This window comes from uncultured Microbacterium sp. (genome assembly GCF_964244775.1).
In the GTDB taxonomy this organism is placed as follows: Bacteria; Actinomycetota; Actinomycetes; order Actinomycetales; family Microbacteriaceae; genus Microbacterium.
On the sequence record NZ_CAXTJR010000006.1, the window covers coordinates 1 to 113,711 of the forward strand.

Annotated in this window: 108 protein-coding genes and 1 pseudogene (1 of these 109 running past the window's edge); 83 read left to right on the forward strand and 26 right to left on the reverse strand. The window is 68.1% G+C overall.

The features are described 5' to 3' along the window. The 3 genes and pseudogenes from ACFE6Z_RS11265 to ACFE6Z_RS11275 form a co-directional block, all read left to right on the forward strand. Window positions 1–462: pseudogene (locus ACFE6Z_RS11265) on the forward strand (DNA-directed RNA polymerase subunit beta); the annotation flags it as partial. Between the two features lie 81 nt (window positions 463–543). Then, window positions 544–4,434 carry a DNA-directed RNA polymerase subunit beta' gene (gene rpoC / locus ACFE6Z_RS11270; RefSeq protein ID WP_375385792.1) on the forward strand — a complete coding sequence of 1,297 codons (3,891 nt, stop codon included), beginning with the start codon at window positions 544–546 and terminating at the stop codon, window positions 4,432–4,434. 157 nt (window positions 4,435–4,591) lie between these two features. Then, entirely contained in the window at window positions 4,592–5,194 is a 603-nt protein-coding gene (locus ACFE6Z_RS11275) for a hypothetical protein (protein WP_375385793.1), read from the forward strand. Between the two features lie 4 nt (window positions 5,195–5,198). On the opposite strand, the gene ACFE6Z_RS11280 is transcribed toward ACFE6Z_RS11275, so the two are convergent. Next, entirely contained in the window at window positions 5,199–5,834 is a 636-nt protein-coding gene (locus ACFE6Z_RS11280) for a hypothetical protein (RefSeq protein WP_375385794.1), read from the reverse strand. A gap of 130 nt (window positions 5,835–5,964) precedes the next feature. Between ACFE6Z_RS11280 and ACFE6Z_RS11285 the strand changes: the two genes are divergently transcribed. The 40 genes from ACFE6Z_RS11285 (at window position 5,965) to ACFE6Z_RS11480 (ending at window position 42,903) form a co-directional block, all read left to right on the forward strand. Continuing rightward, the gene (locus ACFE6Z_RS11285) at window positions 5,965–6,990 is read left to right on the forward strand and encodes an ABC transporter (protein WP_375385795.1); all 1,026 of its coding nucleotides are present in this window, start codon (window positions 5,965–5,967) and stop codon (window positions 6,988–6,990) included. Between the two features lies 1 nt (window position 6,991). Beyond that, complete coding sequence (locus tag ACFE6Z_RS11290) at window positions 6,992–7,486, forward strand: hypothetical protein (RefSeq protein ID WP_375385796.1); 495 nt, start codon at window positions 6,992–6,994, stop codon at window positions 7,484–7,486. A 262-nt stretch (window positions 7,487–7,748) separates the two neighbouring features. Further along, window positions 7,749–8,405: a spermidine/putrescine ABC transporter substrate-binding protein gene (locus tag ACFE6Z_RS11295; protein WP_375385797.1), complete on the forward strand. Its 657-nt coding sequence runs from the start codon at window positions 7,749–7,751 to the stop codon at window positions 8,403–8,405. A gap of 123 nt (window positions 8,406–8,528) precedes the next feature. Next, complete coding sequence (locus ACFE6Z_RS11300) at window positions 8,529–9,668, forward strand: serine/threonine-protein kinase (protein ID WP_375385798.1); 1,140 nt, start codon at window positions 8,529–8,531, stop codon at window positions 9,666–9,668. After that, on the forward strand, window positions 9,669–15,791 hold the full coding sequence (locus tag ACFE6Z_RS11305) for an Ig-like domain-containing protein (RefSeq protein ID WP_375385799.1): 6,123 nt from the start codon (window positions 9,669–9,671) through the stop codon (window positions 15,789–15,791). It begins immediately after the preceding gene. Window positions 15,792–15,843: 52 nt separating this feature from the next. Next, complete coding sequence (locus tag ACFE6Z_RS11310; protein ID WP_375385800.1) at window positions 15,844–16,809, forward strand: AAA family ATPase; 966 nt, start codon at window positions 15,844–15,846, stop codon at window positions 16,807–16,809. Further along, window positions 16,806–18,179 (forward strand): DUF58 domain-containing protein, encoded by a 1,374-nt coding sequence (locus tag ACFE6Z_RS11315; RefSeq protein WP_375385801.1) that lies wholly within the window; start codon window positions 16,806–16,808, stop codon window positions 18,177–18,179. The genes ACFE6Z_RS11310 and ACFE6Z_RS11315 overlap by 4 nt, the downstream gene beginning before the upstream one ends. Window positions 18,180–18,207: 28 nt before the next feature. Next, window positions 18,208–20,739, forward strand: a complete 2,532-nt coding sequence (locus ACFE6Z_RS11320) for a transglutaminase domain-containing protein (RefSeq protein WP_375385802.1) — start codon at window positions 18,208–18,210, stop codon at window positions 20,737–20,739. Next, window positions 20,736–22,223 (forward strand): DUF5684 domain-containing protein, encoded by a 1,488-nt coding sequence (locus ACFE6Z_RS11325; RefSeq protein WP_375385803.1) that lies wholly within the window; start codon window positions 20,736–20,738, stop codon window positions 22,221–22,223. The genes ACFE6Z_RS11320 and ACFE6Z_RS11325 overlap by 4 nt, the downstream gene beginning before the upstream one ends. Continuing rightward, on the forward strand, window positions 22,220–22,579 hold the full coding sequence (locus ACFE6Z_RS11330) for a hypothetical protein (protein ID WP_375385804.1): 360 nt from the start codon (window positions 22,220–22,222) through the stop codon (window positions 22,577–22,579). Before ACFE6Z_RS11325 ends, ACFE6Z_RS11330 begins: the two co-directional genes overlap by 4 nt. Before the next feature lie 319 nt (window positions 22,580–22,898). After that, window positions 22,899–23,267 carry a 30S ribosomal protein S12 gene (rpsL, locus tag ACFE6Z_RS11335; RefSeq protein WP_013584051.1) on the forward strand — a complete coding sequence of 123 codons (369 nt, stop codon included), beginning with the start codon at window positions 22,899–22,901 and terminating at the stop codon, window positions 23,265–23,267. A 5-nt stretch (window positions 23,268–23,272) separates the two neighbouring features. Further along, the gene (rpsG, locus tag ACFE6Z_RS11340; RefSeq protein ID WP_150448877.1) at window positions 23,273–23,746 is read left to right on the forward strand and encodes a 30S ribosomal protein S7; all 474 of its coding nucleotides are present in this window, start codon (window positions 23,273–23,275) and stop codon (window positions 23,744–23,746) included. A gap of 156 nt (window positions 23,747–23,902) precedes the next feature. Beyond that, on the forward strand, window positions 23,903–26,017 hold the full coding sequence (gene fusA / locus ACFE6Z_RS11345) for an elongation factor G (protein WP_375385805.1): 2,115 nt from the start codon (window positions 23,903–23,905) through the stop codon (window positions 26,015–26,017). A 162-nt stretch (window positions 26,018–26,179) separates the two neighbouring features. Continuing rightward, a complete protein-coding gene (gene tuf / locus ACFE6Z_RS11350; protein ID WP_375385806.1) occupies window positions 26,180–27,373 on the forward strand; it encodes an elongation factor Tu in 1,194 nt (397 codons plus the stop codon). Between the two features lie 150 nt (window positions 27,374–27,523). Next, window positions 27,524–27,739 (forward strand): hypothetical protein, encoded by a 216-nt coding sequence (locus ACFE6Z_RS11355; RefSeq protein ID WP_375385807.1) that lies wholly within the window; start codon window positions 27,524–27,526, stop codon window positions 27,737–27,739. A 267-nt stretch (window positions 27,740–28,006) separates the two neighbouring features. Further along, the gene (locus tag ACFE6Z_RS11360; protein ID WP_375385808.1) at window positions 28,007–28,993 is read left to right on the forward strand and encodes a hypothetical protein; all 987 of its coding nucleotides are present in this window, start codon (window positions 28,007–28,009) and stop codon (window positions 28,991–28,993) included. Between the two features lie 581 nt (window positions 28,994–29,574). Next, window positions 29,575–29,883 carry a 30S ribosomal protein S10 gene (rpsJ, locus tag ACFE6Z_RS11365; protein WP_091703640.1) on the forward strand — a complete coding sequence of 103 codons (309 nt, stop codon included), beginning with the start codon at window positions 29,575–29,577 and terminating at the stop codon, window positions 29,881–29,883. 8 nt (window positions 29,884–29,891) lie between these two features. Next, complete coding sequence (gene rplC, locus ACFE6Z_RS11370; protein WP_375385809.1) at window positions 29,892–30,551, forward strand: 50S ribosomal protein L3; 660 nt, start codon at window positions 29,892–29,894, stop codon at window positions 30,549–30,551. 4 nt (window positions 30,552–30,555) lie between these two features. Further along, on the forward strand, window positions 30,556–31,218 hold the full coding sequence (rplD, locus tag ACFE6Z_RS11375) for a 50S ribosomal protein L4 (RefSeq protein WP_375385810.1): 663 nt from the start codon (window positions 30,556–30,558) through the stop codon (window positions 31,216–31,218). Next, entirely contained in the window at window positions 31,215–31,556 is a 342-nt protein-coding gene (rplW, locus tag ACFE6Z_RS11380; RefSeq protein WP_375385811.1) for a 50S ribosomal protein L23, read from the forward strand. The genes rplD and rplW overlap by 4 nt, the downstream gene beginning before the upstream one ends. A 25-nt stretch (window positions 31,557–31,581) precedes the next feature. Next, window positions 31,582–32,421: a 50S ribosomal protein L2 gene (gene rplB, locus ACFE6Z_RS11385; protein ID WP_375385812.1), complete on the forward strand. Its 840-nt coding sequence runs from the start codon at window positions 31,582–31,584 to the stop codon at window positions 32,419–32,421. 12 nt (window positions 32,422–32,433) lie between these two features. Then, window positions 32,434–32,715 carry a 30S ribosomal protein S19 gene (rpsS, locus tag ACFE6Z_RS11390; protein WP_056117683.1) on the forward strand — a complete coding sequence of 94 codons (282 nt, stop codon included), beginning with the start codon at window positions 32,434–32,436 and terminating at the stop codon, window positions 32,713–32,715. A gap of 22 nt (window positions 32,716–32,737) precedes the next feature. Then, complete coding sequence (rplV, locus tag ACFE6Z_RS11395) at window positions 32,738–33,148, forward strand: 50S ribosomal protein L22 (RefSeq protein ID WP_375385813.1); 411 nt, start codon at window positions 32,738–32,740, stop codon at window positions 33,146–33,148. Continuing rightward, window positions 33,148–33,909: a 30S ribosomal protein S3 gene (gene rpsC / locus ACFE6Z_RS11400; RefSeq protein ID WP_150448868.1), complete on the forward strand. Its 762-nt coding sequence runs from the start codon at window positions 33,148–33,150 to the stop codon at window positions 33,907–33,909. Before rplV ends, rpsC begins: the two co-directional genes overlap by 1 nt. Beyond that, entirely contained in the window at window positions 33,909–34,328 is a 420-nt protein-coding gene (gene rplP / locus ACFE6Z_RS11405) for a 50S ribosomal protein L16 (protein WP_375385814.1), read from the forward strand. Before rpsC ends, rplP begins: the two co-directional genes overlap by 1 nt. Then, window positions 34,328–34,657: a 50S ribosomal protein L29 gene (gene rpmC / locus ACFE6Z_RS11410; protein WP_375385815.1), complete on the forward strand. Its 330-nt coding sequence runs from the start codon at window positions 34,328–34,330 to the stop codon at window positions 34,655–34,657. Before rplP ends, rpmC begins: the two co-directional genes overlap by 1 nt. Then, complete coding sequence (gene rpsQ, locus ACFE6Z_RS11415) at window positions 34,657–35,070, forward strand: 30S ribosomal protein S17 (protein WP_375385816.1); 414 nt, start codon at window positions 34,657–34,659, stop codon at window positions 35,068–35,070. The genes rpmC and rpsQ overlap by 1 nt, the downstream gene beginning before the upstream one ends. Window positions 35,071–35,103: 33 nt before the next feature. Then, window positions 35,104–35,472, forward strand: coding sequence for a 50S ribosomal protein L14 (gene rplN / locus ACFE6Z_RS11420; protein ID WP_150448865.1), 369 nt, complete (start codon window positions 35,104–35,106; stop codon window positions 35,470–35,472). Window positions 35,473–35,474: 2 nt separating this feature from the next. Then, window positions 35,475–35,834: a 50S ribosomal protein L24 gene (gene rplX / locus ACFE6Z_RS11425; protein ID WP_375385817.1), complete on the forward strand. Its 360-nt coding sequence runs from the start codon at window positions 35,475–35,477 to the stop codon at window positions 35,832–35,834. Beyond that, window positions 35,834–36,451: a 50S ribosomal protein L5 gene (gene rplE, locus ACFE6Z_RS11430; RefSeq protein WP_375385818.1), complete on the forward strand. Its 618-nt coding sequence runs from the start codon at window positions 35,834–35,836 to the stop codon at window positions 36,449–36,451. Before rplX ends, rplE begins: the two co-directional genes overlap by 1 nt. Before the next feature lie 67 nt (window positions 36,452–36,518). After that, entirely contained in the window at window positions 36,519–36,917 is a 399-nt protein-coding gene (rpsH, locus tag ACFE6Z_RS11435) for a 30S ribosomal protein S8 (protein ID WP_375385819.1), read from the forward strand. A 7-nt stretch (window positions 36,918–36,924) separates the two neighbouring features. Then, window positions 36,925–37,461 carry a 50S ribosomal protein L6 gene (rplF, locus tag ACFE6Z_RS11440; protein ID WP_150448862.1) on the forward strand — a complete coding sequence of 179 codons (537 nt, stop codon included), beginning with the start codon at window positions 36,925–36,927 and terminating at the stop codon, window positions 37,459–37,461. Between the two features lie 2 nt (window positions 37,462–37,463). Then, complete coding sequence (gene rplR / locus ACFE6Z_RS11445) at window positions 37,464–37,823, forward strand: 50S ribosomal protein L18 (RefSeq protein WP_375385820.1); 360 nt, start codon at window positions 37,464–37,466, stop codon at window positions 37,821–37,823. Next, window positions 37,820–38,539, forward strand: coding sequence for a 30S ribosomal protein S5 (gene rpsE, locus ACFE6Z_RS11450; RefSeq protein WP_375385821.1), 720 nt, complete (start codon window positions 37,820–37,822; stop codon window positions 38,537–38,539). The genes rplR and rpsE overlap by 4 nt, the downstream gene beginning before the upstream one ends. Beyond that, window positions 38,539–38,724: a 50S ribosomal protein L30 gene (gene rpmD / locus ACFE6Z_RS11455; RefSeq protein ID WP_091484804.1), complete on the forward strand. Its 186-nt coding sequence runs from the start codon at window positions 38,539–38,541 to the stop codon at window positions 38,722–38,724. The genes rpsE and rpmD overlap by 1 nt, the downstream gene beginning before the upstream one ends. Beyond that, the gene (gene rplO / locus ACFE6Z_RS11460) at window positions 38,724–39,326 is read left to right on the forward strand and encodes a 50S ribosomal protein L15 (protein ID WP_375385822.1); all 603 of its coding nucleotides are present in this window, start codon (window positions 38,724–38,726) and stop codon (window positions 39,324–39,326) included. Before rpmD ends, rplO begins: the two co-directional genes overlap by 1 nt. Before the next feature lie 101 nt (window positions 39,327–39,427). Beyond that, window positions 39,428–40,753, forward strand: coding sequence for a preprotein translocase subunit SecY (gene secY / locus ACFE6Z_RS11465; RefSeq protein ID WP_375385919.1), 1,326 nt, complete (start codon window positions 39,428–39,430; stop codon window positions 40,751–40,753). Beyond that, the gene (locus tag ACFE6Z_RS11470) at window positions 40,750–41,346 is read left to right on the forward strand and encodes an adenylate kinase (protein ID WP_375385823.1); all 597 of its coding nucleotides are present in this window, start codon (window positions 40,750–40,752) and stop codon (window positions 41,344–41,346) included. The genes secY and ACFE6Z_RS11470 overlap by 4 nt, the downstream gene beginning before the upstream one ends. A 1-nt stretch (window position 41,347) precedes the next feature. Further along, window positions 41,348–42,190 carry a type I methionyl aminopeptidase gene (gene map, locus ACFE6Z_RS11475; protein ID WP_375385824.1) on the forward strand — a complete coding sequence of 281 codons (843 nt, stop codon included), beginning with the start codon at window positions 41,348–41,350 and terminating at the stop codon, window positions 42,188–42,190. 8 nt (window positions 42,191–42,198) lie between these two features. After that, the gene (locus ACFE6Z_RS11480) at window positions 42,199–42,903 is read left to right on the forward strand and encodes a DsbA family protein (RefSeq protein ID WP_375385825.1); all 705 of its coding nucleotides are present in this window, start codon (window positions 42,199–42,201) and stop codon (window positions 42,901–42,903) included. A 71-nt stretch (window positions 42,904–42,974) separates the two neighbouring features. On the opposite strand, the gene ACFE6Z_RS11485 is transcribed toward ACFE6Z_RS11480, so the two are convergent. Beyond that, window positions 42,975–43,988 (reverse strand): hypothetical protein, encoded by a 1,014-nt coding sequence (locus tag ACFE6Z_RS11485; protein ID WP_375385826.1) that lies wholly within the window; start codon window positions 43,986–43,988, stop codon window positions 42,975–42,977. Between the two features lie 370 nt (window positions 43,989–44,358). Here ACFE6Z_RS11485 and infA point away from each other — a divergent pair, with 370 nt between their 5' ends. The 10 genes from infA to ACFE6Z_RS11535 all read left to right on the forward strand — a co-directional run bounded on the left by infA (window position 44,359) and on the right by ACFE6Z_RS11535 (window position 53,329). Next, a complete protein-coding gene (gene infA / locus ACFE6Z_RS11490; RefSeq protein WP_017201569.1) occupies window positions 44,359–44,580 on the forward strand; it encodes a translation initiation factor IF-1 in 222 nt (73 codons plus the stop codon). 86 nt (window positions 44,581–44,666) lie between these two features. Next, window positions 44,667–44,783, forward strand: coding sequence for a 50S ribosomal protein L36 (gene rpmJ / locus ACFE6Z_RS11495; RefSeq protein WP_005050492.1), 117 nt, complete (start codon window positions 44,667–44,669; stop codon window positions 44,781–44,783). A 150-nt stretch (window positions 44,784–44,933) separates the two neighbouring features. Further along, complete coding sequence (gene rpsM, locus ACFE6Z_RS11500) at window positions 44,934–45,308, forward strand: 30S ribosomal protein S13 (protein WP_375385827.1); 375 nt, start codon at window positions 44,934–44,936, stop codon at window positions 45,306–45,308. Between the two features lie 37 nt (window positions 45,309–45,345). Continuing rightward, window positions 45,346–45,744, forward strand: coding sequence for a 30S ribosomal protein S11 (gene rpsK, locus ACFE6Z_RS11505; RefSeq protein WP_150448852.1), 399 nt, complete (start codon window positions 45,346–45,348; stop codon window positions 45,742–45,744). Window positions 45,745–45,924: 180 nt separating this feature from the next. Then, the gene (locus tag ACFE6Z_RS11510) at window positions 45,925–46,914 is read left to right on the forward strand and encodes a DNA-directed RNA polymerase subunit alpha (protein WP_375385828.1); all 990 of its coding nucleotides are present in this window, start codon (window positions 45,925–45,927) and stop codon (window positions 46,912–46,914) included. A gap of 39 nt (window positions 46,915–46,953) precedes the next feature. Then, window positions 46,954–47,508: a 50S ribosomal protein L17 gene (gene rplQ / locus ACFE6Z_RS11515; protein WP_375385829.1), complete on the forward strand. Its 555-nt coding sequence runs from the start codon at window positions 46,954–46,956 to the stop codon at window positions 47,506–47,508. A gap of 341 nt (window positions 47,509–47,849) precedes the next feature. Continuing rightward, a complete protein-coding gene (locus ACFE6Z_RS11520; RefSeq protein WP_375385830.1) occupies window positions 47,850–50,087 on the forward strand; it encodes an adenylate/guanylate cyclase domain-containing protein in 2,238 nt (745 codons plus the stop codon). A gap of 7 nt (window positions 50,088–50,094) precedes the next feature. After that, window positions 50,095–51,525 (forward strand): mechanosensitive ion channel domain-containing protein, encoded by a 1,431-nt coding sequence (locus ACFE6Z_RS11525; protein WP_375385831.1) that lies wholly within the window; start codon window positions 50,095–50,097, stop codon window positions 51,523–51,525. Window positions 51,526–51,566: 41 nt separating this feature from the next. Further along, window positions 51,567–52,421, forward strand: coding sequence for a tRNA pseudouridine synthase A (locus ACFE6Z_RS11530; RefSeq protein WP_375385832.1), 855 nt, complete (start codon window positions 51,567–51,569; stop codon window positions 52,419–52,421). Between the two features lie 185 nt (window positions 52,422–52,606). Then, a complete protein-coding gene (locus ACFE6Z_RS11535; RefSeq protein ID WP_375385833.1) occupies window positions 52,607–53,329 on the forward strand; it encodes an endonuclease/exonuclease/phosphatase family protein in 723 nt (240 codons plus the stop codon). A 16-nt stretch (window positions 53,330–53,345) separates the two neighbouring features. Here ACFE6Z_RS11535 and ACFE6Z_RS11540 read toward each other — a convergent pair whose 3' ends face one another. After that, the gene (locus ACFE6Z_RS11540; protein WP_375385834.1) at window positions 53,346–55,136 is read right to left on the reverse strand and encodes a DUF4012 domain-containing protein; all 1,791 of its coding nucleotides are present in this window, start codon (window positions 55,134–55,136) and stop codon (window positions 53,346–53,348) included. 95 nt (window positions 55,137–55,231) lie between these two features. On the opposite strand from ACFE6Z_RS11540, the gene ACFE6Z_RS11545 reads away from it, so the two are divergent. After that, window positions 55,232–55,894 carry a GTP pyrophosphokinase family protein gene (locus ACFE6Z_RS11545; protein ID WP_375385920.1) on the forward strand — a complete coding sequence of 221 codons (663 nt, stop codon included), beginning with the start codon at window positions 55,232–55,234 and terminating at the stop codon, window positions 55,892–55,894. A 280-nt stretch (window positions 55,895–56,174) separates the two neighbouring features. Here ACFE6Z_RS11545 and ACFE6Z_RS11550 read toward each other — a convergent pair whose 3' ends face one another. The 4 genes from ACFE6Z_RS11550 to ACFE6Z_RS11565 form a co-directional block, all read right to left on the reverse strand. Then, the gene (locus tag ACFE6Z_RS11550; RefSeq protein ID WP_375385835.1) at window positions 56,175–57,155 is read right to left on the reverse strand and encodes a GDP-L-fucose synthase family protein; all 981 of its coding nucleotides are present in this window, start codon (window positions 57,153–57,155) and stop codon (window positions 56,175–56,177) included. Then, entirely contained in the window at window positions 57,152–58,183 is a 1,032-nt protein-coding gene (gene gmd, locus ACFE6Z_RS11555) for a GDP-mannose 4,6-dehydratase (protein WP_375385836.1), read from the reverse strand. The genes ACFE6Z_RS11550 and gmd overlap by 4 nt, the downstream gene beginning before the upstream one ends. A gap of 238 nt (window positions 58,184–58,421) precedes the next feature. After that, window positions 58,422–59,435 (reverse strand): glycosyltransferase, encoded by a 1,014-nt coding sequence (locus ACFE6Z_RS11560; RefSeq protein ID WP_375385837.1) that lies wholly within the window; start codon window positions 59,433–59,435, stop codon window positions 58,422–58,424. Continuing rightward, complete coding sequence (locus tag ACFE6Z_RS11565; protein ID WP_375385838.1) at window positions 59,432–60,271, reverse strand: glycosyltransferase family 4 protein; 840 nt, start codon at window positions 60,269–60,271, stop codon at window positions 59,432–59,434. The genes ACFE6Z_RS11560 and ACFE6Z_RS11565 overlap by 4 nt, the downstream gene beginning before the upstream one ends. A 468-nt stretch (window positions 60,272–60,739) precedes the next feature. Here ACFE6Z_RS11565 and ACFE6Z_RS11570 point away from each other — a divergent pair, with 468 nt between their 5' ends. The 6 genes from ACFE6Z_RS11570 (at window position 60,740) to ACFE6Z_RS11595 (ending at window position 67,400) form a co-directional block, all read left to right on the forward strand. Beyond that, entirely contained in the window at window positions 60,740–61,789 is a 1,050-nt protein-coding gene (locus ACFE6Z_RS11570) for a hypothetical protein (protein WP_375385839.1), read from the forward strand. Then, window positions 61,786–63,117 (forward strand): hypothetical protein, encoded by a 1,332-nt coding sequence (locus ACFE6Z_RS11575; protein ID WP_375385840.1) that lies wholly within the window; start codon window positions 61,786–61,788, stop codon window positions 63,115–63,117. The genes ACFE6Z_RS11570 and ACFE6Z_RS11575 overlap by 4 nt, the downstream gene beginning before the upstream one ends. A gap of 116 nt (window positions 63,118–63,233) precedes the next feature. Beyond that, window positions 63,234–63,902, forward strand: a complete 669-nt coding sequence (locus ACFE6Z_RS11580) for a polysaccharide pyruvyl transferase family protein (protein ID WP_375385841.1) — start codon at window positions 63,234–63,236, stop codon at window positions 63,900–63,902. Then, entirely contained in the window at window positions 63,853–65,031 is a 1,179-nt protein-coding gene (locus ACFE6Z_RS11585; RefSeq protein WP_375385842.1) for a polysaccharide pyruvyl transferase family protein, read from the forward strand. Before ACFE6Z_RS11580 ends, ACFE6Z_RS11585 begins: the two co-directional genes overlap by 50 nt. Continuing rightward, window positions 65,028–65,876: a hypothetical protein gene (locus tag ACFE6Z_RS11590; protein WP_375385843.1), complete on the forward strand. Its 849-nt coding sequence runs from the start codon at window positions 65,028–65,030 to the stop codon at window positions 65,874–65,876. The genes ACFE6Z_RS11585 and ACFE6Z_RS11590 overlap by 4 nt, the downstream gene beginning before the upstream one ends. Before the next feature lie 48 nt (window positions 65,877–65,924). Next, window positions 65,925–67,400: a lipopolysaccharide biosynthesis protein gene (locus ACFE6Z_RS11595; protein ID WP_375385844.1), complete on the forward strand. Its 1,476-nt coding sequence runs from the start codon at window positions 65,925–65,927 to the stop codon at window positions 67,398–67,400. 140 nt (window positions 67,401–67,540) lie between these two features. Here the strand turns inward: ACFE6Z_RS11595 and ACFE6Z_RS11600 are convergent, their stop codons facing one another. The 5 genes from ACFE6Z_RS11600 to ACFE6Z_RS11620 all read right to left on the reverse strand — a co-directional run bounded on the left by ACFE6Z_RS11600 (window position 67,541) and on the right by ACFE6Z_RS11620 (window position 73,677). Further along, entirely contained in the window at window positions 67,541–68,773 is a 1,233-nt protein-coding gene (locus ACFE6Z_RS11600) for a glycosyltransferase family 4 protein (RefSeq protein ID WP_375385845.1), read from the reverse strand. 62 nt (window positions 68,774–68,835) lie between these two features. Next, a complete protein-coding gene (locus ACFE6Z_RS11605; RefSeq protein WP_375385846.1) occupies window positions 68,836–70,461 on the reverse strand; it encodes a sugar transferase in 1,626 nt (541 codons plus the stop codon). Between the two features lie 112 nt (window positions 70,462–70,573). After that, window positions 70,574–71,236 carry a hypothetical protein gene (locus ACFE6Z_RS11610; protein ID WP_375385847.1) on the reverse strand — a complete coding sequence of 221 codons (663 nt, stop codon included), beginning with the start codon at window positions 71,234–71,236 and terminating at the stop codon, window positions 70,574–70,576. A 302-nt stretch (window positions 71,237–71,538) separates the two neighbouring features. After that, window positions 71,539–72,981 carry a polysaccharide biosynthesis tyrosine autokinase gene (locus ACFE6Z_RS11615; protein ID WP_375385848.1) on the reverse strand — a complete coding sequence of 481 codons (1,443 nt, stop codon included), beginning with the start codon at window positions 72,979–72,981 and terminating at the stop codon, window positions 71,539–71,541. 96 nt (window positions 72,982–73,077) lie between these two features. Next, the gene (locus ACFE6Z_RS11620; protein ID WP_375385849.1) at window positions 73,078–73,677 is read right to left on the reverse strand and encodes a low molecular weight phosphatase family protein; all 600 of its coding nucleotides are present in this window, start codon (window positions 73,675–73,677) and stop codon (window positions 73,078–73,080) included. Between the two features lie 40 nt (window positions 73,678–73,717). Here ACFE6Z_RS11620 and ACFE6Z_RS11625 point away from each other — a divergent pair, with 40 nt between their 5' ends. The 5 genes from ACFE6Z_RS11625 (at window position 73,718) to ACFE6Z_RS11645 (ending at window position 78,250) form a co-directional block, all read left to right on the forward strand. Continuing rightward, window positions 73,718–74,503 (forward strand): lysostaphin resistance A-like protein, encoded by a 786-nt coding sequence (locus tag ACFE6Z_RS11625; protein ID WP_375385850.1) that lies wholly within the window; start codon window positions 73,718–73,720, stop codon window positions 74,501–74,503. Window positions 74,504–74,699: 196 nt separating this feature from the next. Continuing rightward, window positions 74,700–75,245: a hypothetical protein gene (locus ACFE6Z_RS11630; protein WP_375385851.1), complete on the forward strand. Its 546-nt coding sequence runs from the start codon at window positions 74,700–74,702 to the stop codon at window positions 75,243–75,245. 8 nt (window positions 75,246–75,253) lie between these two features. Beyond that, a complete protein-coding gene (locus tag ACFE6Z_RS11635) occupies window positions 75,254–76,006 on the forward strand; it encodes a type II CAAX prenyl endopeptidase Rce1 family protein (protein WP_375385852.1) in 753 nt (250 codons plus the stop codon). 30 nt (window positions 76,007–76,036) lie between these two features. Next, complete coding sequence (locus ACFE6Z_RS11640) at window positions 76,037–76,645, forward strand: hypothetical protein (RefSeq protein WP_375385921.1); 609 nt, start codon at window positions 76,037–76,039, stop codon at window positions 76,643–76,645. A gap of 123 nt (window positions 76,646–76,768) precedes the next feature. Next, on the forward strand, window positions 76,769–78,250 hold the full coding sequence (locus tag ACFE6Z_RS11645) for an HNH endonuclease (protein WP_375385853.1): 1,482 nt from the start codon (window positions 76,769–76,771) through the stop codon (window positions 78,248–78,250). A gap of 119 nt (window positions 78,251–78,369) precedes the next feature. Here ACFE6Z_RS11645 and ACFE6Z_RS11650 read toward each other — a convergent pair whose 3' ends face one another. The 3 genes from ACFE6Z_RS11650 to ACFE6Z_RS11660 are packed head-to-tail and all read right to left on the reverse strand — an operon-like array spanning window position 78,370 to window position 82,425. Beyond that, window positions 78,370–79,551 (reverse strand): hypothetical protein, encoded by a 1,182-nt coding sequence (locus ACFE6Z_RS11650; RefSeq protein WP_375385854.1) that lies wholly within the window; start codon window positions 79,549–79,551, stop codon window positions 78,370–78,372. Next, on the reverse strand, window positions 79,544–81,289 hold the full coding sequence (locus tag ACFE6Z_RS11655; RefSeq protein WP_375385855.1) for a sensor histidine kinase: 1,746 nt from the start codon (window positions 81,287–81,289) through the stop codon (window positions 79,544–79,546). Before ACFE6Z_RS11655 ends, ACFE6Z_RS11650 begins: the two co-directional genes overlap by 8 nt. Window positions 81,290–81,294: 5 nt before the next feature. Further along, window positions 81,295–82,425: a hypothetical protein gene (locus tag ACFE6Z_RS11660; RefSeq protein ID WP_375385856.1), complete on the reverse strand. Its 1,131-nt coding sequence runs from the start codon at window positions 82,423–82,425 to the stop codon at window positions 81,295–81,297. A 235-nt stretch (window positions 82,426–82,660) separates the two neighbouring features. On the opposite strand from ACFE6Z_RS11660, the gene ACFE6Z_RS11665 reads away from it, so the two are divergent. After that, on the forward strand, window positions 82,661–84,151 hold the full coding sequence (locus ACFE6Z_RS11665) for a glycosyltransferase family 2 protein (RefSeq protein ID WP_375385857.1): 1,491 nt from the start codon (window positions 82,661–82,663) through the stop codon (window positions 84,149–84,151). 73 nt (window positions 84,152–84,224) lie between these two features. On the opposite strand, the gene ACFE6Z_RS11670 is transcribed toward ACFE6Z_RS11665, so the two are convergent. The 3 genes from ACFE6Z_RS11670 to ACFE6Z_RS11680 all read right to left on the reverse strand — a co-directional run bounded on the left by ACFE6Z_RS11670 (window position 84,225) and on the right by ACFE6Z_RS11680 (window position 87,734). Further along, a complete protein-coding gene (locus ACFE6Z_RS11670) occupies window positions 84,225–85,184 on the reverse strand; it encodes a response regulator transcription factor (RefSeq protein WP_375385858.1) in 960 nt (319 codons plus the stop codon). A gap of 145 nt (window positions 85,185–85,329) precedes the next feature. Further along, entirely contained in the window at window positions 85,330–86,394 is a 1,065-nt protein-coding gene (locus tag ACFE6Z_RS11675; RefSeq protein WP_375385859.1) for a glycoside hydrolase family 6 protein, read from the reverse strand. 8 nt (window positions 86,395–86,402) lie between these two features. After that, a complete protein-coding gene (locus ACFE6Z_RS11680) occupies window positions 86,403–87,734 on the reverse strand; it encodes a UDP-glucose dehydrogenase family protein (RefSeq protein ID WP_375385860.1) in 1,332 nt (443 codons plus the stop codon). Window positions 87,735–87,835: 101 nt separating this feature from the next. Between ACFE6Z_RS11680 and ACFE6Z_RS11685 the strand changes: the two genes are divergently transcribed. After that, entirely contained in the window at window positions 87,836–88,147 is a 312-nt protein-coding gene (locus ACFE6Z_RS11685) for a hypothetical protein (RefSeq protein ID WP_375385861.1), read from the forward strand. A gap of 15 nt (window positions 88,148–88,162) precedes the next feature. Here ACFE6Z_RS11685 and ACFE6Z_RS11690 read toward each other — a convergent pair whose 3' ends face one another. Then, complete coding sequence (locus ACFE6Z_RS11690) at window positions 88,163–89,008, reverse strand: hypothetical protein (RefSeq protein WP_375385862.1); 846 nt, start codon at window positions 89,006–89,008, stop codon at window positions 88,163–88,165. A gap of 467 nt (window positions 89,009–89,475) precedes the next feature. Here ACFE6Z_RS11690 and rplM point away from each other — a divergent pair, with 467 nt between their 5' ends. From rplM to glmM, 3 genes are read left to right on the forward strand one after another with little or no spacing between them, the layout of a single operon-like run. Beyond that, entirely contained in the window at window positions 89,476–89,922 is a 447-nt protein-coding gene (gene rplM, locus ACFE6Z_RS11695; protein WP_375385863.1) for a 50S ribosomal protein L13, read from the forward strand. A 30-nt stretch (window positions 89,923–89,952) separates the two neighbouring features. Next, the gene (gene rpsI, locus ACFE6Z_RS11700) at window positions 89,953–90,462 is read left to right on the forward strand and encodes a 30S ribosomal protein S9 (RefSeq protein ID WP_375385864.1); all 510 of its coding nucleotides are present in this window, start codon (window positions 89,953–89,955) and stop codon (window positions 90,460–90,462) included. Window positions 90,463–90,476: 14 nt separating this feature from the next. Further along, window positions 90,477–91,835 carry a phosphoglucosamine mutase gene (gene glmM, locus ACFE6Z_RS11705; RefSeq protein WP_375385865.1) on the forward strand — a complete coding sequence of 453 codons (1,359 nt, stop codon included), beginning with the start codon at window positions 90,477–90,479 and terminating at the stop codon, window positions 91,833–91,835. 110 nt (window positions 91,836–91,945) lie between these two features. Here the strand turns inward: glmM and ACFE6Z_RS11710 are convergent, their stop codons facing one another. Then, entirely contained in the window at window positions 91,946–92,872 is a 927-nt protein-coding gene (locus ACFE6Z_RS11710) for a Ppx/GppA family phosphatase (RefSeq protein WP_375385866.1), read from the reverse strand. A gap of 43 nt (window positions 92,873–92,915) precedes the next feature. Further along, window positions 92,916–93,494, reverse strand: a complete 579-nt coding sequence (locus ACFE6Z_RS11715) for a YdcF family protein (RefSeq protein ID WP_375385867.1) — start codon at window positions 93,492–93,494, stop codon at window positions 92,916–92,918. Between the two features lie 135 nt (window positions 93,495–93,629). Between ACFE6Z_RS11715 and coaA the strand changes: the two genes are divergently transcribed. The 5 genes from coaA to tsaE all read left to right on the forward strand — a co-directional run bounded on the left by coaA (window position 93,630) and on the right by tsaE (window position 98,974). After that, complete coding sequence (gene coaA, locus ACFE6Z_RS11720; protein WP_375385868.1) at window positions 93,630–94,586, forward strand: type I pantothenate kinase; 957 nt, start codon at window positions 93,630–93,632, stop codon at window positions 94,584–94,586. A gap of 215 nt (window positions 94,587–94,801) precedes the next feature. Beyond that, a complete protein-coding gene (gene glmS, locus ACFE6Z_RS11725; RefSeq protein WP_375385869.1) occupies window positions 94,802–96,655 on the forward strand; it encodes a glutamine--fructose-6-phosphate transaminase (isomerizing) in 1,854 nt (617 codons plus the stop codon). A 189-nt stretch (window positions 96,656–96,844) separates the two neighbouring features. Then, on the forward strand, window positions 96,845–97,216 hold the full coding sequence (locus ACFE6Z_RS11730; RefSeq protein WP_375385870.1) for a holo-ACP synthase: 372 nt from the start codon (window positions 96,845–96,847) through the stop codon (window positions 97,214–97,216). Then, window positions 97,213–98,337 (forward strand): alanine racemase, encoded by a 1,125-nt coding sequence (gene alr / locus ACFE6Z_RS11735; protein WP_375385871.1) that lies wholly within the window; start codon window positions 97,213–97,215, stop codon window positions 98,335–98,337. Before ACFE6Z_RS11730 ends, alr begins: the two co-directional genes overlap by 4 nt. 193 nt (window positions 98,338–98,530) lie before the next feature. After that, the gene (tsaE, locus tag ACFE6Z_RS11740; RefSeq protein ID WP_375385922.1) at window positions 98,531–98,974 is read left to right on the forward strand and encodes a tRNA (adenosine(37)-N6)-threonylcarbamoyltransferase complex ATPase subunit type 1 TsaE; all 444 of its coding nucleotides are present in this window, start codon (window positions 98,531–98,533) and stop codon (window positions 98,972–98,974) included. Here tsaE and ACFE6Z_RS11745 read toward each other — a convergent pair. Then, window positions 98,958–99,944, reverse strand: a complete 987-nt coding sequence (locus ACFE6Z_RS11745) for an alpha/beta fold hydrolase (RefSeq protein WP_375385872.1) — start codon at window positions 99,942–99,944, stop codon at window positions 98,958–98,960. The two genes, tsaE and ACFE6Z_RS11745, sit on opposite strands and share 17 nt — an antisense overlap. Before the next feature lie 152 nt (window positions 99,945–100,096). Between ACFE6Z_RS11745 and tsaB the strand changes: the two genes are divergently transcribed. The 4 genes from tsaB to ACFE6Z_RS11765 are packed head-to-tail and all read left to right on the forward strand — an operon-like array spanning window position 100,097 to window position 102,997. Next, on the forward strand, window positions 100,097–100,795 hold the full coding sequence (tsaB, locus tag ACFE6Z_RS11750) for a tRNA (adenosine(37)-N6)-threonylcarbamoyltransferase complex dimerization subunit type 1 TsaB (RefSeq protein ID WP_375385873.1): 699 nt from the start codon (window positions 100,097–100,099) through the stop codon (window positions 100,793–100,795). Next, entirely contained in the window at window positions 100,792–101,376 is a 585-nt protein-coding gene (gene rimI / locus ACFE6Z_RS11755) for a ribosomal protein S18-alanine N-acetyltransferase (RefSeq protein ID WP_375385874.1), read from the forward strand. Before tsaB ends, rimI begins: the two co-directional genes overlap by 4 nt. Continuing rightward, window positions 101,373–102,503, forward strand: a complete 1,131-nt coding sequence (gene tsaD, locus ACFE6Z_RS11760) for a tRNA (adenosine(37)-N6)-threonylcarbamoyltransferase complex transferase subunit TsaD (RefSeq protein WP_375385875.1) — start codon at window positions 101,373–101,375, stop codon at window positions 102,501–102,503. The genes rimI and tsaD overlap by 4 nt, the downstream gene beginning before the upstream one ends. After that, window positions 102,500–102,997, forward strand: coding sequence for a hypothetical protein (locus tag ACFE6Z_RS11765; protein ID WP_375385876.1), 498 nt, complete (start codon window positions 102,500–102,502; stop codon window positions 102,995–102,997). The genes tsaD and ACFE6Z_RS11765 overlap by 4 nt, the downstream gene beginning before the upstream one ends. Before the next feature lie 121 nt (window positions 102,998–103,118). On the opposite strand, the gene ACFE6Z_RS11770 is transcribed toward ACFE6Z_RS11765, so the two are convergent. Continuing rightward, the gene (locus tag ACFE6Z_RS11770; RefSeq protein ID WP_375385877.1) at window positions 103,119–104,324 is read right to left on the reverse strand and encodes an SAM-dependent methyltransferase; all 1,206 of its coding nucleotides are present in this window, start codon (window positions 104,322–104,324) and stop codon (window positions 103,119–103,121) included. Window positions 104,325–104,516: 192 nt separating this feature from the next. On the opposite strand from ACFE6Z_RS11770, the gene ACFE6Z_RS11775 reads away from it, so the two are divergent. From ACFE6Z_RS11775 to ACFE6Z_RS11790, 4 genes are all read left to right on the forward strand, one after another. Next, a complete protein-coding gene (locus ACFE6Z_RS11775; protein ID WP_375385878.1) occupies window positions 104,517–105,452 on the forward strand; it encodes a hypothetical protein in 936 nt (311 codons plus the stop codon). A 118-nt stretch (window positions 105,453–105,570) separates the two neighbouring features. Beyond that, window positions 105,571–106,530, forward strand: coding sequence for a hypothetical protein (locus ACFE6Z_RS11780; RefSeq protein ID WP_375385879.1), 960 nt, complete (start codon window positions 105,571–105,573; stop codon window positions 106,528–106,530). Window positions 106,531–106,667: 137 nt separating this feature from the next. Continuing rightward, window positions 106,668–108,611 carry a dynamin family protein gene (locus ACFE6Z_RS11785; protein WP_375385880.1) on the forward strand — a complete coding sequence of 648 codons (1,944 nt, stop codon included), beginning with the start codon at window positions 106,668–106,670 and terminating at the stop codon, window positions 108,609–108,611. After that, entirely contained in the window at window positions 108,611–110,089 is a 1,479-nt protein-coding gene (locus tag ACFE6Z_RS11790) for a dynamin family protein (RefSeq protein ID WP_375385881.1), read from the forward strand. The genes ACFE6Z_RS11785 and ACFE6Z_RS11790 overlap by 1 nt, the downstream gene beginning before the upstream one ends. A 10-nt stretch (window positions 110,090–110,099) precedes the next feature. Here ACFE6Z_RS11790 and ACFE6Z_RS11795 read toward each other — a convergent pair whose 3' ends face one another. The 3 genes from ACFE6Z_RS11795 to ACFE6Z_RS11805 form a co-directional block, all read right to left on the reverse strand. After that, on the reverse strand, window positions 110,100–110,792 hold the full coding sequence (locus ACFE6Z_RS11795) for a hypothetical protein (protein ID WP_375385882.1): 693 nt from the start codon (window positions 110,790–110,792) through the stop codon (window positions 110,100–110,102). Continuing rightward, complete coding sequence (locus ACFE6Z_RS11800) at window positions 110,779–111,657, reverse strand: IniB N-terminal domain-containing protein (protein ID WP_375385883.1); 879 nt, start codon at window positions 111,655–111,657, stop codon at window positions 110,779–110,781. The genes ACFE6Z_RS11795 and ACFE6Z_RS11800 overlap by 14 nt, the downstream gene beginning before the upstream one ends. 115 nt (window positions 111,658–111,772) lie before the next feature. After that, window positions 111,773–113,711, reverse strand: the 3' portion of a protein-coding gene (locus tag ACFE6Z_RS11805) for a LuxR C-terminal-related transcriptional regulator (protein ID WP_375385884.1). The gene runs 596 nt beyond the window's last position; the window shows 1,939 of its 2,535 coding nt (coding positions 597–2,535); the start codon falls outside the window, past its right edge — the gene reads right to left on this strand; it ends in the stop codon at window positions 111,773–111,775.

Consider the following 113,711-nt stretch of genomic DNA (forward strand, 5'->3'; position numbering starts at 1 on the left):
GTCGGCTACATGTACATCCTGAAGCTGCACCACCTCGTCGACGACAAGATCCACGCCCGCTCGACCGGTCCGTACTCGATGATCACGCAGCAGCCGCTGGGTGGTAAGGCGCAGTTCGGTGGACAGCGCTTCGGTGAGATGGAGGTGTGGGCCCTCGAGGCCTACGGTGCGGCGTACGCGCTTCAGGAGCTCCTCACGATCAAGTCCGACGACATCCTCGGCCGCGTCAAGGTGTATGAGGCGATCGTCAAGGGCGAGAACATCCAGGAGCCCGGCATCCCCGAGTCCTTCAAGGTGCTCATGAAGGAGATGCAGTCGCTGTGCTTGAACGTCGAGGTCCTCTCGGCGGACGGCACCCCGGTCAACCTCCGCGACACCGATGACGAGGCATTCCGCGCCGCGGAAGAGCTCGGCATCAACATCTCCAGCCGTTTCGAGTCCTCGTCGATCGACGAGATCTGATCCTGATGTCGATGCGGCGCTAGCGCGCCCCGTCGATCAACGAATCACTCACTTCTAAAGAATTCCGACACAGGAGAACCAGTGCTCGAATCAAATACGTTCGACCAGCTTCGCATCGGTCTGGCCACCGCAGACGACATCCGTCGTTGGTCATTCGGCGAGGTCAAGAAGCCCGAGACCATCAACTACCGCACGCTCAAGCCCGAGAAGGACGGCCTCTTCGGAGAGCAGATCTTCGGACCGAGCCGTGACTGGGAGTGCGCGTGCGGAAAGTACAAGCGCGTCCGCTTCAAGGGAATCGTCTGCGAGCGCTGCGGCGTGGAGGTCACCAAGTCCTCCGTCCGTCGTGAGCGCATGGGCCACATCGAGCTCGCCGCTCCCGTGACCCACATCTGGTACTTCAAGGGCGTCCCGTCGCGCCTGGGCTACCTGCTGGACATGGCGCCGAAAGACCTCGAGAAGGTCATCTACTTCGCCGCCTACATGGTGATCTCCGTCGACCAGGAGGCGCGCCAGCGCGACCTTCCGACGCAGGAGAACAACATCCGTCTCGAACTGAAGACGCTCGGCGACCGTCGCGATGCCCGCATCGCGACCCGCCTGCAGAAGCTGGAAGAGGAACTCGCCGCCCTGGAGGAAGAGGGCGCGAAGGCCGACCAGAAGAAGAAGGTCAAGGACGCCGCCGAGAAGGACATGACGGGCATCCGCAAGTCCTTCGACGACCAGATCACCCGGCTCGAGAAGGTGTGGGAAGACTTCCGCACCCTCGAGGTGGGCGCCCTGAAGGGCGAGGACGAGATCTTCCACGAGCTCCAGGACCGCTTCGGTCAGTACTTCGAGGCCTACATGGGCGCCGAGTCGATCAAGCGCCGCCTGCTCGCGTTCGACCTGGCCCAGGAGTCCGAAGACCTGCACCTGCAGATCTCCGAGGGCAAGGGCCAGCGCAAGATCCGTGCGATCAAGCGCCTCAAGGTCGTCAACTCGTTCCTGTCGACGGGCATGAGCCCAGCATCCATGGTGCTGGACGTCGTGCCGGTGATCCCGCCGGAGCTGCGCCCGATGGTGCAGCTGGACGGTGGCCGCTTCGCGACCTCCGACCTGAACGACCTGTACCGCCGCGTGATCAACCGCAACAACCGCCTCCGTCGCCTGATCGACCTCGGTGCCCCCGAGATCATCGTCAACAACGAGAAGCGGATGCTGCAGGAGGCCGTCGACGCACTGTTCGACAACGGCCGCCGAGGCCGGCCCGTGACCGGTACGGGCAACCGTGCGCTGAAGTCGCTGTCCGACATGCTCAAGGGCAAGCAGGGCCGGTTCCGTCAGAACCTGCTCGGCAAGCGCGTGGACTACTCGGGCCGTTCGGTCATCATCGTCGGACCCCAGCTGAAGCTGCACCAGTGCGGCCTGCCCAAGCAGATGGCGCTGGAGCTGTTCAAGCCGTTCGTCATCAAGCGCCTGATCGACCTCGGTCACTCGCAGAACATCAAGGCGGCCAAGCGCTCCGTCGAGCGCGCGCGCCCCGAGGTGTGGGACGTGCTCGAGGAGATCATCCGCGAGCGCCCCGTGCTGCTGAACCGTGCGCCGACCCTGCACCGCCTCGGCATCCAGGCCTTCGAGCCTCAGCTCGTCGAGGGCAAGGCCATCCAGCTGCACCCGCTCGTCTGCACCGCGTTCAACGCGGACTTCGACGGTGACCAGATGGCTGTGCACCTGCCGCTGTCGGTCGAGGCTCAGGCCGAGGCCCGCATCCTGATGCTCGCGTCGAACAACATCCTGAAGCCGTCCGACGGGCGCCCCGTCACCCTGCCTTCGCAGGACATGATCATCGGCCTGCACCACCTGACCACGGTCAAGAAGGGTGCAGCCGGCGAGGGTCGCGTGTTCGGTTCGGTCGGCGAGGCGATCCTGGCCAAGGACGAGGGAACCCTCGACCTGCAGGCATCCGTGCGCATCCGCATCCCGGGACTCACGTTCCTCGAGTCGGAGGGCGAGACGCCCGAGACCATCGCGACGTACGAGCGCAACGGCCTCGTGGTCACCTCGCTCGGTCAGGCGATCTTCAACGACACCCTGCCCAAGGGCTACCCGTTCGTTCGCGAGCAGGCCGATAAGGGCAAGCTGTCGCAGATCGTCAACAAGCTGGCCGAGGAGTACCCCAAGGTCGAGGTCGCGGCCTCGCTCGACCGGATCAAGGACGCCGGCTTCTACTGGGCCACCCGTTCGGGTGTCACGGTGGCGCTGTCCGACATCCTCACCCCGCCCAACAAGGCCGAGATCGTGGGTGGCTACGAGAAGCAGGCCGCCAAGGTCCAGGCGCAGTTCGAGAAGGGTCTGACGACCGACTCGGAGCGTCGCCAGGAGCTCATCAAGATCTGGACCGAGGCGACGGATGCCGTCCAGAAGGCCATGCGCGACAACTACCCCGAAGACAACACCATCAACCGCATGGTGTCGTCGGGTGCTCGTGGTAACTGGCTGCAGATCCGCAACATCGCCGGTATGCGCGGCCTCGTGAACAACCCCAAGGGCGAGATCATCCCCCGTCCGATCATCTCCTCGTACCGCGAGGGTCTGTCGGTGGCCGAGTACTTCATCGCCACGCACGGTGCCCGCAAGGGTCTGGCCGACACGGCCCTGCGTACCGCCGACTCGGGGTACCTCACCAGGCGCCTGGTCGACGTCTCGCAGGATGTCATCATCCGCGAGGAGGACTGCGGCACGACCAAGGGCCTCGAGCTCCCCATCGCCACCCCCGGTGCCGACGGTGTGCTCGTGAAGGACCCGAACGTCGAGAACTCGGTGTTCGCCCGTTCGCTGGCCGCAGAGGTCGTGAGCCCCTCCGGTGAGGTGCTGGCCAAGGCCGGCGACGACATCGGCGACGTGCTGATCAACAAGCTCGTCGAGGCTGGGGTCGAGACCATCAAGGTCCGCTCCGTCCTGACCTGCGATTCGGCTGTCGGCGTCTGCCAGAACTGCTACGGCCGTTCGCTGGCGACCGGCAAGCTCGTCGACATCGGCGAGGCCGTGGGCATCATCGCGGCCCAGTCGATCGGTGAGCCCGGAACGCAGCTGACGATGCGCACCTTCCACACCGGCGGTTCGGCTTCGGCCGACGACATCACGCAGGGTCTGCCCCGCGTGCAGGAGCTCTTCGAGGCCCGTACCCCCAAGGGTGCGTCGCCGATCGCGGAGTCCGACGGGCGCATCACGATCGAAGAGACCGACCGCGCCAAGAAGGTCATCCTCACGCCCGACAACGGCGACGAGCCGCACGTCTACCCGGTCTTGCGCCGTGCGACGCTGCTCGTCGAGGACGGCCAGCGGGTCACGGTCGGTCAGCCGATCCTGGTGGGCACGCTCGACCCCAAGGAGGTCATGCGCGTCATGGGCGCCCGCGAGGTGCAGCGCTACCTCGTCAACGGTGTTCAGGGCGTCTACCGCTCGCAGGGTGTGCCGATCCACGACAAGCACATCGAGGTCATCGTCCGTCAGATGCTGCGCAAGGTCACCGTGGTCGACCACGGCGAGACCACGCTGCTCCCGGGTGAGCTGGTCGACTTCAAGAAGTACCAGAACATGAACCGCGCGGCGGTGGCAGAGGGCAAGCGCCCCGCGTCGGGTCGTCCGGAGCTCATGGGTATCACGAAGGCGTCGCTCGCGACGGAGTCGTGGCTGTCGGCCGCTTCCTTCCAGGAGACGACCCGCGTTCTGACGCAGGCCGCCATGGAGGGCAAGAGCGACCCGCTGCTCGGCCTCAAGGAGAACGTCATCATCGGAAAGCTCATCCCCGCCGGAACGGGACTCGCGAAGTACCGCGACGTCATCGTCGAGGCGACGGAAGAGGCGAAGAGCGAGCGGTACCCCAACCGCATCTTCGCGTCGGACGGCGCCTACAGCGACGCCGACCTGAGCTACGTCGATTTCGACAGCTTCTCGACGGACGACTTCACGCCCGGCACGTACAACTGACACCGACGGGATGCCTGGTCTCCGGGCATCCCGTCATCCCACCGAAAGGCCCCGGCTCACGCCGGGGCCTTTCGGCGTTCCCGGGCCGGGGCGGCGTGCCGGAAGGGGCCTGCGGCGCCCCCGCGCTTAGCGTTGTGGGCGGGGATGGAGGTGGCTGATGGCGCGCATCGGCGGACGCAGCATGTGGGTCGCGATCCCCGTCGGCGTACTCTGCCTCGCCGCGGTGGGGGCGCTCGGGTGGCTCGCGCTTCCGATGGTTCCCGCGGCGATCGGCTGGGTGGGGAGCGCCGTCGACGGCTCGCTCGCCGCGCCGGCGGCCTCGGCCGATCCGGAGTCGGCGGACGGGGTGCCCACGACCTGCCGCGGCCTCTACAACGACGCGCTCTGGGCCACGCTCGTCCTCGCCCCCGACGCGATCCTCACCCCCGACACGGCGGCGCCGGTGACCACGGCGACGACCCTCGCCACTGCGCTCGCCCCCCAGGTGCGGCTGACGTGCACGTGGCACGGCGCCGACGGCGCGTCGATCTCGACGACTGTCGCGGATGTCGCCACCGACGCGGGGGCGATCGCCGCGGCATCCCTCCCCGGCGAGGGTTTCGGGTGCACCGACGAGGGCGAGCGCGTTCGGTGTGTGAAGAGCACGGACCATGTCGTGGAGACCCTGGAGCTCGGCGGCGGACTGTGGCTGTCGAGCACGCTGACCGACTGGGATCCGTCGCAGTACTCCGAGCGCGTCGCGGCCCTCGTCTGGAAGTGACGGCTCAGCCGAAGATCGAGCTCACGATGCTGTCGGTGTAGCCGGTCGGCGCGAGGTTGGAGAATTTCGTGTCGATGAGGATGCCGTCGCGCCAGAACAGCGTGCGGCCGTCGGTGACCGGATACTGAGTGTTCTGCCACGTCTTCTCGCACCGCGTGCCGCCCTGGGGTGTGAAGCACGTGAAGCCCTGGGTGTCGGCCAGCTGGTTGAGCAGGTCGAGGGCCGGGCCGCGCGACATGAGCGTGACCGTCGTCATGAGTCGCGTCGTGTCGGCCCTGGGGTCGCCCCAGACGCAGATGAGGCTTCCGTCTGGCTGCACCCCCGTCGGATCGAACGCCGGGTCGTTCAGCGGCGTCGTGCCGAACTGCGCGATCACCGACGAGTTGACCATGGCCGCGCAATCGGTCGGCACCGCGTACACGCCGGGGGTGGCCGACCCGATCGGGGTGGGCGCAGCGCTGGATGACGCAGGGGGCGCCGTCGTCGCGGTCGCGGTGGGCCCGGCATCCGCAGAACCTGTCGGCCCGCCGGAGGCCTGGGGGATGGGCTCGGGTGCGCAGGCGGTGAGGGTCAGCAGCGCCAGCAGAACGGATGCTGCGACCACCCCCATCACCACCCGTGGACTGCGCCTGTGTCTCATTGGGCCACGATAACCGTCGACCCGGCAGGAAACCCGACCACGACACACAGCGGCACGCCTCCGGGCCGCTGTCGCCGACGCGCGATAACCTCCCGGTGCGGGGAGGTCCCTCGCGTGAGGAGCACATCCGATGAGTGATCCGAAATCGTCGTACGGCGAGCCGGTCGAAGAGCCCACGTCGGTCGATGACGACGTCGTCGGTCGCGCCCACGAGGGACTTGCGGATGCTGACGCCGCCCGCCGCGATGCCGTCACCCCCGAATCGACCGACGCGGAGACGGCTGCCGCAGCGCAGACCGTCGCAGAACCCGCATACGCAGAGCCCGCGATCGTGGAAGACAGAGTGGAGGACACCGTGGAACCGACCGCCGAGCCGCCCGCCGCACCCGTCGCGCAGGAGCCGGCGCCCGTCGAGCCCGCGTATGTCGCGCCCGCTTCCGCCCCGGCTGCGTCGGATGCGGCATCCGAGCCGGACGACGTGCAGGAGTACGTCCCGGGCATGTACTCCAACCCGACCGGCGCCGCCGATGCGACCGTCGTCGCCCCGGTCGTCGTCGCCCCGGTCGTATCCGCTGCCGCCGCAGCGCCCCAGCCGATCTTCGTCCAGGCGCCCGAAGCGCCGCTGCCCCGCGGCAACCGTGCCGCCGCCGGCGCGATCGGCCTGCTCGCGGCCCTCTCCTTCGCGGTGCTGTACCTCGCGGCGTGGCTCGGTTTCGGCGCGATCACGGGTGCCGTGACGATCGACAACGTCGGTTCCACCGCGCTGGCCGCCCTCGGCACCTGGTCGCTGTGGGTGACCGTCGGCGTCTTCTTCATCGCGTTCTGGCTACTCGGCGCGATCATCAACCGCGGGCGCTGGGGTGTCTGGGTCAACCTCGGTCTCCTGGTGGGTGTGGCCAGCTACGGCGGCCACATCCTCGGCCAGCTGTTCCAGGCCCCGTTCTGGACGCTCACCGCCAGCGAGGGCCGCGCGCTCGTCGAGAGCCAGCTGCTCGCCCCGCTCGCGATCGCGGCGTTCATCATCGGCCGCGAGCTGACGATCTGGTTCGGGGCATGGGTGGCCGCCCGTGGCGCGCGCGTGACCGAGCTCAACATCGAGGCTCAGCGCGAGTACGAGCGCACGCTCGAGGCGGGCCCGCAGCTCGTCCAGCGGTGACATGACGGGGCAGACGCCGGCCGGACCCGACCAGGGCGGGCCGGTGCGTCCGCCCCTCGCGCTGGGCTACGCCGTCGTCGGCTTCGTCGCGCTGGCGATCTGCGGCCTGGGTCTTGCCAGCCTGATCCTCGACCAGGACGTCATCTCGGTGCGAGGCCTCGGCCCGATCCCCGGTGTGCTCGGCATGATCGTGGCGACCGCCGCGTTCTCCGGCGGCCTGTGGCCGGCCCTGCGCCGCCCGCGGCCGTCCTTCGCCGGCGCGCTGGTGGCGGGCCTGGCCGCCTTCCTCGGGTACCTGGCCGGCGTGTGGATCGGCGGCCTCTTCGCCGGCGTCGACCCGGCGGCCGTCACCGCCGCGGCGGGCCGCGTCGCCACGTCCTGGTTCGGTCTGGTCCTCGCGGTGGCCGGGTGCGTGGCGGGCTGGGGCGGCATCGCCCTCGTGCGCACACGAGCGCACCGCCCGCGCTGGCCGTGGGAGGGTAACGAAGACGAGTGACGGATGCGCAGCATCCGCCCCCCGCAATGCACCCTCACGCTCCGCAATGCACCCTCACGCTCCGCAATGCACCCTCACGGACCGCCGAGGGTGCATTGCGGTGGCGGATGGCGCGATCCGAAACGCCGAGGGTGCATTGCGAACGCCGAGGGTGCATTGCGAACGCCGAGGGTGCATTGCGGGGGCGGATGGCGCGATCCGACGCGCCGCCCGTTACGGCATCCTGGCCAGGACGCCACCCCCGGCGATACCCTTGGGTCCCGTGGAGCGCTCGCTCGAAACGCAGGTCAGCCAGGCCGTCGATGCCTGGCTGCGCTGGCTGCCGCGCTGGGAGCCTGCGACCCACCGCGGACGAGTGGCTCCGTGCCGACGGTGCTTCGGCTCGCCGGTGCTGTCGGCCGCCGGCCTCGGGTCGGATGTGCCGCACGGAGTGCAGCACGGCCTGTCGACGCGCATCAAGACGATCGTCGACCACTCGGTCGCCGAATACACCGCACTGAACCTGCCGATGCTGCAGGCCGAGCTCGACCAGCAGGCCGCGCGCAACCGTGCCCGCAGCTATCGCCCCGCCGAGGGACTCGATCCGGAGTACGAGGGGCTGCCGCTTGACCCCGATCCCGTTCCGGGGTCGCCGTTCCTGTTCACGATCTCGGGTCTGGCCGAAGCCGCCGACGCCGATGTGCCCGACCTCCCGCCCCTCAGCCCCGACGCGAAGGCGGCCCTCCGGCAGGAGGTGGGGCTCGCCGACGACTACGCCAACATGATCGGGCGCGAGGTGTGCACGATCCTGCTGCACCATCGCCTTCGCATCCAGGCCGCGATCGGGCAGTACGTCGAGCCGCAGATCGAGGCCATGCTGCAGGAGCTCACCCGCTCGCTGGATGCTCCGTTCGATCCGCGCGCCGAGCCGGGGCAGTAGCGCCCCCCGATCCTTGTGCACAGGACGCAGCGCCCCCCGGAATGTGGCGGAATCGCGTTTGTTAGCATCATGGAGCGCCTCGTTCGGGTTGCGCGAGCGCGACCCGTCGATCCCGGAGGTGCAATGGCCAAGCGTCTGCCCTCTGCGCCGCCGATCCTGCCGGGCTTGGACTACGTCCGCCCGCTCGGCTCGGGCGGGTTCGCCGATGTCTTCCTCTATCAACAGGACATGCCTCGCCGCAGCGTCGCCGTCAAGGTGCTGCCCAGCGACGTGCGCGACCCTGAGCTGCTGCGCATGTTCAACGCCGAGGCCGATGTGCTGGCCCACCTCTCGGCCCATCCGTCGATCGTCACGGTCTACCAGGCCGGCATCTCCGCCGACGGGCGCCCGTACATCGTGATGGAGTACTGCCCGGGGTCGCTGGCGCAGCGCTACCGGGTCGAGCGCATCCCGCTGGACGAAGTGCTCTCGATCGGAGTGCGGATGTCGGGGGCGCTGGAATCCGCCCATCGTGCGGGCCTCGTCCACCGTGACATCAAGCCGAGCAACATCCTGATCACCTCGTTCGGAACCCCTGTGCTGGCCGACTTCGGCATCTCGTCGTCGCTCGCGCGCACGCCCGAGGGCGAGATGCTCGCGATGTCGGTGCCGTGGAGCGCCCCCGAGGTGATCACCGAGCAGACCACGGGATCCGTCGCCAGCGAGGTATGGAGCCTGGGGGCGACGGTGTATTCCCTCGCCGCCGGCCGCAGCCCGTTCGAGCGGCGCGCCGCCGACGGAAGCGGCGGCGAGAACTCCCGCGAGCAGCTCCGCCGGCGCATCGCCCGCGCCGTCTACACGCCGATCCCGCGCCCCGATCTGCCCGACGCACTCCAGGACGTGCTCGCGCGGGCCATGGATCGCGATCCGCGGCGACGGCACCCGTCGGCCGCGGCATTCGGCGAGGAGCTTCGGAGCGTCCAGCTCGCCCAGGGCATCGCGCCGTCGCCGATGGAGATCCCGGTCGACGAGTGGGCACCGGCATCCGAATCCGTGGATTTCGCCGACACCGCGCTGCGGGGCCCGCAGCGTTCGCGGATCGAGCACGAAAGCAGGCGCAGGGTGGAGCCTGCCCCGGCCGTGACGAGCTTCGCCCGCGACGAAGATGCCGAGATCTCGGGGGAGGGCCGTACCCGTTCGCGGTACTGGATCCTCGGGGGTGCGGTCGCGATCGTCGTCGCGGTCGCGGCGGTCGTCGCCGGGCTCCTCGCAGGAGGCGTCTAGATGCGCCGTTCCCTGCCTCCGCGTCACTGGGTCGGGCTGGTCGCGTCCGCCGTCGCTGTCGCCCTCGCGGTCGGCGCTGCGATCGTCTGGCCAGGGCTCGACGCGCAGGAGACGCCGCCGGTCGACACCTCGGTCTGGGCGCTGCAGACGGGCGACGGCCGGCGCTATGCGCGGGTGAACACGTCCATCGGCGAGCTCGACACCGTCCGCAGCGTCGGCAACCCGTCGAGCGTGGCCCAGTCGGGCGGTGCGGCGTATCTGTTCACCGACAGCAGCAGCAGGCTCACCAGGATCGACGAGGCGCTGCCGGCGAACCTCGACGAGCAGACGCTGCGCGCGTCGCCGGCCACCCCCGCCGGCACGATCGACGTCGTCACCGCCGGTGACTTCGTCGCCTACCGGACCGATGCGGGGGCGGTGTTCGCGGGGCGGCTGTCTGCAGATCAGGCTGTGCAGATCGATCCTTTCCGGGATGCCTCGACCGACGCTCCCCAGTACACGGCCGACGCGATCGCGATCGACGAGCGCGGCATCCTGTTCGCCTACTCCGCATCCGATGCCGCAGTGCTCCGCTACGACGTGACGGCCGGGAAGGTGAAGGGTCGCGATCCTCTGGCGATCGCGCCGCTCGCGGCTCCGGCGATCACCGCGGCCGGTGACCGATGGGCGGTCGTTGACACCACGACCGGTGAGGTCTGGCTGCGCGATGCGGGAAACTCTGTGCGCGCGCCCACGACGGGTGCGGTCGTGGTGGCCGATCCCGATCCGTCGGGTGCGGCGGTCCTGTTGGCCGATGAGAGCTCGCTCGTGCGCGTCCCGGTCGACGGTTCGGCGCTCACCACCCTCGTCGGCGCGCCCGGGGCGGCGCGGGGCACGCCGGCGCGCCCCCTCGTGCACGACGGCGAGGTCTTCGCGGCGTGGCTGCCGCAGAGCGACGCCGGAGGCGTGCTGTGGAGTTCTCGTGACGGTGAGAAGCCCCTCGACTACGCCGGGTCGGTGCTCCCCGACGATCGGCGGCCCGTGTTCAGCGCCACGGGCGCTGCGGTCATCCTGAACGAGACGCGGTCGGGGTGGGTGTGGACGGTACCAGGAGGAGCGCTCGTGCGATCGAGCCAGGACTGGTCGCTCGATACACGCGCGAACCCCGCCGCCGCACCCAGCGAGGATCAGCTGAGCGTCGTGATCGACCCCCGGCCACCGGTCGCCGAACCCGATGCGTTCGGGGTGCGGGCGGGCGACCTCGCGAGCCTCCCGGTGCTCCTGAACGACCACGACCCGAACACCGACGTGCTGAGCATCGATCCGACGTCGGTCACGGGCCTGGACCCCGGCTTCGGCACGGTCAGTCTGACCGATCAGGATCAGCGCCTCGCCGTCCGCGTCGCGCCGGGGGCCACGGGCAGTGCGACCTTCCGGTACGCGGTAACCGACGGCACATCGGGTGCGGGTCTCATCTCGCCCCCGACCACGGTGACGCTGACGGTCGCGCCGGCGGCGCAGAACACCGCACCCCAGTGGTGCGGCGTCCAGCGCTGCCTGCTGCCCTGGCCCACACCCGAGGTGGCGCGCGGCGGCACCATCACGATCCCGGTGCTCTCGGGGTGGGTCGATCCCGAGGGCGATCCGCTGCTGCTCCTGTCGGTGCGCGATCTCAGCGTTTCGGCGGGCAGCGCCACCGGAAGTGTCGCCGCCACGCCCTCCGGCGACGTCGTCTACCAGCACCACGACGACGGCGCGGCAGGCGACGGACCCCCGCAGGTCGAGCTCGCCGTGACCGTCGCCGACACGGCCGGCGCGACGACGACGAAGTCGCTCATCGTCCGCATCTCCGAGAAGCCCGCCCTCGGCGTCCAGTCCTTCGCCGTGCTCGACAGCGTCGGTGCCGGCCTCACCGTCGACGTCGCCCCGCACGTGACGGGCACCGCGGGCGCGCTGTCGCTGACGTCGGTCCGGGTGCTCGACGGCGCCCAGGCCTCCGCCACGGTCGTCGGGGGCACGACCTCCTTCGACTTCACCGCGGCGCAGCCCGGCACGTACCGGGTCGGCTTCACCGTTTCCGACGGCGCTGGCTCCGGCGGCGCTGGCTCCGGCGGCGCTGGTTCCGGCGGCGCTGGTTCCGGCGGCGCTGGTTCCGGCGGCGCTGCACCGGCCGGCGGTTCGGAGGCGACCGGCACAGCGCGCGTGACGCTCCTGCCCGCCGATGCGCCCGCGGGGCTCGCCACCGCTCCGGTCGTCGCGTTCGTCCATCCCCAGGAAGACTCCACGCTCGACGTGTTCGCCGCGGTCACCAACCCGACGCGGCGCGTGCTGCTCCTCAGCGACGTCGTCGCCCACCCCGATCCCGGTGCGTCCACGTCGGTGGATGCTGTCGGCCAGAGCGATCTGCGCGTGTCGGGCACGACGGCATCCGGTGCCTCCGGACGCCTCGGCACCGTGACGTATGTGGTCAGCGACGGGACCGATGACGCCGGTGCCCGGGTGGAGGGGGTGGCGAGCGTGTACCTGCTGCCGCCGGCTCCCGAGCTCGCACCGATCGCCGTGGATGACACCGTGGTCGTACGGGCCGGGTCGCAGGTCGACATCCCGGTGCTCGCCAACGACATCGCGCCCTCCGGCGGACGCCCGACCCTGAACCCCGCATCGGTCGTGTCCTCGACGCCCGACGCGCTCGCGTTCGCCTCCGGCGACCTGCTCAGATACCTGGCGCCGACCGAACCGGGCGACTACGACATCCGCTACTCGGTGTACACGACCGGCGCGCCGCTCCTGGCCGATGACGCGACCGTGCGCGTGAGGGTGCTGTCGGATGATTCGAATCGCCCGCCCGCGCCGTCGGCGCTGCAGGGCCGGGTGCTGGCCGGTCAGTCGACCCTCATCGCCTTCGACCCGTTCGCCGAAGATCCCGACGGCGATGTCGTGACCCTCGACCGGATCGTCTCGCAGCCCGCGACGGGGGCTGCGACGATCTCGGCCGACGGCACGGGGATCGTCTACTCGAGCGTCGCCGGCTTCCGCGGGCAGGCGTCGTTCCGCTATCGGGTCATCGACCCGTTCGGACAGACCGGTGAGGCGACGGTGCGCGTCGGCGTCCGCGACGGGCAGTCGGATCCGAGCCCGGTGACCTTCACCGACTACGTGCAGGTGCAGGCGGGCCGCGACAATTCCATCCGGGTCAGCCCGCTGGCCAACGACATCGACCCGACCGGCGGCATCCTCCGGCTGATGACGGTGCGCCCCGATCTGCCCGCGACGCATGCCGACGGGTCGGTGAGCGGCCAGTACGCCGTCCAGGCCGCCCGGGTGCGGACCTCCGACGCGTCGACCGTCACGATCGCGGCGGGGACCGAGCCCACGACGATCTCGTACCTGTACGACGTGAAGTCGGGATCGGGCAACACCGCGCGCGGCCTCATCGTGGTCAGGGTGGTGCGCGAGAGCGTGCCCGATTACCCCGTGGTCGCCGACACCGTCCTCACCGCCGAGAATCGGTCGGACTACACGACGGGCGTCGATGTGCTCGGCGGCAAGGCGACGTGGTCCGGCGGCGACGTGTCGTCGCTGAGCGTCGGCCTGTGGAACCCGCAGGGCGATGTCGCGGTCGACGGCGATCGGCTCAGCGGCCGGCTGCCCGCCACGACCCGGATCATCCCGTTCGCCGTCACCGGCGAGGGCGTCGACGGACCCATCACGACGTACGCCTTCCTGCGGGTGCCCGGCGACGACGACCTCACGCTCGCGCTGCGCAAGGGGACGCCCGCGCAACGGGTCGACGAACTCGGCTCGGTCGCGTTCGACATGGCGACCCTCGTCGCCCTCCCGCCCGGCGGCGCGCTGGAGGTCGGCCCCGAAATCCGCGCCTCCGGCGCTCGCCCCGAAGGATCGTGCACGGCCGACGGCGGGGCGGTCGTGCGGTACGCCGCCGGCGCCGGTGCGCCGTGGGCGGACGCCTGCCAGGTGCCCGTGCGCCTGGCCGGCCAGTCCGACTGGACGTACCTCTCCGTGCCCATCACGGTGGTGGCGCAAAACCCGCAGCCCGTGCTCCAGCCCGCATCCATCACCGTCGGGCCGGGGGAGACGGCCACGTTCGCGTTGCGTGACATGACCTCGTGGCAGCTGCGCGAGGACTGGGCGGGAATCGCGTACTCGGTCGGCTACTCGGGGTCGGCGTTCACGGTGTCTTTTCAAGAGTCGTCCCCGCAGGGCCCGACCGTCACGGTCACCGGCGCCGACCGCGCGATTCCGGGTGCGGAAGAGGCGGCGACCGTGAACGTCACGAGCCATCCCGGCGTCGCTCCGGCGCGCCTGATCCTGCGGGTGGGTGCTGCCCCGTCGACTCTTCCGCGCGGCGGCTCGGTGACGCAGCAGTGCTCGCAGGCGACGGGGACCTCGTGCACGTTCGATGTGATCGGCGCGCTCGACGAGGTCAATCCGCTGCCCCGCACTCCGCTCGAGGTGGCCGGGGTCATCGGCGTGGGCGCATGCGTCGGGGTCACCTTCGATGTCGTCTCGCCGACCGCCGTCCGCGCATCGTGGACGACGGATGCTCCGGGCGCCACGTGCGCCGCCGCCTTCTCGGTCCGCGATGCCCAGGGCCGCACGACCAACGCCGAGCGCGACGGCCGCATCCTCCTCGATCTGCAGGGCTATCCGAGGGCCCCCTCAAGTGTGACCCAGGTCGGATACGCCGACGGTTCGCTCACGCTCCGCGTCGATCCCGGTGAAGCGCGATCGGCTTATCCGGCACTGACCGGGTTCGTGGTGCGGGCCGACGGGCAGGAGATCACGCGGTGCGCGGCCGACGGCAGCTGCCCGCCGATCGCATCGCCCAACGGCCAGCAGCGCACGTTCGAGGTGACGGCCGTCAATGCCGTCGGTGAATCCCTCAGCGCCGTGCGCACCACGGCATGGGCGTTCGGAGCCCCCGCCACCCCCACCGGGATCACCACGCACCCCGTCGTGACCCCCTCCGGCGAGGGCGGCATCGTGCGGCTCGCGATCGCCGCGGTCGATCCGGTGAGCACCGGGATGCTGGAGATCTCGAGCCCCGTCGGCGACACGGTGCGCGTGCCGGTGGCCGCAGGGCAGACCAGGGTCGACGTGCCGGCCTTCCGGGTCGGCGCGAACACGGCGACGGTCGTGACGATCACCGCGCTCCCCCGCTACACCGTCCCGTCCGGCGTCGGGGGGCCTACCGCGGGAACCCCGGCCACCGTGCAGGCCAACGGCATCGGCGCACCGCTGGACGCAGCGCTCACCCTCGACTCCGCCTCCGAGGGGGCAGGCCTCTCGACCGTGCGGGCGACCGCGACCGCTCGCTCCAATGGCGATGGCGCGCAGCTGCGCTATGGCATCGTGCAGGCTGAAACAGAGCAGGACGCTCGGCGGTGCACCGCGACGGCGGGCGGAGAGTCGGCGAGCTTCACCGGCCTCCCCGACGGGCAGGACTACGGGTTCGCGGTCTGCGTCGAGTCGTGGTTCGACGGCGAGCTGTACGGCCGCGCCACCGCGACGGCCTCCGTCCGGGCCGCGCAGAGCGCGAACGCGCCGGTCGGCTGGACCTTCGTGGTCGACCCGACCCCGCAGGTCGGCGTCGACCCGGCCGCGCCGCAGGGCCAGCAGGCCCGATGGAGCATCACCGCCGCTCCGACCTCGACCGACACCCCGCCGCGCAACAACGATCCGCAGTTCGACGCGGGCCCGCCGACGAGTGTGTACGACCGGGATCCCGGCATCCGCGTGCGCTACGTGCACCGCGTGTGGGGGACAGCGAGCGCGTGGGCGAACGTCACCCCGGCGCCGGGGAGCGCGCCCTACCAGGTGCAGGCGCGCTGGTCGGTGGCATCGTGCGTCGGCGGCTCTACGCTGCAGACCAGTGCCGATTCATCGAACGACCCGTCCGGCGCCAAGGCGGCCATCACGTTCGACCCGGCGGGGATCATCTACCGCGACGCCCTCGGAGCGGTGCTCGCGCCGGTCGCCGATCCGTGGCTGGTCCCCGTCGGGACCGCCTCGGTCAGCGGTATCTCGGTCACCGTGAGCTGGGCGGCGCAGGGCTGGAACCTCGCCCCCGCGACCTCCAGCTTCGCGGCCACCTGTCAGCCCAATCTGCCGCCGACCCCCTGATGCCCGGCCCACAGCATCCCCTGTCCTTCGCCCTCGAACGGAAGAGCACTCCATGACCATCACGACCGAGCAGGCCGCCTGGTTCGCGCAGACCTTCACCGAGCTCGCCGACAACGTCGAGCGCGCGGTGCTGGGCAAGCGCGCGGTGGTCGAACTCGTGCTGACGGCGATGCTGAGTGACGGGCACGTGCTGATCGAAGATGTGCCGGGCACCGGGAAGACCTCGCTCGCGCGCGCGATGGCGCAGTCGGTGCAGGGCACCCACACGCGCATCCAGTTCACGCCCGATCTGCTCCCGGGAGACATCACGGGCATCACCGTGTACGACCAGAAGACCGGCGAGTTCGAGTTCCACAGCGGGCCGGTGTTCGCGAACATCGTGCTCGCCGACGAGATCAACCGGGCGAGCCCCAAGACCCAATCGGCGCTGCTGGAGGTCATGGAGGAGGGCAGCGTCACGATCGACGGGGTCACCCGCCAGGTCGGCGTGCCGTTCGTCGTGCTCGCGACCCAGAACCCCGTCGAGCAGGCCGGCACCTACCGGCTCCCCGAGGCGCAGCTCGACCGATTCATGATCCGCACGTCGCTGGGCTACCCGGATCACGCGGCGACCGTGCGCATCCTCGACGGAGCCGCCGTCGCCACCGCGGATCTGGCTGCGGTCGTGAGTCCTGAAGCACTGATCGGGATGTCGGATCTCGCCGCCGATGTGTACGTCGACGCTCTCGTCCTGGACTACATCGCCCGGCTCGTGGATGCGACCAGGTCGGCGGAGGAGGTGCGGCTGGGCGTCAGCATCCGCGGTGCGCTCGCGCTCACCCGCGCCACCCGCACGCGCGCCGCGTCACGCGGACGCGCCTACGCGACACCCGACGACGTCAAGAGCCTCGCCGTATCGGTGCTCTCGCATCGCCTGATCCTGCACGCCGAGGCGGAGTTCGACGGTGTCACGCAGGAGGCCGTGATTGGGCAGGTGCTGCTGGACACCGTCCCGCCGAGTCAGCGCGAGGTCGTATGACCCTCACCGACCCGCGCGTTCAGCGCACGTCCGGCACTTCCGGCACGTCGGATCCGCACACGCGGACCCGCACGGAAGTGTCGAGCGGCGTGCGCGGGCGCAGAGCGGTCGACACGGTCGTCGGGCTCGCGATGGCCTGGCGGGCAGCGCGCGCGGCGACGGCGCGCGCCGCGCGATGGATGGTCGGCACCGTGCGCCCGGCCGGAGGGCTCGTCGTCCTCGCCGCGACCGTGGGGCTGGCGCTCGGGTTCGCCTTCGGGTGGGTGGAGTGGCTCATCGCCGGGGTGATCGCGGCGGCCCTGCTCGTCATGAGCGCGCCCTTCCTCTTCGGCTCACGGGCGTACGAGGTCGACCTGGTGCTCGCCCGCGATCGCATCGTCGCGGGGCACGCCGTGGCTGCCGAGGTCGTCGTGCGCAATCAGGGCCGCAGCATCACCCTGCCGGGGCGGATCGACGTGCCGATCGGCGCGGGCCTGGTGGAACTGGGCGTGCCGCTGCTGCGCCCCGGGCACACGATCGCCCAGGCCCTCGACATCCCGTCTCTGCCGCGCGGGATCGTGACGGTGGGTCCTGCCACGACCGTGCGCAGCGACCCGATCGGGATCCTCCGCCGCGAGCACGCGTTCGACGACGTGCACGAGCTGTACGTCCACCCGCGCACGGTCGCTCTGCCCTCCACCAGCGCGGGGCTCATCCGCGACCTCGACGGCAGCCCGACGCGCCGGCTCGTCGACGCCGACATGTCGTTCCACGCGATCCGCGAATATGCCTCCGGCGACTCGCGGCGGCACATCCACTGGAAGTCGACCGCCAAGACCGGCCGCCTGATGGTGCGCCAGTACGAGGAGTCGCGCCGCTCGAGGATGGCGGTGATCCTCGGCTTGGCCGACGACGAATATGCGGACGGCGACGAGTTCGAACTCGCGGTCGGCTGCGCCGCCTCCCTCGCCCTCCGCGCCATCGGCGACGCGCGCGACCTCGACATCGTGATGGGCGCCGACATCCCCCGCGCGGTCACAGGACGCCTGCGCGCGATCCGGCGCATCGCCCCCGCATCCCGCCGCACGATGCTCGATGGCTTCAGCGGCGTCGATCGCCTGGAGAGCACGATGCACGTCGCCGAGGTGTGCCGGCTGGCCGTCGAATCGCCTGAGCGCCTGTCGATCGCCTTCCTCGTGGTCGGCTCGACCGTGCCGCTGGCGCGGCTGCGGGAGGCATCGCTCGCGTTCGGCTCCGACACGGCGGTCGTCGGGGTCGTGTGCGACGAGAGGGCCCACCCGCGGATGCGGCGGGTCGGCGACCTGACGGTGCTCACGGTCGCGACCCTCGACGACCTGTCGGGGCTCCTGCTCCGCGGAGCGGCGTCATGAGCGGCGTCATGAGCAGGGGGGCTGCGTCATGAGCGTGCCGCAGCGGGAAGACTCCCGGCGGATCGTCACCGCCGGCTCGCTCTACGTCGGCACGATGGTCGTGCTGGCCGCCGTCGCCGCGTGGCCGATCTACCGATCGGGGGCCTTCCTCCTCCTCGTAATCGTCTCGACGGTGGTGGCGGCAGCCCTCGCCGCCCTCGGCCGATGGCGGCGCTGGAGCGGCTGGGCTTCGGCCGCATCCGTCGCCGGCGCGGTCGTCGTGCTGGGGGTGCCGCTCGCGGTCCCCTCGCGCCTCGACAGCCCTCTCGGATTCCTGCGCGGCCTCGCCGACCTCGCCGCCGGCACCGTGCTCGCGTGGAAAGACCTCGTCACCGTCGAGCTGCCCGTGGGCTCGTACCGCAACCTGCTCGTGCCCGCCCTCATCGTCTTCCTCGTCGGCACGTACGGCGCGCTGCGGCTGTCGTGGCGGGAGAGCCGAGCGGCCGGCGCGAGCGTCGGGAGCCTGGCAGTTGCAGTGGGGATCGGGATGCTGTCCTTCGGCCTCCTCTTCGGTCGCACGACCGTCAGCGACCCCCTGCGGTTCGGATCGGTCGCCCTGTTCGCGCCGGTCGAGACGGGGTTCGGAATCGCCGGCATCGTCGCGAGCGTGCTGTGGCTGGCGTGGCGCAGCCGCGACCAGCGCATCCGGTCGCTGCGTCGTACGGCCCCCGGAGTGCGCCTTGCGCGGCATCCGTCCCGTGCCGACCGCCGGCGCGCCGCCATCGGAGCCGGGATGCTGATCGTCGCGGTCGTCGTGGGCCTCGCGGTCGTGCCGATGGCAGCCCAGGGCCGGGAGCGCGACGTGCTGCGCGCCGGGGTCGGGCCCGATGTGGAGCTCGCACGCGCGGTGAGTCCGCTCGTGGCCTACCGCGCACTGTTCTCGGACGCCCGCGCGGACGAGGTCGAGTTCACGGTCTCCGTGCCCGACTCGTCGGCGAGCGTCGCCCCCGATCGCATCCGCCTCGCCACGCTCGACGGCTACGACGGCGAGGTGTTCCGCAGCACCGGCACGGGCGATGCGCGGTTCGTGCGGGTGCCCTCGCGGCTTGATGCGGGGGCCGGCGAGGAGTCGAAGCTCGAGGTGACGATCGGGAGTCTCTCGGGAGTGTGGATGCCGACCGCCGGGCGACTGGCCGCGGTCGATTTCGGCGGACCACGCGCGGCGGCGCTCGCCGACCGTTTCTACTACAGCTCGGCATCCGAGGCGGGCGTGCAGACCGCCGACGGGGGACTGCAGGCGGGCGACACGTACGCGCTCCAGGCGGTTCAACCCGCCGCCGCCGACCTCGCCGGCATCGATCCGGGTACAGCCGAGGCATCCGCCGTCACATCCGTCGTGGTCCCGCCCCACCTCACGGCATGGGTCAAGGAGCACGCGACCGGCTCGGGGGGCGCCGCTCTGCAGGCGCTCAGCGCGCTCCTGCGCGAACGCGGGTACCTCAGCCACGGGCTGACCTCGACCGCGGGGGTCGCTCCCGTCTGGGCGCAGTCACTCGATGGGTACGTGTTCCAGCCGAGCGCCGCCGGGCACTCCCTGGCCCGCATCGACGCGATGTTCACCCGACTGCTCGACCGCGAGAGCGACCCCCGGGCCGCAGCCTCGGGCAACTACGTGGCGGCGATCGGCGACGACGAGCAGTTCTCGGTCGCGATCGCCCTGATCGCCCGCGAGCTCGGCTTCCCGTCGCGGGTGGTCGTGGGCGCGAGGCTCACGGCGGACGAGCCCGACCTCGCGGCGTGCGCCGCAGGCGTCTGCCGTGCGCAGGATCTGTCGGCGTGGACCGAGGTGCGCGCCGCCGACGGCACCTGGGTGCCCATCGACGCGACGCCGCAGCGCCGGGTGTCGCCGAGTCTGGAGGTCACGCAGCAGCGCGATCCCGAGATCGTCACCGATGTGCGCCCCGACGCGGTCACCGACGTCGTACCGCCCGATTCGCCTCAGCAGGACACCGCGAACGCAGACCCCACCGCCTCCGCTGCCCTTGACCTGACGTGGCTGTGGATCACGCTGCGTGCGATCGCCGTGGCGGTCCTGATCCTCCTCATCCTCCTCGGGCCGTTCGCGGTCGTGATCGTGGCCAAGCAACTGCGCCGGCGCGCCCGCCGCGCGCACCCGGATCCCGCCGCGCGCATCGCCGGCGGCTGGGAGGAGTACCTGGATGCTGCGGCCGACGCCGGGCGCAGCATCCCGCCCGCTTCGACCAGGCCCGAGATCGCCGGCGCCCTCGCGACTCCCGCCGCGACCCGGCTCGCCGAGGTCGCAGACCGCGCCTCCTTCTCGGCGCAGGGGACCTCCGCCGGCGACGCGGCCGAGTACTGGCAGACGGTGGATGCCGAGCGGGCGGAGCTCGTGTCGGAATCCGGGATCTGGCGCAGAGCCCTCGCGGCCGTATCGTTGAGGTCATTCCTTCGCGTTCTCACGCCTGGGCCCGCTGCTCGAGGGCAGGCCCAGCCCATCATCGAGAGGGGGAGGCGCCGCTCCACGGCATCGACACACGGAGCGGCGCGCCCATCCACATGAACGTCTCTTCCGGTGCAGGCGGCTCGGTCGCCATCTGGCTGATCGCCTTCCCGCTCGCGATCGTGCTCTACGTGTGGATCGCGCTCGCCCTGTCGGCGCTCTTCCGCAAGGTGGGCACACCCAGCTGGCAGGCGTGGGTGCCTTTCCTCAACCTGTTCGTCGTGCTCGAGCTCGGGGGGATCGTGGGCTGGTTCGTGCTCGTCGCGGTGGTGCCGGTGGTCGGAACACTCGCGCTGTGGGTGCTGGTCGTGCTAGCGGCGCACCGCATCAATGCGGGCTTCGGATATCGCTCGGGCATGACGGTGCTCGCCGCACTCCTGTTCCCGGTCTGGGCGACCGTCCTCGGCTTCGGCTCCGCGCGCTGGCTGGGCGCACCGGCCCATGCGGCGGGCGTGCAGACCCCCGACCGGCTGTCGATGCCAGTGGCGGGGCGCACCGGATCACCTGCGCATCTCGCGCCACCGGCTCCCGAGGCGCCCCCCATCCCGCCGAGCCCGCCCACGCAGGTATGGCCGCTGTGGGCGACGGACGCCGGCCTCGAGGATCCCGACCTCGGGGATGCTGATCTGGACGATGACCTGGAGGTGTCGGCCGTCGCGCCCGGCGTGCAGCCGCCCTACTCGGCGTACACCGCGTCGACCCGAGACGACGAGGAGTCCTTCGATTCGATCGACCGCTGGGCCGGCGTCGCGTCCACCGCGACCGACGGGTCGCACCCGAGCGACGGCCGGGTCGCGTCGGTGCCGGGCCCCCGGGCAGCGGCATCCGCTCCCGCAATGCCCGTCCCGCCCGTGCCCGTCCCGCCTGCGCCCGTCCCGCCCGCGCGGCCTCCGCTCGTGACACGTGCACCGCTGACCCCGCCGCGCCCCTCGGCCGTCCCGCCGGCCCCGGCCCCGCCCGTGATCCCGCCGCCCGCCCCGGCCCCGCCGCGCGATCCCGAAGAGGTCGAGCCCTGGGCGCCACGACGGTCGCAGACCCCCGCATCGGCAGACGAGGTCGACGACACGTCGAGCGAGGTGTCGGCCGTGATCGGCTCGCCGGACGCGGGGTCGCCCCGATCGGCGCTGTCGTCGGTGTCGGCGCTGCACACGCGCCCGGAGGTTCCCGACGATGACGAGTTCGGCGAGACGGTCATCACGCGCCGGCGCCGCGGGCGATGGTCGCTCGTGCCCTCCGTCGGAGCGCCGATCGATCTCCGCTCCGATGTCGTGATCCTCGGTCGGAGCCCGGCGCGAGACCTGGCGTTCCCCGGGGCCCAGCTGGTGGTGCTTCCCGACGAGACCCGCACGGTCTCCAAGACCCACGCCCGTCTCGAGCTGCGCGGCGACAGCTGGTTCGTGACCGACCTCGGCTCGACCAACGGGGTGCTCCTGGTCACCCTCATGGGCACCGAGATCGAGGCCGAACCGGGCGTCGAGCTCGCCACGGGGGAGCGGTTCTTCCTCGGCGACGCCGAAGTCAGGCTGCAGCGGAACGACGTATGACGCACGCTCCGGACGACCGCACCGTGCACGTCGCGCGGCGGCTCGAGCATCCCGCCGTCGACGACAGCACCGAAGTCAGTCGCCCGCGTCCACGTCGATCGACCGCCGAGCCGGCACTGCCCGCGCAGGAGGCGCCGTCACCACCACCACCCACTCCTCAGCCCTGGCGGCCACCGGTGATCGTGGAGCGGGCGCACCCGTCTGCGCACGCCCCGCAGCCCGTGCTCGACGGCGCGGCGATCGCCCTCGCCGGCCGCCGCGCGGCCAGGCGCCGAGCCCTCGCGGCGCTCGCCGTCGTGGTGGCGCTGGTGGCGGCATCCGCGGTTCTTCTCGTCGTCGTGCTGAGCACGCTGTGAGTCGTCCGGGACGGCCCGCGCTCATTTGACCCGCCCCCTCGCGGACGCGTATTATGGGAGGGTGTGCGCTCACGCGCGCCCTGTGCTGTGCCTCGGTGCCTATGTGCCGTGATGCGGTGGGGGGTGACGGACGCCGCATCTCATGGGAACCGACCTGCGAACAGGCTGGCCCCCACGGCATATCCACCAACGAGGACGACGCACCCATTGTGTCGCGCCGGTGGATCCACGTGAACCCGACTCGCAATGAATCGCAAGATTCGCTGTGTCGGGGAGAGAACACGAACGCTGTCACCGTGCAGCACAACAAGGAGAGAACGTGCCAACCATTCAGCAGTTGGTTCGCAAGGGACGCTCGCCCAAGGTCAGCAAGACCAAGGCGCCGGCGCTCAAGTCGAACCCCCAGCAGGCAGGCGTCTGCACCCGCGTGTACACGACCACGCCCAAGAAGCCGAACTCGGCGATGCGCAAGGTCGCCCGTGTCAAGCTCCGCAACGGCACCGAGGTCACCGCCTACATCCCCGGCGAGGGCCACAACCTGCAGGAGCACTCGCTCGTGCTCGTGCGCGGCGGCCGTGTGAAAGACCTGCCGGGTGTCCGTTACAAGATCGTCCGCGGCGCCCTGGACACCCAGGCCGTCAAGAACCGCAAGCAGGCCCGTAGCCGCTACGGCGCGAAGAAGGGTTAAGGAACATGCCTCGCAAGGGACCAGCTCCTCGCCGCGTCGTCGTCAACGACCCGGTCTACGGCGCACCGATCGTCACCCAGCTCGTCAACAAGATCCTCGTCGACGGCAAGAAGTCCATCGCCGAGTCGATCGTCTACACCGCCCTGCGTGGCGTGGAGGCCAAGAACGGCGGCCAGGACGCCGTCGCGACGCTCAAGAAGGCGCTCGACAACGTCCGCCCCACCCTCGAGGTCAAGAGCCGCCGCGTCGGTGGCTCGACCTATCAGGTGCCGGTCGAGGTCAAGCCGCACCGTGCGAACACGCTGGCTCTGCGCTGGCTCGTGAGCTACGCCAAGGGTCGTCGTGAGAAGACGATGACCGAGCGCCTCCAGAACGAGATCCTGGATGCCTCCAACGGCCTGGGTGCCGCGGTCAAGCGCCGCGAAGACACCCACAAGATGGCCGAGTCGAACCGCGCCTTCGCGCACTACCGCTGGTAACCAGCGCATCGGATGCCCGGTTCCGGTCGACACCGACCGGAACCGGGCGCCTGATCGCAACATCCGGATCTCGATACGGCGCTGACGCGCCCGGTTGTCGAGTAGCCGCGAAGCCGCGTATCGAGACACGATCACCGCACAGATAAGGAAACCCCCGTGGCACAAGACGTGCTCACCGACCTCACAAGGGTCCGCAACATCGGCATCATGGCGCACATCGATGCCGGCAAGACGACGACGACCGAGCGCATCCTGTACTACACGGGCACCAACCACAAGATCGGCGAGACCCACGACGGGGCATCGACCACCGACTGGATGGAGCAGGAGCAGGAGCGCGGCATCACCATCACGTCCGCCGCGGTGACGTGCTTCTGGGACAAGAACCAGATCAACATCATCGACACCCCCGGCCACGTCGACTTCACGGTCGAGGTCGAGCGCTCGCTTCGCGTGCTCGACGGTGCCGTCGCCGTGTTCGACGGCAAGGAGGGCGTCGAGCCCCAGTCCGAGACCGTCTGGCGTCAGGCCGACAAGTACGACGTCCCGCGCATCTGCTTCGTCAACAAGATGGACAAGCTCGGTGCCGACTTCTACTTCACGGTCGACACGATCGTCAACAAGCTCAAGGCCAAGCCGCTGGTCATCCAGCTGCCCATCGGCGCCGAGAACGACTTCGTCGGTGTGATCGACCTCGTCGAGATGCGGGCGCTGGTCTGGGCCGGCGACGCCAAGGGCGACGTGACCATGGGCGCCAAGTACGACATCCAGGAGATCCCCGCCGACCTCGCCGACAAGGCCGCCGAGTACCGCGAGAAGCTGCTCGAGACCGTCGCCGAGACCGACGACGTCCTCCTCGAGAAGTACTTCGGCGGCGAAGAGCTCACGGTCGCCGAGATCAGGGGCGCCATCCGCCAGCTCACCGTCACGTCGCAGATCTACCCCGTGCTGTGCGGTTCGGCGTTCAAGAACCGCGGCGTTCAGCCGATGCTCGACGCGGTCATCGACTACCTGCCTTCGCCGCTGGACGTGCCCGCCATCGAGGCGCACGACCCGAAGAACGAAGAGATCGTCATCCCGCGCCACGCAGACCGCGACGAGCCGTTCACGGCCCTGGCGTTCAAGATCGTGACGCACCCCTTCTTCGGTCGCCTCACCTACATCCGCGTGTACTCCGGTCACCTGGATTCGGGTGCGCAGGTCGTCAACTCGACCAAATCCAAGAAGGAGCGCATCGGGAAGATCTTCCAGATGTACGCCAACAAGGAGAATCCGGTCGATTCGGTCACCGCCGGACACATCTACGCGGTCATCGGTCTCAAAGACACCACGACGGGCGACACGCTCTCCGATTCGCAGCACCAGGTCGTGCTCGAGTCGATGACGTTCCCCGAGCCGGTCATCGAGGTCGCGATCGAGCCCAAGACCAAGGCCGATCAGGAGAAGCTGGGTCTCGCGATCCAGAAGCTCGCGGAGGAAGACCCGACGTTCCGCGTCGAGCAGAACTCCGACACCGGTCAGACCGTCATCAAGGGCATGGGCGAACTGCACCTCGACATCCTGGTCGACCGCATGAAGCGCGAGTTCCGCGTCGAGGCGAACGTCGGCAAGCCGCAGGTCGCGTACCGCGAGACGATCAAGAAGGCCATCGATCGCCACGACTACACGCACAAGAAGCAGACCGGTGGTTCGGGTCAGTTCGCGAAGATCCAGTTCGCGCTCGAGCCGCTCGCGGTCACGGCCGAGACGACGTACGAGTTCGAGAACAAGGTCACCGGTGGCCGCATCCCGCGCGAGTACATCGCTCCGGTCGACCAGGGCTTCCAGGACGCCATGAACGTCGGCGTGCTCGCCGGCTACCCCATGGTGGGCGTGAAGGCGATCCTCCTGGACGGTGCCTCGCACGACGTCGACTCGTCCGAGATGGCGTTCAAGATCGCCGGCTCGATGGGATTCAAGGAGGCCGCCCGCAAGGCGAACCCCGTGATCCTCGAGCCGATCATGGGCGTGGAGGTCCGCACGCCCGAAGAGTACATGGGCGACGTCATCGGCGACCTGAACTCGCGTCGCGGTCAGATCCAGTCGATGGAGGATGCTCAGGGCGTCAAGGTCGTCAAGGCCCTCGTCCCGCTGTCCGAGATGTTCGGCTACATCGGCGACCTCCGCTCCAAGACCTCCGGCCGCGCCGTCTACTCCATGGAGTTCGACAGCTACGCCGAGGTGCCGCGCGCGGTGGCCGACGAGATCGTCCAGAAGAACAAGGGCGAGTGATCGCCCGCCGGTCCCTGAGCTTGTCGAAGGGTCGGGGACCGGCATCCATAACTTCACAGTTTCACCCCACCCCTCTCTACTAAAGTAGAAACCAATCCCCGTAGAGATCCGGTCGCAAACCAGCGCCCGGACCATCTACATGAACGTCCTGAGGAGGACCCAGTGGCTAAGGCCAAGTTCGAGCGGACCAAGCCGCACGTAAACATCGGAACCATCGGTCACGTCGACCACGGCAAGACCACGCTCACCGCTGCGATCTCGAAGGTGCTCGCCGACACGTACCCGTCGGCCACCAACGTGCAGCGTGACTTCGCGTCGATCGACTCGGCTCCTGAAGAGCGTCAGCGCGGCATCACGATCAACATCTCGCACGTCGAGTACGAGACGCCGAAGCGCCACTACGCGCACGTCGACGCCCCGGGTCACGCCGACTACATCAAGAACATGATCACCGGTGCTGCCCAGATGGACGGCGCGATCCTCGTGGTCGCCGCCACCGACGGCCCGATGGCGCAGACGCGCGAGCACGTGCTGCTGGCCAAGCAGGTCGGCGTGCCGTACCTGCTGGTCGCACTGAACAAGTCCGACATGGTCGACGACGAAGAGATCCTGGAGCTCGTCGAGCTCGAGGTTCGCGAGCTGCTGTCGAGCCAGGACTTCGATGGCGACAACGCCCCCGTCGTGCGCGTCTCGGGCCTGAAGGCACTCGAGGGCGACCCCGAGTGGACCAAGTCGATCCTCGAGCTCATGGAAGCCGTTGACGCGTCGGTTCCCGACCCGATCCGCGACAAGGACAAGCCGTTCCTCATGCCCGTCGAGGACGTCTTCACGATCACCGGTCGTGGCACGGTCGTGACGGGTCGCGCCGAGCGCGGCACGCTCGCGATCAACTCCGAGGTCGAGATCGTGGGTCTGCGCCCGACGCAGAAGACGATCGTCACCGGTATCGAGATGTTCCACAAGCAGCTCGACGAGGCATGGGCCGGCGAGAACTGCGGACTGTTGCTGCGCGGCACCAAGCGTGACGACGTCGAGCGCGGCCAGGTCATCGTCAAGCCCGGCTCGGTCACCCCGCACACCAACTTCGAGGGCACGGCGTACATCCTGTCCAAGGAGGAGGGCGGACGCCACAACCCGTTCTTCACGAACTACCGCCCGCAGTTCTACTTCCGCACCACCGACGTCACGGGCGTCATCACGCTGCCCGAGGGCACCGAGATGGTCATGCCCGGCGACACCACCGACATGACCGTTGAGCTGATCCAGCCCATCGCCATGGAAGAGGGCCTCGGCTACGCGATCCGTGAGGGTGGCCGCACCGTCGGCGCCGGCACGGTGACCAAGATCGTCAAGTAGTTCTTCTCGCTCCACAGACAAGGGGTCGGGCCTTCGGGTCCGGCCCCTTCGTCGTTTCCCGTCTTGTTCATGCGGACGCGGTTGACGGATGCGGCAACCCCCCGAACAATGAGGAGCGAGCCTCCGAGCGGGGGCGCGGAAGGAGCGAGTATGGGTATCGATGATCTCGTCAACCAGGGCAAAGAGTTCCTGGACCAGAACAAGGACAAGATCGGCGAGGCGCTGAAGAGCGAGCAGGCCGAAGGCATCAGCGACAAAGCGCTGGATGCTGCGGCCGACTTCGTCAAGAAGGTCGCTCCGGAAGCCGCCCACGGCACCGTGGACGACGTCCGCGCCAACGTCGACAAGGCGGTCGGCAACGAGTGACCCTCGTGCGCTGAGCGCCTGCAGAGCGGCCCGGGAGGCGACTCCCGGGCCGTTTCTGCGTCTCCCGTGGCCGGGGTCCCGCCGCAATGCACCCTCGGTTCCCGCAATGCACCCTCGGTTCCCGCAATGCACCCTCGGTGCCCGCAATGCACCCTCGGTGCCCGCAATGCACCCTCGGGCCCTCCCCACCCCCCTCCGAGGCCCCGGTTCTCCCCGTATCGATCTCGACCTTGAGCCACAGCATCCATCACCTGAGACCGTGTCGGGATGTCGGATCCCCTGAGCAAGGCCCGCCTCGTCTACGCCCACGGCCCCGGGGCTTTTCGATCCCTTGCCGAAGTGAGGATGACCGCGGCGCGCGACGGCCGATACGTGCCGATTCGCCAACGGGCATTCGCCGACGCGACCGACTGGGCGCAGCTATCGGATGAGGGGCGTCTGCGTACGCGCATCGAGGTCGTGGCCAGCGCCGCCCGCAGGCACGAGCCGGTCTTCTCGCACACGGCGGCGGGCGCATTGCACGGGCTGCCGCTGTACCGCGTCTCCACGGGTGTCGTCCACGTCATCACCCGTGGAGAGAATCCGCCGAAGAGTCAGTTCGACGTCGTGAGGCACCGTGACGCCCTGACCGATGCGGACGTGGTCAGGGTCGGGGGGCACGTGGCGACCTCTCTCGAACGGACTGTGTACGACATCATCCGCGCGGAGAGTCTCGAGACCGCGGTCGCTGTCTTCGACGCTGCTCTGCGCTCCGTCGCGTGGAATGACGACGTGCTCACCTACGATTTCGCGGCCGCTGCGCGGTTCCGCCGCGCAGTCGCCATGAGGGTGGATGCTGCGCGCGGCGCCCGCGGGAGACTCCAAGCTCAGTTCGTCACCGCGTTCGCCGACGGTCGAGCCCAGCTTCCCGCAGAGAGCGTCAGCCGGCTGTGGTTGTACGAACTCGGGGTGCCTGCGCCCGAACTGCAGTACCGCGTCGTCGGAGTCTCCGGGCGCACCTACTTCCTTGACATGGCGTGGCCAGAACTCGGGATCTTCGGCGAGTTCGACGGTCAAGGCAAGTACACGCTCCCTCATCTCACGAAGGGGCGTACCGAGGTGGAGGTCCGCGCGGCAGAGGCAGAACGCGAAGCAGAAATCCGCGCGGCCACCGGGTGGCGTCCGATCAGATGGAAGGGCGTCCAGATCTCGGCGCTCGATTCGTTCGCGGAGTTTCTCCGCGACGCCGGCATCCTCGACCATCCCGAAGCCTGAGATATTCGCTCGAGGGTGCATTGCGGAGCTCGAAAGTGCATTGCGGAGCTCGAGGGTGCATTGCGGAGCTCGAGGGTGCATTGCGGGAACCGAGGGTGCATTGCGGGAACGGGAGCGGGGGCCGGAGCCGGCGGGCGGCTGTCGGGCTGTGAGATGACTGGGTGTCGGGATGCGCGACACGCCCGGGTTTGCGACACGCCCGGGCTCCACGTACACTAGTAAGGTTCCACATTCCGGCGGCCGCTCAGCGTGCCCCGGATCACTGCCAGGGCAGTGCATAGGCGGCGTCGCTCTCTTCGGGGGGTCAGATGCAGGGTCCTAGGCCGCGGGCAGCAGAACCACATCCCACATCCACCTCGGCTTGCCGAGGGTACGCGTGCGTGCGCGGACGGGGGACCGGATGCTCCGGCATCCGGATTGACAGCAGAACAGTGGTGCAGCATCGCCGTGGCGACACGGCGTGCGAAGTGCCAAAGGGCGAGGGAAGAACCCTCCCACGCCCCCGTGCGTCCAATGCGTGTTTCGACAGGCTCAACAGCCGGTCGGGGCAACGTATGACGCCTCAAGAGAGAGAGCAGACAATGGCGGGACAGAAGATCCGCATTCGCCTGAAGTCGTACGATCACGCCGGCCTCGATTCGTCGGCCCGCAAGATCGTCGACACCGTGACCCGCGCCGGCGCGACGGTCGTGGGCCCCGTGCCCCTGCCGACCGAGAAGAACGTCATCTGCGTCATCCGGTCGCCGCACAAGTACAAGGACAGCCGCGAGCACTTCGAGATGCGCACCCACAAGCGTCTGATCGACATCATCGACCCGACGCCGAAGGCCGTCGACTCGCTGATGCGTCTGGACCTTCCTGCAGATGTCAACATCGAGATCAAGCTCTGAGGCTCGACATGACTGACATCAACTCCAAGATTTCGAAGGGGCTGCTGGGCACCAAGCTCGGCATGACCCAGGTGTGGAACGAGAGCGGCAAGCTCATCCCCGTCACCGTCATCGAGCTCGCGCCGAACGTGGTCACCCAGATCCGCACGCCCGAGAAGGACGGCTACAACGCCGTCCAGATCGCGTACGGCCAGATCGACCCCCGCAAGGTGAACCAGCCGCTGACCGCGCACTTCGAGGCCGCCGGCGTCACGCCGCGCCGCCACCTCACCGAGGTCCGCACCGCTGACGCCGCCGAGTACACGCTCGGCCAGGAGCTCACCGTCGACGCCACCTTCGAGGCCGGCCAGCTCGTCGACGTCGTCGGCACGAGCAAGGGCAAGGGCTTCGCCGGCGTCATGAAGCGTCACAACTTCAAGGGTGTCTCGGCGTCGCACGGTTCGCACCGCAACCACCGCAAGCCCGGCTCGATCGGCGCATCGTCGACCCCGAGCCGCGTCTTCAAGGGCATGCGCATGGCCGGCCGTATGGGTGGCGAGCGCGTGACCGTCCTCAACCTCACGGTGCACGCCGTCGACGCCGAGAAGGGTCTGCTGCTCGTCAAGGGCGCTGTGCCCGGCGCCCGCGGCCGCATCGTCTACGTCCGCAACGCAGTGAAGGGGGCCTAGTTCCATGGCCGACTCGACTCTCGCGCTCGACGTCCTCACCGCCGACGGCAAGAAGGCAGGCTCTGTCGATCTGCCCGCCACGGTCTTCGACGTCAAGACGAACATCCCGCTCATCCACCAGGTCGTCGTCGCGCAGCGCGCGGCGGCTCGCCAGGGCACGCACTCGACCAAGCGTCGTGGCGAGGTCTCGGGCGCCGGCCGCAAGCCCTTCAAGCAGAAGGGCACCGGTAACGCCCGTCAGGGCTCGATCCGCGCGCCGCACATGACCGGCGGTGGCATCGTCCACGGCCCGAAGCCCCGTGACTACGCGCAGCGCACCCCCAAGAAGATGATCGCCGCCGCCCTGCTGGGCGCGCTGAGCGATCGTGCTCGGGGCTCGCGTCTGCACGTCATCGAGTCCTTCGCGATCGAGGGTGCCCCCTCGACCAAGGCCGCCGCGACCGTGCTGACCGACCTGTCGGCGACCAAGAACGTCCTGGTCGTCATCGAGCGCGGCGACGAGATCACCGTCAAGAGCGTGCGCAACCTCGCGTACGTCCACGTGCTCTCGTTCGACCAGCTCAACGCCTACGACGTGCTCGTCTCGGACGACATCGTCTTCACCAAGGCCGCTTACGAGGCGTTCGTCGCTTCGAAGGCCGGCTCCACCGAGGAGGTCTCGGCATGACCACGCTGCAGGCGAGTGCAGACGGACAAAGCGGCCGTTCGCTCCAAACAAATAAAGACCCGCGCGACATCATCCTCAAGCCGGTCGTCTCCGAGAAGAGCTACGGGCTCATCGACGAGGGCAAGTACACCTTCTACGTGGACACCCGCGCGACCAAGGCTGAGATCAAGCTCGCCATCGAGAAGATCTTCGGTGTCAAGGTCGCAGCGGTCAACACGCTCAACCGCACGGGCAAGGCCCGTCGCACCCGCTTCGGCACCGGAAAGCGCAAGGACACCAAGCGCGCCATCGTCACGTTGAAGTCGGGCACCATCGACATCTTCACGGCAGTCGGCTGACGGTCGGGACAGAGGACTAGAGAACATGGCTATTCGCAAGTACAAGCCCACGACCCCGGGTCGCCGCGGCTCGTCGGTGGCCGACTTCGCCGAGATCACCCGATCGACGCCTGAGAAGTCGCTCCTCCGCCCGCTCAGCAAGACCGGTGGTCGCAACAACCAGGGCCGCATCACGACGCGTCACATCGGTGGTGGCCACAAGCGCCAGTACCGCGTGATCGACTTCCGTCGCAACGACAAGGACGGCATCGACGCGAAGGTCGCTCACATCGAGTACGACCCCAACCGCACGGCGCGCATCGCCCTCCTCCACTACGCCGACGGCGAGAAGCGCTACATCATCGCGCCCAACAAGCTGTCGCAGGGTGACATCGTCGAGTCGGGCGCCGGCGCCGACATCAAGCCCGGCAACAACCTGCCGCTGCGCAACATCCCCACCGGTACCGTCATCCACGCCATCGAGCTCCGCCCCGGTGGCGGCGCGAAGATGGCCCGCTCGGCGGGCGTCTCGGTGCGGCTGGTCGCCAAGGACGGTCCGTACGCGCAGCTTCGTCTGCCGTCCGGTGAGATCCGCAATGTGGATGCTCGCTGCCGTGCGACGATCGGCGAGGTCGGCAACGCCGAGCAGTCGAACATCAACTGGGGCAAGGCCGGTCGTAACCGCTGGAAGGGCATCCGCCCGACCGTCCGCGGTGTCGCGATGAACCCGGTCGACCACCCGCACGGTGGTGGCGAGGGCAAGACGTCCGGTGGACGTCACCCAGTGACGCCGTGGGGCCAGAAGGAAGGCCGCACGCGTCACGCCAACCTCGAGAGCGACAAGTACATCGTCCGCCGTCGCAACGCCGGCAAGAAGCGCAAGTAGGAGTAGAGGAAGATGCCACGCAGTCTTAAGAAGGGCCCCTTCGTCGACGAGCACCTGCTCCGCAAGGTCGTCGTTCAGAACGAAGCCGGTACCAAGAACGTGATCAAGACCTGGTCGCGTCGTTCGATGATCGTCCCGGCCATGCTCGGTCACACGATCGCCGTCCACGACGGTCGCAAGCACATCCCCGTGTTCGTGAGCGAGACGATGGTCGGCCACAAACTGGGCGAATTCGCGCCCACCCGCACCTTCCGCGGCCACGTGAAGGACGACAAGAAGGGCCGTCGCCGCTAAGGCGACTGAGGAGGAGAGAGAAATGGTGGAGTCCATCGCACGCGTGCGACACATCCGCGTTACGCCTCAGAAGGCTCGTCGTGTCGTCGCGCTCATCAAGGGCAAGCAGGCCCTCGAGGCACTGGCGATCCTGAAGTTCGCGCCGCAGAGCGCGAGCGAGCCGATCTACAAGCTGGTCGAGTCCGGAATGGCCAACGCCCGCGTCAAAGCCGACAGCGCGAACGAGTTCCTGGATGACCAGGACCTGTTCGTCAAGAACGCCTTCGTGGACGAGGGGACGACGCTCAAGCGTTTCCAGCCCCGCGCCCAGGGTCGCGCGTTCCAGATCAAGAAGCGTACGAGCCACATCACGATCGTGCTCTCGACGCCCGAGGTCGCTGACGCCTCGACCGCAGCACCCGCAGGCACCAAGACCAAGAAGGCGAGCAAGTAATGGGCCAGAAGGTAAACCCGTACGGCTTCCGCCTGGGTATCACGACCGACCACGTCTCGCGCTGGTTCTCGGACTCGACCAAGCCGGGTCAGCGTTACGCCGACTACGTGGCCGAAGACATCCGGATCCGCAAGCTCCTCCAGAAGAACCTGGATCGTGCCGGCGTGAGCAACATCGAGATCGAGCGCACGCGTGACCGCGTTCGCGTCGACATCCACACCGCCCGCCCGGGCATCGTGATCGGTCGCCGCGGCGCCGAGGCCGAGCGCATCCGCACCGACCTCGAGAAGCTCACCGGCAAGCAGATCCAGCTGAACATCCTCGAGGTCAAGAACCCCGAAGCGGATGCTCAGCTCGTCGCCCAGGGCATCGCCGAGCAGCTCTCCGCACGTGTGGCCTTCCGCCGCGCGATGCGCAAGGGTCTGCAGGGCGCGCAGCGTGCCGGAGCCAAGGGCGTCCGCATCCAGGTGTCCGGCCGTCTCGGCGGCGCTGAGATGAGCCGGTCGGAGTTCTACCGCGAGGGTCGTGTGCCGCTGCACACGCTGCGCGCGAACATCGACTACGGCTTCTACGAGGCCAAGACCACCTTCGGCCGCATCGGCGTGAAGGTCTGGATCTACAAGGGCGATCTCACCAACAAGGAGCTCGCTCGCGAGCAGGCCAACGCGCCCAAGGCGCCCCGTGGTCGCGATGACCGTGGCGGCGACCGCCGCCGTGGCCCCCGCAACGAGGCCCCCGTCGCAGAAGGAGCGTCTGCCTGATGCTTATTCCCCGCAAGGTCAAGTACCGCAAGCAGCACCACCCGGGTCGCACGGGCCAGGCCACCGGAGGCACGACAGTGTCGTTCGGTGAGTACGGCATCCAGGCGCTCACGCCCGCTTATGTGACCAACCGTCAGATCGAGTCCGCTCGTATCGCGATGACCCGTCACATCAAGCGCGGTGGAAAGGTGTGGATCAACATCTACCCCGACCGTCCGCTCACCAAGAAGCCGGCCGAGACCCGCATGGGTTCCGGTAAGGGTTCGCCCGAGTGGTGGGTCGCGAACGTCAAGCCGGGTCGCGTCCTCTTCGAGGTCGCCGGTGTGAGCGAGGAACTCGCTCGCGAGGCACTGACCCGTGCAATTCACAAGCTGCCCCTGAAGGCACGCATCATCAAGCGCGAGGAGGGCGACGCATAATGGCGCTCGGCACCAAGCAGCTCGCTCCCAGCGAGCTCGACACGTTCGAAGACCAGCGCCTCGTCGAGGAGCTGCGCAAGGCCAAGGAAGAGCTGTTCAACCTGCGCTTCCAGTCGGCCACCGGCCAGCTCGAGAGCCACGGCCGCATCCGTGCGGTCAAGCGCGACATCGCGCGGCTCTACACCGTGATCCGTGAGCGCGAGCTCGGCATCCGTGCCACTCCCGCTGCCGTGGACACCACGACGAAGGCGAAGAAGACGAGGGCCAAGAAGGCGGATGCTCCGGCAGCCGCGGCTGAGCCCGTCGACACCAAGGAAGAGGCCGAGTAATGGCTGAGACCACCGAGACGGCTGCTGAGAAGAAGCCCGCCGCCCCGAAGAAGACGGCTGCGCCCAAGAAGACCGCAGCGGCCAAGGCCGCCGAGGTCGAGGTCGCTCCGACCGTCACCTCCGGGCACGAAGGCTCCGCGCACGACGTGCGCGACGCCGACGCCCGTGGCTACCGCAAGTCGCGTCGTGGCTATGTCACGAGCGACAAGATGGACAAGACGATCGTCGTCGAGGTCGAAGACCGCGTGAAGCACCCGCTTTACGGCAAGGTCATCCGCCGGACGTCGAAGGTCAAGGTCCACGACGAGGCCAACACCGCCGGTATCGGCGACCTCGTGCTCATCAACGAGACCCGTCCGCTCAGCGCCACGAAGCGCTGGCGCCTGGTCGAGATCCTCGAGAAGGCCAAGTAGGCCCTCGGCCCACTTGGAACCCAAGGAGAAGACATGATTCAGCAGGAATCCCGAGTCAAGGTCGCCGACAACACCGGCGCCAAGGTGCTGCTCACCATCCGCGTGCTCGGCGGCTCGAAGCGCCGCTACGCGGGCCTCGGCGACACCATCGTCGCGACCGTCAAGGACGCGATCCCCGGTGGCAACGTCAAGAAGGGTGATGTGGTCAAGGCCGTCATCGTCCGCACCGTCAAAGAGACCCGTCGTCCCGACGGCTCGTACATCAAGTTCGACGAGAACGCCGCCGTCATCCTGAAGAACGACGGGGAGCCCCGCGGCACCCGCATCTTCGGACCGGTCGGCCGTGAGCTTCGCGACAAGAAGTTCATGAAGATCGTCTCGCTCGCCCCGGAGGTCATTTGATCATGGCGAACATCAAGAAGGGCGACCTGGTTCAGGTCATCTCGGGCGGCAAGCCCGAGCGCGGCGGAGACCGCGGCAAGCAGGGCAAGGTCCTCGAGGTCCTCGCCGAGCAGGACCGCGTCATCGTCGAAGGCGTGAACTTCGTCACGAAGCACAACCGCGTGGGTCAGACCCAGCGCGGCACCAAGACCGGTGGCATCGAGACCTTCGAAGCCCCCATCCACATCTCCAACGTCGCGATCGTCGACCCCTCGAGCAAGAAGCCGACCCGCGTCGGCCACCGCGTCCAGGAGCAGGTCAAGGACGGCGTCAAGCGCACCGTCCGCGTTCGTTACGCGAAGAAGTCAGGCAAGGACCTCTGATGAGCACGACCACTGCCGCGTCGGCTGGCACTTCACTGGATGGGCAGCCCACGGGCGCCGGCCAGCCGCGCCTGAAGCAGAAATACAACTCCGAGATCAAGAAGGCGCTGCAGGACGAGTTCGGCTACGCCAACGTCATGCAGACGCCGGGCCTGGTCAAGGTCGTCGTCAACACCGGTGTCGGCGAGGCGGCTCGCGACGGCAAGGTGATCGATGGCGCGGTCGAAGACCTCACCAAGATCACCGGCCAGAAGCCGATCGTCACTAAGGCCCGCAAGTCGATCGCGCAGTTCAAGCTGCGCGAGGGTCAGCCGATCGGCGCGCACGTCACGCTCCGCGGCGACCGTGCGTGGGAGTTCATCGACCGTCTCGTGTCGCTGGCTCTGCCCCGCATCCGCGACTTCCGCGGCCTCTCGCCCAAGCAGTTCGACGGCCACGGCAACTACACGTTCGGTCTGCAGGAGCAGTCGGTCTTCCACGAGATCGACCAGGACAAGATCGACCGCGTGCGCGGCTTCGACATCACGATCGTCACGACCGCGACAACGGATGCCGAGGGTCGGGCGCTGCTGCGTCACCTGGGCTTCCCGTTCCGCACGGACGACGCACAGGCGTAATACCCACCACCACAGGTCGGCGGGCTCGGAAAGCCCGTCGAAACCTGGTGAACAAAGGAAATAGCACATGACAATGACAGACCCGGTCGCAGACATGCTGACCCGTCTGCGCAACGCGAACTCGGCACACCACGACTCCGTGTCGCTGCCGAGCTCGAAGCTGAAGACGAACATCGCCCAGATCCTCAAGCAGGAGGGCTACATCGACTCCTGGAGGATCGAGGACGCCCGCGTCGGCCAGACCCTCACGCTCGAGCTGAAGTACGGCCCGAACCGCGAGCGGTCCATCGCCGGCATCAAGCGCGTCTCCAAGCCCGGCCTCCGCGTCTACGCGAAGTCGACCGAGATCCCCAGGGTCCTCGGTGGCCTGGGCGTCGCCATCCTGTCCACCTCCTCCGGTCTTCTCACCGACCGTCAGGCCGAGCAGAAGGGCGTGGGCGGAGAAGTTCTCGCCTACGTGTGGTGACCGGCGAATGTCTCGTATCGGACGTCTTCCCATCGACATCCCCGCCGGCGTGACCATCACGGTCGACGGCCAGGATGTGGCGGTTAAGGGCCCGAAGGGTGAGCTCGCGCTCACCGTCTCGCGCCCCATCGAGGTCAAGGTCGAGGAGAACCAGATCCTGGTCTCGCGGCCCGACGACGAGCGCGAGTCGCGCTCGCTGCACGGCCTCACCCGCACACTGATCAACAACAACATCATCGGCGTCACCCAGGGCTACACCAAGGGCCTCGAGGTCGTCGGCACCGGTTATCGCGTCGCTCAGAAGGGCGGCTCGATCGAGTTCGCCCTGGGCTTCTCGCACCCCGTGCTGGTCGAGCCGCCCGCGGGCATCACGCTCACGGTCGAGGGCAACAACAAGGTGACCGTCAGCGGCATCGACAAGCAGGCCGTCGGCGAGGCGGCCGCGAACATCCGCAAGATCCGCAAGCCCGAGCCCTACAAGGGCAAGGGTGTGCGGTACGCCGGCGAGGTCGTTCGTCGCAAGGCCGGAAAGAGTGGTAAGTAACCATGGCTGTCAAGTCAAAGACCGACGCCCGTTCGCGTCGTCACACCCGCCTCCGCAAGAAGGTCATCGGCACCCCCGATCGTCCCCGCCTCGTCGTCACCCGTTCGGCACGTCACGTGTTCGTGCAGCTCGTCGACGACAGCAAGGGCCGCACGCTGGCTTCGGCCTCGACGCTCGAGACCGACCTGCGCGCCTTCGACGGTGACAAGACCGCCAAGGCGCACAAAGTCGGCGAGCTCGTCGCCGAGCGTGCCAAGGCCGCCGGCGTCTCGGACGCCGTGTTCGACCGCGGTGGCAACCGCTACGCGGGTCGCGTCGCCGCTATCGCGGACGGCGCCCGTGAGGGAGGCCTGAACCTGTGAGCGATGTGACCAACAACAATCTGGAGACTGAAGTGACCGCCACCGAGCAGTCCGCCGAGCAGGCAGCGCCCGCCGAGCAGACCGCGCCCGCCGAGGCGACCACCGAGCGCGAGCGCGAGCCCCGCCGCGGCGGTCGTGAGCGCAACGCCAATCAGCGCGATCGCGGTGCACGCGATGCCGACAAGAGCCAGTTCCTGGAGCGCGTCGTCACCATCAACCGTGTGTCGAAGGTCGTCAAGGGCGGTCGCCGCTTCAGCTTCACGGCCCTCGTGGTCGTGGGCGACGGTAACGGGGTCGTCGGCGTCGGATACGGCAAGGCCCGCGAGGTGCCCCTGGCCATCTCCAAGGGCGTCGAAGAGGCCAAGCGCAACTTCTTCCGCGTGCCCCGCGTCGGCTCGACCATCCCGCACCCCGTGCAGGGTGAGGCAGCCGCCGGTGTGGTGCTCCTGCGCCCCGCATCATCGGGTACCGGTGTCATCGCCGGTGGTCCGGTGCGCGCCGTACTCGAGTGCGCCGGCATCCACGACGTGCTGTCGAAGTCGCTCGGCTCGTCGAACACGATCAACATCGTCCACGCGACGGTCGCCGCCCTGAAGCAGCTCGAGGAGCCCCGTGCGGTCGCCGCTCGTCGCGGTCTCGAGTTCGACCAGGTCGCGCCCGCGCGTCTGGTCCGCGCGGAGGCTGCCGCCGCCGCTGCCGCGAAGGTAGGTGCCTGATGGCCGCCCGTCTCAAGGTGACACAGATCAAGTCCAAGGTGAGTGAGAAGCAGAACCAGCGTGACACGCTGCGCAGCCTCGGTCTCAAGCGGATCAACGACTCCGTCGTCCGCCCCGACGACGCGCAGACGCGCGGTTACGTCAAGACCGTCGCCCACCTCGTCAAGGTTGAGGAGATCGACTGATGGCCGACAAGGCTGAGAACAAGGACGCCGTCGAGGTGGAGGCCCCCAAGAAGGCCGCCCCCAAGAAGGCGTCGACGACCAAGGCTGCTGCAGCCAAAGCGACCGACAAGAAGGCTCCGGCTGCGAAGACGGACAAGCCGAAGACGGATGCTGTCGCATCGCGTCCCGGTGTGCTCAAGGTGCACCACCTGCGTCCGGTCCCCGGATCCAACACCTCCAAGACCCGTGTGGGTCGCGGTGAGGGGTCCAAGGGAAAGACCGCAGGCCGTGGCACCAAGGGCCAGAAGGCGCGCTACCAGGTCAAGGCTGGGTTCGAGGGTGGGCAGATGCCGCTGCACATGCGCACCCCGAAGCTGCGCGGATTCAAGAACCCGTTCCGCGTGGAGTACCAGGTCGTGAACCTGGAGAAGCTCTCCGAGCTCTACCCGAAGGGCGGCGACGTCACCGTCATCGACCTCGTGGCCAAGGGCGCGGTCCGCAAGAACGAGAAGGTCAAGGTGCTCGGCACCGGCGACATCGCCGTGAAGCTGAACGTCTCGGTCGACAAGGTCTCGGGTTCTGCCGAGCAGAAGATCGTCGCCGCGGGCGGTTCGGTCAAGTAGTCATTACCTCGTGAGGGCCGGAGCATGCTCCGGCCCTCACTGGGTTACCCTGGAGGTTGACGCGCCCGGTGCGCATCGGCATCCCCTCTGGAGGCATCCTCTTGTTCAGCGCCATCGCGCGGGTCTTCCGTACACCCGACCTTCGTCGGAAGATCGCATTCACTCTGGCGATCATCGCCCTGTATCGCCTCGGCGCCCATGTGCCGTCGCCCTTCGTCGACTTCCCGAACGTGCAGTCCTGCCTCGCGCAGACCAGCGGCACCGAGGGCCTGCTCTCGCTCGTGAACCTGTTCTCGGGCGGCGCCCTGCTGCAGCTGTCGATCTTCGCCCTCGGCGTCATGCCGTACATCACGGCGACGATCATCGTCCAGCTGCTGCGCGTGGTGATTCCGCACTTCGAGACCCTCTACAAGGAGGGTCAGGCCGGCCAGTCGCGCCTGACGCAATACACCCGCTACCTCACGATCGCGCTGGCGCTGCTGCAGTCCACCACGCTGGTCACGGTCGCGCGCAGCGGTCAGCTGTTCGGCAGCACCAACATCCCCGAGTGCCAGAACCTCCTCACCAACGATGCGTGGTGGGCGCAGCTGCTCATGATCATCACGATGACCGCCGGCACCGGCCTCATCATGTGGTTCGCCGAGCTGGTCACCGAGCGCGGCATCGGCAACGGAATGTCGATCCTCATCTTCACCTCGATCGCGGCCTCCTTCCCCGTCGCGATGTGGGCCATCTGGCAGTCCAAGGGCTTCGAGGTCTTCCTCCTCGTGCTCGCGGTGGGAATCGTCGTCATGGCGCTCGTGGTCTACGTCGAGCAGTCTCAGCGCCGCATCCCGGTGCAGTACGCCAAGCGCATGGTCGGTCGTCGCACTTACGGCGGTACGAACACGTACATCCCGATCAAGGTCAACATGGCCGGCGTCGTGCCCGTCATCTTCGCCTCGTCGCTGCTGTACATCCCCGCCCTCATCGCGCAGTTCAACCAGCAGCCCAACGCCAACGGCGAGGTGCCCGGCTGGGTGGCGTGGATTCAGCAGTACCTCACCAAGGGCGATCACCCGCTCTACATGCTGATCTACTTCCTGCTCATCGTCGGGTTCACCTACTTCTACGTCGCGATCACGTTCAACCCGGTCGAGGTCGCCGACAACATGAAGAAGTACGGCGGGTTCATCCCCGGCATCCGTGCCGGCCGTCCCACCGCCGAGTACCTCGACTACGTGCTCACCCGCATCACGCTGCCCGGCTCGTTCTACCTCGGTGGCATCGCTCTGCTTCCGCTCATCGCGCTGGCCGCGGTCGGCGCCAACCAGAACTTCCCGTTCGGCGGCGCATCGATCCTGATCATCGTCGGTGTCGGACTCGAGACCGTCAAGCAGATCGACGCTCAGCTGCAGCAGCGCCACTACGAGGGGCTGCTTCGATGACCGCACGTCTGCTGATCGTGGGGCCTCAGGGGTCGGGCAAGGGCACCCAGGGCATCCGGATCGCACAGGCCGCCGGCATCCCCGCGATCTCGACGGGCGACATGTTCCGCGCCGCGATCGCCGGGGGCACCGACCTCGGGAGGCAGGTCACCGCGATCATCGAGGCCGGCGACCTCGTCCCGGACGAGCTCACCTCCGCCGTCGTGCGCGAGCGCCTCGCGCAGCCCGACGCGGCCGACGGGTTCCTCCTTGACGGCTACCCTCGCAACCTCGGCCAGGTCGCCGACCTCGATGAGTTCCTGTCGGGTCGCGGCGAGCAGCTCGATCTCGTCATCGAGCTGCGCGTCCCGCGTGAAGAGAGCATCTCGCGCCTGTCGCTGCGTGCCCAGGAGCAGGGCCGCACCGACGACACCGAAGAGGTCATCGCCAACCGGCTCGGCATCTACGAGCGCGAGACGGCGCCGATCCTCGGTGTCTACGGCGAGCGGGGCATAGCCCAGGCGATCGACGGCATCGGCTCGCTCGACGAGGTCACCGACCGCATCGTCGCGGCGCTCCAGTCCCGCGGGCTCGCGCGCCCCACCGCCGCCTGACGTGGCGCTCTTCCCGGGGCGTCGCTCGATCTACAAGACGCCCGCTCAACTGCGCGCCATGATCGAGCCCGGCCTGATCACCGCGGCCGCGCTCGATGCCGTGCGTGCGCTGATCGCACCCGGTGTCACGACTCTGGAACTGGATGCTGCAGCATCCGCTCTCATCGTCGGTCGCGGCGCGAAGTCGAACTTCCAGATGGTGCGCGGGTACCGCCACACGATCTGCGCATCGGTGAACGAGCAGGTCGTGCACGGCATCCCCGGTGCGCGCGCCCTCGAACCGGGCGACATCGTGTCGATCGATGCCGGTGCCGAGTTCCGCGGGTGGAACGGCGACTCGGCGTTCACGGTCGTCGTGCCCGACGCGGCGCGCCCCGAGCTCGTCGCCGAGCGCGAGGAGCTCTCTCGCGTGACCGAGGGGTCGATGTGGGCGGGCATCGCGGCGCTCGCGACCGCCACGCATGTCGGCGAGGTCGGCGCGGCGGTGCAGGATCATGTGGTGGCCGCAGGCCATGGCTACGGCATCCTTCGCGAGTATGTCGGTCACGGCATCGGGCGGCGCATGCACGAGTCGCCGTCGGTCTTCAACTACCGCACCCCGGATGAGGGCGCCGAAGTGCGCCCGGGCCTCGCGATCGCGATCGAGCCGATGGTGGTCGCGGGCGACCAGGCGACCTTCGTCGAGGACGACGAGTGGACCGTGTCGACGCTCGACGGCGCGGCCGGCTCACACTGGGAGCACAGTGTGGCCGTGCATGATGACGGAATCTGGGTGCTGACGGCACCCGATGGTGGCGCGGCCGGTTTGGCTCCTTTCGGAGTGACCCCGCACGAGATCGGATAGGGAAAGACATGGCAACGACAGCTCGGAAGACCTCCGGCAACAAGACGAACTGGTTCGCGATCTGGATCAGCGTCGCGGTGGTCGTAGTGCTCGTGGTGGTCGGAGGACTCGTGGTCTGGCTGAACTCCTCGGCGAGCGGTCCGGGCACACCGCCCGAGGCGTCGAACGTCAACACCGACACCGGTGCGATCGCCGTGGGCACAGGCACCGACACGATGGACACTTACATCGACTTCATGTGCCCCGTGTGCAACCAGTTCGAGACGACCTACGGCTCCGAGATCGAATCGCTCGTGGATGCCGGCACGATCACGCTCAACATCCACCCGATCTCGATCCTCGACAGGGCGTCGCAGGGGACCAAGTACTCCACGCGCGCAGCGAGCGCGATGTACTGCGTGGCCGTCTCCGATCCGGACCACGCGCTCGCGTTCATGCAGGCGATGTACGCGAATCAGCCCGAGGAGAACTCGGCCGGGCTCACGAACGCGCAGATCATCTCGATCGCCGAAGGCGCAGGGGTCGCGAACGCCTCCGATTGCATCAACGCGGAGAAGTACACGAAGTACGTCACCGCGATGACCCCGAAGACTCCGGTGGCTCCCGGCTCGGCCGGCATCGCAACCCCGACCATCGCCATCAACGGCACGACTATCGCGAACTCGTCGCTGCCCTCGAACCCGTCCGACCTCGCGACGCTCTTCACCCAGTAGCCCGGGCCGGCGGGCCCGGCCGGCCCCGGCATCCCCTCTCCGGCGCGAGAAACCACTTTCGCGTCGAGACATCACCCTTTGCGTGTTGTCTCGACGCGTTTGTGGTTTCTCACGGGGGTGAGGCTGCGCGGGTTGCGGCCGATCGTCGCGAGCAGCGCGTCACGTGGGCTGGCGACGCGGGGGATGCCCATCTCGACGAGCCGCTCCACAAGGGGCGCCACGGCCATCGCGGCCGCCCAATCCCATCGCCGGAACGTCGCGCACTGACGGCGCAGGCGATCTTCGCGGCGCTTCTCGGCGATGATCTGCTTCACGGCGACTTCGGTCGTCGCCGCCCCGTACTTCTCGTACCCGTCGGACTCGCCGAGGGCGCGGACACTTGGCCAGTCGAAGTCGGCACGATCGGTGTGCGCCTCCGACCGGTACACGACCTGCAGTTCGGGTGGCTCGAAGCCCGACCAGATGATCACGGCGCGGCTCACCGACTCGCCCGGTGACTCGGACCTCGCGTCCACGATCGGAAGCAGCAGTGCGAGCCGCGAGACGCCGCGCCGGTTCACCTGTGCGCCCGCGGTCCTCATCAACTCGAGGACGGTGGCGTGGCCGCCCTGCGCGGGAGAGACGGCCGCGTCGGCGACGGCGAGTCCCAGAGCCGGCGGCAACGCCCGCATCAGGTCGACGGCGGTGTCGACCGCAGAAGTCATGAATATGCCCTCGCGCCGTTCGACGGTGCGCGGATCTTCGCTCGTGTGCACGCACACGTCGCCGAAGCGTCGCGAGCGCGCGCGGCCGGGGTCGTAGAGGTGGATGTCGCGGGGTTCGCCGAACACCGGCATCCCGAGCAGCGCGGCCGCCGACTCGTGCGAGAAGATCGCCGTCGGGTGGCCGCGCGCGAACGCGTGGACGCGCGCGAGGTACCTCTTCCACGGTGCGAGCGGCGTCCAGTCCGCCTTCCGCGCGTACATGCCCGCTCTCACCCGGACGAACGCGGAGTTCGAGTGCAGTCGGGCGCCCCGCGCATCGACGACCGCGTGCAGGGGGATGGGCGAGGGGCGAACGGTCGCGGGGGCGAGTGGTTGCAGCATCCCGCCATCGTGTGTCGCATTGGAGAGCACCGAACCAGAGGCCGGCCTTTCTGGGGACAACCCGTTCACCGGGCTGCCTGTGCAGGGCGCGGGATGCTGCGAGAAACCATATTCGCGACGAAACACCTCGCACGGACAGGCGTCTCAGCGCGAAAGTGGTTTCTCGCGCCTGGGGGAGGGGGCGGGCGCGGGCGCGAGGCCGGGGAGGGGGCGGGGCGGAGCCGGCTTGCCGAGTCGGCTGCCATCACGTATAGTTGATCTTTGGTGCTTGCGCCTGTTTCGGCGTGTCTGTGGGAGTAATTCCCGGACGTCGGCACCACAACCCCATCCACCGCAGACCGACCGGTCTGCAAGAAGTGTTAGCGAGCGTATGGCGAAGAAAGACGGTGTCATCGAGATCGAAGGCGTGATCTCCGAGGCGCTGCCCAACGCGATGTTCCGCGTTGAGCTCAGCAACGGACACAAGGTCCTCGCCACGATCTCGGGCAAGATGCGGCAGAACTACATCCGCATCATTCCGGAAGACCGCGTGGTCGTGGAGCTCAGCCCCTACGACCTCACCCGCGGACGCATCGTCTACCGCTACCGCTAGACCGGTCGAGAAGTAACGCCCCTGCTTCGACAAGCTCAGCAACCGCGCTGAGAAGTAGCCGGCGAAGACAGCGAACAGGAAACATCATGAAGGTAAACCCGAGCGTCAAGCCGATCTGCGATCACTGCAAGGTGATCCGCCGTCACGGTCGCGTCATGGTCATCTGCAAGTCCAACCCGCGCCACAAGCAGCGCCAGGGCTGAGACGGGGATGCTGTGAGTCACAGCATCCCGAACACCACAACTCAACATTAATCAGGCAGTTTCAGAGCCCGGGCGACCGGGGGACACCCCGGGCGGAGGCCCGGGCACCGATTCTGCTCCATACCTCCACCACTCCACAGGAGAGACCGCATGGCACGTCTTGCCGGCGTTGACATCCCGCGCGATAAGCGCGTAGTGATCGCCCTTACCTACATCTACGGAATCGGCCCCACCCGTTCCAAGGCCATCCTCGCCGCGACCGAGATCAGCCCGGACGTCCGCGTCAAGGATCTGACCGACGACCAGCTCATCTCGCTGCGCGACAGCATCGAGGGCACCTACAAGGTGGAGGGTGACCTCCGTCGCGAGGTCGCTGCCGATATCCGCCGCAAGGTCGAGATCGGCTCCTACGAGGGAATCCGCCACCGTCGCGGCCTTCCCGTGCGCGGACAGCGCACGAAGACGAACGCCCGCACCCGCAAGGGTCCCAAGCGCACCGTCGCAGGCAAGAAGAAGGCGCGCTAGGCCGCCGCCTGCGCTCAGGATCCAGGAGAAAACGCACATGGCACAGGCCAAGACCGCAGCGCGCAAGCCGCGTCGCAAGGAGAAGAAGAACATCGCGTTGGGCCAGGCCCACATCAAGTCGACGTTCAACAACACCATCGTTTCGATCACCGACCCGGCCGGCGCTGTCATCAGCTGGGCCTCGTCGGGTGGCGTGGGCTTCAAGGGCTCGCGCAAGTCGACCCCGTACGCCGCCGGAATGGCAGCCGAGTCTGCTGCGCGTCAGGCGCAGGAGCACGGCGTCAAGAAGGTCGACGTCTTCGTCAAGGGACCGGGTTCCGGTCGCGAGACGGCGATCCGCTCGCTCCAGGCCGCCGGCCTCGAGGTGGGTTCGATCAACGATGTGACGCCGCAGGCGCACAACGGCTGCCGTCCTCCGAAGCGCCGCCGCGTATAAGTTTCCGGACTTCCGGCAGGCCAAGGAACCGCCATTCCCGTCTGCCGGAGGCCCGGATTTCATCCATTCATGGATGCCTCGGCACGGCGAAGTCGTGAGCCCCGAGCATCCCGAGAAAAACTCAATACCTCATCAATTGCACGTGTCAAATAGCGGGCACGTGATCGAAAGGAACCCATAGTGCTGATTGCACAGCGTCCCACTCTGACCGAGGAGAAGATCGGGGAGTTCCGCAGCCGCTTCATTATCGAGCCGCTGGAGCCCGGCTTCGGGTACACGATCGGCAACGCGCTGCGTCGCAGCCTCCTGTCGTCGATCCCCGGTGCGGCCGTCACCAGCATCCGTATCGACGGCGTCCTCCACGAGTTCAGCACCATTCCCGGTGTCAAGGAGGATGTCACCGAGATCATCCTGAACATCAAGCAGCTCGTCGTCTCGAGCGAGCGCGACGAGCCGATCACCGCGTACCTGCGGAAGACCGGTTCGGGCGAGGTCACGGCCGCCGACATCTCGGCTCCGGCCGGTGTCGAGGTCCACAACCCCGACCTGGTGATCGCGACCCTCAACGACACCGCGAAGTTCGAGCTCGAGCTAACGATCGAGCGTGGCCGCGGCTACGTCTCGGCGACGCAGAACCGCAACGAGTACGCCGAGGCCGGTCAGATCCCGATCGACTCGATCTACTCGCCCGTGCTCAAGGTCAGCTACCGCGTCGACGCCACGCGTGCCGGCGAGCGCACCGACTTCGACAAGCTCGTCCTGGACGTCGAGTCGAAGTCGAGCATTGCTCCTCGGGATGCTGTCGCATCGGCCGGTCGCACCCTGACCGAGCTGTTTGGCTTGGCCCGCGAGCTGAACGTCGAGGCCGAGGGCATCGAGATCGGCCCCGCCCCGGTCGAGACCGTCCTGTCGAACGAGCTGTCGATGCCGATCGAAGACCTCGACCTGTCGGTGCGGTCGTACAACTGCCTCAAGCGCGAGGGCATCAACTCGGTCAGCGAGCTCGTCGCCCTGTCGGAGACGCAGCTCATGAACATCCGCAACTTCGGTCAGAAGTCGGTCGACGAGGTGCGCGACAAGCTCATCTCGCTCGGACTGTCGCTGAAGGATTCGGTCCCCGGGTTCGACGGCGCGCACTTCTACGGCGGTTACGACGACGAAGCCGTCTGAGCCCCGGTCCCCCCGAATCTGATCCTGGAGTAATCGAGAATGCCCAAGCCCACGAAGGGTCCCCGCCTCGGCGGCGGTCCTGCCCACGAGCGCCTGCTGCTCGCGAACCTCGCGGCCGCACTGTTCACCCACAAGTCGATCACGACGACCGAGACCAAGGCCAAGCGCCTGCGTCCGCTCGCGGAGCGCCTTGTCACCTTCGCCAAGCGCGGAGACCTGCACGCCCGTCGCCGGGTGCTGTCGGTCATCGGTGACAAGACCGTCGTGCACGAGCTCTTCACCGAGATCGCGCCGCTGGTCGCCGACCGCGAGGGTGGCTACACCCGCATCACGAAGATCGGCAACCGCAAGGGCGACAACGCCCCCATGGCCGTGATCGAGCTCGTGCTCGAGCCCGTCAACCCGAAGCCGAAGAGCGCGAAGAAGTCGGCTGCTGCCGCTCCGGCCGCTGCTGCTCCGGTCGAGGAGACCGTCGTCGAGGAAGAGGTCGTCGAGACCCCCGCCGAAGACGCCGGCGCCGAGTCGCCCGAGGAGGGCGCTGCTGCTGCAGCAGCCGCCGACGACGCTGTCGTTACGGACGACGCCGACAAGTAGGCCGACCACCGTCGACACGAAACCCCGCGAGCTTCGGCTCGCGGGGTTTCGTCGTTCCCGCAATGCACCCTCGGTTCTCGCAATGCACCCTCGGTTCCCGCAATGCACCCTCGGCGAGGGTGCATTGCGCAGGCCGAGGGTGCATTGCGGCGGGTGAGGGTGCATTGCGGCGGGTGAGGGTGCATTGCGGCGGGTGAGGGTGCATTGCGGCGGCTCGGGTATCAGGCGAGTCGGTCGCCGCCTCTTCCCGCGTAGGAGAACCCGGGACTATCCTGGGCCCACCCTCGGGCACGCCCGCGGGATTGGGGCAACACTGACGTGCACCGATCGGGACGAAGACGATGTCCGATTCCAACTCGCCCGTCGCGACGCCGCCCGCATGGGTGGGCAGTCCGCGACGCCGTCGGCGCGCCGGGCTGTCGATCTACTCGATCCTGCTCATCATGCTGCTGTCGGTCAGCGTGCTCTCGAGCATCGTCGTGGGCATCATCGGCTACGCCAACGGCACCCAGTCGCTGCGCACGATCGCCTACGAGCGCCTCGTCGAGATCCGCGAGAACCGCGCCCGCGAGGTCACGCAGCTGTTCACGACGATCGAGAACGCCGTCAAGCTCGGCGCGATGAACGAGACCAGCACGCAGGCGGTGAAAGCCTTCAGCGATGGCTTCGCGGCGCTGGAGGGTCAGCAGCTGGATGCGACAGCATCCGCAGATCTCGGCGCCTACTACGACGGCACGTTCGCGGCCCAGCTGTCGGATGCCACGGGCAAGCCGGTCGATGGTTCGACGTTCACTCCGCGCGACGCCGCGCAGCGCTACCTGCAGTACCACTACGTGATCCCGTACACGTCGTTCGCCGATGCGATGCAGGCCGAGGATGCCGGTGACGGCAGCGCATGGTCGGCCGCACACGCGAAGTACCACGACTATTTCAGAGCGATGACGCAGCTGCAGGGCTTCGAAGACGTCCTCATGATCGACACGAGCGGCAACGTCGTCTACACCGCCTACAAGGGTGTCGACCTCGGCACGAACCTGCTCGACGGCCCGTACCGGCTCTCGAACCTCGCCGACGCCTACCGACAGACGATGAGCCGCAACATCGCCGGCGACGTCGTGCTCGCCGATTTCGCGCCGTACAGCCCGAGCATCGGCAGCCCCGCCGGCTGGGCGGTCACCCCGATCACCTCCGACGGGCAGATCGTCGGCGCCCTCGCGATCGAGCTGCCGATCGACCGCATCAACGACGTGATGACGGTCGGCGGCGACTGGCAAGGCAACGGCCTCGGGCAGACCGGTGAGACCTATCTGGTCGGGCGTGACGGGCTGATGCGCTCGATCTCGCGCGAGCTGAAGGCAGACCCCGAGGGCTATGCCCAGGATGCTGTCGCCGCCGGTCTCGCGCCGGCATCGGCGCAGCTCAGCATCCGCAACGCCGACACCGTGCTGCAGCAGACCGTCTCGGGCGACGCGGTCTCGCGCGCCCTCGCGGGCGAGAGCGGCACGATGCTGGAGCGCGACTACCTCGGCCGGGAGAGTCTCACCGCGTACGCGCCGCTCGCGGTCGACAGCCTGCCGTGGGTCATCGTCGCCCAGCAGACCGCGACCGAGGCGCTCGTGCCGGTCGACGATTTCACGCGCAACCTGATCCTCTCGACGGCCGCAATGATCATCTTCGTCTGCCTGCTCTCGCTCGTCCTCGCGCAGGTGTTCGTGCGGCCGCTGCGGCGCCTGAAGACCGCCGCGCAGCGCATCGCCGCGGGGGAGGAGGGCATCCAGGTCGATGCCGGCTCCAGCGACGAGCTGGCCGACGTCGCGACGGCGTTCAACGACATGAGCCGGAGCCTAGAGGTGAAATCCGCCCTCATCGACGAGCACGAGAAGACCAACGAGCGACTCATCCTCTCGTTCATGCCCGAGGGGATGGCGAGCCGCTACAAGCACGGCGACGACGCGATCACTCAAGACAACGACGACGTCACCGTCATCTTCGCCGACATCGTCGGCTTCGAGTCGCTCGCGCTCACCCTCACCTCCGAAGAGGCGCTCGTGCGCCTGAACGACCTCATCCGCACGTTCGACGAGGCCGCCGAGCGTCACGGGGTCGAGCGCGTGCGCACCACGCGGCAGAGCTACCTCGCCAGCTGCGGGCTCGGCACGCCCCGCGTCGACAACGCGCGGCGGGCGGTCGAGTTCGCGATCGAGCTGTCGACGATCCTGGAGCGCTACTCCGCGCAGCAGGGCGTCGAGCTGGGGCTCCGGGCGGGCCTTGACTCGGGCAAGGTGACCAGCGGGCTCATCGGGCGCGCGCGGGTCGTGTACGACATGTGGGGGGATGCTGTCAGCCTCGCCTTCCGCGTACAGGGCGACTCGTCCGAGCCGGGCATCTACCTCACGCAGCGGGTGGCCGACCGGATCCCCGACACGATCCCGTTGCGCCCGGCCGGAGACGTCGAGACCCAGAGCGGCACGCAGCGCGTCTGGCGGATCGAACCGTCGGTGACGGCACCTGTCGGAACGGTGCCCGCCGGAACGGGGCCGGTCGGAGCGGCGCCCGTCGTTCCGGTTGCGGGGAGCTGAGCATCCGATGTCCGAAATCGTCTCGCAGCCCTGGTTCTGGCCCGCACTGATCGTCTCGATCGGTCTGCCGCTCGTGCTGATCGGGCTCACCGAGATGCACAACGCGCTCGCGCGGCGCGGGAGCCGTGCGGCGCCGATCGTGCTGATGGTGCGCAACTACCTCGTGCCGGTCGCTGCGGTGCTCGTCCTCATCACGCAGCCAGGCGCCTGGCAGGGGCAGGGCACGTGGCCCAAGGTCGTGGCGACCGTGTTCGGGCTGCTCGTGATCCTCGTGGTGATCAACGCCATCAACCACCTGGTCTTCCACCGCGGCGAGAAGGGCTCGTGGCGCGATCGGTTTCCGACGATCTTCAGCGACCTGATCCGGTTCGTGCTGATCATCGTCGGCATCGCGCTGCTGTTCTGGTGGGTGTGGGATGCCGATGTCGCGGGTGTCTTCGCCGCGCTCGGGGTGACCTCGATCATCGTGGGCCTCGCCCTGCAGGGCGCGGTCGGATCGATCGTGTCGGGGTTGTTCCTCATCTTCGAGGCGCCCTTCGAGCTCGGCGACTGGATCGAGACGGGCGGGACGCGCGGGCAGGTCGTCGAGGTGAACTGGCGCGCGGTGCACCTCGACACCGGCAACGGCATCATGGTGATCCCGACCGCGGAGCTCGCCGGCGGCTCGTTCACGAACCTCTCGCGCAGCCCGACGCCGTTCGCCGCGGTGCGCGAGCTGACCTTTGCCACCGACGACCCGCCGGTGCGGGTGCGGAGCCTCCTCGTCGAGGTCGCGCGTGACATCCCGCTGGTGTCTCCGAAGGCCGAGCCGACCGCGACCACCCTGGAGGGCTCGCGGTACGCCGTGTCGATTCCGCTCCTGAACGCCGGCGATGCCGGGGCCGTGCTCGACGCGTTCCAGACCCGGGTCTGGTACGCCGCGCGGCGGGTCGACCTGCACCTCGATGGCGACCTGACGGACGATTGGAACACCCCCTCGCGCCTGCAGGACGCTCTTCATGCGATCGCGCCGATGCTGAGCATCCGTCCCGTCGAAGCCGAGGCGCTCGCCGCCTCTGCCCGCCTGGAGCGGTACTGCCAGGGCGAGGTGATCCTGCGGCCCGACGTGATTCCGACCTCGACCCGGTTCATCATCAGCGGGCGGGTGATGCTCGGGGTGCCGACCGACTCGGGGTTCGTGCAGGTGACCCAGCTCGGCGAGGACGATGCGGTGGGGTTGACGGCCCTGACCCGCTCGGCGACGGTGTCGCGGGCGACGGCGATGTCGGAGGTCGAGGTGGTCGTCATCCCCGTCGACGTGCTCGATGAGATCGTGCGCGCCCACCCGGTGCTCGCGCGCGAGATCGTGCGCGAGAGCGACAACCGGCTGCGCCTCGCGCGCAGCGCGCTCGCCGCGGTGGGCGAGGTGCTCGTGCCGGGGCGGTCGGTCGTCGGCTGAGCGCGACGAAACGCTGAGGCCGCGCGGCATAGGCTGAGGCGGTGCGCATCCGGCTCGACATCGCCTACGACGGCACGCACTTCCGCGGGTGGGCCACGCAGCCAGGGCTCCGCACAGTCCAGGGCACGCTCGAAGATGCGCTGGCTCGCATCCTGGGCGGAGCCCCGCGCCTGGTCGTCGCAGGGCGGACGGATGCCGGAGTCCACGCCACCGGTCAAGTCGCGCACGTCGATCTCGATGACGACCGGGCCGCCCGGCTGATCCGGCCCGGCCGGGCGACAGCATCCCTTCCCGAAAATCCCCACATCGCAGCCCTCGCCGGCCGCCTGCGCGGCGTACTCGGCGCATACGCCGACGTCACCGTGACGGCCACGACCCTCGCGCCCGAGGGTTTCGACGCCCGCTTCTCGGCCGTCTGGCGCCGGTACGAGTACCGGCTCGCCGACGATCGCACCGGCTACGACCCTCTCGAGCGGCACCGGACGACGAGGGTCCGCGGGGTGCTCGACTCGGAGGCGATGGATGCTGCCTCCCGCTCGCTCACCGGACTTCACGACTTCGCCGCCTACTGCAAGCCGCGCGACGAGGCGACGACGATACGCACTCTGCTCGACTATTCGTGGATGCGCGATGCGCGCGGCACGCTCATCGCGGATGTGCGCGCCGACGCGTTCTGCCACAGCATGGTCAGGGCGCTGGTCGGCGCCTGCGTCGCGGTCGGCAACGGCCGGCTCGGCATCGCCGATGTGGCCGTGCTCCGCGACGAGGGGGTGCGCACGAGCGAGTTCCCCGTGCTGGCGGCCCGTGGGCTCACCCTCACCGCGGTGGGGTACCCCGCCGACGACCTGCTCGCGGCCCGCGCCGACCTGACCCGCAACCGTCGCGACGCCGAGTAGCCGGGATCGAGGGTGCATTGCGACGACCGAGGGTGCATTGCGGCGACCGAGGGTGCATTGCGGCGAACGTGTCCCGCAATGCACCCTCACGCCCCGCAATGCACCCTCGGCGTTGGCTGTGCAGTCTCGATGATTCACGATGCCGTCACCCGGCGGAGGTCGCGCGGTTCTAGGCTGGGGGCGCTATGAAGGTCATTTCGTACAACCTCCGCAAGCACCGCGCCGTCGGCGAACTCGCCGGCCTCGTCGAACGTCACGCGGTCGACGTGCTGTGCCTCCAAGAGTGCGACACCACCGACATCCCGGAGGAACTCGCGGGGCTGAGGCTGGCCGATTCCACCCAGCGCAACCGCCTGGGGCTTGCGGTCTACTACCGCGAGAACACGTTCCGCTCGGTCGAGGTGCGGGCCCTGGCCCTCAAGAAGTCGCTCCACGACTACGTGCTCAAGCCCGCCGAGGAGCGCCTGCTCGGCGTGCGGCTGCACGACATCGATGCGGGCAAAGACGTCATCGTCGCCTCGTTCCACGCCGCGCCTCTGACAGCGCTGAACTCACTGCGCCGGCACCAGATCCGCACGGCGCTGACCGAACTGGGGGAGCTGGGCTCGGGCATCCCGATCCTCATGGTCGGCGACTACAACTACCCCGTCTTCAAGGAGAACCTCGGCCAGAAGGTGCGTGAGCACGGGTACGAGCTGACCCTGAGCGACGCGCGAACATACACGCGGTACCGATTCTTCCGCGGACACTACGACTTCGCGACCTCGGTCGGGTTCGAGATCGACAAGGTGCGCACGCTCCCGCAGGGTTTGAGCGACCACCTGCCGATTCTCGTGACGGCGCGCATCGGCGCGGCGGCCTCGGGCGAGCCGGTGGCCGAGGCCGCGGTGGCCGCGGAGGTCGAGTAGCCGCGGAGCGCGGCGACTACCGCGGCGCGCCGCAGACCGCCTCGGGCGCAGCCGCCGGGATCACACCCGGCGTCACCTCGGCCGTCAGCCGAGGTGCGCCCGCCATCGTCGTCTGCGCCGACACGGTCGCCGTCGCGGTGGCGCCAGGGGTCAGGTCGACGCTGAAGGTCAGCACCTGGCGCCCGTCGTGCGTCGCGCTGCCGAACGCCCCGCCGGTGCTGAGCGAAGAAGCGGTGAGGATGAACCCCTCGGGCAGGTACAGGTAGCCGACCGTGCGGGCCGTCCCCACCGGCACGCCGAAGTGTCCGCCGCCGGTGATGTACTCGGGCAGACTCGATGCGTCGGCGGGCACCGCGTTGGCGATCGTCAGCGTGAGGGTGGCTTTGCCGGTCGCCAGGCCACCGGCATCCAGAGTGCACGAATCCCACGCGATGTTCGTGTCGACCTTGGCGTAGTAGTCCATCTTCGAGCCGGTGCCGTCGTTGAGGAAGGCGCCGAACGTCGCGGTCTGGTCATCGGTGACGGGGAGCGCACCGGCGAGGGTGGTCTCGGCGATGCGCGCCTGTTCGTCGGGGTGCGCGCTCCACAGCAGCAGGCGGTGCTCAGCGCCGGCGCGGGTGAGGGCCGACAGCAGGGCGACCGGGTCGGCTCCGCCCTGCGACAGCGCCGTGAAGACCGATGACGCCGCGGCCGCGAAGAACTCGTCCTGCTGCGCGGGGTCGGAGTACCGCAGGTACACCTCGTTCAGCAGCAGCGAGACCGCGTTGTCAGAGGTCAGTACATCTCCGGTCGGCAGCGTCACCGGGCCGGTCGCCTTCAGCAGGTACGACAGGGCGACCGGGTCGAGCGAGAGCACTCCGTCGACCTGCTGCCCGAACTCGCGCGCCCACATGGTCTGCGCGAGAGTGGCCGAGATCGTGAAGTCGGGAACCTGGGTGACGTTCTGGACGTACCTACCCGGTCGCTGTCCGTAGATGGCGACAACCTCGGGTGGCAACGGGAGAACGGATTCGGCATATGGCGAAAAGTCGGCCGTCGATGCCTGCTGGCTGAGCGTCATCGCGCCGCCGTCGGTGTGGATCAGGGCCATCGCGCCGGGAATTCCGCCGAGCGAGCGCAGCTCGGCGTTGTTCTGGAACAGCACGAGGTAGTTACGGGGCCCTGATCCGCCCAGCATCGAAGGCAACAGCGCAGTCGCCCGGGCGAGCGCGTCGGTGCCCGTGGCCGCTTCGTCGAGGAGCGCTGATATCTGGTCGACCGACGATCGCAGCGGCGCGACGAGCGGGGTCGTATCGATCGCACGAATGGATGCTGCGGCCGCCGTGACGCCCTCGGCACCGGTGGTCGCAGCATCCTGGATCGTCACGAAGCTGCTCAGATCGATCCGGCCGCCCTGCGGGCGGATCGAGTCGGCCGAGAATGTCGAGGCGACCTCTGCCAGGGGCGCGAGAGAGGTGCCCACCACGTCGTCGAGGGTGGCGGCGACGGTCGAGAATGCCGCAAGCTGCGGGCCGATCCACGGAGCGCCCTCGACGAGCCGCCAGATCGGGTCGCTCGTGAGCGAGTGGGCCGCCGACGTGTCGGCGCTCAGATCGGCGATCGCCGTCGCGGCGGTCTCGGGGTTGCCGAGGTCGGCGCGGATGTCGGTCGTGGCATCCTGCGCCGCACGCAGGTGCGTGTAGGCGAGCGCACCGCGGATGCCGACCCAGGCCAGCATCACGAGGCAGACGATGAGCAGTCCGCCGAGGACCGCGGCGACCACGACGCCCGCTCTGCGCGCGGGGCGGGGCAGCACGGGTTCGCTCATTGGACAACTCTAAAGGTCGAGTCTGTCCGGCCTCACAGCACCCTCCAATCGAGCCTGCCTACCGTGAGGGAGTGACCCTCCCGGTACCTGAACCGATGTTCTCCGCGACGCTGTCAGAGATGCGCGCGATACGCGACGAGTTCCAGCGGTTTCTGCTCGAGTACCAGTTCGGGCTCAAAGAGGTCGAGACCAAGATCGCGATCCTGCGCGACGAGTTTCTGCACATGCACGACTACAACCCGATCGAACACGTCTCGAGCAGGGTCAAGTCGCCCGACAGCATCGCCGAGAAGGTCGAGCGCAAGGGCATCGACCCCGACTTCCCCACGATTCGCGAGAGCATCACGGATGTCGCGGGCATCCGCGTCACCGTCAGCTTCGTCGCCGACGCGTACCGGCTGTTCGACCTGCTGACCCAGCAAGACGACATCACCGTGCGGACGGTCAAGGACTACATCGCCGAGCCCAAGGCCAACGGCTACAAGAGCCTGCACGTGATCGTCGAGGTGCCGGTCTTCCTCTCGACGGGTCGAGTGGATGTGCCCGTCGAGGTGCAGTTCCGCACGATCGCGATGGATTTCTGGGCCAGCCTCGAGCACAAGATCTATTACAAGTTCGATCGTCAGGTGCCGGCACATCTGCTGGACAGCCTGAAGGATGCTGCCGACACGGCCGCCGAGCTCGATTCGCGCATGGAGCAGCTGCACCGCGAGGTGCATGCGGCGGGGGTGCCGAGTTCGCGGACGATCACGGTCTGATCGAGTGGTTGAGCCGAGGATGCTGGCTCCCTCCGATCCCGGAGTCTCAGCGGAATCTCGACACTGCTGAGGTAGAGTGCCCACATAGCTGCTGGGGAGTTGCTGAATGGACCCACTGGGGTGGATCTTGCTGGGCGTCGGCCTATGGGTCGTCGTCTCCATTGGCGTGAGCATCATCACCGGGCGGATGATCGCCCGCCGTGATCGCGACGATCCGGCTCGCACCTCAGGCGGCGCCTGGGGATACGCCGGGCCGCGCCGAACGTCACCACTCGGCGAGCTATGTCCGCAACGTGCCGACGTGCTCGCGGTACCACGCGACGGTGCGGTCGATTCCTTCGGCGAGTGAGATCTTCGAGGTCCAGCCCGCATCAGCGAGTTTCGAGACGTCCAGCAGCTTCTGCGGCGTGCCGTCGGGTTTCGACGTGTCCCACTCGGTCTCACCTTCGAAGCGCACCACCTCGGCGATCGTGTGGGCGATCTCGCGAATCGTGACGTCCGATCCCGTGCCGACGTTCACCTGATCGGGCCCGTCGTAGTGCTCGAGCAGGTGCAGGCAGGCATCCGCCATATCGTCGGCGTGCAGGAACTCGCGGCGCGGCGTGCCTGTGCCCCAGTTCGTCACACTCCCCGCGCCCGAATGAGCCGCTTCGTCGTACCGTCGAATCAGCGCCGGCAACACGTGCGAGCCCTTGGGCGAAAAGTTGTCGTTCGGGCCGTAGAGGTTCGTCGGCATCGCCGAGATCCACGGCAGCCCGTACTGTCGCCGCACCGCCTGAGTCTGCATGATCCCGGCGATCTTCGCGATCGCGTACGCGTCGTTGGTCTCTTCGAGGTGTCCGGTCAGCAGAGAGTCTTCGCGGATCGGCTGCGCGGCGTACTTCGGGTAGATGCACGACGACCCGAGGAAGAGCACCCGTTCGACGTTATTCGCGAGCGCGGCGTCGAGCACATTCACCTGGATGCGGAGGTTGTCGCTCAGGAAGTCAACGGGATAGGTGCTGTTGGCGAGGATGCCGCCGACCTTGGCTGCGGCGAGGACGACGTACTTCGGCTTGGTCTCACTCATGTAGGCGAAGACCGCATCGCGATCTTTGAGGTCGAGCTCGGAAGAAGGCTTGCCGACGAGCCGGTCGAAGCCCGATGCCTCGAGCTTGCGCCAGATGGCCGACCCCACGAGCCCCCGGTGTCCGGCGACATAGAACGTCGCGTCGCGATCGAGCTCTCCGGGGGTGTATTCGACTCCGTCGGCGGCGGTCACGCCGCCGCCCAGCCACTCAGAGCCACCTTGTCGATCCAGGGTCGACCGGCATAGTCGAGGGCCTCGATGTCGGCATCGACCATGAGCTTGGCGAGCTGCCGACCATCAACGGTCGGCACCCAGCCGAGCTCATCGCGAGCCTTCGACGGGTCTCCGACGAGCGCGTCGACTTCGGTGGGTCGCAGGTACCGCTCATCGAACCGGACGTGCTTTTCCCAATCGAGGCCGGCGTGACTGAATGAGATCTCGAGGAACTCACGCACAGTGATGCCGACTCCCGTGGCCAGAACGTAGTCGTCCGGGGTGTCGGCCTGCAGCATGCGCCACATGCCCTCGACGTACTCGGCGGCGTAGCCCCAGTCGCGGATCGAATCGAGGTTTCCCATGTAGACGAAGTCCTGTTTGCCCGCCTTGATCGCGGCGACGGCACGAGTGATCTTGCGCGTCACAAAGGTCTCGCCGCGTCGCGGCGACTCGTGGTTGAACAGGATGCCGTTCACCGCGAACATGTCGTACGCCTCGCGGTAGTTCTTGGTGATCCAGTAGCTGTAGAGCTTGGCTGCGGCGTACGGCGAGCGCGGGTAGAACGGGGTGGTCTCGCTCTGCGGCGGCGGTGTAGCGCCGTACAGTTCCGATGACGAGGCCTGGTAGTAACGGGTGTGAACGCCAGACAGCCGGACTGCTTCGAGCAGACGGATGCTGCCGGTGCCCGTTGTGTCGGCGGTGTGCTCAGGTTCATCGAACGACACGCGCACGTGCGATTGGGCTGCGAGATTGTACACCTCGTCAGGGTTGATCTCCGCCATGAGCGTGACAAGGCGCGCGCCATCGCTCAGATCCCCATAGTGCAAGAAGAGCCTCGCTTCGGGATCGTGAGGGTCGACGTAGAGGTGATCGATCCGGCTGGTGTTGAAGGTCGAGGCACGGCGGATGAGGCCATGCACCTCGTAGCCCTTCGCGAGCAGCAGTTCGGCGAGATACGAACCGTCCTGTCCGGTAATTCCGGTGATGAGGGCGCGTTTCGGCATGTGGGGAGCTCCGAACGATGGGGGTGGGGAGGGTGGTGCGTATTCATTTGGAGAAGAGAAAATAGGTGGCTAACTTCGCAAAGTCTGAACATCCCCATCGATGAGCCGTTGGAGCATAGTAGCGAATCGATCGATCGCGAATGTTTCGTCCAGCACCGTGCGCCGGTTACGCAGACCGTTCCGACGGTGGGGGCAACGTTGATTGAACTCTGATGGGTGCATGCGCCCGCACCACGTTTCAGTCAAGGACACCATAGGCCGAAAGGTGCTGATCGGCAGCGAGCTCCCAGTCTCGTGCGCGCAGGTCGGGTGCACCCCGCATGAATCTTTGGTCTGTCGCTTCGATGGCATGCAGCAGATCCGCCCCCGTGAGGGCGCCCTCGTACATCTGAACCCATGACGGGCCGACCTCCCTTGCGAGCTTCTCGTTGGTCTGATTCCGCGGAACGAGAACGGGCGTGTCGAGCGACAACGCGGTGAGGACGGCTCCGGAATTCAGCATCCGCTCATAGGGGAGGACGACGAGTTGCGCTCGTTCGATCAGCTCCGTGAGCTCGGGGTCCCCCAGGAACCGCAGCTCGGCGTGCAGACCCGGAATCCGCGACTGAGCGTCCGCAATCTGAGTTCGTAGCGCTTCGTCGTGGGATGCGCCCGCAATGCTCAAGGTGATCGACGAGTCGGTTGCGATCTCTTCGAAGGCCTCAATCAACCTTTCCACCCCTTTGTAGGGTCGCACGTGCCCGAAGAGGAGCAGCGATCCACTCAGCGCAACGTTATCTCCATCCCGCCAGGGCCTATACCAGTCGATGAAGTGCCCGTGCGGGATTGCTGTGATCCGATAGGCCGGGATGCCGAGAGCATCAACCGTCTCATCTTGGTTCAACACGATCCATCGTGTGGTTGCGCGATCGAGAAGGTGCAGCACTCCCGACTCGAGACGCGACCCGGATTCGTGGGGAGAGACGTTGTGCAGGGTGCGAACGATGGTCACGCGAGCAAGACGCAATCGACACACCAACGCAGCGAGCAGGACTGAGGAGACGAATCGTCGCCACTTGCTCCGTCCTCGAACCAACGTTTCTGGCCAATGCACATGGAATACGTCGTAGCTCCCGAAGAATGCGGTCTTCCATCCGAAGTACAGGAGGACCGCGCGCTCGCGTAAGGCACGCGAGAGCAACTGAACGTAGGGATTCGACTCTGACGAAGGGGTGCGAAAGGAGAAGAGAACCCGCACTCTTTGGTCTGTCATTGGGGACGCTTCCGCGCGATATCTCGCAAGTACTTCGCGTACTGCTTGGCGTACTCGCGCGGATCCGTTCGACGAACTGCCGCGTGTCGAGAACGCTCGATCAGTTCGACGTCGGCGGTCAACGCGCTCTGGATAGCGTGAGCGGCGGCTCGGTCGTCTGCGGGATCGAAGACGTACCCCGTCTGCGCGTCAACCACGAGTTCGGAAGCTCCACCGACAGACGGGACTGCCACTGGGACACCCTTGAGTTGAGCTTCGAGGATTGTTCTTCCCAGCGCTTCGCGCCCGTTCGTAACAAGCAACGCGTCGATGCCGTCCATGGCAGTGCTGTTGTTCACTCGCCCGGTGAAAATGACTCGGTCACCCAAAGTCGTTTCCGCGAGGCTCTTGAAGTCACGCTCGTACGCTGTGCCAGCGGAGCTTGCCGTGCCTTTGATGATGAGTCGTACTGATTCGGGAAGTCTGGCTACCGCGCGGAGCGCCAATTCGAGATTCTTATCCGGGTCGATTCGGCCAACGATGCCGACACGAACGCGGTCTGGCTCTGGAGAGCGGCGGGACCCGGTCGAACCAGAGTCCGCTATCGGACGGCCGAGAACGACAGTGCTGGCACGAGGCTGCAACTGGGACGCCGCGAACGCACTGATCGCGATCACGCCGTCGAAAGCGGAAGCCGCGACTTTGAGTTTGAATCTCCCTGCTCGGGTCGGGAGGAAGTCGTGGAGATCAAGCACGGTCGCCGGCCGCCTGCGTCCGAACATGCCTAAGGCGGCGAGCGGTGCCAGATCGATGCTGAAAACAACTTTTACCTCGGGTCGCGCGGCTGTGGGATCCACGTTGTCAGCGTGACGCGCCCACCACAATGCGTCCGCGATCCGGCCACCTTCCGCCGGCGGCATCAATCGAGCGGGGGAGCCGACCTCGCTCACCCATCGTGTCACCAGGTTGGAATTTCGAGTCCACAGCGTGGGTATCACCCCGAAGTCCGGCAAGTATCGAGCGAGCGTAAGGAGACTCTCCTCGGCTCCCCACGCATCGACGGCGCTTGACAAGAAGGTCGCCCTGACTAGCGTTCTTTCGGAGCTCACGACGTCCTCCACGGCTCACATGTGCGGAATGCCAGGTCGCAGGCCTCCGTCGCCAGAGTAGAGGGTGGATGTAACACGTTCGTTTCTCGCGCTGCGCGATCGTCCTGGATCCAGACGATCTTTCTTGCCAGGATCGGATCTTGAGGTTCCTGAAATCAATTCGACCAAAGGGCCCGGTATGGTGACCTCCGCACGGTTTGACACGACGGAGGCAGTGTGGGCGACGACATCAGAGCACCGGCGGCGAGTCCGAAGGTATTCCTTGTGGTTGAGACTTCTCCGTCCGCGCAGGCTCCAGGGAAAGCCCGCAGGCACGCCCATATTGTTGCCTGGCTGGCGGATCGAGATCAGGTATCAGAGTCCCTCCCGTTGCTGCCTGAGACCGTCCGCGACGCGGGCCTGCTCAGGAGATTCCTCGGCGTTCTCTTCCGGCTTCCCGGGGTCATCCGTCGCACCAGGAGGGGGGATACGCTCTACTTTCTCGGTCTGGGTGAGGTCCACTTGCTCGTGGCAGCGGCGATCGCCGCACTCTTCGCCCGCACCGTGATCTACGACGCATGCGACAGCTGGGTATTGCAGCTAGCCGCCCGTGAGGAAGCGGGCGCGCCCGCGCGGGCGTTCATGCCACGTGCGGGGGCCGCCCTGCAGCGGATAGCGCCCCGTCGGATGGCGGTATCCTACATCTCGGCCCGCGACGCCGACGCCGACCGGGCCGCTGGCATATCCTTCCGCCGCGCCGTTCAAGTCATCCCTCCGACCCTGCCACAGACACTACGAAACATTCCTGAAGTCGTTCGCGGCAGGGTGAACAGAATCGTGGCTGGAGTCGACTTGCGGTCGTTTCATAACCTCTCCGGCTTCGAGGAGCTGCGCGAGGGATGGGAGAGTGTTCGTGCAGAGAACCCCGGGGTCGTGCTGGAGTTGTTCGGTCTGGGCCTTCCCGACGTGGAAGCCGATGGGGTGATCGTTCGCGGCTGGGCCCCGTCACTCAGCGAGCTATATGTCGGAAACACTGCTGTATTCATCACCAACCAGGGCGGGAGCGGCGTGCCAAATAAGCTTGTCGAGGCAGTCGCTGCACGGCGGCCCGTCATTATTCATCAGCGGTCGATGGGGCTCGTTGAGCCAGGTCCTTGGGTTTTCGCCTATGGGACGAACCTGGTGGAGCAACTTTCCAATCTCCTTCGGCTCGAACTTGTGCCAGACGCTTCGAACTACCCGCGCCTTGCCGCGAGCATAGGCGACGGCGGTGGGCTACAAGAATGAGCACATCCAACGCCAGAGCGACCCTCGCTGCACGTCGACCGCCCGTTGCGACCAGCGCGCCCGTCCAGTCGGTCGGGTCGATCAGATCGGTGGTTGCGCTTGGTGTGCTAGTCATCGCGCTTCAGCGGCTCGGGATTCCGGTGGGCGCCTTCTCGATTCCTGTCTCTGCGGTCATCGTCCTCGTGTTCGTTGTGGTCATGCTGTCGCGTCGTCAAGCGAGGATCTCGCCGACGCGGACCGTGATGATGCTCCTATTCGCCGCGGCCGGCTTCGCAACCATCATCGCGAACGACGGCAGTACCAGCATGGTCTCCAGTCTCGCGTTCGCGCTTCTTCTCTGGATCCCCGCAATTGTCGTTGAAGCCCCAAGCACGGCGGGGTCCGGCGCTATTCCGAACTCCTTTGCCCTGGGCATGGTCGCAGCAACTGCTCTCGGCGGTGCATTAGGAGCGGTTCAGTCCGGGTGGTCACTGGTGACTGGCAACTTCTTCGATCCGATCGCGTTGTTGCCCGCTGCCCTTCTCATCCCGGGGTACAAGTCCGCGCAGTCGGTCGACTACGGCGCAAGCTGGATGAAGGCGAACGGTGCCCTCTTCCTGGAGCCGTCGTTCTTGTCGCTCTTTTCGGCCCTCGCGTTGCTCGCGATAGCGGCAGGCATGGTCAAGCTGCCGCCAGGCGTGCGGGGCTGGGCGGTGACGGCACTCATCGCTGGTCTGTTCACATCTGTCGCGATCTCTGGAGTGCTCGTAATCCCGGCGATCGTGCTTGCCATGCTCCGCTCGGGCCGGACTGTTCTCATTGCCGTCGTGGTGTCGGTCGGTGTCTACTGCCTGGTCTCGGTCGTCCCGGTCGCGCAAGCGTTCATCAATCGACTCTTCTTTCTCAGAGGGAGCAATGACGCGCGACTGACGAGACCGTATGAGGAGTTGTTAGGGGTGTGGGTCGACGGTCCGATCTGGTTCGGATACGGTCCCGGAACGGCACGCGATCTCGCTGATCTTCTTACGGCCGGCAGCTGGCAGACGGAGGTCACCACGCCTACGATCGCCAAGCTCCTGTTCGAGTACGGGATTGTGGGTGGCGGGGTCTGGCTCGTGCTGGTCACGTCAATACTGGTGATGTCAGGGGCGCCATTTGCCGTGAAGCTCGGTTTTGGAATCGCGCTGCTAATCCCGACAGATGGGCTTACAAGTCACGTGATCGTGCCGTCCTTCATCTTCATCTTGATGGCGATGGCGGCGCATGACTCCAGACACGTCGCGACGCGCGTCCCACCTCTCATAAAAATGCCCCAGTCGCGGGCTCGAGTCGCGCAGAGCCTCGAATGAACTCGTTGGATATCAAAGGTGTCGAACTTGTGCACTGGGACCCGCCCCGCAGACTCACGCGTGGCAGACTCGGACGACTTCTGCCCCCGGTCGGCCGAGTCAAAAACTTCGGAGACATGTTGGGTCCCGCTCTAGCCGGCCTTCTCGCGGCCGGACTCCCGGCCGCGACCGAGCCCGCGCGCCTGCTCGCCGTCGGGTCGATCATGCATTTCGCGCGCGACGGCGATGTCATCTGGGGCACGGGTGTGAACGGCAAGGTGCCCCGCGAACAAATCTCCGCGCGAAGACTCGATGTGCGTGCGGTGCGAGGACCGATCACTGCGAAATTGCTCAGGGGACTCGGGATCCGCGTGCCTGATGTCTTCGGGGACCCCGGATTGCTCGCCCCTGCGGTCCTCGGGATCAGCCGCGCGCATCAGCCCGCTCTCGAGTTGACTTCCCTTCCAAACCTTCACGACGCGCGACATTGGCGCTCCCAACCCGGATTCCTCGACCCTCGCGGAGATTACGTGCGGATCATCCGTCGTATTGCCGAGAGCGCCCATGTGGTGACGTCGTCGCTCCACGGGATCGTGATCGCCGACGCGCTCGGCGTGCCCGTCTCCTTCGTCAAACCCGGCGAGGAGGATCTGCTCAAGTACGAAGACTACTTCGAGGGCACGGGCAGAAGCCTGCCGTACGTGAGCGAGACGCCCGCGAACGCTCCGGATCACACAGCACCTCCGCTTGAGTGGGATGCAGCAACCCTCATCGAGTCGTTCCCCCGCGATCTCTGGCAGCGCTAAAGTGCCCACCACATCTCCCCCGGCTGAACCTCGCAACACGTTCACTGCAACGCCCTCAGAAGGAGCCCCCATCCTTTCCGCTGACATCGAATACCTAGACGGTCTGAGAACCTCCGTCGTAGACGCGCTCAAGGTCGCTATCGGAACATCGCGCGAAGTAGCAATCGTTGACGCTCCGAATCAACGGAACGTCGGAGACTCTCTCATCTGGGCCGGCGAGCTAGCCTTCCTCGCACGGATCGGCTTGCGCATAAGGTACGTGGCCGATCTGTGGTCGTACGACCCGAGGGCGCTCCGTAAGGCGCTCCCTGAAGGCGGAGTCGTCCTACTGCACGGCGGAGGCAACTTCGGTGATCTCTGGATCGGGCACCAGCTGATCAGAGAACAGGTTATCCGCGACCTGCCGGACTACCGGATCGTCCAGCTTCCCCAGTCGATCTACTTCAAAGACGACGCGCGCGCCGCCGCCGCGGATAAGGTCATGGGCGCTCACCCTGACCTGCACATCCTCCTCCGTGACAGCCTCTCCATGGAACGCGCGCAGAAGCAGCTGCCCTCGCTCGACGTTGGGTTCTGTGCTGATATGGCGTTGGGGTGGGATCCACCCCAACGCCCGTTCTCCTCGGCAAACAAGGCGGATGTCGTGGTCATTGCGCGCGAAGACATGGAGGCGTCGTCCGGTCTCGCGGAGATCGGACCTCTATGGCTCGACGGAACGCCCCTACATGTGACGGACTGGTACCCGCGGGGTGCGAGGGCGGTGCAATGGCGCCTCGCTCGCGGGGGATCCCTCACCTGTAGGACGTACGTCAAGATTCGTCGGCGAGTACCCGCTTTGCCCGCAGGGATGCCGGACCGGGTCGGCGGTTGGGCACTTGACAACGTCAACCGAGTCAATGTCGCAGGTGCGGTAAAGCTTTATGGCTCCGCCCGAGCCGTCGTCACGGACCGACTGCACGCCCATGTGCTCTCCGCCCTTCTGGGCGTGCCCCACGTCGCCTTGGACAACAGCTACGGGAAGGTGAGCGGCATTTATCGCGACTACACTGGCGGCTTCTCCACCGCTCACTACGCAAGAAGCCTGGCTGAAGCGCAGAGCTTGGCGCGTGAGTTGGTGGCACGGAAATGATCGCGTTCATCACATCCATTCGTCATCCGGACAATTCGGCTTCGTACAGCAGGGTCGAGAACTTGCTCGAAGACACTCTGCGCTCAGTCGCCGGGCAGGTTGATCAGGATTTCGTGGTCATAGTGGTGGGCAATCGAGCCCCGAGCTTCCCTCTTCCGGAGCGAACAGTGTTCGTTCCGGTGGACTTTCCCGCGCCCGCGCCACCGACTGGACCGCGCACCGCACGGGCGCCATTCGTGTGGGACAAGGGCACGAAGATCGGTGTCGGGCTCATCGCGGCACGGAGCTACTCCCCGGACTTCGTCATGATTTTCGATGCTGATGACTTCGTGAGCCGGCGACTATCCGGTTTCGTCAAGGACCATGCGGATTGTCAGGGATGGGTGATCGAGAAGGGCTGGATGTATTCAGGCTCCCGCGGCGTCTTCCGTATGATTCCTCGATTCAATCGCACATGTGGAACGTCCTTTATTCTCCCGTTCGATGCCTATTCAGTCCCTTCCGATGTCGGCGTTGGAGCAGACCAGCAGACGATTGCTGCTGCCTACGGAGAACTCCTCTTCAACATAATGGGTGCCCACCGGGACGCGGTAGAATGGCATGAAGCGCACGGACGCAACCTCCAAGTTTTGCCTTTCAGGGGCGCCGTTTACCATGTCGATACCGGCGAAAACCACTCAGGAAAGTCGATGACCGGAATCGCGTTCCCAGCCACCAGAGCGCTACTGCGTGAATTCGGCATCCGCGACAGCCGAAGCTTGGTCAGACGTGCCTGGAGCTCATTCGGGCCAAGACCGATCTCAGAGACATCGAAGGCTGTTGCGAGAAGGGCTATCCGAAGGTGACGAGCTCGCGCCGCCGAGCACGCGTCTTGATCGGCGGGTGACACCGCTATGAGCGACGACGACGGTCTCCGTCGGCGGGCCACTCGATCGGTCGGATGGGTTGTGGCCGAACGGTGGTCGTCGCGACTTGTAACCGTTCTCGTGCTGGCAGTCCTGACCCGCCTTCTCACCCCGTCGGAATTCGGAGTGATTTCGCTGGCGACTTCGATTTTCGCCGTGCTCCAGGTCTTCGTCGATTCGGGACTGAGCAAGACACTTATTCAGAAGCGCACACTCGACCCGAAAGATGCGTCTACGGCATTTTGGACGTCATTCGGCGTCAGTGTGCTTCTCGGAACCGGACTGGCACTGACCGCTGGCCCGCTCTCGAGCGCGTTCGGGGAACCACAACTCGCGCCAGTCCTCCAGGCGATGAGCGTTCTGTTTCCGCTGAGCGCCCTCTCGCAGGTTCCTGCGGCGCTCCTCGAACGCGAACTGGAATTTAAGCCGCTCTCGATCAGGCAATTCATCGGGACCGTGTGCGGCGCCGCAGTAGCAATCCCGCTGGCTCTGGTGGGCGGTGGCATCTGGGCACTCGTGGCGCAGACAATCGTCACTGCGCTCGCAGCCGTGATCGCGCTTTGGTCTTCCACGCCGTGGCGACCACGATTCGAGTACTCGTTCGTTTCGCTCCGCTCGCTGTGGCGCGTTGGCGGCTCGATTCTTGCGATCGACCTCCTTGACGCTATACAAGCCAACATCGACAAGATCGTCATCGGGGCACTGTTCTCGCCTCAAGAACTTGGCTATTACTTCATCGCTCAGCGCGTCGGCACAATTCTGATAGAACTCGTGACCTCCGTCTTGTCCAGGGTGTCTTTCACGACATTCTCCCGCGTGCAGGATGATTCTGTACGTCTTAATCGCATCTTCCGGCAGCTGACTTTCGTCGCAGCAGCTGCGAGCATCGCGATTTTTGGCCTCGTAGCAACGCTCGCCCCGCAACTCGTCGCCTTCCTGTTCGGGCCACAATGGACAGATGCTGTCCCCATCATTTGGATCCTCGCGCCGGGCTGGGCGCTGGGAGCGGTGATGTACTTCGACCGAAACGTGTTGCTCGCGACATCTCACGCCGGGTCCGCACTTCTGCTTGCCATTATTCAGAATGTGGTCGGCACTGTGCTTGTGTTCTTGCTGGCCCCTTTCGGCGTGCTGGGCATTGCGTTCTCACGACTTGCGCGGTTCGTCATTTGGCCTGTGCGGCTCGTCGTCCTCAAACGCGCAGCCGGTGTGGACATCGGAAAGTACGTCTCGCAGTTGACGAGGTGCGTCGTGGCTTCAATCGTGCCGTTCGCCGTCATCATCGGCCTTCAGTTCACTCCGTGGGCGACTGCGCCCGCGCCCTTCTGGACGTTTGCCTGCCCTGTCGCCGTCCTCGCGCTGGTCGCTTACTGTGCTCTCCTGTGGCTTCTCGCCGGAGATGAGAATCGCACTGTGCTGCGGGCCGTCTGGACTGACCTCACCGCACGTATTCGTCGCCGCTAGCCGCGCTCTTTCGTCTGCTCCGTAAGGCGAGCCGTTTGAGTGTGGGGGGGGGCGTGCGAGGGCCTGATTCTGGCGTGAGTGTGTTGCAGAGCGCCGCGTCGCGCTGCGGTGGCTGTTCTCCGCTGCTCGGATTGTAGCGGTCAGTGGAGTGGTCGCGCTGATCTCATCCCGTCTAGCAACGCAAGAAATTTGGTGATCGCTGCGTCTCGACCAAGCTGCTCTTGCCGATAGCGCAAACCAGCCGCACCGAGAGCTGCGCCGCGGTCTGGATCACCCTGAAGCTCCACGATCCGTCGAACTAGTTCGTCAGGGTTTCCGCTGTCGACGACGGTTCCTCCGCCCGAACGCCCGATCTCCTCGGCGGTAACGCTGTCGCGGTTCGTAGATGCGATCACCGGTAGGCCGGTTGCGAAATAGCTCGTGAGTTTGCTCGGGACCGACATCTCTCTTACGTCGGGTAGTTCGTTGACCAGTAGGGCGTCCGCGGCAGTCAGGGTGCTGAAGAACAGTTCATCGGGGAGTGGGTCCATAAACTGGATCGTCGACACACCTCGCCCCATTTTCTCGAGGGTCTCGCGTTGATTCCCATCGCCGAGTAGCACGAACCGGATAGGCAGTTTTCGTTGCTCTGCGATCTTTGCGGCTTCTACGACATTCGTGAGGCCCTGTTTTAGCCCTTGATTTCCGGCGTGCAATACAACGTACTCGTCGTGCCGCCAGCCAAGCGCTTTACGGTCGGCGGGCTCGCCTGCAGAAGCCTGAATGTGGGACCAATTTCGAATGGTGGCCACACTCGCCTCGCTCACACCCAAGCTGTCGATCACGAAACGGGTGAAGCGTTCATGGATGGACACGACCCGATCGGCACCGCGGAGCATCGACGATTCGACGCGCGATATCACATCGGCTGCCCGACCACCCGCTGTGCCAGTCTCCCTCACTCCCAGCGTGTAGAGGTCCTGAACCCAGACCACCCATGGTGGGCGAGAGCGTCTAGAGCGCCACGCTATTCGCCGTGAGGCGAGAGCCGCGTGAAACAAGGCGGGCGACACGAAGATGGCGACATCAGCGTCATGAACGCCCTCCGCAAATGCTGCAGCGCCTCCGGTCAGTTCGGAGATCAGTCGCTTCAATGCGGTTGGGCGGGCTGGGATGTAATGCCGGAGCCGAATCACGTCGACGCCCGAGCTATTGGTCGTGGTGCGCCCCGGACCGTACTCTTTGTATCGCTGCCAGCCGGGGTAAAACGGGTGGGAAGTGATCACAGTCACCTCATGTCCCGCGGATGTCAGCCCACTGACAAGGTCAGCCACGTAAGGGGCATTCCCGGTTGGCTCCGGGGCGTAGTGGAGCGAAACCACAGCTATTCGCATACTTAGGGGTGCTTTCGTGCGTGGTGGTCGCGAGATCGGTCGCGGGGTGTCAGTGGAAATAGCTAGTGAGCGCTCGCGCCCGGTAGGAGAACTGCCTTTGCGGTCTTGACCAAGATCGCGACATCGCCTATCAAGGTCCAGTTCTCGACGTAGTACAGGTCGAGACGCACGGTCTGCTCCCAATCCAGCGTGCTGCGACCGCTTACCTGCCACAGACCTGTGATGCCCGGCCGGGCGAGCAGTCTCCGTCGTGCTGCGCTCGTGTAGAGAGCCACCTCGGCCGCGATCTGGGGTCGTGGGCCGACTAGGCTCATCGAGCCGCCAAGGACGTTGAACAGCTGTGGCAGCTCGTCGAGCGAGTACTTGCGGATCACCTTGCCGATGGGGGTGATCCGGGGATCGTTCTTTACCTTGAAGAGGGGGGTTTCACCGGTTCCCTGCGCTGCGAGGAGAGCGGCGAGTTCTTTGTCAGCACCTACACGCATTGACCGGAACTTGAGCATGTGGAACGGAGCCCCGTTGATCCCCACACGTTCTTGCTTGTAAAGGAGGGGTCCATTGCTCGTGAGCTTGACGGCAGCCGCGACGATGAGAAGCACCGGTGAGAGGAGGAGCGTGATGACCGATGTGACGATCAGGTCGAACGAACGTTTGGTGAACCGCTGGCCGTTCGTGAATCGGGGAGTTTCAACGTGTATCAGCGGCAGACCGGCAACGGGCCTCGTGTGAAGTCGCGGGCCAGCAATGTCCGTGATGCTCGGAGCGAGGACCAGGTGCTGCTTGCCGGCCTCGAGTCCCCACGAGATCTCTTTGACTTTGTCGGGTGGCAGGTCGTCAGTGCTGGTGACCGCAACAGTGTCGGCTCGCGTCGCCTGCATGGCCCTCTGCACAGCATCCACGCTTCCCATGATGGGAATGTTTGTGCCCTCGATCGTCTCCGCGATCTTGCCGGAGGGGACGCATGCCCCCACGACGTGATAACCGGCACCCGGCACGCGGCGCAGCTCGCGGGCGATCTGCGCGACAGACGTGCGCGACCCCACGAGGAGAACTCTCGCCACGTACTTTCCCTGCACGCGCTGCACCAGAAGCCACTGACGCCAAAGCCACCGTTCAAGGAGTAGTACCAGGACTCCAAGCGGAAGGCTGATGAAGAGGAAACCGCGCGCGAGGTCGACACGAAGCAAGAACGCCGCGATCGCCACCAAGCCGAACAGGCGGAAGCTCGCGTTCACAATGCGCGTGTATTCGGCGAGGCCGGCGCCGATCACACGGTGGCTACGAGAATCCGCGAAGGACAACGCCCACATCCACAGCACTACTAAGACGGCCGAGAAGACCCAGTACGAGAATTCGTTGAAGCGGCTATCGTCGCGCATCGCGACCTGCGCATTGCCTGTGCCGAACCAGATGATCTGCGTGCCGTAGACGACCCAGATCAGGGCGAGCAGGTCGGTGATCCAGAGAAGGGTTCCGTAGCGGCGGCGCCAGCGTGGCTCGGCTGTCGCCGGCCGGTCAGCGACGCGGAGGGATCCGGTATCGGTCGTGAGCGTGGGAGTGGGAGTGCTCGAAGGAGACGCGTCGGTGTGGATCTTCGCAGTGTGTGCGAGATCGTCCGTCGCGTTCGTAAGTGTTTCATCGGTACGCGGCGACTCCGATGTCGCGTCAACCTGAAGATCCGGCGTCACCCTGTCTCCTCTCCTTCGACGCCCAATCCCTTCCCCGCTCGCACGCTATCAGGCCTTTGTGACGCGCGTGTGACGCACGGCGCCGGGGTGACGCCGAGCGTCAGGCGGGTCGTCACAGCGCCAGATCCGTAACAACGCCGCCGGCCCACACGAGCAGCCGGTCACCGTCGGAGGCGATGGCGACGGGCCCGACGGCGGGGTCGACGGTGGTCGCGCACGCGACCTGAACCGGTGCAGCGCTGGGCGCGACGAGCGACACGGCGACGCCTGTGCAGCCGATCGACGTGTGGGCCACCAGGATCCCCTCGGGACTCATTGCGAGCGCTAGTGAGTCGGGAACGTCGACCGCTGTCCATGAGTTCGCGCGCCCGAGCGTGTAGGCAGAGCCGTCGCAGATGAGCGCGACCTCGTCATCGGACGAGCGCAGGGATGTCGGCGCGGCACACAGGGCGTCGACACGTCCGGTGGGGGTGACGACGACGGAGGGATCGGCGGGATCGAGGTAGGTCGATGCGGCGAGCACGTCGGGGTACGACTCCCAGAACTGCCCTTGCGTGAAAGTGCGCAGAGCCTGCGTCTGGCAGGTCGAGCCCACCGCGCCGACCAGCTCACCCTGCGTGTCGGTGAACGCGTCGAGCGACGAGATCTGCGCGAGCCCCCGATAGGTGGGTGTGACATCGGTCCACGTCGCACCGTCGTCAGTGGAGCGTTCGACAGTCGGAGGTGTCTTGCCACACTCGCCGGCGGTGGCGCGCCAGGTGGCGGCCGACCCCACGGAGAGGAAGCGTTCGGTTGAGCGAGTCTGGGGCGGCGACGCTACGACAGGCTCAGTGACCGAAGGGGTGGGGGACGGGGTCGGGGACGACACTTCGACAGGCTCAGTGACCGAAGGGGGCTCAGTGACCGAGGGGGCCTCCGCGACCGAACGGGAGGAGGCGGTCTGGGCGGGAGGGTTCGCGCGCTGATAGGCGGCCAGCGACAGTCCTCCGACGAGCACGGCCAGCGCGGCGATGGAGAGAACGGCAATCCATCGTGCGCTGCGCGATCCTCCCGAGGGGCGAGGGCGGGAGGCCACGGCTAGGTCGCCTGCGACGGCTTGGGGTTCTTCGTCCCTGACCTTCTGCGCTGAGCACGACGGTCAGGCTTCGCAGCCTCGGGCGGCGTGCTGTAGCCGTAGCCATAACCGTACCCGTAGCTGTAGTACGAGTCGGGTCCGCGCGTGGGCACCATCGACATGACGACGCCCGCGACCTTCGCGTCGACGGTGATGAGAGCATCCACAGCCCCATCGAGCTGACGCTTGTTGGTGCGCCCTGCGGCGACCACGACGATCGCTCCGCTCGTACGGCGCGCGAGGATCGCGGCATCCGTCACCGGAAGAAGCGGGGGAGCATCGCACAGCACGACATCGAAGTCGCGCTCCAACGCATCGAGGAGCGTGCGCATCTGGTCGGAGCCGAGCAGCTCGCTCGGGTTGGGCGGAATCCGCCCGGCGGGAAGCACGAACAGGCTGCGCTGACCCCACGGCAGCATGACGTCGGCGAGGGAGGCGCGACCGATGAGCACATCCGTCAGGCCCGCGCCGCCCTCGATGCCGAGATATTCGGCAACCTTGGGCTTGCGCAGGTCGGCGTCGATCAGCGCGACCCGCTTGCCGGCGTCGGCGAGCGCGATCGCCAGGTTGATCGTCGAGGTGGTTTTTCCCTCGCTGGGCACGCTGGAGGTGATGACGAAGCTGTCTCGGCCACCCATATCGAGGAACTGCAGGTTGGTGCGCAGGGCCCGGAATGACTCGGAGCGCGGGCTCTGCGGGTCGTCGTGCACGATGAGCGGGCGCTCTTTGGCCTTCGCGTCGAACGCGATCGCGCCGATGATCGGGCTGTCGGTGATGCCCTCGACGTCGCGGGCGGTGCGGATGCGGGTGTCGAGCACCGTGCGCAGCACGGCGAAGCCGATGCCGAGCGCCAGGCCGATGAGGGCACCCAGGGCGAGGTTGAGCGGCACGTTGGGGCTCGACGGCACGGTCGGAGCGGTCGCGTCCTGCACGCGGGTGAGGCGGACGGGGCTCGTGCTCCCGCCGTTGGGCGTTTCGATCTTCTCGACCTGTGACGTGAGGCTCGCCGCCAGTGCGTTCGCGGTGTCGGCGGCGCGTACCGGGTCGGAATCGGTGACGGCGATCGTGATCAGCGTGGTGTTGAGCGGTGCCGTTGCCGTGACGCTCTTGCTCAGCGTCGCCGCAGTGGCGTCGAGGTCGAGCTCGGCGATCACCGGATCGATCACGAGCGGCGTCTTCACGAGGTTGACGTACGTCTCGACGCGCGCCTGCGTGAAGTTCGACCCCTGCTGCAGCTCGGCGACGGTGGCACCGGCCTGTGTCGAGACGAAGACAGTGCTGGATGCCGTGTACACAGGCGTCCGCGTCAGGGAGAAGACCGCAGCGACCCCCACGCCCAGAAGAGTGGCGATCACGATGATCACCCAATTCTTGCGGAGGATGCGGATGTAATCGCTGAGCTCCATGGTGCCTCTCGTGGTGCTGCGCACGGATGGGGGCCGTGGCGGTTCCCGTAATCCTGCCACACACGATTTGCGGGCATGTTACGGAGCGAACCCGGGCTAGGGATGCGCCAGGGCCATGTTCACCGTCCGCACGACGGAGTCCACCGCCGGGCTCAATTGCGCCGCCATGAGTTCATACACGGCCATCGACCGCTGATACGGGTCGATGACGTCGTCGTCGGCCGGGTCGGCGGGCTGCGCAGCGAGCCCACGGTACGACGCGACGACCTTGCCCACCGCGCGGACGCGGCCCGAGGCATCCGCTCCCGCATCTGCTGCGGCGCGCCGGATCTCGTCGTCGGGCACTTCAGCGGCGAGCCGGGCGAACTCGCGGATCGTGAAGGCCACCCGGGTGCGGGCCGGCGCGAGTTCAACGATCTGCCTGCGGTGGTCGCGGGTCATCGCCAAGATCAGGTCGGGGCTCAACAGCTGCCCCTCGGTGAGCATGCGCGACCGGTGGGCGCGCGAATCGGCCGTGTCGACGCCGAGGCCCTGAGCGATCTCTATCGCCTCCGGCGTCATCGGCGCATCGCGCAGACCCCTCGTGCCTGCGCTCGTGACTGTCGCCTGCAGCGGTCGCAAGCGCTCGCGCAGCAGCAGCTCGGCGAGCGGCGAACGGCAGATGTTGCCGGTGCAGACGGTGAGGAGCTCGAACATCGGTGACCTCCCCGAGAGTGGCGCCGGGTAGCGTGGGCGCGTGTCCGAACACTCTAGCGACGCCGCCGTAACGCTCGGCGACCCCCCGCCCGTTACGCGCAGCGGGTCGCGCACGCCGCGCACCGACTGGCGTCAAGGCGGCCGTACGGTGCTCAGATGGCGCGAAACGCTCATCGCGCTCGCCCTCGTTTCGCTGGGCATCGGCGTGCTCCTGGGTGCTCTGCTCACCGCCGCGTCGCCCTCGGTCGCGGGTGCGATCGCCGGGCAGGTGGGCCTCTGGCTCGGGATGCTACTCCCCATCGTCTGGGCGTTCACCACGTCGCGCCCGGCGGGCCTGCTGCGACTCCGGTGGATCGATCTGCTGTGGGGCGTGGGCTTCGCCCTGGTTCTGCGGACGTTGCAGGGCTGGCTCGCCGTCGCGTTCGGCGGCTCGGGCGCCCTGCCGACTTATCCTCTCGTCGACGGCAGCCTGTCGTCGACATGGTGGTTCACCGACCTCGTCGCGGCCGCCGTCATTTCTCCCGTCATCGAGGAGTTCTTCTTCCGCGCGGTCCTGATGGTGGCGATCTTCACCGTGCTGCGCCGGTCGATGGGCAAGCCGCTCGCCGGCGTCGTCGCCGTGCTCGTCACGAGTGCCGTGTTCACGCTCGTCAGTGTGTTCGGCGAAAGCGCGAGCGTCGATCTGGCCGTGGCCGACGGCATCCTCGGACTCGTGTGCGGCACGCTCGTCGTGCTGACGGGGCGAATCTGGGGGGCTGTGCTCGTGCATGTGCTCTACAGCCTGAGCTTCGTCGTGCTGTGCCTCGGGGGCACGCTGCTCGGGTGAATCGGGTGTTTTGGCGCGCCTCTTGAGCTGCTGTTCATCTGATCGAGACGAATCGTTACGCCCGCGAAACTGAAGACTTCGTGTGAAACCGCTCATTCTCGGTAGAGTGTCAGCAGAGGGATCCGAACCCTTCGAGTGTTCCAGCGACGTAGCTTCTTCCATTCCACAGCCGCCAAACCACCCGGGGGATCCCAAAATGTTCAAGAAAACCGCCGCAATACTCGTCGTGGCAGGTGCGCTCCTATTCAGTGGAGTCGCCGCAGCCAACGCATCCACCTACCCCGTCGAAGGCGGTGGACTCGTCACTTCCGACACCACACCGGCACCCGGTCAGGAGATCACGCTGACCGCCACGATCCCGAGCACCTCGCCGCAGGACTTCGCGGTGTTCACCCTCTCGGGTGGCGACGGAGCGACGCTCGCATCGATCGTCCGCACCGCAGCCCCCGCCGGCCTGCAGAAGCCCGTCGTCGACGGCACCTCGGCGGCCGTCTTCAAGAGCAACTCCGAGGGCACCTTCACCGTCGCCGCGTACGACTCCAACGGCCTGCAGGTCGGCTCGGTGACGCTCGTGGTCTCGGCGGCGAATGCCGGCGGTTCGACCAGCGACCCGGGCGCTCTTCCCGCCACCGGTGGCACCGTACCGCTGACGGCGATCTGGCTCGGCGTGGGCGCACTCGGCATCGGCAGCATCGCGGTCGTCGCGGGCGTCGCTCGCCGCCGCGCTCAGAGCAACCACTGACCCAGTTGATGACGGTGGCCCCGGACGAGAGTCCGGGGTCATCGTCGTTGAGTGCACCCGGACTGGGATATGCGCGGCCGTGGCCGGCGCTTCTCGTCGCCGGAGTGGGATTCATCGCCTCGGTCTTGCTCTTGATCGGCTATCCGTCGTTGCGGGTCGCGTGGATCACGGCTCCGGCCTGGGTGCAGTCATTGCTCGATCTCGTGATCCTGTCTCTGCCCCTCGTGATCACGGTCTGGGCGGCGGTCGCCATCGGTTCGACCCGCGGATTCGCCGCGGCCCTCGGCATCCGTTCCTGGCGATGGATCGACGCGCTGCTCGGAGTCTGCGTCGCGCTGATCGTGCGTGCCGCGGTCGAGGTGATCGCCCCGACGGTCGGTTCGATCACCGGGCCGCTGAGTGGGGGCGATGCCGGGGCTCAGACCGCGAACGCGATCGTCATCGTCGCCGGGGCAGCGCTCGTCTCGCCCCTGGTCGAAGAAGCGTTTTTCCGTGGGGTGGTCGTGCGGGCACTGGGTGACGGCCTGCGGCCCCTGGGGCGTACGGTCGCCGGGGCGGTCGCGGTGGCCGTGTCGACGGCCGCCTTCGTGGCACTGCACGCCGTATCGTGGGGCGGGAGCCCGCCTGTGGCGCTTCTCGTCGGAACCGTCGGGGTCGGGCTGGGTACCAGCATCCTCGTCGTCGTCACCGGCCGTCTCGGCGGCGCGATCGTCGCCCACATCGTCTTCAACACGCTCGGCGTGGTTCTTCTGCTCCTATAAGTTTCTGCTCCTATAAGAGAGGTCGTGCTCATGCTCGCCAATCGCAAGGCCCTTCGCCGGACGGCCCCCCTGTCGCTGGCCGTTTTGTCGCTTGCCGCGTTGTCGCTCGCCGGGTGCAGCACCCCGCCCTGGGAGACACCCGGCTCGTCGGCGACGCCGAGTGCATCGGTCTCTCCTGCGCAGCCCGTGCCCAACGACCTGTCGTCGGGTGCCACGGCGCGGTCGCTCACCACCGGTCCGCTCGCGGTCAGCATCAACTACTGGTCGACGCTGTCGATGGAGAAGTGGACTCCGGGGGCGCTCAAGCCGGTGAGCCTGTCACTCATCACGACCATCACGCCGAATGACGGCCAGAAGGTCTACCTGCAGCGCGCCTCGATGATCGCGACGCCCGCGTCGGCGACGCAGACTTTCGACCCGCTGAGCGCACAGGTCGACAGTGCGACGACGAACCCCGGATATCTCGTGCTCGACCCCTACAGCTACTCTCAGACGTTCACCGTGGGCCCGACGCTCGAAGGGGCGACGTACGTCACTCTCGACTTCACTTACGAGTTCCTCGTGCAGTCGACGCCGACTTCGAGCGAGTACGCGAAGCAGACGGCGACCGACACGATCACGGTGGCTATTGCGCCTTAGGGTTGCCGTTCGTCGTTGCTCGGCGACCTTGCCGATTCCTCCCCAGCCTGCTTTTGGAGGCCGGAGTCTCCACATGGCCTGCCATCCATGTTCGAATGTCTGTGGCTCCTGAGACTATGAAGCATGACATTCCTGGCCGAGCTCGACACCCGCGTCGCGACGCTCTCGTCGCGCGCCGAGCTCGACGTCGAAGCCGAACGTCTGCTCGATTCGCTGCGCGGGATGGACGACGCCGATGTCGTCGCGACGGCGGCCGCAGCATCCGATCTTCTGCACTGGGGCGAGCGGTTGCTGACGGTGACGGCCGCGGTGATCACCGAGCGGTCGGCGCGCGAGCGCGGGTCTGAGGGCATGGCGGCGGTGCGGGGGCATCGCACGCCGGCGTCGCTGGTGCAGTCGATTTCAGGAGGCACGCGCGCCGATGCCACGCGGGCGGTGCGGCTCGGCGAGTCGCTGATCGCGGGCGAGTCGGCCTCTGTGCCCGAACTCGAGGCCGAGGCTGCGGCGGCGCCGAAGCGGCCGTGGGATGACGTGCTGCGGCGGGCGATGCTCGAAGGGACACTCGCCCCGGCGCTGCTCGAGGCGATCATGCGCGGGCTCGGCCTTCCGCCCGAGTGCGATGACGCCGAGAGCACTGCGGCAGCACACGCGGTGTGGGCGCTGGCTGCCGAGCAGCTGGTGGCCGAGGCATCCGATCTTCCCGTCGAAGAGCTGGCGCGGCGAGCGCGGCAGGTGCGGGATGCTCTCGATCCGGCCGGCGTCGAAGACCGTTTCGCGGCGCGGTATGCGCAGCGGGCTTTCCGGATGTGGGTCGATGCCGACGGCAGGCACCATGCGCGGATCGCGTTCGACGACGAGGGCCATGCGTGGGCGCAGAGCATGATCGACGCGGCGTTGCGGCCGCGGCGCGGGGGTCCGCGGTTCGTCGACTCCGCAGAGCGGCAGGCGGCAGACGAGTTGTCGGCTGATCCTCGGACCAACGATCAGCTCACGTACGACCTCGTGATGGACGTGTGGCGTGCGGGCATGCTCGCGCAGGCGCCGGATGTGTTCGGAGCCCGCCAGCCGGGTGTGCGGATGATCGTCGTAGCCGGCGCGATCGGGCCGCGCGACGCGTTCGGGCGCCTGCTGGCCACCGCGCACCTCGAAGATGGTGGCGACGCGCTGCCCGGGTCGGTGCTCGAGCGGTCGCTCTGCTCGATCGGGTACGTCGAAGTCACCGTCGATTCGTGCGGCAATCCGCTCGACGTCGGTCGTGAGCAGCGCCTCTACACTCCCAAGCAGCGCGTGGCGATGGCAGCTCGCGATGGCGGATGCGTGTGGACCGGATGCTGCGTCCCCGCCTCCTACTGCGAAGCACACCACCTCGACCAATGGTGGCGCGATAAGGGCCGCACCGACATCGATCGAGGGGTACTGCTGTGCAGGTTCCACCACATGCTGCTGCACAACACGGGGGCGCGGATCACGCGTGAAGGTCTGGGGCCGTTCGTGCTGCATCAGCCCGGCGGGGCGCCACCGGTCGAGCTGAAATCGAGGTCGGCGGTGAAATGGGCGTGGGATCCGCCACCCCAGTCGAGCCGGGCCGGGTGGCGTGCCGCGTGACGGGCGCGCTCGCTCGCTCGCTCAGTGACCGGGCGGGGACGGGGTGGCGGCCCTGCTTCAGCGACCGGTAGCTCAGCGGACGGGTTCGGGTCGGCGGCCCGGCTTCAGCGACCGGTGGCTCAGCGAACGGGGGGCGGAGTGGCGGCACGGCTCCACCGATCGCCGCCCTGCAGCTGCGCCTGGTCGGCAGCAGCGGCGGCCTCGGCCAGCAGCGTCTCGTACGTGTGCACACCGGGCACCACTGCGACGATGCCGGCCGACGCCGATGTGCGGAGGCTGGTCGGAGCATCCTCTTGCACCGCCGCCGTCTCATTCAGCACGGTGCGCAGCAGTTCGCGCACCGCCGCAGGCGGCTGCGACGTGAAGACAGTGACGTGCCCCGGCGTGATCCGGCACAGGTCGACCTCGGCGGGTACGGCCGCGACGAGAATCCGCTCGAAGCGGGCGACCATCGTCGCGAACGCGGCCTCGCCGGTCGCCTCGCGCAGATCGAGGGCATCGTCGAGGCGGATGTCGATGAACGACCAGCTCTGTTCGTGGCGCGTGACCGCGCGCAGCAGCCGCTCGCGCACGATGGCGCGCATCAACGGCGGCGGATTGAATGCGTCGAGGGCGTCAAGGACGTCGTTCGCGCCCTGGCGCCGGTTGGCCAGGAACAGGAGGCTGACAGTGGCGCAGAGGATGTAGATCGTGCTGACCATCACGGCGCCGCGCACGAACAGCAGGTCGTACTGCGAGCTGACCGTCACGGCGCTGCCGGCGACCCCGACGGTGGCAAGCAGCAGCATGGCTGCGGATGCTGCGATCAGGGGAGTAGCGAACCGTGACCCGCGGAACTGACCGCCGAGCACCTCGGCAGCGCCGAGGGCGGAGCCGATGGCAGTCGCCAGGAACAACCACTGGAAGATCGAGAAACCGGCCGGATCAAGGGTTGTAAACGACAGGATCAGCACAGTTACGAGCGATTGCGCGAATCCGATCCACGGATAGGCACGCTTGCCGCGCATGGCCCGCAGGCCCGACCAGATGAGCATCGGCATGCCGAACGTGATCCCGATGCCGACCGGATGCAACAGCACGTCGGTGCCCATCGCCGCCGACGCGAGCGATCCGTATGACCCGAGGAGCGCCAGGATGAACCCGAGCGTCCACAGGAGCGTGGGCCTGCCCGGTCGACCCAGCAGCCCGAGCCAGATCATCAGGGCGACGCAGACCGTGACGGCCGTGGTCTGGCCGATGATGAGGTCGCTCGGTTCCGCAAGGGGCGCGGATTCTGCGAGCGCGTACGCGAGCTCACGCATCGGTCGTCGCCCCCTGCTGCTCGGGCTGCGCATCAGGCACCCACGGCTCGAGGGCTACCTCGATGGCCTGCGTCGTGGGCAGGATCACGGTGGCCGTCGTGCCGCGGCCCGGGGCGCTCACGACCTCGAGCGTGCCCTCGTGCTGCGCCACGAGCGATTGCACAATACCCATTCCGAGCCCCGTACCGGTGATGGTGCTGGCCTCGGCGGCCGCAGAGCGGAAGTACGGCTCGAAGATGCGCTCCACCTCGTGGGCCTCCATGCCCATGCCCGTGTCGGCGATGCGCAGCACCGCGACCGTCGCCGCGCCGTCGGCAGGCGCAGTGCCCTGGACAGACGCAGTGCCCCCGACCCCCGCATCCGCCGCCGGCTCGGTATAGACCTCCACCGTCACGCGCCCGCCTTTCGGGGTGTATTTGATGGCGTTGCTGAGCAGGTTGTCGGTCACTTGGCGCAGGCGGAACGCGTCGCCGTGCACGAGGACGGTGTCGGATGCCGCGAAATGCACCGCGACGCCGCCCGCTTCGGCGGAGGGGGCGAACGACTCCACCGAGTCGGACGCGACCTGAACGAGGTCGGTCCTGGTCATCGGCGTCTCTTCGATCTGCGCCTGGCGGCCCGCCGCCAGAATCTGCCCGGCGAGCTTCATCATGCGCTCGGCCGCCGTGTTGATGGCCGCGACCCGTTCGCGAACCTGCGTGCTGATGCCGCCGTCTTCCAGGACCAGGTCGGAGTACCCGATCACCGTCGTGAGGGGGTTGCGCAACTCGTGCGAGACGCGCGTGGCCAGGCTGTCGCGGGCGCGCTCGGCGCTCGACATCGCGGTGATGTCGTGGGCGATGAGCAGCGACTCGCCCGTCGCGAGGCCGTGGTCTTCGGGCAGGCGGAGCGCCGAGAGCGAGATGGCCCGCCACGAGCCGTCGGCGGTGAACAGCCAGGTCCGCTCGTCTTCGAACTGCTCGCCGCCGCGTGCCCGGGTGATCGGGCGCTGGATGTTGGTCAGGGGCGAGCCCTGAAACCCGTCGTACTCCACGGAACGCGGCGAGAACATCGCATCGGCGGGATTGATGTCGTAGAGCGTCTGGTAGGTGCGGTTCGCCTCGAGGATGCTGCCATCCGCCGACAGACGCACGACACCGACATCGATCGAGCCGAGCACCCGCGACATCTCGCGCTCCTGGCGGGTGGTGCGCGACAGCGTTTCGTTGAGCTTGGTGGCCTCGCGGCGCAGCAATCGCTTGAACGCGCGAGTCTGGCGGGCCGCCATGTGCGTGCTGATGGCGATGAAGGTCAGCGACAGGGCGACGATGATGAGCCGCAGCGTGCCGGTCGCGTTCTCCGGGCGCTGCGCCTCCTGCGCGAGCACCATGGCGGCGATCGTGCCGAGCGCGGTCCCCGTCGCCCACAGCGGGAAGTGCGATGCGATCCAGGTGATCGGGAACACCCAGAGGAACGCGAAGTCGATGGGGGTGTCACGGTTCATGATGCCGACCGCGATGATGTCCAGCAGCGGCACGATCAGCACCGTCCACGGCGGTAGCAGGTGCCACGGCACAGCGAGGGCCACCCCGGTGAGGATCACGACCGCCGAGACGCCGATCGTGAAGGTCACGAGCTCGAGTGTCTCGGGGGCGAGGGCCTGCACGAGCAGCACGATCACCACGACGACGATCGCCAGCAGCAGCTGCGACAGCCAGATGGAGTGAGTGCGGGTGCCGAGGGGCGCGGGCGTCGACATGCCGGTCACCTCCCCTGCATCGCCATGGCGCGACGCGACGCGGCACGGGCGCGCCGCGCGAAGCGACGCAGGTCGTGGGGCTCGGTGAAGATCACGCGCTCCACGAACAGGTCGGGGGCCTCAGTGGGGGCGGTGCGCGGCAGCATCCCCTCGTACATCTCCTGCATGCGGGAACGGATGCTGTCGAGCTCGACCATCACGCCGAACTCGATCGCGACGAGCACACCGGGCGCCGGGCGCCCGATGATGCTGCCGGCGGGCAGGCTGAGGCGCGTCGTCTCGGTGACGGCCGCACTGATCGCCTGCGCCCACGGGCGCCCGAACGCGGCGCGGTGAAGTGCGATATCGGGTACCGAGGTCGCGATCGCGGTGACCTCGCGGCGTTCGACGAGCAGCGCGGCGATCCAGTCGGTGAGGGCTTCGTTGCTCACGATTGTCGTGGATCGCTGCCCGCCGGTCCCGCGGCGGACGATGACGATCACGCCGGCCGTGATCACGGCCACCGCGGCGGCGGAGACGATGGAGGCGCCCCCCTGACCGAGGTACTGCATCAGGGTCGCCCGATCGCGCAGGGTGAACGTGGTGTCGGAGAGGTGCTCGAAGACGACCGGGGTGATCAGGCGCATGACGCAGTAGGCGGCGTAGAGACCCACGGTGCCGCCGATGAGCCAGGCGCCGAGCAGTCCGAGCCGCTCGCGACCTCGCACGCACGTCACCACCGTCAGCACGTTGAGCGCGGCGATGACGAGCAGCTTCACCGTCTGGCCCGCTTCGGGAGAGACGAAGAGCGTGACGGCGGCGACGCCGAACGACACGATCAGGATCGGCACCGCGAGCAAGCGCGAGTGGCCCGATGCGCGCCGCATCGCGGCCAACAGCAGCCCGGCCGCCAGCGGCATCGAGACGTCGCCGATCAGGAGCGGAACGAGGTTGGCGCCGTCGGTGCCCGCCATCGCATAGGCGAGGGTCGAGAGGGTGGCCGCAGATGCCGAGAGCACGGCGAGCAACGAGGTCGTCACCCACGACTCAGCGTTCGACGGGCCCTCGTCGGCGGTGCGAGAGCGCGCAGATCCGAGCACTAACGCCACGGCGATGCAGCATGCCACCGTCAGCGTGATCGTGTACAGCGTGACCATCGGCCGCCCCGCGATTCTTCGCTCACCATGCTCCTGGGGCACGTTCCCCGCCTTGCGCGAACCTTGAGGATTCGTTGCGGTCGCCTCAGAGAAGAACGAATGCTTTGACGAGGTCAGCATAGCAAGATGGGTTTCACGAGAGATGCTCCGCCATCCACCTCCGGTACGGGCTGATGATGCCCCGCATCCAGCTTTCCACTCCTCGCCACCATCACCTCCCACCGAGAGACTCGACATGACCATCACCCCCGACCCGGCCGCTGCCAGCCGCAGCGAGCTGGCTCTGCGCTCGCGCTCGAAGGCTGTTGTCGTGACCCCGCAGGAGCCGGTCTACGACCACGCGTTCCCCGAGGACTTCGATTCGGTGTTCGAGGGCACCTCGACCCAGCGGTCGACGATCGGATGCGTCATCCCGGCCTACAACGAAGAGGAGTCGATCGCCCAGGTGATCGAGGGCCTCCTGTCGCAGACCCGCGTCCCCGACGTGATCCACGTCGTCGTCAACAACACCACCGACAAGACTGTCGCGCTCGCCTCGCAGTATGCCGGGCCGCACGAGATCACGACCGAGCTCGGCGAGCAGTTCACCGAGGTGTTCGTCCACGACATCGGCAAGAACCCCGACAAGAAGGTCGGCGCGCTCAACTACGGCTACTCGCTCGTCGAGGGCTACGACTACCTGCTCGGCGTCGACGGCGACACGATCGCCGAACCGCACGCGGTCGAAAACCTCGAGACCGAGATCATCTCCGACACCCGCATCGGCGGCATCTCGGCGATCTTCACGATCGACAACACGCCGTTCAAGGGTCTCGCCTCGTTCCTGGTCAGCGGTCAGCGCTCGCAGTTCGCCGCGTTCAACCTTCAGAACCTGCTGCGCGGCCGCAACATGGCCGTGCTCGGCGGGCAGTTCTCGGTCTTCTCGACGCAGGCGCTGCGCGAGGTGATGGAGGCCAACCACCAGTCGACCCCGTGGGTGAAAGACAGCGAGGTCGAAGACTCGCTCCTCTCGCTCCAGATCAAGAGCGCCGGCTACCTCACCAAGATCAGTCCGATCGCCCGGGCCGACGTCGGCGGCATGACCACCCTGAGCAGCCTGGACGCGCAGCAGGTCAAGTGGACCTACGGCGCGATCGAGCTCATGTGGCCCGGTCAGCGTGGCGACACCAAAGGTCAGCCGTTCCACCCCAACCTGCGGATCCGCTGGTTCGAGAACTTCGGCATGCTGACCAACCTGTTCGTGCGCGTCGCGTTCATATTGCTGCTGGCCGGTTCGCTCGCGCTGGGCGCGTTCGTCTTCTCGCCGATCTGGCTCATCCCGATGGCCATGGCGGTGTTGCTGAACCTCCGCATGGCGATGACGATGAAATCGCGCACCCGCAAAGACATCATGTTCGCGCTGCTGATCGTTCCCGCCGAGGTCTACATGTGGATCCGCCTGTCGCACTTCCTCCGCGCCTGGACCCGCTTCCTCTCGAAGAAGAAGGTCGACAATTGGGCCATGCAGGCTAAGGCGGAGAAGGGCGGCGGCATGGGCCACTGGGCCCCGTACATCGTGGCGATCGCCGTGGCCGTGGCGCTCGCAGTGATCTGGATGCTGCTCGGGCCGACAGTCCAGTCGACGATCCTCTACATCGGATGGCCGATCGTCGGTGTCGTCACCGTGCTGCAGACCCTGATGATGACCACCAAGCTGTTCCGCCGCCAGCACGGATACAAGGTCTGAGCCGGCACGCAGAAGAATCGCTCGCAACCGCGCGGAGTCTCTTACTCGGGGGAGGAATGAGGCGACTGCAGCGTCACACCGGGGGAGGTGTGGCGTCGGAAGTGAGTCGGTAACCGACACCCCGTACGGTCTCGATGAACCGAGGCTGTACGGGGTTGTCGCCGATTTTGCGACGCAGATTCGTCATGTGCGCCTCGATCGCGCGCTTGTCGGCGTCTCCGACGAAATAGGTCGTCACATACGACTCGCCGCGCAGCACGAGCGTGAGATCCGCCTTGCTCCGCACGCGCCGGCGCGATTCCATGAGCGCTGCCAGAAGATCGAACTCGGTGCGGGTGAGATCCACCTCGCTGCCGTCAATCAGCACGATCCGGCTGTCGAGATCCAGCCGCATGTTGCGGTGCACGAGCCAGTCGCCGTCGCCGTGGTCGATCACGCCGATCGAGCCCGAATCGCCGAACGCACCGCGCTCCTGCGGCCCCGAGCTGGACGGCACGACGAGGGGCGCCTGCGTGCCCGCCGATCGCTGGGTGGCGGCGCTGATCTCGGACGTGCTGATGCTCGCCGTCGCCGTCGACGGGCGCGCTCCGGGGAAGGAGGGCCCGGCGCTCTCCTGCGTGCGCACGGGAGTCGAGGCGGGGGCGCCGCCGGCACGCGGCCGACGCAGCATCGCTTCGACGCGCGCGCGGAACTCGCGGGGGCGGAACGGCTTGGTGATGTACTCGTCTGCACCGGCGCTCAGGCCCAGCACGACATCCGCCTCTTCGCCCATCGCGGTGATCATGATGATGTACGTATCGCTCTGGGCGCGGATGCGCCGAGCCGCCTCGATGCCGTCGAGGCCGGGCATGTTCACGTCGAGCGTCGTGATCAGTGGCTGATACGAGAGGACGGCGCGGATGCCGTCGATGCCGTTGCCGACCGAGACGGTCGAGAAGCCGGCCGCTTCGAGCACCTCGACGAGGAGGTGGCGCAGATCGGCGTCGTCCTCGACGATCACCGCGGTGCGCCCTGGAGGGCTCGTATCGGTCATTCAGATGCTCCAATCAAGCAAGTTCGGCGCCGGGGGAGGCTTGGGCTGTGAGGCCCACCGCTGAAAGGCAAGGGAGTGCTGGAACTCGAATTCTTGCACACCTGTGTCACGCAGGTAGCCGTGTCCCCCAGGTGGTGGACACGGCTCAGCGAGCCGCCTGGCGGGTCAGTTCGACCGCGGATTGTGCCCACCAGGCGCCGGCTTCCGGGCCGCCGTTGCACGTGCCGTCGCTCTCGCCCGGAGGCTTGATCCACAGGTTGATGTCGACGACGTCGTCGCCGGTGGTGCCACCGGTCTCGCCGACCAGACGCCCTGCCGGATTGCACCATTGCCCGTTCGATCCCGCGCCGTTGCGCGAGGTGTCGATCACGGCATGGGCTCCGCCCAGGAGCGCCGACACCTCGTGCGCGTACGCGATCTCGCTGTCGAGGGAGTTGTAGTTCGACACGTTGGTGGCGAAGCCGCGCACCCGGTCGACGCCGGCCTGTCGCAGCAGCCCGGCCATCTGATCTGCAGGCAGCCACGTCGAGTGGCCGCCGTCGAGGTAGACCCACGTGTTGTCGGCGACGAGGTCGTCGATCGCGGCGCCCAGCTGCTCGACGCGTGCGTCGACGTTGCCGCACTGGGGCGCGAGGGCGAGCGAGTCGGGTTCGAGCACGACGATGGTCGTGACCTCTGGCGCAGCCTTCAGTGCGGCGCCGATCTCGGCGGTCCACGTCGCATAGTCGGCCGGGGCGAGTCCGCCGGCCGAGTACTGCTCGCAGTCGCGTTCGGGCAGGCCGTAGACCACGATCGTCAGCGCCGCATCAGCCGTTCTGGCCTCTGCAAGGAGCGCCGTGACGGCGGGGCCCACCGCGCCGATCCCGGTGTCTTCCGGAGTCAGCCACACCGCCGTGGGCTGGGCGGCGAGGTAGGCGGCGGCGGCTGCAGCATCCGTTCCCTCCTGTGCCGACGCGGATGCTGTGGCCGCCCCGGTGTCGGAGGGCACCAGGAGCGCCATTCCGGGGTGCGGAGTCTTCGTCGCGGCAGGCTGCGAGCCGGCCGCGATCGCGCCGATCACGATCGCGCTGACGACGAGGATCGCGACGGCGGCGGCGGCGACGACGACGGCGATGACGATCCAGCGCCCGCGGCGGCGCGGCCGCTTCTGCGGCGCAGGCGCCCAGGCATAAGTGGGTGCCTGCCCGTCCGGCTCGCCGATCGTCGTCATCGCGACTCCTAGGGTCGGCCCATGCCGTAGTACGTCCAGCCCGCAACGCGCCAGGCGGCAGCATCCAATCCGTTGCGTCCGTCGATGACGATGCGGCCGGTGGCGAGCGACGCGGCGTGGGCGGGATCGAGTTCGCGGCGGTACTCGTCCCATTCGGTGACGAGGATAATGACGTCGGCACCGCGGATGGCCTCGTCGCGGTCTTCGACGTAGTTCAGCTGCGGGTGGAGGCGGCGGGCGTTCTCGATCGCGGCCGGGTCGGTGACCGTGACCCAGGCGCCGAGGCCGTGGAGGCGGACGGCGACATCGAGGGCGGGCGAGTCGCGCACGTCGTCGCTGTGCGGTTTGAAGGCGGCGCCGAGCACGGTGATGTTCTTCTTGAAGACGGCTCCGTCGAGGGATGCGACGACCAGTTCGACCGCGCGCTCGCGGCGGCGGAGGTTGATCGCGTCGACTTCGCGCAGGAACGCGACCGATTCGCCGCGGCCGAGCTCTTCGGCGCGTGCCGCGAACGCGCGGATGTCTTTCGGCAGGCAGCCGCCGCCGAAGCCGATGCCCGCGCCGAGGAAGCGACGGCCGATGCGCGCGTCGTGGCCGATCGCGTCGGCGAGCTGGGTCACATCGGCGCCGGTGACCTCGGCGATCTCGGCCATCGCATTGATGAACGAGATCTTGGTGGCCAGGAACGCGTTGGCGGCGACCTTGACGAGCTCGGCCGTGGGCCGGTCGGTGACGATGAACGGCGTGTTCTTGGCCACGGCGGGGTGGTAGACCTCGCGCAGGATGTCGGCGGCGCGCTCGCCGGCGGCGTCGGGCGTGCCGGTCGCGGGGTCGATCGTGACGCCGACGACGAGGCGGTCGGGGTCGACGGTGTCTTGGACGGCCCAGCCTTCGCGGAGGAACTCGGGGTTCCAGACGAGGGTCGCGCCGGTCGCCTCGATGCGCGGGGCGAGCTCGGCGGACGTGCCGACGGGCACGGTCGACTTGCCGGCGACGATGTCGCCGTCGCTGAGGTGGGGGAGGAGGCCGTCGATCGCGGCGTTCACGTACGTGAGGTCGGCGGCATAGCCGTCTTTCTGCTGCGGGGTGCCGACCCCGACGAAGTGCACCTTCGCCCCCTGGGCAGCCGACATGTCGGTCGTGAAGGTCAGGCGCCCCGAGGCGATGCCGTCGGTGAGGATCTGCTGCAGCCCGGGCTCGAAGAACGGAGCCTCGCCCCGGCTCAGGGTCTCGATCTTGCGTGCGTCGACGTCGATGCCGACGACGTCGTGCCCGATGGATGCCATGGCCGCCGCGTGCACGGCTCCCAGATACCCACACCCGATGACCGACATGCGCATGAAAGCTCCTCGATTGCTGGTGATGAGTCTCCTTACTACCAGAGTCGTGTTTCGAGACAGGTGCGCGGGTGGCTCGATGACGCCCCCGATAGGCTCGGCCCGTGGACGAAGCCGAACAGATGGCGCACCAGCTCGAGCGGATGATGGGCGACCCCATCGCCGATTCGGTGCAGGGATTCGTGCGCGTCGTCGAGGTGAGCGAGCCGCAGGGCCGCTTCGGCTACCTCACGTGCACGCTTCGGCTCGCGACCGAGGCCGAGGGCATTCCCGAGACCTTCGTCGACACCGAGATCGCCACACGGCTCAAGTGGTGGCCGAAGGTGGGGCAGCGCCTGCCGGCGCGCATCGCGAAGGCGCAGCCCGACCGGGTCGACGTCAACTGGGATGCGCTGGCGCCGCGGGGCGAGCGCTGAGCCCCGAGGGCGGCGTCACCGCAGCGACGCCGGATCGTGGTCGTTCCAGTTCTGCACCGACTGCAGCACCCAGAACGCCAGGAACAGCCCGAGCGCGACCACCTCGCCGATGAGCACGCCGTACACCTCCCCGAACCGCACTCGCCCGAACATCGCCAGCAGCAGCACATCGATCACCAGCGCGATCGCGATCACGATGTACGACACCCGCAGCCATCGCGGGACGGGCCGGGCGCCCGACGGCCAGAACGCCTCGACGAACGCGACCGCCGCGATCAGCGCGAAGAAGACGGCCGCTGCGACGTAGTGGGTCCACTGCAGGAACTGCGCGCGCCACAGCCCCCACGCCAGGCCGACCCCCAGCAGCACGATGACGGCGACGGCGAGCGACAGCATCCCTCCCGCACGATCCACCTGCCCGAAGGCGATCAGCACGGACGCGAGCACCACGATCAGCCCGCCGACGATGAGGTAGGTGATGACGCCGTTGTCGACGCCCGCCGCGTAGGGAGCAGGTACGCACGCGCTCGCGCAGTCGACCTCGACACCCGGCACCGCGCCGGGCGAGATGACGGTCGGCACGATCGCGATGAGCGGCACGAACAGGGCGGCCGCGTCGAGCAGCGCGCGCTGGATGCCTCGACCCGAGAGCGCGAAAAGGCAGGCGGATGCTGCGATCAGCGCTCCCACGAACATCGTGCGCGCGGGGGTGTAGGCAAAGTGGCTGATCGAGCGGAGCACCCCGGACTGCGGGACCTCGACCGCCGCCGCGACGAGGATGACGACCACGGTGAGCGCGATGGCGATCCGCAGGTAGCGGTAGGTGCGCTGCAGCGAGGTGGTCGTCGGGCCGAAGCTCATGCGCCCCACGATCCCCGAGGGCGAGGGAAAAGTGAAGCGGCCCGGGGATCTGGGGGAGCCACGGGCCGCTCTTCCGCTGATCCGGTAACCCGATTACCTTGATCGTGCGGGCGAAAGAGAGCAATCTGGGGGATGCCCTCTGTGCAACCATAGATCGGCGTGCGCGTTCTGTCTGTCCCCACTTCGGTGGACATTCTGCGTTGTGCGTTGGTTCGGGGGATCTCGATACGCTCGCAAGCTCGCTACTCGATCACCGCGGGGCGGGCGGGCGCTCGCTACTCGATCACCGCGGAGCGGGTTTGGCCGCAGCATCCCGATGCCGTAGGATTGACCCTTGGTGTCTGCGCCCTGCTGGCCAGCACTGCGAACGTGAGCCCTCCACTGGCGTGTTCCACCGCGATTGCGGAGAACCACCCCGGAGCGGGATTCACGAACATCTCCGTTCGAATCAAGAAAGCAGCACTATTGTGACGCGCACGTACACCCCCAAGGCTGGCGAAGCCCAGCGCGAGTGGCTGATCATCGACGCAACCGACGTCGTTCTCGGCCGGCTCGCAAGCCACGCGGCGGCACTGCTCCGCGGCAAGCACAAGGCGACCTTCGCCAACCACATGGACATGGGCGACTTCGTCATCATCATCAACGCCGACAAGGTGGCGCTGACGGGACAGAAGCTCCAGAAGAAGAAGGCCTACCGCCACTCCGGTTACCCGGGCGGCCTCAAGTCGGTCACCTACGAAGAGCTCCTCGCGAAGAGCCCCGAGCGCGCCGTCGAAAAGGCGGTGCGCGGCATGCTTCCGAAGAACAGCCTGGGCGCTCAGCAGCTCAGCAAGCTCAAGGTCTACCGCGGCGCGGAGCACCCCCACGGTGCGCAGCTGCCCAAGGCCTTCATCCTCGACCAGGTCGCCCAGTAAGCGCCTCCCAGACTGACTAAGGACATACTCGTGGCGAAGATCACTGATTCCGTCGACAGCACTGTTGACGACACCACCGAAGCACCCGAGAGCTACTCGACCGAGACCCCGGCCGACCAGGAAAGCGTGGGCGCCCCGCGCCCCGTGCTCAGCGTTCCCGGCGCAGCCGTGGGTCGTCGCAAGCAGGCCATCGCCCGCGTGCGCATCATCCCCGGCTCCGGCACCATCACGGTGAACGGCCGCACGCTCGAGGACTACTTCCCGAACAAGCTCCACCAGCAGCTCATCAACGACCCGTTCACAGTCCTCAACCTCGCGGGCTCATACGACGTCATCGCCCGCATCTCGGGTGGTGGCCCCTCGGGCCAGGCCGGCGCGTTGCGGCTCGGCATCGCCCGTTCGCTGAACCAGGTCGACGAAGAGAACAACCGCGCGACCCTGAAGAAGGCCGGATTCCTTTCGCGCGACGCGCGCGTCAAGGAGCGCAAGAAGGCCGGTCTCAAGAAGGCGCGCAAGGCTCCTCAGTACTCGAAGCGCTGATCGGCTCCGTTCCGATGCCGCTGTTCGGCACGGACGGTGTGCGGGGGCTGGCCAACGGCCCCCTCACCGCCGACCTCGCACTCTCCCTGGCCCAGGCGGCAGCCGTCGTCCTGGGCCAGGGGCGTACCGCCGAGGCGCGTCGCGCCGCGGGCAAGCGGCTCACCGCCGTCGTCGCCCGCGATCCGCGTGTCTCGGGTGAATTCCTGTCGGCAGCCGTCTGCGCAGGCCTCGCCTCATCCGGCGTCGACGTGCTCGAAGCCGGCGTGCTGCCCACGCCCGCGCTCGCGTTCCTGATCGCCGACCACGACGCCGACTTCGGCGTGATGGTCTCGGCATCCCACAATCCTGCGCAGGACAACGGCATCAAGATCTTCGCGCGCGGCGGAGTCAAGCTCCCCGACATCGTCGAGCAGCGCATCGAAGCCGCGCTCACCGGACCCAAGCTGCAGCCCACCGGAGCAGCCGTCGGCCGCATCCGCCGCTTCGCCGATGCCGAAGACCGCTACGTGGTGCACCTGCTCGCGTCGCTGCCGCATCGCCTGGACGGGATCCATGTGGTGCTCGACTGCGCGCATGGCGCAGCATCCGGAGTCTCTCCCGAGACATTCCGCGACGCAGGCGCGCGCGTGACGGTCATCGGCGCCGACCCCGACGGCTGGAACATCAACGACGGGGTCGGATCCACCCACCTCGACGTGCTTTCGGCCGCGGTCCTCGCGCACGGCGCCGACGTCGGCATCGCCCATGACGGCGACGCCGACCGCTGCCTCGCGGTCGATGCGACCGGGAAGATCGTCGACGGCGACCAGATCATGGCGATCCTCGCCGTGGCGATGAAGCAGCGCGGGCACCTGGCCTCGGACACGCTCGTGGCCACCGTCATGAGCAACCTCGGCCTGCATCGGGCGATGGTCGATCACGGCGTCCGCGTGCTCCAAACCGCCGTCGGCGACCGTTACGTGCTCGAGGAGATGAACGCCGGCGGGTACTCGCTGGGCGGGGAGCAGTCGGGCCACGTCATCATGAGCGAGTTCGCCACCACAGGTGACGGCCTGCTCACCGGCCTGCACCTCGTGTCAGAGATGGCCCGCACCGGCTCGTCGATGGCCGAGCTCGCGTCGATCATGACGGTCTACCCTCAGGTGCTCATCAATGTGCGCGATGTGGATCGTACGCGTGCGGCGACCGATGAGGCAGTGGCGGATGCTGTCGCCACAGCCTCCGCCGCGCTCGGCGATTCCGGACGCGTCCTGCTGCGGGCCTCGGGCACCGAGCACCTGGTGCGAGTGATGGTCGAGGCTGCCGATGTCGACGCTGCCCAGGCGCACGCCGACGCTCTCGCCGCGGTCGTGCGGGAGCGGCTCGCGCTCTAGCCGCAGGCGCTGTAGCCGCACGCGCTGTGACCGCGAGCGCTGTGACCGCAATGCACCCTCACCGAGGGTGCATTGCGGGGGTCGAGGGTGCATTGCGGGGGGTGGGGTGGTCAGTCGACCGTCTCGAGGTAGCGGAAGAGCACGCCCTCGCGCAGCGCCCACGGGCTCACTTCGAGCTGCTCGACATCCAGCGCCTTCATCGCGGCGTGCAGCACGACCGCGCCGCCCACGATCTGGAACGTCCGCTCGGGCGTGATGCCCGGCAGCTGCTGGCGCGCATCGGCCGGCATCGCCGCCATGCGCGGGATCCAGCTCTTCAGCGCCGCCCGGGTCAGCACGAGGCGGTCTTCATCGGCCCAGCCCGGCTGCACGGTTCCCGCCAGGCGCGCGAGCGAGCGGATCGTCTTGGACGAGCCGACGACATGATCGGGAGTCGGATGCTCCGCCATCGCGTCGCGGACGACCGCGAGCTGCTCGCCGGCGTACACGCGGAGCCTGCGCAACTGGTCCTCCGACGGCGGGTCGTCCGGGAGGAACCCCACAGTGACGCGACCGGCGCCGAGCGGCACCGACAGGGCGACATCCGGGACCTCGTTCGCCCCCACGGCGACCTCGAGCGAGCCGCCGCCGATGTCGAGCATCAGGATGTCGCCGGCCGACCACCCGAACCAGCGGCGGATGGCCAGGAACGTGTACCGCGCCTCGCCCGGTCCGTCCAGCACCTGCAGCGGAACGCCGGTGAGGGCCTCGATGCGGCTGATCACCGCGGGGCCGTTCGTCGCTTCGCGCAGCGCCGAGGTGGCGATCGTGAGGAACGCCTCGACCCCCTCGGCCTCCGCGGCCGCGCGGGCCTCGGCGGCAGCATCCTCCAACGCGGCGATGCCGATGTCGTTGATGGCGCCGTCGGCGTCGAGGAAGCGCATGAGCCGCAGCACTTGCCGGAACGACGTCGAGGTGACCGGCCGCACCCCGGGGCGCGCGTCGGCGACGAGCAGGTTCACGGTGTTGGAACCGATGTCGAGGACTCCGAGGCGCACGTCCTGATCGTACCGGGGCCGGTTGGGCGTCTGTCGTCGCGGGTCACCCGACCGGCGGAGCACAGGGTGTGAAGATCGCCTTCACGAATGCCGCGGACTGGTACAGATACTGGTGCACCCAGTCGATGGGGCGGAGGTGTTCGTCGATTCCGACCACGGTCACCCGCCCCGGGTAGCACTTCGCGAAGATGTACCGGGTGCGTGCGACGTGCGGGGTGAAGGTGATCACGATCGTGCTCTTCACGTCGTGCTCGCGAGCGTAGGCGGTCAGCATCGCCGCCTCGCCCTTCGTCGTGAACGGCAGCGGGCTCTCGCAGGTCACCGCGAGGTTGGCGCAGATACTCAGGTCGGCCGCCGACCGCTCGCCCTCGGGTGACACCGAGATGAGGGCGGCGTCGGCGCGACCATCGCGGCGCAGCTGCTCTTCGTACGCGATGCGCGCCGGGGTGGGGGGCCCGATCACGTAGATCAGGTCGGCGTCATCCACCTGTCCCACCGGCGGGAAGACGTACAGCGGCAATCCGGCGAGTGCGAACAACACGATGCCGGCGACGGCGGTGAGGAGCGCTGCGGGGATGCTTCGCGCGGCCCTCGTGTCTCTCCATCGCACGATCGAGTTCATCCCTCCACGTTTCGCGGGGACGACGACGGCCACGTACCCGCCCATCGTAGAGGGTTCGGGTAGCCGGGCCGGGCGGGGGCGGGGCGGAGCGGAGTGGGGCCGGGCGCAGCATCCTTCACCCGATACGATGGCGCGATGGCCGCCGAAGACGCCGCGACGGCGGCTCCGCCCGCGCACTCCCTCTACCGCGAGATCGATCGTGCCGAGTGGGCGCGCATGGCCGCCGGCATCCCGCAGCCGCTGACCGAGACCGAGGTCGTGCAGCTGCGCGGATTCGGCGACCGCCTCGACCTCGCCGAGGTGCGCGAGGTCTACCTCCCGCTCAGCCGTCTGCTCAGCCTCTATGCGATCTCGAACAAGCGGCTCGGCGTCGAGACGAGCGCCTTCCTGACCGAGCCCGACACGACGACACCGTTCGTGGTGGCGGTGGCCGGCTCGGTCGCGGTCGGCAAGTCGACGATCGCGCGCCTGCTGCGCGAGCTGATGAGCCGGTGGCCCGACACGCCCCGGGTCGAACTCGTGACGACCGACGGATTCCTCTACCCCAATGCCGAGCTCGAGCGGCGCGGGATCATGGACCGCAAGGGCTTCCCCGAGTCGTACGACCGTCGGGCGCTCTTGTCGTTCCTGACCGAGGTCAAAAGCGGTGCACCCGAAGTGCACGCGCCGTTCTATTCACACATGAAGTACGACATCGTGCCCGATGCGCACGTCACGGTGCGCCGACCCGACGTCGTGATCATCGAGGGACTCAACGTGCTCGCCCCGCCGCCCGCGCCCAACGATGTGGCGGTGAGCGAGCTGTTCGACTTCTCGATCTATGTGGATGCGGCGACCGATCACATCGCTGCGTGGTTCGTCGACCGGTTCCTCGCGCTGCAGCGCGGCGCCTTCAACAACCCGAGCTCGTTCTTCAACGTGTTCGCGCACCTGTCGGAAGACGAGGCGGTCCAGACTGCGCTCGGCTACTGGACCGACATCAACCTCCCGAATCTCGAGGAGAACGTGCTGCCGACCAGGCACCGCGCGACCCTCGTGCTGCAGAAGGCCGCCGACCACGCGGTGCAGCGCGTGCTGCTGCGGAAGGTGTAGCCGAACCCCGGCACTACCGTCGCGCGGGGCGCCAGGCCGCCGCATCCGTCCGCATTTCGCGTGAGACACCACTTGCGCGACGAGACATCATGCGAGGCGTGGTGTCTCAGCGTGGATGTGATGTGTCGCGGGCGGGATGCGGGGGACCCGGTGTCGCTGAGCACAGCCCTTTTCGTTCAGGAGCCTTGCATACCCTGCCTCGTACCATGGAGGCCATGTGCGGAATCGTGGGATATGTCGGGCCTCGTCAGAGTGAGAGCATCCTGCTTGCGGGGCTGGCGCGACTGGAATACCGCGGGTACGACTCCGCCGGCATCGCCGTGATCGACGGCGACGGGCACCTCGGGATGCGCAAGCGCGCCGGCAAGCTCAAGGTCCTCCGCGAGGACCTCACGGCCCACCCGCTGCCCGACGGCACGACAGGCATCGGTCACACCCGCTGGGCGACCCACGGCGGACCCACCGACGGCAACGCCCACCCGCACCTCGCCGACGACGACAAGCTCGCGCTGATCCACAACGGCATCATCGAGAACTTCGCCGAGATCAAGGCCGAGCTGGTCTCCGAGGGCTACACGTTCCACAGCCAGACCGACACCGAGGCAGCCGCGATCCTGCTCGGCCGCGAGTACCACGCCGCGGGCGAAGACCTCGAGGCGGCATTCCGGGCCGTGGTCAGCCGGCTCGACGGCGCTTTCACGCTCCTCGCGATGCATCAGGATCACCCGGGCCTGGTCGTCGCCGCCCGCCGCAACTCACCGCTGGTGATCGGGCTCGGCGAGGGAGAGAACTTCCTCGGCTCGGACGTCGCCGCGTTCGTCGAGCACACGCGCAGCGCGCTCGCCATCGGCCAGGACCAGATCGTCGCGATCACGCCGGGCGGCGTCACGGTCACCGACTTCACCGGCGAGCCCGTCGAGGTCGAGCCGTTCGAAGTGCTGTGGGATGCTGCGGCCGCCGACAAGGGCGGCTGGTCGAGCTTCATGGCCAAGGAGATCAGCGAAGAGCCCGAGGCGGTCGCCAACACGATCCGCGGGCGCATCCGCGACGGGCAGGTCGTCATCCCCGAGCTGGACGGCCTGGACGAGCTGTTCGCCGGCATCCACCGGGTCATCATCATCGCGTGCGGCACGGCCGCCTACGCCGGGCAGGTCGGCAAGTACGCGATCGAGCAGTGGGCGCGGGTGCCCGTCGACGTCGAGCTCGCCCACGAGTTCCGCTACCGCGATCCGGTGATCGGCGATGACACGCTCATCGTCTCGATCAGCCAGTCGGGCGAGACCATGGACACCCTCATGGCCGTCAAGTACGCGCGCGAGCGCGGCGCTCGGACCCTGTCGATCTGCAACACGCAGGGTGCGACGATTCCCCGCGAGTCGGACGCGATCGTCTACACGCACGCCGGGCCCGAGGTGGCCGTCGCCTCGACGAAGGCGTTCGTCGCCCAGGTCACCGCGCTCTACCTGCTCGGCCTGCATATCGCACGCGTGCGCGGATCGCTCGGCGCGACCGAGGCCGCGCAGCACGTGCTCGAGCTGGAGAGCATCCCCGACAAGATCCGCCAGATCCTCGACGGCGAGCAGGAGCGCATCGAGCAGCTCGCGCACTGGATGGCCGACACCCGCTCTGTGCTGTTCCTCGGCCGCCACGTCGGCTACCCGATCGCCATGGAAGGCGCGCTCAAACTCAAGGAGCTCGCCTACATCCACGCCGAAGGATTCGCCGCAGGCGAGCTCAAGCACGGGCCGATCGCCCTCATCGAGCCCGGTCAGCCGGTGTTCGTCATCGTGCCGTCGCCGCGCGGGTCGGCGGTCCTGCACCCGAAGGTCGTCTCGACGATCGAGGAGATCCGCGCACGCGGAGCCCGTGTGATCGCGATCGCCGAAGAAGGGGATGCTGCAGTCCTGCCGTATGCCGACGAGGTGCTGCGCATTCCGCTGGCCGGGCCCCTGTTCGAGCCGCTCCTGGCCGTCGTGCCGCTGCACATCTATGCGATGGGCCTGTCCACGGCCAAGGGCCTGGACGTCGACCAGCCCCGCAACCTCGCGAAGTCGGTCACGGTCGAATAGCGGGCGTTGGCGCGCCCCGGCGGTCGGGTCGAGACCGAAACCGGCGTGCGGCGTCGGCTGCGCGGATCTCGATACGCTCGCTGGCGCTCGCTACTCGATCACCGCGGTCAGGGCTCGCTGGCGCTCGCTACTCGATCACCGCAGCCCGCGTCGGCGATAGGGTGGCGTCGTGCGCACACCTGGACGACCATGATCGTCGGCATCGGCGTCGACCTCGTCGACATCCCCCGGTTCGAGCGCTCGATCACCCGCACGCCGCGGCTGCTCGAGCGGCTCTTCTCTCCCGCCGAGCGCGTGCTCCCCTCGCGCTCGCTGGCCGCGCGCTACGCCGCGAAAGAGGCGCTGATCAAGGCGCTGGGCGGCTCGGACGGTGTGCACTGGACTGAGATCGAGATCACCCCCGAGGCGTCCGGACGCCCGTGGTTCACCCTCACCGGGTCGACGGCCGCGGTGATCGAAGAGCGGGGGATCTCGAGCATCCATCTGTCGATGAGTCATGACGCAGGCCTGGCCACCGCCTACGTCGTCGCGGAGTCGACCGGCGGGGGGCCCGTCGCATGAGCCGCCTGCCGGACGGCGTGATGCGCGAGGCGACGATCGACGTCGGCGCGATCACCGCGAACGTGCGCCAGTTGCGCAGGCTCACCGAGTCGGAGATCATCGCCGTCGTCAAGGCCGACGGCTATGGTCACGGCGCGGTCCGGTCGGCCGTCGCTGCACTCGCCGGCGGCGCGAACCGCCTCGGCGTCGCCGATATCACCGAGGCGCTGGCGCTGCGCCGTGCCGGCATCAGCGAGCCGATCCTCGCCTGGCTGCACGCCCCCGGCGCATCGTTCGCCGAGGCCGCCGGCGCCGGCATCGAGCTGGGCATCTCGACCTTCGATCAGCTCCTCGCGGCGGCGGCCGCAGCATCCCATGATCGTCCTGTCGGTGTGCATCTCAAGCTCGAGACCGGCCTGTCGCGCAACGGCATCGCGCCCGCGGACTACCGCGTCGTCTTCGCGGAGGCGGCGCGCCTCGAGCGGATCGGCAAGCTCCGCGTCATCGGGCTGTTCAGCCACCTCTCCAATGCGACGCCCGACGATGATCGCGCCGCGCTGCGGAGGTTTCACGAGGGGGCCGGGGTCGCCGCATCCGCGGGGCTCGCGCCGCCGTTACGGCACATCGCCGCGACGCACGCCGCGCTCGCGCTGCCGGAGGCACGGCTGGGCTGCGTGCGGATCGGGATCGGGCTGTACGGACTGTCTCCGTTCGCCGACCGCACACCGGCAGACCTCGGGCTGCGCCCAGCGATGACGGTGCGCGCCGCGGTCTCGGCCGTGCGGCGCGTGGGCCCGGGCCAGGGGGTGTCGTACGGCTACGACTACCGGACCGACCGCGAGACCACCCTCGCGCTCGTGCCGCTCGGCTACGCAGACGGGATGCCGCGGCAGGCTTCGGGCGCAGGCCCGGTGATGATCGGCGGACGCACGTTCCGGGTGGCCGGGCGCATCGCGATGGACCAGTTCATCGTCGACGTCGGCGACCACCCCGTGGCGGTCGGCGAAGAGGCCGTGGTGTTCGGCGACCCGACGCTCGGCGTCCCGTCGGCGGACGCATGGGCGGACGCCGCCGGCACGATCAACTACGAGATCGTGACGCGCATCGGGCCGCGGGTGACGCGCCGGCAGGTCTCGGCGTGACGTTTCGGGGCGGTTCAGTCGGCTTGCCGTTGACAACTCCGGCCGAATCGGCTTGGCCCGCGTGGACCACCGCTATTTTCCGCGCCGCGGGTGAGGTGCCCGGAGGATTCCACCGGAGTTGTCACCGCGAAGCGGTCGAGCTGTGAGCCTCGACGCTCTGCTCGGCACGCACGATGTGGCGACGGCGGCCGACATGGAGGCGTGGGGCGAGCAGATCGGACGGATGCTGCGCCCCGGCGACCTCGTCGTGCTCACCGGGCCGCTCGGCGCGGGCAAGACGACCCTGACCCGCGGGATCGCCGCCGGGCTCGATGTGCGCGGACCGGTGCAGAGCCCGACGTTCGTCATCGCGCGCACCCACCCGTCGCTCGTCGGCGGCCCGTCGCTCGTGCACGTGGACGCGTACCGCCTGGGCTCGGCGCTCGAGCTCGACGACCTCGACATCGACGTCGAGTCGTCGGTGGTCATCGTCGAATGGGGGCGGGGCATGGTCGAGGGCCTCCGCGACACCTGGTGGGAGATCGAGCTGGAGCGCCCGGTCGGCGGGGCCGACAGCGCCCGCGGCGACGTGTCGCCCGTGACGCATGACCTCGATGCCGACGTTCCGCGGGTCGTGACCCTCAGCCGGCAGCCGTAACGACCTTGGGTGCCGGGGTGGACGCTGCCGGCTCCGCCGCGCGGCGCCGCATGCCCGCCAGCGCCGAGATCACGGCGAGCACCGCGGACGGGCGCTCGAGGTGGGCGAAGTGGCCCGCGTCTTGGAGCGCGACCTCGTGGAAGCCCGGGATGAACGCGGCGAAGGTCGCCGCATCCGTCGCCCCGGCGAAGACGTCGACGACGCCGCGCACCGCGCCCACCGGGCAGGTGATGCGGCGCCACGTCGACAGGTCGTAGCTGCCGGCGAGGGCAGCCGCCCGGGCGAACGATGCGGGGCGCAGCTCGCCGGCGAGCGCGTCGATGACCGACCCGTGGATGGTCGAGGGATGCGCGAACAGGGGAGCCGACAGCGCGCGCAGCGCGCCGAAGCGATGCAGCGTCCGCACCAGCGCGCGCCCGATGGGCCCGAGAGCGGCGAAGAGGCGCATCGTCAGCAGCATCCCGGCGAACGGGGCGAGGCGGATTCCGCCGCGCACAGGGCGCCGCACCGCGTCGACCACGCCCGCACCGCTCGGCGAGACGAGCGCGACGCTCAGGGTCGCGGACGGGGCCGCGGCGGCGAGATCGAGCGCGATGAATCCGCCGAGCGAGTGGCCGACGACGCGCCAGGAGGTGTAGCCGAGGGCGCGGGCGAGCTCGATGATCGCCGACGACACGTCGCGCACCGACACCCCCTCCGGCAGTGGCCCGCTCTCGCCCCACCCGGGTAGGTCGGGGATGATGAGGTCGCTCAGCGGTGAGCTCACGCGGTCGGATGCGGCGACCAGGGGCGTCCAGGTCGTCCATGAGCCGGCGGCCCCGTGCAGCAGGATCGTCGCGGTGGTCGAGCCCGGCCGACGGCGCCCCGCCCGCACGACGATCCGCCCGAGCGAGGTCGGCACGACCACGCGCCGGAGCGCGAGCGTGCGTTCGCGGTCGGTGAGCGCGGGGGATCGGCGGGTGGCGGGCATGCCGGTTGTTCGGCGCCGAGCCCGCACCGGTTTGCCGGTCCCCAATGCACCCTCGGCGTTCGGAGTGCACCCTCGTCGAGGGTGCATTGCGGGGATCGAGGGTGCATTGCGGGGATCGAGGGTGCATTGCGGGGCTCGACTACCCTGGATGTGTGACCTCCGCGATCTTGAGCATCGACACATCGATCGGGACGGCCGTCTCGGTCGTCGAGTCCGACGGCATCGTGCTCTCGGTCGCCTCGAGCCCGAACCCGCTCGGTCACGCCGAGGCGATCGGCGGGCTGCTCGTGCGGGCGCTGGCCGAGGCATCCGTCACCGCCGACCGTATCGAGTATGTCGCCGCGGGCATGGGCCCGGGCCCGTTCACCGGCCTGCGCGTCGGGATCGCCGCCGCCCGCACCTTCGCCCAGGGCCGGGGCGTGCACGTCGTGCCGGTCGTCAGCCACGACGCGATCGCCCTCGAGGTGCTGCTCGCCGATGCGCTGACGGATGCCGAGACCGCCCGATTCGCCGTGGTCACCGACGCGCGGCGGCGCGAGTTCGCGTACTCCGTGTACGACGGCATCGACGATGACGGTCTTCCGGTCCGCTCGGTCGGCCCGGAGCTCATCGCGCGCGACGGCCTCGACGCACGCCTCGCCGAACTCGGTGCCCGGCGCCAGGATGCTGCGGCGGTGCCCGCCGCGCTGGTCGGACTCGCCGCGGCGCGCGCGCTCGCCGCGGGCCGCACGATCGGGCCCGACCACGCGCTCTACCTGCGCTCGCCCGACATCACCGCGCCCACCGGGGCGAAGCGCGTGTCGACCGGGCCCAACCGCGTGTCGACCGGGCCCAAGCGGGTCACCCCATGAGCCTCCGCGCGGCGACCCCCGCCGACCTCGGGGCGATCATGGCGCTGGAGCGCGCCTCGTTTCCGAGCGACGCCTGGTCGGAGGCGATGATGCGCGAAGAGCTGGCCTCCCCCCACAGCTGGTACGTGATCGACGAGCTCGCCGGCAGTGTCGTCGGGTACGCAGGCCTGCGCGCACCGCGCGGATCGCGCGACGCCGACGTGCAGACGATCGCGATCGCCGAGGCATCCCGAGGTCGCGGCCGCGGTCGGGCGATGCTGAACGCCCTTCTCGAAGAGGCCTCGGCGCGCGGCGTGCAGGAGGTCTTCCTCGAGGTGCGCGACGACAACGCGGTGGCCGAGGCGCTGTACGCGTCTGAAGGGTTCGCCGAGATCGGCCGCAGGCCCCACTACTACCAGCCCGACGACGTCGATGCGATCGTCATGAAGCTCGACCTGCGCGGGTGGGCACACGCCCGGGCGGACATCTCGAAGGATGAGCAGGCCCCGGGCGCCGGATCCGGGCCTGTGGAGCCACTCGGGCCCCAGGCATCCTCCGGAAGGTTCGGGGATGCTGCCTCCCCCGCCGGAGCGTGCACGTGAACCGCGACGAACCCCTGGTCCTCGGCATCGAGACGAGCTGCGACGAGACCGGCATCGGCATCGTCCGGGGCCGGACGCTCCTGAGCAACACGATCGCCAGCAGCATGGACGAGCACGCCCGGTACGGCGGCGTCGTGCCCGAGGTCGCGGCCCGCGCCCACCTCGAGGCGCTGCAGCCGGCGATCGCGGCGGCGCTGGCCGAGGCATCCGTGTCGCTCCAAGATCTCGACGCGGTCGCCGTCACGAGCGGCCCGGGCCTCGCGGGGGCGCTCATGGTCGGGATCGGGGCCGCGAAGGCGCTCGCCGTCTCGCTCGACCGGCCGCTGTATGCGGTCAATCACCTCGTCGGCCATATCGCCGCCGACATCATCGCCCCGGATCGGATCGCCCCAGACCGGATCGCCCCGGACAGGATCGCTGCAGCCGCGCCACCCCTGGAGTACCCCACGGTCGCGCTGCTGGTCAGCGGCGGGCACACCTCTCTGCTGCTCGTGCGCGATCTGACGACCGACGTCGAATTGCTCGGCGAGACGGTGGACGATGCCGCCGGCGAGGCGTTCGACAAGGTCGCGCGCCTGCTCGGACTGCCCTACCCCGGTGGCCCGGAGATCGATCGGGCGGCCCGCGATGGCGACCCCCAGGCGATCCCCTTCCCGCGCGGGCTGTCCCGCGCGTCCGACATGGCAAAACACCGCTACGACTTCTCGTTCTCGGGGCTCAAGACCGCCGTCGCCCGCTTCACCGAACAGCAGGAGGCCGCCGGGGTGCAGGTGCCGGTGGCGGATGTCGCGGCGAGCTTCCGCGAGGCCGTCGTCGACGTGCTGATCACGAAGGCCCTCGACGCCTGCGCTCGCTTCGAGGTGCCTCGCCTGCTCCTCGGCGGGGGCGTGATCGCCAACCGGCGCCTGCGCGAGGTCGCAACAGAGCGGGCGGATGCTGCCGGCATCGCCCTCCGGATCCCCCCGCTGTCGCTGTGCACCGACAACGGCGCGATGATCGCGGGGCTCGCCGCCGAGCTCATCAGGTCGGGCCGGGCGCCCTCGACGCTCGCCTTCGGCGCGGACTCGACCCTTCCGGTCACCGAGATCCAGGTCGCCGAAGACCTCGACGCGGGGGTGTCGCCGTGAGCGATCCCGACGCCGTGCCGGATCGGCCGGTCATCCCGCCCCTGCCCGCTCCGGCCCGCCTCGATCCTCCTCTGGTCGAGAGCCGCGGAGCCGACGTCGAGGTGGCGGCCGAGACATCCGTGCTCCCGGGCGCGCACCGCGGTGGGTTCTCACGACTCTTCACCGCTCCGGTCGGCATCGCCGAGCAGGCTCGCGCCGACGCCGATGCCGACGCACCGGGCGGCTGGGAAGCGGTCGAGCCCCCGCCCATCTATCGCGGTATCGCCGGGTGGGCGCTCGGGTTCTCGATCGTCGGGCTGATCGCGTCGCTGTTCGTCGGCTGGGGCTTCCCGGTCGGCCTCGTCGGGATAATCGCGGCGATCGTGTCGCTGCGTCGCCCGGTCGAGAGCCGCGCCGTCGCGGTCTGGGCGCTCGTGCTGGGCGGCGTGTCGGTGCTCTACAGCGCCGGCTGGCTGGCCCGGGCCGCGATCCAGCTGCAACAGCTCTCCGCCTGACCCCGCCGAGGGTGCATTGCGACGATCGAGGGTGCATTGCGACGATCGAGGGTGCATTGCGGGGATCGAGGGTGCATTGCGGGGAGGGGACGGGGGGCGCCCGAGGTGGCGACAGCCCGACTCAGGCCGCCGCGACCCGGTCGGCGAGGATCGCGGTGCGCGCCCCGTCGATCCGCGTGAGGATGAGTGTCGCCGACGCGTCACCGCGCAGCTTGAGGGTCTTGCGGAGGGAGGCGGGGTCGACATCCACTCCGCGCTTCTTGATCTCGAGGATGCCGATTCCGCGTTCCCGGAGGGCCCGGCCGAGCGCCCTGGGGTCGGCCGGCAGCGTCTCGCGCACACGGAAGGATGAGACGAAGGGACTGGTGAGAGCCGCATCCCCCGTGAGGTAGGCGATTCCCGGGGCGAGCATCCCGGCCTGCAGAGCACGCGCGACATCGCCGATCAGGCGGGCCCGGATGACGGCGCCGCCCGGCTCGTGCACGAACGCGCCGAGCGCGCGCACCGGTTCGTCGACAGCATCCGCTGCACTCGTCAGCTCCCACGACCGATCGCCGCGCGTCACGAGCGCCGCGCGGCCGACGCCGGGCCGTGCCAGCACGCCCGACCACAGCACGAGCTCGATCGTCGATCCGTCGGCGCTCACCCACTGCGCCTCGACCCCGTCGGGGATCGCGGCGCGATCGAACCCCGGTCCGAGTTTGATCCCGGTGGGCACCCGTGCGGCGAGCGCGATCGCCCACTCCAGCGGCGGGGTGTAGTCCTCGGCACGCAGCCGGGTGGTCTCGGAGTGGCCGGCGGTGCGGCGCGCCGGATCCAGCCACACCCCGAATGTCGGAGCGGATGCTGTCAGTTCGACCTCCTCCGCGCGCCCCCGGCCGACCGACACAGCCTCGCCGAACGGCGCCAGGTTGTACGCGGCGATCGCCGCCGTGACCTCGTCGGCGTCGACCGCCTCGACGCGCATGCCGAGCCCGGCGAAGCCGAGTGCGTCGCCGCCGATCCCGCATCCGAGGTCGGCGACGGTCGTGATGCCGGCGCCCCGGAACCGCTCGGCATGACGGGCGGCGACCGACAGGCGCGTGGCCTGTTCCAATCCGGCGCGGGTGAACAGCATCCGTTCCGCGAATTCTCCGAACTTCGCCCGCGCGCGCACGCGCAGCCGCGCCTGCCCGACGACCGCGCCGACCAGCGCGGGGGAGTGGCCGGCGGCGCGCAGCCGCGACACCGCGCGCGTGACGTCGTCGGCCGATTCGATCGGGGGGAGCCCATCGAGCAGCCGCAGCCCATCGGGCGTGAGCAGCGCTTCCAGCTCCGCCAGATCCATCCCGCCAGCCTAGGCGGGCGGGACGCGCCTGCCCCACACCCCTAGTGGGGGTCGGGTGGGGGAATCGAAACCCCCTCCGCGCCGGCCCGTTTCGCCGGGGGGTTCCCCGATGCGACCGCTCGAGGCCCGCTCGTAGCGTGAAGCCACATCTATTCGCGCCGGGGCGGTGTCCCTGGAGATTGGGAAGAGCTCATGAGCTGGAATTCGACCGACGACTCGTACAACACAGGGGTGTGGGGATCGGGTAACACCGAGAACACCACCACCAACGCCAACCTCACGGTGGGGTTGCAGGACGCCTTCAACGAAGACAACTCGACCAACGACAGCGGCAACGTCGACCTCGGTGTCGCCGACTCGTTCAACGAGGACAACTCGACCAACGACAGCGGCAACGTCGCCGTGGGCATCGCCGACTCGTTCAACGAAGACTCGAATGACACCACCGTCGCCGTCGAAGACTCGTGGAACGACAACTCCGACAACTCCGTCGACGACCACAGCGACAACTCGGTGAACGACTCGGGCAACGACTGGTCGCAGCACCTCGTCAAGGACTCCTACAACTCGTGGACCGACGCCTCGAGCGACGACCACTCGATCAACGTCGGCAACCGCGACTACTCGACCGGCTTTGGCAACCTCTCGCTGGGCGGCGGGGCCGCAGGCACGGGTGGCGGCGACATCGCCATCAACAACCAGAACACCATCGTCGACCAGTCGTTCAACGGCAACGGCGGCTCGGCGTGGGCAGGCGGCAACAGTGCCGTCGTCGCGTCGGGCGACGACGCGATGGCCGCAGGCGGCGACATCAACCTCTCCACGAGCGTCGACTACTCGACGAACATCAGCTCGGCGGAGGGCGATGTCAACATCGGCAACGACACCACGACCACCAACGTGATCGATTCGAACAACAGCTGGGAAGACAACTCCTCGTGGTCCGACAGCTCGACCGACGTCCACATCGACGACTCGTGGAACGACTACTCCGACAGCTACACGGCCACCGACTCGTTCAACGAGACGACCGACCACCTGTGGAGCAGCGACGTCGACATCGACGTGAACGCCGTCGTCGACAGCGGCTCGTCGGCGATCCTCGACGGGTCGGACTTCGCGGGCTGACATCGTGCCCGCCGGCCGTTTCGCCGGCGGGCATCCCCTCCCGGTCGCCGCGCAGAGCGGCGGCCGGGAACACCTCTCTTTCGCTTCGCAGCGATCCTGACCACGGAAAGTGACCGACATGCCTGACTTCACCCTCGACGGGACCGACGACTCGTTCAACACACGCGTCCGCGACTCGTTCAACACCACCAACACGACCAACAACGCCAGCCTCGGCGCCGACCTCGACAACGTGGGCAACACCGACAACTCGACCAACGGCAGCGGGAACACCGCCGTCGATCTCTCCGGCGTGGGCAACGTCGACAACTCGACGAACGGCAGCGGGAACACCGCCGTCTCGCTGGATGGCGTCGGCAACACCGACTCGCACGATTCCGCGCTCGGAGTGGACGGATCGTTCAACGACAACTCCGACAACTCGCAGGACGACAACTCGGACAACTCGGTGAACGGATCGTGGAACGACGCGTCGACCGACGCCGTCGTCGGCTCGTACAACTCATACAAGGACGCGTCGTCGGACGACCACTCCGTCAACGTGGGCATCCGCGACTACAGCACGGGCTTCGGCGACCTCAGCCTCGGCGGCGCCGGCGGAGGCGGTGGTGACATCTGGGTCAACAACCAGAACACGATCATCGACCAGTCGGTCAACGGCGACTTCGAGGGATGGGGTGACACGGCGGCGGGCGGCAGCTCCGCCGTGGTCGCGTCGGGGTCCGGCGCGATGGCGGCTGGCGGCGATCTGAACCTCAGCCAGTCGGTCGATCGCTCCACCAACATCAGCGCCGACGGCGACGTCAACCTGAACAACACGACGGACACCACCGACGTGATCGGGTCGTACAACACCGCGACCGACACCTCATCGTGGTCCGACAGCTCGACGGACGTCGGCATCTCGGACTCGTTCAACGACTCGTCAGCCGACTACACGGCCGACAACTCGTTCAACGACGAGCTGGTTTCGCACAACGAGAGCACGTGGGACCTCGATGCCGACGTGATCTGGGGGAGCAGTGACTCGGCCGTCGTCGACGATTCGACGGTCGACATCGCATTCGACGGATCCTGACATCCGGATCGCGGCGGGCGCCGAATAGCTCACAGGACCGCGGTGACACGGGCAAGCCCCGGTCGCCGCGGTCCTGAAGCCGTGTGCACGAACGCCGCGCATCTGCGAGGTGACGATGTCGAACGAAGGAGCTCCGGATGAGCGAACCCGCACCCGTCACCGAGCGTGGAGCAGAGCACGGTCGTGGAGCTGAGCGCGATCGGAGCGGGGATGCTGTGCGCACAGCCGGCGACGACGTATCGGCTACGCCCGTGGAGCGCGCGAACTCGCAGCTGATGACGCTGGTGGAGAGGACCGCGTCGTTCTCCGGGTCGCTGGGGCGCCCGGATCTCGTCACGCGACTGGAGCGGACCCGATCGCGGCTGCTCGACCCCTACGTGCGGGTGATCATCGTCGGGCAGTTCAAGCAGGGGAAGAGCAAGCTGGTCAACGCGCTCGTCAATGCCCCCGCCTGCCCTGTCGACGACGACATCGCGACGAGTGTGCCCACGTCGGTGTCGTACGGCGAGCAGCCGGCGGCATTCGCCCTCATCCGCACCGACGACGGTGTGGAGCCGGGAGTGGAGCGTGTGCCGATCCCGCTCGAGAACCTCGCCGACTTCGTGTCGGAGCGAGGGGATGCTGAGGCGGCGCGCGATGTGGTGGGCGCCGAGGTGATGCTGCCGCGCGAGCTTCTGAAAGGCGGCCTGCGACTGGTCGATTCGCCCGGTGTCGGCGGAGTCGAGTCGACCCGCTCGGTGAACACGCTCGCTGCACTGTCCACCGCTCACGCCGTGCTCCTCGTCTCGGATGCGTCGCAGGAGTACACCGAGCCGGAGGTGCAGTTCCTCCGCCATGCCCTGCGGGTTTCGCCCAACGTCGCCGCCGTGCTCTCCAAGACCGACATCTACCCCGAGTGGCGGCAGATCGAGAACATCGACCGATCGCATCTGGGAGACGTCGGGAAGATCCCGATCTTCGCGGTTTCCAGCGACCTGCGCCTTCTCGCGGCACAGGAGCAGGATCGCGAGCTCAACGAGGAGTCCGGGTTCCCCGCGCTCGTGTCGCACCTGCGTCGTGACGTGCTCGGCAGAGCCGAGGCCGTGCACCAGCGCGGAGCCGTTCACGACCTCGTCTCCGTCGTCGATCAGCTGGCCATGACCGTGAGAACCGAGCTGAATGCGCTGCAGCATCCGGAGAACACGCCCCGCATGATCGCCGAGCTCGAAGCGGCGAAGCTGCGCGCCGACGAGTTCCGCGGACGCTCGTCGCGGTGGCAGGTGGCGCTCAGCGACGGCATCGCCGATCTGATCTCCGATACCGAGCACGATCTGCGCGATCGGCTCCGGAAGGTGCAGCGCGAGGCGGAGGTCGCGATCGACGAGGGTGATCCCGGTCCGATCTGGGACCAGATCGCGGAGTGGCTCGACCAGCGGGTCTCAGCCGCCGTCTCCGAGACGTTCGTCTGGACGAATGAGCGTTCGAGGTGGCTGACGGAGCGCGTGGCGGACGAGTTCATGACGGGGGAATCGAGCATCCCGTTCATCGACGTCGGCGACACCGACGGTGTGCTCGATCCGGTCGAGCAGCTGCAGGGGATGGAGGAAGGACGCCTCGGTGCGGCCGAGAAGATCTACATCGGCGTGCGCGGCTCGTACGGCGGCGTGCTCATGGCCGGACTCGCGACGAGCCTCGTCGGTCTGACGCTCATCAATCCGGTGTCGCTCATCGTGGGTGTGCTGGTCGGACGCCGCGCCTACCGCGAGGACATGTCCTCCCGGCTCTCGCGTCGGCAGGCGGAGGCCAAGAATCTCGCCCGACGTCACATCGAGGACGTCGTCTTCCAGGTGGGAAAGCAGCTCAAGGACCGGTTGCGGCTCGTCCAGCGGGTCGCGCGAGATCACTTCGGCGCGATGGCCGATCAGCTTCACCGCTCCCTGTCGGACTCGGTCCTGGTCGCCAAGCAGGCCGCCACCTCGTTCGCATCCGATCGCGACGGACGGATCTCGCAGCTGGAGGGGCAACTCGCTCGGATCGATGCGCTCCGCGCCGCCATTCCCGCCCCCGCGGCGCTGGAAGCCCCCGGCGCCACGGTGCGATGATGCACGGCACGCACGCCGAGGTGACCGCCGTCGTCGACACCGCTCGCGAACTCTACGCCGACGATCCCGCCTCCGCGGCAGTGCTGGACGGTTTCCGCAGCCGCCTGCGCGAGCCGCTCCGCCTCGCCGTCGCCGGCATGGTCAAGGCCGGGAAATCCACGGTCCTGAATGCGCTCATCGGGGAGAGGATCGCGCCGACCGATGCGGGTGAGTGCACCCGGATGGTCACGTGGTATCGGTACGCGCGCTCCGCACGGATCACCGCCCACCTCGAGGGCGGCGGCGAGGTGCGGCTTCCGGTCGCACGATCATCGGGCAGTCTTGTGATGGATCTCGGTACGCTCACCGCCGATGAGGTCGCGTGGATCGACGTCGCGTGGCCCGCCGAGAGCCTTCGCTCGACGGTCCTCATCGACACGCCGGGTATCGCCTCGCTGTCCCAACGCATCTCGGAGCGATCGACGAGCTTCCTCACCCCGGCACGGACGCCGTCGGAGGCCGATGCCATCCTCTACCTTCTGCGGCACATCCACGCGTCCGATGTCACGTTCCTCGAAGCCTTCCGCGACACCGCGGCGGGGCAGGCGCAGGCCGTCAACGCCGTCGCGCTCCTTTCGCGGGCAGACGAGATCGGATCGGGCCGGATCGACTCGCTCCTCTCGGCAGCACGCATCGCGAACCGCTATCGCGCCGACAGCGAGCTGCGATCCCTCGCCCTGGAGTGCATCCCGGTCGCCGGGTTGCTGGCCGAGGGGGCACGGACGCTCCGCGAGAGGGAGTTCGCGGCCTTCTGCGAGCTGGCAGACCTGGAACGGAGCGTGCGCGACCGTCTGCTGATCTCCGTGGACCGCTTCGTCCGCCCCACCAAGGACACGACACTCGGCGTGACGGAGCGACGCCGACTGCTCGACCGGTTCGGCCTCTTCGGCGTGCGGCTGGGTGCCGCGCTCGTCCGGGGCGGTGCGCGGACCTCCTCGCAGCTCGCCGAGCGGATGGTGCAGCAGAGCGGTCTGATCGATGTCCAGCGTTTCGTCTCGGAGCAGTTCCGCTCCCGCGCGGTGGCTCTGAAGACCCGCGCCGTGCTGCAGGGGCTCGAGTGGCTCATCGACGAGAACCCGCGCGCGGGGTCGTCGCCGCTGCGGAGGGCGCTCGAGCGCATCGCATCCAACAGCCATCAGCTGCGCGAGCTGGGACTCCTCGCAGAGCTGCGCACCAGCATCCCGGAACTCGCGCCGGAGGACGCTGTCGACGCCGAGCGCATCATCGGCGGGTCGGGCACGAACGCCATGGCACGTCTGGGCCTGCACCCCGATGCGACGCCCGCCGAATCACGCGCACGGATCGCCACCGCAGTGGATCACTGGCGGGTGATCGGCGAATCGCCTCTTCGCGACAGGACGTCGGCGGAGCTCGCCCGGGTGGTCATCCGCAGCATCGAGGGCGTCGCCTCAGAGCTGAGTGGCTCCGGTCAGAGCTGAGCGGCTCCGGTCAGAGCTGAGTGCCTCCGGCGGGGGCAACCGGTCCTCGGCGCACGTCGTACCTGCGGGCAGTCCAGCGCAGCGCCTGGGGTAGCAGGCTGAGGAGAAGGCCGAGGGCGGCGAGGCCGAGTTGGATCGACAGAACCTGCTGCAGCACCTCACCGCGCTCGCCGATCGCGACCATCTGACCGACGATCAGGACCAGGCCCGTCTGGAACAGGATCGATCCGAACTGCCACCACCGGGCATGCGGCCTCCGGTTCGAGAACGACACCTGGAAGACGATCTGCAGGAGCACGACCGCTACGGACACGCCGAAGACCGACCAGAAGAGGATGTTGGCAGCCGACGAGTAGGTGACCTCAGCACGCGTGCCGTCCACGGTCTTGGCCATCGCCGCGATCAGCGGGAGCTGCGTCTGACGCACGATGAACAGATACACGATCGCCGCGCCGCCCGTGAACAGGCTGAGGATCCAGGCGGTCTGGCTGGCCCGGACGAAGAAGGGCGGCGGGAGCTTCACGAGTATCGGCGCGGCGTCCTTGCCGTGCAGCGCCGGGCGCTCGGGCGGTGTCGGAGCGGGAGCCACCACGGGGGGCGCTGCCTGGACGGATGCCGCGGCCTGCGCTGCAGCGAACGACCGCAGTTCTGCGCTTGTCGGCGGCCGGGTCGGCGAGCGACGGACGGTCTCAGAAGTTGTCATCGGTCGCGCTCTCCTCGATCACGGCGTGGGGCGACGTGAACGAGTCGTCCGAGGCTTGGTCGGCGTCGATCCCGGCATATTCCGCCGCGGAATCGGTGTAGGCGGGTTCGGCCGCCTCTGCGGGGGTGGTATCGGCCTGCTGGTCGGCATCCGCGGGCGCGGCATCCTCCTGCGGGTCGGCCGCGTCGCCCTGCGGGTCGGCCGCGTCGCCCTGCTGGTTCGCCGAATCGGTGACCGCGACATCGGTGGAGTGATCGTTGCCCGAATCATCGACCTGGATGTCGGTGGAGTCGTCCGACGTGGTGGTGGCGTCCGTCTCGTGCCCGAACGAATCGTCGATCACGCTGACCGTGGTGTCGTTGCCCACGTTGACGTCGTCGCCCGCCGTGATGGTCGTGGACTGATCGGTGGTCTTGTCCACGTGGACGTCTCCGGCGCCTGCGATGGCGTGGTCGCCGGACGCTGTGACAGCTTCGTTGTCGAAGGTCTGGGTCACGTCGCCCTGCGCCCAGATGTTCTGGTTCACGGACTGGTCGATGATCGTGTCGCGATCGTCCACCCACGCGAAGTGGTTGGTCACCTGTTGGATCTCGCGGACGACCGGATTGGAATGGTGCTGCTCGACTGGGGCTGCAGCCGCAGCCGCGGCATGCGTGATCACCACCGGCACCTGGACGACCTGCGTGCGTTCGATGATCACGGGCGCGACGGATTGCACGTCCGCGACGCTCGCATGATCCAGGCCGCGCTGCGCCAGAACGGCGTCAGGATCCTTCGCGAACTCCGCGCGGAGCTCCGGATCGCGCAGCAGGCTCAGAATGAACTCGATCAATGCATCGGCGACTGTTGCGAGCGTGAAGCTCATGCTCGACTCCTCACGGGTTGGGTCTTGATTCGACGGTAGATGGTGCGGTGCTCGTGTGCGTCGGGGTTCCCCCCGAACAACTGGGCTGGGTGTAGGGGGTCCCACCCATCGGGGATCAGGCCGATTCTCGGTCGCTTGCCGCCGCGGCGGCGCCCTCAGCGGTCTCGTCGTCGATCACTGCCCTGAGCTTTGAGATCAGGTCCGATCGGGTCGTCGCGCCGAGCCGACGCCGGATCCGGGCGATGTGGTGCTCCGCCGTGCGCGGCGAGATGAAGATCGCGGTGCCGATCTCGGCGTAGGTCTTGCCCTCGATCACCAGGGCCGCGACCTCGCGTTCGCGGGGACTGAGGTCGTCGTAGGAACGCGGCTTCGCCGGCGCGGAGACCGTGTCCTCTTCCAGGGTGGCGGGGCGCAGCTCTTCGCGGGGGTGGAGGCGGCGAGCGCAGGCGAGCAGGCGAGAGATCGTGCGGCGGTCCTGCGTGCGACCCGCGCCGTGGCCGGCCAACCGCGCACCGTCCCACGCGAGCCCGACCGTCGCGAGCCCCAGCGCCGCCTTCTCCACGACATCGGCGTTCACCGTGCCGGCGAGCACCGACGTCCACACCCTCCCGGCCTGCGCCATCATCGCGGCCAGCGGATTGTGCGGCGCGGCGTCCACGAGCGCTCGGGCGTGCGGCGCGAGATCTCCCGGTCGACCGAGGAGGATCGCCTGCTGGATCCCGGTCCAGTGCGGATGCGCGCTCCACAGCGGAGGCGAGCCCAGTCGGGCGATCTGAGCCAGTGCACCGTCGAAATGCGGGCGCATGCGATCCGACTGGCCCACCCGCGCGGCCGTCAGGACGAATTCTCCGAGCGGCAGATGGCTGAACACGTCGAATCGTGCCCGCAGCAGACTCTCACGTGCTCCTCGCCATGCTCCGATCACCGCCGTGGCGTCGTGGTAGCGCCGCGCTATCGCGAGCGAGATCGCGTCGAACAGCAGGCGGTCGCGGGGGCTCAGCGAGCGTGACACGGGTGCAATGGACTGGACGGCCGACTCGACGTCGTGCGCGTGCTCCTGCTGAAGAGCCACCCATGTCCGCCACAGGAGGAGGCGATCGTGGGCCCAGCCGTGCCTATCCTGCAGAGCGGTGTCCAAGACCGAGGAGGCGACATCGAGTTCGCCGAGATTGATCGCGGCGATGGCCGCGATGACGGCGGGCAGCTCGGGGCTCGGTCCGGCGGCGGCCGAGGCCGAGTACATCTCCGATGCCCGTACGAGATCGGTGAGGGCGCTCTGCGCCGGCCCGTCGACCGAGTCGCGGAGGCCTCGCGTCAGCAGTTCCATCGCCACTCCGAGTGTCGAGGGCATCGTCTGGGCGGCGGGGGGTGCCGCCTCGATGAGGCGCTCCGGGTCGGCGACCGCGAGGGCTGCCATCGCGGCTCGCGCACGCGTGTGCGGGCTGTCGGGCACCACGGATCGATACACCGTGTCGCTCATCGTCATGAGGCCGCGTGCCGCCCAGATGGCGGCCGCGGTGTCGGCGGCACGATCCCGGTCGGGGTGGTCGTGCTCCATGTGCGCGCCATCCAGGAGGTTGCCCGCGGCATCCACTTCACCGCGCGCCCAGGACAGCTCCGCGATCCGGATCGCGACCGCGGCGGCGTCGGCGCCGGCCTCGGCCGCGAGGCGATAGAGGTCCTCCGCGCGGCGTGAGTCGCGGACGGCGAGCGCGTCACCCTCGTTCAGAAGCGCGACCGCCACCCGCGGGTCGCGCAGCCCGCCGAGCATCTCCCGGAGTGCGGTCGCCTCCGCCGGCTCGCTCGACCGTGCGAGGTAGAGCGCGACGAGTCGTTCTGCCGGGACGGCGGCACGCACAGCATGACGCACCGCGGGAACGGGTCGCCCGTTGCGCAGCAGGAGCCCTTCGACGTGCCCGGCGACGAGCAGTTCCTCCTCCTCGGGGGAAGGGCCCTGGGTCACATCGTCGAGTGCGAGGCATCGGTCGTGCACGAGGTCGCGCACCGCGGGGTCGACCGTCGCGAGGCGGTGCGCGATCACGTCCTGCAACCCG

Bases quoted from the DNA above. Each gene is read 5' to 3' on its own strand.
- ACFE6Z_RS11275 (WP_375385793.1), top strand. From the start codon at position 4,592: ATGGCGCGCATCGGCGGACGCAGCATGTGGGTCGCGATCCCCGTCGGC.
- ACFE6Z_RS11280 (WP_375385794.1), bottom strand. From the start codon at position 5,834: ATGAGACACAGGCGCAGTCCACGGGTGGTGATGGGGGTGGTCGCAGCA.
- ACFE6Z_RS11285 (WP_375385795.1), top strand. From the start codon at position 5,965: ATGAGTGATCCGAAATCGTCGTACGGCGAGCCGGTCGAAGAGCCCACG.
- ACFE6Z_RS11290 (WP_375385796.1), top strand. From the start codon at position 6,992: ATGACGGGGCAGACGCCGGCCGGACCCGACCAGGGCGGGCCGGTGCGT.
- ACFE6Z_RS11300 (WP_375385798.1), top strand. From the start codon at position 8,529: ATGGCCAAGCGTCTGCCCTCTGCGCCGCCGATCCTGCCGGGCTTGGAC.
- ACFE6Z_RS11305 (WP_375385799.1), top strand. From the start codon at position 9,669: ATGCGCCGTTCCCTGCCTCCGCGTCACTGGGTCGGGCTGGTCGCGTCC.
- ACFE6Z_RS11310 (WP_375385800.1), top strand. From the start codon at position 15,844: ATGACCATCACGACCGAGCAGGCCGCCTGGTTCGCGCAGACCTTCACC.
- ACFE6Z_RS11315 (WP_375385801.1), top strand. From the start codon at position 16,806: ATGACCCTCACCGACCCGCGCGTTCAGCGCACGTCCGGCACTTCCGGC.
- ACFE6Z_RS11320 (WP_375385802.1), top strand. From the start codon at position 18,208: ATGAGCGTGCCGCAGCGGGAAGACTCCCGGCGGATCGTCACCGCCGGC.
- ACFE6Z_RS11325 (WP_375385803.1), top strand. From the start codon at position 20,736: ATGAACGTCTCTTCCGGTGCAGGCGGCTCGGTCGCCATCTGGCTGATC.
- ACFE6Z_RS11330 (WP_375385804.1), top strand. From the start codon at position 22,220: ATGACGCACGCTCCGGACGACCGCACCGTGCACGTCGCGCGGCGGCTC.
- rpsG (WP_150448877.1), top strand. From the start codon at position 23,273: ATGCCTCGCAAGGGACCAGCTCCTCGCCGCGTCGTCGTCAACGACCCG.
- ACFE6Z_RS11355 (WP_375385807.1), top strand. From the start codon at position 27,524: ATGGGTATCGATGATCTCGTCAACCAGGGCAAAGAGTTCCTGGACCAG.
- ACFE6Z_RS11360 (WP_375385808.1), top strand. From the start codon at position 28,007: ATGTCGGATCCCCTGAGCAAGGCCCGCCTCGTCTACGCCCACGGCCCC.
- rpsJ (WP_091703640.1), top strand. From the start codon at position 29,575: ATGGCGGGACAGAAGATCCGCATTCGCCTGAAGTCGTACGATCACGCC.
- rplC (WP_375385809.1), top strand. From the start codon at position 29,892: ATGACTGACATCAACTCCAAGATTTCGAAGGGGCTGCTGGGCACCAAG.
- rplD (WP_375385810.1), top strand. From the start codon at position 30,556: ATGGCCGACTCGACTCTCGCGCTCGACGTCCTCACCGCCGACGGCAAG.
- rplW (WP_375385811.1), top strand. From the start codon at position 31,215: ATGACCACGCTGCAGGCGAGTGCAGACGGACAAAGCGGCCGTTCGCTC.
- rplB (WP_375385812.1), top strand. From the start codon at position 31,582: ATGGCTATTCGCAAGTACAAGCCCACGACCCCGGGTCGCCGCGGCTCG.
- rpsS (WP_056117683.1), top strand. From the start codon at position 32,434: ATGCCACGCAGTCTTAAGAAGGGCCCCTTCGTCGACGAGCACCTGCTC.
- rplV (WP_375385813.1), top strand. From the start codon at position 32,738: ATGGTGGAGTCCATCGCACGCGTGCGACACATCCGCGTTACGCCTCAG.
- rpsC (WP_150448868.1), top strand. From the start codon at position 33,148: ATGGGCCAGAAGGTAAACCCGTACGGCTTCCGCCTGGGTATCACGACC.
- rplP (WP_375385814.1), top strand. From the start codon at position 33,909: ATGCTTATTCCCCGCAAGGTCAAGTACCGCAAGCAGCACCACCCGGGT.
- rpmC (WP_375385815.1), top strand. From the start codon at position 34,328: ATGGCGCTCGGCACCAAGCAGCTCGCTCCCAGCGAGCTCGACACGTTC.
- rpsQ (WP_375385816.1), top strand. From the start codon at position 34,657: ATGGCTGAGACCACCGAGACGGCTGCTGAGAAGAAGCCCGCCGCCCCG.
- rplN (WP_150448865.1), top strand. From the start codon at position 35,104: ATGATTCAGCAGGAATCCCGAGTCAAGGTCGCCGACAACACCGGCGCC.
- rplX (WP_375385817.1), top strand. From the start codon at position 35,475: ATGGCGAACATCAAGAAGGGCGACCTGGTTCAGGTCATCTCGGGCGGC.
- rplE (WP_375385818.1), top strand. From the start codon at position 35,834: ATGAGCACGACCACTGCCGCGTCGGCTGGCACTTCACTGGATGGGCAG.
- rpsH (WP_375385819.1), top strand. From the start codon at position 36,519: ATGACAATGACAGACCCGGTCGCAGACATGCTGACCCGTCTGCGCAAC.
- rplF (WP_150448862.1), top strand. From the start codon at position 36,925: ATGTCTCGTATCGGACGTCTTCCCATCGACATCCCCGCCGGCGTGACC.
- rplR (WP_375385820.1), top strand. From the start codon at position 37,464: ATGGCTGTCAAGTCAAAGACCGACGCCCGTTCGCGTCGTCACACCCGC.
- rpmD (WP_091484804.1), top strand. From the start codon at position 38,539: ATGGCCGCCCGTCTCAAGGTGACACAGATCAAGTCCAAGGTGAGTGAG.
- rplO (WP_375385822.1), top strand. From the start codon at position 38,724: ATGGCCGACAAGGCTGAGAACAAGGACGCCGTCGAGGTGGAGGCCCCC.
- ACFE6Z_RS11470 (WP_375385823.1), top strand. From the start codon at position 40,750: ATGACCGCACGTCTGCTGATCGTGGGGCCTCAGGGGTCGGGCAAGGGC.
- ACFE6Z_RS11480 (WP_375385825.1), top strand. From the start codon at position 42,199: ATGGCAACGACAGCTCGGAAGACCTCCGGCAACAAGACGAACTGGTTC.
- ACFE6Z_RS11485 (WP_375385826.1), bottom strand. From the start codon at position 43,988: ATGCTGCAACCACTCGCCCCCGCGACCGTTCGCCCCTCGCCCATCCCC.
- infA (WP_017201569.1), top strand. From the start codon at position 44,359: ATGGCGAAGAAAGACGGTGTCATCGAGATCGAAGGCGTGATCTCCGAG.
- rpmJ (WP_005050492.1), top strand. From the start codon at position 44,667: ATGAAGGTAAACCCGAGCGTCAAGCCGATCTGCGATCACTGCAAGGTG.
- rpsM (WP_375385827.1), top strand. From the start codon at position 44,934: ATGGCACGTCTTGCCGGCGTTGACATCCCGCGCGATAAGCGCGTAGTG.
- rpsK (WP_150448852.1), top strand. From the start codon at position 45,346: ATGGCACAGGCCAAGACCGCAGCGCGCAAGCCGCGTCGCAAGGAGAAG.
- rplQ (WP_375385829.1), top strand. From the start codon at position 46,954: ATGCCCAAGCCCACGAAGGGTCCCCGCCTCGGCGGCGGTCCTGCCCAC.
- ACFE6Z_RS11520 (WP_375385830.1), top strand. From the start codon at position 47,850: ATGTCCGATTCCAACTCGCCCGTCGCGACGCCGCCCGCATGGGTGGGC.
- ACFE6Z_RS11525 (WP_375385831.1), top strand. From the start codon at position 50,095: ATGTCCGAAATCGTCTCGCAGCCCTGGTTCTGGCCCGCACTGATCGTC.
- ACFE6Z_RS11535 (WP_375385833.1), top strand. From the start codon at position 52,607: ATGAAGGTCATTTCGTACAACCTCCGCAAGCACCGCGCCGTCGGCGAA.
- ACFE6Z_RS11540 (WP_375385834.1), bottom strand. From the start codon at position 55,136: ATGAGCGAACCCGTGCTGCCCCGCCCCGCGCGCAGAGCGGGCGTCGTG.
- ACFE6Z_RS11545 (WP_375385920.1), top strand. From the start codon at position 55,232: ATGTTCTCCGCGACGCTGTCAGAGATGCGCGCGATACGCGACGAGTTC.
- gmd (WP_375385836.1), bottom strand. From the start codon at position 58,183: ATGCCGAAACGCGCCCTCATCACCGGAATTACCGGACAGGACGGTTCG.
- ACFE6Z_RS11560 (WP_375385837.1), bottom strand. From the start codon at position 59,435: ATGACAGACCAAAGAGTGCGGGTTCTCTTCTCCTTTCGCACCCCTTCG.
- ACFE6Z_RS11575 (WP_375385840.1), top strand. From the start codon at position 61,786: ATGAGCACATCCAACGCCAGAGCGACCCTCGCTGCACGTCGACCGCCC.
- ACFE6Z_RS11580 (WP_375385841.1), top strand. From the start codon at position 63,234: ATGTTGGGTCCCGCTCTAGCCGGCCTTCTCGCGGCCGGACTCCCGGCC.
- ACFE6Z_RS11585 (WP_375385842.1), top strand. From the start codon at position 63,853: ATGCAGCAACCCTCATCGAGTCGTTCCCCCGCGATCTCTGGCAGCGCT.
- ACFE6Z_RS11590 (WP_375385843.1), top strand. From the start codon at position 65,028: ATGATCGCGTTCATCACATCCATTCGTCATCCGGACAATTCGGCTTCG.
- ACFE6Z_RS11595 (WP_375385844.1), top strand. From the start codon at position 65,925: ATGAGCGACGACGACGGTCTCCGTCGGCGGGCCACTCGATCGGTCGGA.
- ACFE6Z_RS11600 (WP_375385845.1), bottom strand. From the start codon at position 68,773: ATGCGAATAGCTGTGGTTTCGCTCCACTACGCCCCGGAGCCAACCGGG.
- ACFE6Z_RS11615 (WP_375385848.1), bottom strand. From the start codon at position 72,981: ATGGAGCTCAGCGATTACATCCGCATCCTCCGCAAGAATTGGGTGATC.
- ACFE6Z_RS11620 (WP_375385849.1), bottom strand. From the start codon at position 73,677: ATGTTCGAGCTCCTCACCGTCTGCACCGGCAACATCTGCCGTTCGCCG.
- ACFE6Z_RS11630 (WP_375385851.1), top strand. From the start codon at position 74,700: ATGTTCAAGAAAACCGCCGCAATACTCGTCGTGGCAGGTGCGCTCCTA.
- ACFE6Z_RS11635 (WP_375385852.1), top strand. From the start codon at position 75,254: ATGACGGTGGCCCCGGACGAGAGTCCGGGGTCATCGTCGTTGAGTGCA.
- ACFE6Z_RS11640 (WP_375385921.1), top strand. From the start codon at position 76,037: ATGCTCGCCAATCGCAAGGCCCTTCGCCGGACGGCCCCCCTGTCGCTG.
- ACFE6Z_RS11645 (WP_375385853.1), top strand. From the start codon at position 76,769: ATGACATTCCTGGCCGAGCTCGACACCCGCGTCGCGACGCTCTCGTCG.
- ACFE6Z_RS11650 (WP_375385854.1), bottom strand. From the start codon at position 79,551: ATGCGTGAGCTCGCGTACGCGCTCGCAGAATCCGCGCCCCTTGCGGAA.
- ACFE6Z_RS11655 (WP_375385855.1), bottom strand. From the start codon at position 81,289: ATGTCGACGCCCGCGCCCCTCGGCACCCGCACTCACTCCATCTGGCTG.
- ACFE6Z_RS11660 (WP_375385856.1), bottom strand. From the start codon at position 82,425: ATGGTCACGCTGTACACGATCACGCTGACGGTGGCATGCTGCATCGCC.
- ACFE6Z_RS11665 (WP_375385857.1), top strand. From the start codon at position 82,661: ATGACCATCACCCCCGACCCGGCCGCTGCCAGCCGCAGCGAGCTGGCT.
- ACFE6Z_RS11670 (WP_375385858.1), bottom strand. From the start codon at position 85,184: ATGACCGATACGAGCCCTCCAGGGCGCACCGCGGTGATCGTCGAGGAC.
- ACFE6Z_RS11675 (WP_375385859.1), bottom strand. From the start codon at position 86,394: ATGACGACGATCGGCGAGCCGGACGGGCAGGCACCCACTTATGCCTGG.
- ACFE6Z_RS11680 (WP_375385860.1), bottom strand. From the start codon at position 87,734: ATGCGCATGTCGGTCATCGGGTGTGGGTATCTGGGAGCCGTGCACGCG.
- ACFE6Z_RS11690 (WP_375385862.1), bottom strand. From the start codon at position 89,008: ATGAGCTTCGGCCCGACGACCACCTCGCTGCAGCGCACCTACCGCTAC.
- glmM (WP_375385865.1), top strand. From the start codon at position 90,477: ATGCCGCTGTTCGGCACGGACGGTGTGCGGGGGCTGGCCAACGGCCCC.
- ACFE6Z_RS11715 (WP_375385867.1), bottom strand. From the start codon at position 93,494: ATGAACTCGATCGTGCGATGGAGAGACACGAGGGCCGCGCGAAGCATC.
- coaA (WP_375385868.1), top strand. From the start codon at position 93,630: ATGGCCGCCGAAGACGCCGCGACGGCGGCTCCGCCCGCGCACTCCCTC.
- glmS (WP_375385869.1), top strand. From the start codon at position 94,802: ATGTGCGGAATCGTGGGATATGTCGGGCCTCGTCAGAGTGAGAGCATC.
- ACFE6Z_RS11730 (WP_375385870.1), top strand. From the start codon at position 96,845: ATGATCGTCGGCATCGGCGTCGACCTCGTCGACATCCCCCGGTTCGAG.
- alr (WP_375385871.1), top strand. From the start codon at position 97,213: ATGAGCCGCCTGCCGGACGGCGTGATGCGCGAGGCGACGATCGACGTC.
- tsaE (WP_375385922.1), top strand. From the start codon at position 98,531: ATGGAGGCGTGGGGCGAGCAGATCGGACGGATGCTGCGCCCCGGCGAC.
- ACFE6Z_RS11745 (WP_375385872.1), bottom strand. From the start codon at position 99,944: ATGCCCGCCACCCGCCGATCCCCCGCGCTCACCGACCGCGAACGCACG.
- rimI (WP_375385874.1), top strand. From the start codon at position 100,792: ATGAGCCTCCGCGCGGCGACCCCCGCCGACCTCGGGGCGATCATGGCG.
- ACFE6Z_RS11770 (WP_375385877.1), bottom strand. From the start codon at position 104,324: ATGGATCTGGCGGAGCTGGAAGCGCTGCTCACGCCCGATGGGCTGCGG.
- ACFE6Z_RS11775 (WP_375385878.1), top strand. From the start codon at position 104,517: ATGAGCTGGAATTCGACCGACGACTCGTACAACACAGGGGTGTGGGGA.
- ACFE6Z_RS11780 (WP_375385879.1), top strand. From the start codon at position 105,571: ATGCCTGACTTCACCCTCGACGGGACCGACGACTCGTTCAACACACGC.
- ACFE6Z_RS11785 (WP_375385880.1), top strand. From the start codon at position 106,668: ATGAGCGAACCCGCACCCGTCACCGAGCGTGGAGCAGAGCACGGTCGT.
- ACFE6Z_RS11790 (WP_375385881.1), top strand. From the start codon at position 108,611: ATGCACGGCACGCACGCCGAGGTGACCGCCGTCGTCGACACCGCTCGC.
- ACFE6Z_RS11795 (WP_375385882.1), bottom strand. From the start codon at position 110,792: ATGACAACTTCTGAGACCGTCCGTCGCTCGCCGACCCGGCCGCCGACA.
- ACFE6Z_RS11800 (WP_375385883.1), bottom strand. From the start codon at position 111,657: ATGAGCTTCACGCTCGCAACAGTCGCCGATGCATTGATCGAGTTCATT.